At 61.4% G+C, this 115,343-nt stretch carries 95 protein-coding genes, 1 tRNA gene, 1 other RNA gene and 1 riboswitch (1 of these 98 running past the window's edge); of the genes, 50 read left to right on the plus strand and 47 right to left on the minus strand.

The window, feature by feature from the left end; translation table 11 throughout:
* A partial coding sequence (locus RY831_RS18210) for a branched-chain amino acid ABC transporter substrate-binding protein (protein WP_326507804.1) occupies positions 1–679 on the minus strand: 679 nt, incomplete at its 3' end.
* A 244-nt stretch (positions 680–923) separates the two neighbouring features.
* Between RY831_RS18210 and RY831_RS18215 the strand changes: the two genes are divergently transcribed.
* A complete protein-coding gene (locus tag RY831_RS18215) occupies positions 924–1,433 on the plus strand; it encodes an Lrp/AsnC family transcriptional regulator (RefSeq protein ID WP_326507805.1) in 510 nt (169 codons plus the stop codon).
* Positions 1,434–1,562: 129 nt separating this feature from the next.
* Here RY831_RS18215 and RY831_RS18220 read toward each other — a convergent pair whose 3' ends face one another.
* The 6 genes from RY831_RS18220 to folD all read right to left on the minus strand — a co-directional run bounded on the left by RY831_RS18220 (position 1,563) and on the right by folD (position 7,470).
* Complete coding sequence (locus tag RY831_RS18220; RefSeq protein ID WP_326507806.1) at positions 1,563–2,879, minus strand: D-amino acid dehydrogenase; 1,317 nt, start codon at positions 2,877–2,879, stop codon at positions 1,563–1,565.
* Positions 2,880–3,021: 142 nt separating this feature from the next.
* Complete coding sequence (locus RY831_RS18225) at positions 3,022–3,450, minus strand: DUF2486 family protein (protein ID WP_326507807.1); 429 nt, start codon at positions 3,448–3,450, stop codon at positions 3,022–3,024.
* Complete coding sequence (locus RY831_RS18230; protein WP_326507808.1) at positions 3,447–3,872, minus strand: DNA polymerase III subunit chi; 426 nt, start codon at positions 3,870–3,872, stop codon at positions 3,447–3,449. Before RY831_RS18230 ends, RY831_RS18225 begins: the two co-directional genes overlap by 4 nt.
* Positions 3,873–3,884: 12 nt before the next feature.
* The gene (locus RY831_RS18235; protein WP_326507809.1) at positions 3,885–4,526 is read right to left on the minus strand and encodes a DUF4124 domain-containing protein; all 642 of its coding nucleotides are present in this window, start codon (positions 4,524–4,526) and stop codon (positions 3,885–3,887) included.
* Between the two features lie 20 nt (positions 4,527–4,546).
* The gene (locus RY831_RS18240) at positions 4,547–6,613 is read right to left on the minus strand and encodes a M3 family metallopeptidase (protein ID WP_437126290.1); all 2,067 of its coding nucleotides are present in this window, start codon (positions 6,611–6,613) and stop codon (positions 4,547–4,549) included.
* Between the two features lie 11 nt (positions 6,614–6,624).
* Entirely contained in the window at positions 6,625–7,470 is an 846-nt protein-coding gene (gene folD / locus RY831_RS18245; protein WP_326507811.1) for a bifunctional methylenetetrahydrofolate dehydrogenase/methenyltetrahydrofolate cyclohydrolase FolD, read from the minus strand.
* Positions 7,471–7,765: 295 nt separating this feature from the next.
* On the opposite strand from folD, the gene aceE reads away from it, so the two are divergent.
* From aceE to lpdA, 4 genes are all read left to right on the plus strand, one after another.
* On the plus strand, positions 7,766–10,462 hold the full coding sequence (gene aceE, locus RY831_RS18250) for a pyruvate dehydrogenase (acetyl-transferring), homodimeric type (protein WP_326507812.1): 2,697 nt from the start codon (positions 7,766–7,768) through the stop codon (positions 10,460–10,462).
* Between the two features lie 136 nt (positions 10,463–10,598).
* Complete coding sequence (aceF, locus tag RY831_RS18255) at positions 10,599–12,257, plus strand: dihydrolipoyllysine-residue acetyltransferase (RefSeq protein WP_326507813.1); 1,659 nt, start codon at positions 10,599–10,601, stop codon at positions 12,255–12,257.
* A 102-nt stretch (positions 12,258–12,359) separates the two neighbouring features.
* Positions 12,360–12,929 carry an Ntn hydrolase family protein gene (locus RY831_RS18260; protein WP_326507814.1) on the plus strand — a complete coding sequence of 190 codons (570 nt, stop codon included), beginning with the start codon at positions 12,360–12,362 and terminating at the stop codon, positions 12,927–12,929.
* Between the two features lie 58 nt (positions 12,930–12,987).
* Positions 12,988–14,838 carry a dihydrolipoyl dehydrogenase gene (lpdA, locus tag RY831_RS18265; protein ID WP_326507815.1) on the plus strand — a complete coding sequence of 617 codons (1,851 nt, stop codon included), beginning with the start codon at positions 12,988–12,990 and terminating at the stop codon, positions 14,836–14,838.
* Between the two features lie 81 nt (positions 14,839–14,919).
* On the opposite strand, the gene RY831_RS18270 is transcribed toward lpdA, so the two are convergent.
* Together RY831_RS18270 and RY831_RS18275 are read right to left on the minus strand one after the other, a co-directional pair.
* The gene (locus RY831_RS18270) at positions 14,920–16,122 is read right to left on the minus strand and encodes an acetylornithine transaminase (protein WP_326507816.1); all 1,203 of its coding nucleotides are present in this window, start codon (positions 16,120–16,122) and stop codon (positions 14,920–14,922) included.
* 230 nt (positions 16,123–16,352) lie between these two features.
* Entirely contained in the window at positions 16,353–17,396 is a 1,044-nt protein-coding gene (locus tag RY831_RS18275) for a CDP-6-deoxy-delta-3,4-glucoseen reductase (protein WP_326507817.1), read from the minus strand.
* A 12-nt stretch (positions 17,397–17,408) separates the two neighbouring features.
* Between RY831_RS18275 and RY831_RS18280 the strand changes: the two genes are divergently transcribed.
* Complete coding sequence (locus tag RY831_RS18280) at positions 17,409–18,320, plus strand: SDR family oxidoreductase (protein ID WP_326507916.1); 912 nt, start codon at positions 17,409–17,411, stop codon at positions 18,318–18,320.
* Here RY831_RS18280 and RY831_RS18285 read toward each other — a convergent pair.
* The 10 genes from RY831_RS18285 to RY831_RS18330 all read right to left on the minus strand — a co-directional run bounded on the left by RY831_RS18285 (position 18,315) and on the right by RY831_RS18330 (position 25,088).
* Positions 18,315–18,521 (minus strand): heavy-metal-associated domain-containing protein, encoded by a 207-nt coding sequence (locus RY831_RS18285; RefSeq protein ID WP_326507818.1) that lies wholly within the window; start codon positions 18,519–18,521, stop codon positions 18,315–18,317. The genes RY831_RS18280 and RY831_RS18285 overlap by 6 nt on opposite strands.
* 266 nt (positions 18,522–18,787) lie before the next feature.
* Positions 18,788–18,863 (minus strand) — tRNA-Lys (locus RY831_RS18290).
* Positions 18,864–19,011: 148 nt separating this feature from the next.
* Complete coding sequence (ybgF, locus tag RY831_RS18295) at positions 19,012–19,761, minus strand: tol-pal system protein YbgF (protein WP_326507819.1); 750 nt, start codon at positions 19,759–19,761, stop codon at positions 19,012–19,014.
* Between the two features lie 3 nt (positions 19,762–19,764).
* Positions 19,765–20,292 carry a peptidoglycan-associated lipoprotein Pal gene (pal, locus tag RY831_RS18300; RefSeq protein WP_326507820.1) on the minus strand — a complete coding sequence of 176 codons (528 nt, stop codon included), beginning with the start codon at positions 20,290–20,292 and terminating at the stop codon, positions 19,765–19,767.
* 38 nt (positions 20,293–20,330) lie between these two features.
* Positions 20,331–21,596: a Tol-Pal system beta propeller repeat protein TolB gene (gene tolB / locus RY831_RS18305; protein WP_326507821.1), complete on the minus strand. Its 1,266-nt coding sequence runs from the start codon at positions 21,594–21,596 to the stop codon at positions 20,331–20,333.
* Between the two features lie 17 nt (positions 21,597–21,613).
* The gene (gene tolA, locus RY831_RS18310; protein WP_326507822.1) at positions 21,614–22,603 is read right to left on the minus strand and encodes a cell envelope integrity protein TolA; all 990 of its coding nucleotides are present in this window, start codon (positions 22,601–22,603) and stop codon (positions 21,614–21,616) included.
* Positions 22,604–22,608: 5 nt separating this feature from the next.
* Positions 22,609–23,049, minus strand: coding sequence for an ExbD/TolR family protein (locus RY831_RS18315; RefSeq protein ID WP_326507823.1), 441 nt, complete (start codon positions 23,047–23,049; stop codon positions 22,609–22,611).
* A complete protein-coding gene (gene tolQ / locus RY831_RS18320) occupies positions 23,049–23,750 on the minus strand; it encodes a protein TolQ (protein ID WP_326507824.1) in 702 nt (233 codons plus the stop codon). The genes RY831_RS18315 and tolQ overlap by 1 nt, the downstream gene beginning before the upstream one ends.
* A 100-nt stretch (positions 23,751–23,850) precedes the next feature.
* On the minus strand, positions 23,851–24,270 hold the full coding sequence (gene ybgC, locus RY831_RS18325; RefSeq protein ID WP_326507825.1) for a tol-pal system-associated acyl-CoA thioesterase: 420 nt from the start codon (positions 24,268–24,270) through the stop codon (positions 23,851–23,853).
* Positions 24,271–24,341: 71 nt separating this feature from the next.
* Positions 24,342–25,088: an SDR family NAD(P)-dependent oxidoreductase gene (locus RY831_RS18330; protein WP_326507826.1), complete on the minus strand. Its 747-nt coding sequence runs from the start codon at positions 25,086–25,088 to the stop codon at positions 24,342–24,344.
* 160 nt (positions 25,089–25,248) lie between these two features.
* Positions 25,249–25,368: riboswitch (ZMP/ZTP riboswitch) on the plus strand.
* A 94-nt stretch (positions 25,369–25,462) separates the two neighbouring features.
* On the opposite strand from RY831_RS18330, the gene glyA reads away from it, so the two are divergent.
* The 14 genes from glyA to RY831_RS18400 all read left to right on the plus strand — a co-directional run bounded on the left by glyA (position 25,463) and on the right by RY831_RS18400 (position 40,364).
* Positions 25,463–26,707, plus strand: coding sequence for a serine hydroxymethyltransferase (gene glyA / locus RY831_RS18335; RefSeq protein ID WP_326507827.1), 1,245 nt, complete (start codon positions 25,463–25,465; stop codon positions 26,705–26,707).
* Positions 26,708–26,940: 233 nt separating this feature from the next.
* On the plus strand, positions 26,941–27,405 hold the full coding sequence (nrdR, locus tag RY831_RS18340) for a transcriptional regulator NrdR (RefSeq protein ID WP_326507828.1): 465 nt from the start codon (positions 26,941–26,943) through the stop codon (positions 27,403–27,405).
* A 137-nt stretch (positions 27,406–27,542) separates the two neighbouring features.
* Complete coding sequence (pilV, locus tag RY831_RS18345; RefSeq protein WP_326507829.1) at positions 27,543–28,115, plus strand: type IV pilus modification protein PilV; 573 nt, start codon at positions 27,543–27,545, stop codon at positions 28,113–28,115.
* Complete coding sequence (locus tag RY831_RS18350) at positions 28,112–29,062, plus strand: PilW family protein (protein WP_326507830.1); 951 nt, start codon at positions 28,112–28,114, stop codon at positions 29,060–29,062. Before pilV ends, RY831_RS18350 begins: the two co-directional genes overlap by 4 nt.
* 59 nt (positions 29,063–29,121) lie before the next feature.
* Entirely contained in the window at positions 29,122–29,715 is a 594-nt protein-coding gene (locus tag RY831_RS18355; RefSeq protein WP_326507831.1) for a pilus assembly PilX family protein, read from the plus strand.
* 1 nt (position 29,716) lies between these two features.
* Positions 29,717–33,718, plus strand: coding sequence for a pilus assembly protein (locus RY831_RS18360; RefSeq protein WP_326507832.1), 4,002 nt, complete (start codon positions 29,717–29,719; stop codon positions 33,716–33,718).
* The gene (locus tag RY831_RS18365) at positions 33,699–34,136 is read left to right on the plus strand and encodes a type IV pilin protein (RefSeq protein ID WP_326507833.1); all 438 of its coding nucleotides are present in this window, start codon (positions 33,699–33,701) and stop codon (positions 34,134–34,136) included. The genes RY831_RS18360 and RY831_RS18365 overlap by 20 nt, the downstream gene beginning before the upstream one ends.
* A 1-nt stretch (position 34,137) precedes the next feature.
* Entirely contained in the window at positions 34,138–34,689 is a 552-nt protein-coding gene (locus RY831_RS18370) for a GspH/FimT family pseudopilin (protein ID WP_326507834.1), read from the plus strand.
* Positions 34,690–34,841: 152 nt separating this feature from the next.
* Complete coding sequence (ribD, locus tag RY831_RS18375; RefSeq protein ID WP_326507835.1) at positions 34,842–35,933, plus strand: bifunctional diaminohydroxyphosphoribosylaminopyrimidine deaminase/5-amino-6-(5-phosphoribosylamino)uracil reductase RibD; 1,092 nt, start codon at positions 34,842–34,844, stop codon at positions 35,931–35,933.
* A 21-nt stretch (positions 35,934–35,954) separates the two neighbouring features.
* Positions 35,955–36,569, plus strand: a complete 615-nt coding sequence (locus RY831_RS18380; RefSeq protein WP_326507836.1) for a riboflavin synthase — start codon at positions 35,955–35,957, stop codon at positions 36,567–36,569.
* A 148-nt stretch (positions 36,570–36,717) separates the two neighbouring features.
* Positions 36,718–37,824: a bifunctional 3,4-dihydroxy-2-butanone-4-phosphate synthase/GTP cyclohydrolase II gene (gene ribBA / locus RY831_RS18385; RefSeq protein WP_326507837.1), complete on the plus strand. Its 1,107-nt coding sequence runs from the start codon at positions 36,718–36,720 to the stop codon at positions 37,822–37,824.
* Between the two features lie 193 nt (positions 37,825–38,017).
* Positions 38,018–38,503, plus strand: coding sequence for a 6,7-dimethyl-8-ribityllumazine synthase (gene ribH / locus RY831_RS18390; RefSeq protein WP_326507838.1), 486 nt, complete (start codon positions 38,018–38,020; stop codon positions 38,501–38,503).
* A gap of 3 nt (positions 38,504–38,506) precedes the next feature.
* Entirely contained in the window at positions 38,507–38,977 is a 471-nt protein-coding gene (gene nusB / locus RY831_RS18395; protein ID WP_326507839.1) for a transcription antitermination factor NusB, read from the plus strand.
* Between the two features lie 208 nt (positions 38,978–39,185).
* Positions 39,186–40,364, plus strand: a complete 1,179-nt coding sequence (locus RY831_RS18400; RefSeq protein ID WP_326507840.1) for a pyridoxal phosphate-dependent aminotransferase — start codon at positions 39,186–39,188, stop codon at positions 40,362–40,364.
* 100 nt (positions 40,365–40,464) lie between these two features.
* Here the strand turns inward: RY831_RS18400 and RY831_RS18405 are convergent, their stop codons facing one another.
* Positions 40,465–41,481, minus strand: a complete 1,017-nt coding sequence (locus tag RY831_RS18405) for a transglycosylase SLT domain-containing protein (protein WP_326507841.1) — start codon at positions 41,479–41,481, stop codon at positions 40,465–40,467.
* A 462-nt stretch (positions 41,482–41,943) separates the two neighbouring features.
* On the opposite strand from RY831_RS18405, the gene ubiD reads away from it, so the two are divergent.
* The gene (gene ubiD, locus RY831_RS18410) at positions 41,944–43,428 is read left to right on the plus strand and encodes a 4-hydroxy-3-polyprenylbenzoate decarboxylase (RefSeq protein ID WP_326507842.1); all 1,485 of its coding nucleotides are present in this window, start codon (positions 41,944–41,946) and stop codon (positions 43,426–43,428) included.
* Positions 43,429–43,556: 128 nt separating this feature from the next.
* Positions 43,557–43,655: signal recognition particle sRNA small type (gene ffs, locus RY831_RS18415), an RNA gene on the plus strand.
* Positions 43,656–43,698: 43 nt separating this feature from the next.
* Here ffs and RY831_RS18420 read toward each other — a convergent pair.
* Positions 43,699–45,342 (minus strand): isovaleryl-CoA dehydrogenase, encoded by a 1,644-nt coding sequence (locus tag RY831_RS18420; protein WP_326507843.1) that lies wholly within the window; start codon positions 45,340–45,342, stop codon positions 43,699–43,701.
* Between the two features lie 92 nt (positions 45,343–45,434).
* Between RY831_RS18420 and RY831_RS18425 the strand changes: the two genes are divergently transcribed.
* From RY831_RS18425 to RY831_RS18465, 9 genes are all read left to right on the plus strand, one after another.
* A complete protein-coding gene (locus RY831_RS18425) occupies positions 45,435–47,492 on the plus strand; it encodes a DNA polymerase III subunit gamma/tau (protein WP_326507844.1) in 2,058 nt (685 codons plus the stop codon).
* A 21-nt stretch (positions 47,493–47,513) separates the two neighbouring features.
* Entirely contained in the window at positions 47,514–47,840 is a 327-nt protein-coding gene (locus tag RY831_RS18430) for a YbaB/EbfC family nucleoid-associated protein (protein ID WP_326507845.1), read from the plus strand.
* Positions 47,841–47,929: 89 nt separating this feature from the next.
* On the plus strand, positions 47,930–48,526 hold the full coding sequence (recR, locus tag RY831_RS18435; protein WP_326507846.1) for a recombination mediator RecR: 597 nt from the start codon (positions 47,930–47,932) through the stop codon (positions 48,524–48,526).
* A 14-nt stretch (positions 48,527–48,540) separates the two neighbouring features.
* Complete coding sequence (locus tag RY831_RS18440) at positions 48,541–49,239, plus strand: HD domain-containing protein (RefSeq protein WP_326507847.1); 699 nt, start codon at positions 48,541–48,543, stop codon at positions 49,237–49,239.
* A gap of 3 nt (positions 49,240–49,242) precedes the next feature.
* Positions 49,243–50,487 carry a CaiB/BaiF CoA transferase family protein gene (locus RY831_RS18445; RefSeq protein ID WP_326507848.1) on the plus strand — a complete coding sequence of 415 codons (1,245 nt, stop codon included), beginning with the start codon at positions 49,243–49,245 and terminating at the stop codon, positions 50,485–50,487.
* 71 nt (positions 50,488–50,558) lie between these two features.
* The gene (locus RY831_RS18450; RefSeq protein WP_326507849.1) at positions 50,559–51,599 is read left to right on the plus strand and encodes an ABC transporter substrate-binding protein; all 1,041 of its coding nucleotides are present in this window, start codon (positions 50,559–50,561) and stop codon (positions 51,597–51,599) included.
* Positions 51,600–51,738: 139 nt separating this feature from the next.
* Complete coding sequence (locus tag RY831_RS18455; RefSeq protein WP_326507850.1) at positions 51,739–52,548, plus strand: ABC transporter ATP-binding protein; 810 nt, start codon at positions 51,739–51,741, stop codon at positions 52,546–52,548.
* A gap of 9 nt (positions 52,549–52,557) precedes the next feature.
* Positions 52,558–53,409: an ABC transporter permease gene (locus RY831_RS18460; protein WP_326507851.1), complete on the plus strand. Its 852-nt coding sequence runs from the start codon at positions 52,558–52,560 to the stop codon at positions 53,407–53,409.
* A gap of 175 nt (positions 53,410–53,584) precedes the next feature.
* Positions 53,585–54,193: a HupE/UreJ family protein gene (locus RY831_RS18465; RefSeq protein WP_326507852.1), complete on the plus strand. Its 609-nt coding sequence runs from the start codon at positions 53,585–53,587 to the stop codon at positions 54,191–54,193.
* Here RY831_RS18465 and pdxR read toward each other — a convergent pair.
* Positions 54,186–55,754: a MocR-like pyridoxine biosynthesis transcription factor PdxR gene (pdxR, locus tag RY831_RS18470; RefSeq protein ID WP_326507853.1), complete on the minus strand. Its 1,569-nt coding sequence runs from the start codon at positions 55,752–55,754 to the stop codon at positions 54,186–54,188. The two genes, RY831_RS18465 and pdxR, sit on opposite strands and share 8 nt — an antisense overlap.
* A gap of 104 nt (positions 55,755–55,858) precedes the next feature.
* Between pdxR and RY831_RS18475 the strand changes: the two genes are divergently transcribed.
* The gene (locus RY831_RS18475; RefSeq protein WP_326507854.1) at positions 55,859–56,335 is read left to right on the plus strand and encodes an OsmC family protein; all 477 of its coding nucleotides are present in this window, start codon (positions 55,859–55,861) and stop codon (positions 56,333–56,335) included.
* Positions 56,336–56,348: 13 nt separating this feature from the next.
* Complete coding sequence (locus RY831_RS18480) at positions 56,349–56,981, plus strand: FMN-binding negative transcriptional regulator (protein WP_326507855.1); 633 nt, start codon at positions 56,349–56,351, stop codon at positions 56,979–56,981.
* 95 nt (positions 56,982–57,076) lie between these two features.
* Here RY831_RS18480 and tal read toward each other — a convergent pair whose 3' ends face one another.
* The 4 genes from tal to pgi form a co-directional block, all read right to left on the minus strand.
* The gene (gene tal, locus RY831_RS18485) at positions 57,077–58,018 is read right to left on the minus strand and encodes a transaldolase (RefSeq protein ID WP_326507856.1); all 942 of its coding nucleotides are present in this window, start codon (positions 58,016–58,018) and stop codon (positions 57,077–57,079) included.
* Between the two features lie 101 nt (positions 58,019–58,119).
* Positions 58,120–58,989, minus strand: coding sequence for an SIS domain-containing protein (locus tag RY831_RS18490; RefSeq protein ID WP_326507857.1), 870 nt, complete (start codon positions 58,987–58,989; stop codon positions 58,120–58,122).
* A gap of 25 nt (positions 58,990–59,014) precedes the next feature.
* Entirely contained in the window at positions 59,015–60,493 is a 1,479-nt protein-coding gene (gene zwf, locus RY831_RS18495) for a glucose-6-phosphate dehydrogenase (RefSeq protein ID WP_326507858.1), read from the minus strand.
* 101 nt (positions 60,494–60,594) lie between these two features.
* Positions 60,595–62,262 carry a glucose-6-phosphate isomerase gene (pgi, locus tag RY831_RS18500; protein ID WP_326507859.1) on the minus strand — a complete coding sequence of 556 codons (1,668 nt, stop codon included), beginning with the start codon at positions 62,260–62,262 and terminating at the stop codon, positions 60,595–60,597.
* A 258-nt stretch (positions 62,263–62,520) separates the two neighbouring features.
* Between pgi and edd the strand changes: the two genes are divergently transcribed.
* Together edd and RY831_RS18510 are read left to right on the plus strand one after the other, a co-directional pair.
* On the plus strand, positions 62,521–64,443 hold the full coding sequence (edd, locus tag RY831_RS18505) for a phosphogluconate dehydratase (protein WP_326507860.1): 1,923 nt from the start codon (positions 62,521–62,523) through the stop codon (positions 64,441–64,443).
* A gap of 5 nt (positions 64,444–64,448) precedes the next feature.
* Positions 64,449–65,072, plus strand: coding sequence for a bifunctional 4-hydroxy-2-oxoglutarate aldolase/2-dehydro-3-deoxy-phosphogluconate aldolase (locus tag RY831_RS18510; protein WP_326507861.1), 624 nt, complete (start codon positions 64,449–64,451; stop codon positions 65,070–65,072).
* 58 nt (positions 65,073–65,130) lie between these two features.
* Here RY831_RS18510 and RY831_RS18515 read toward each other — a convergent pair whose 3' ends face one another.
* Genes RY831_RS18515 through RY831_RS18525 form a run of 3 tightly spaced genes read right to left on the minus strand, consistent with a single transcriptional unit; the run spans position 65,131 to position 67,076 of the window.
* On the minus strand, positions 65,131–66,084 hold the full coding sequence (locus tag RY831_RS18515; RefSeq protein WP_326507862.1) for a diguanylate cyclase domain-containing protein: 954 nt from the start codon (positions 66,082–66,084) through the stop codon (positions 65,131–65,133).
* A gap of 15 nt (positions 66,085–66,099) precedes the next feature.
* Positions 66,100–66,714 carry a chemotaxis protein CheX gene (locus RY831_RS18520; protein ID WP_326507863.1) on the minus strand — a complete coding sequence of 205 codons (615 nt, stop codon included), beginning with the start codon at positions 66,712–66,714 and terminating at the stop codon, positions 66,100–66,102.
* 2 nt (positions 66,715–66,716) lie between these two features.
* Positions 66,717–67,076, minus strand: coding sequence for a response regulator transcription factor (locus tag RY831_RS18525; protein WP_326507864.1), 360 nt, complete (start codon positions 67,074–67,076; stop codon positions 66,717–66,719).
* 155 nt (positions 67,077–67,231) lie between these two features.
* Between RY831_RS18525 and rpiA the strand changes: the two genes are divergently transcribed.
* Positions 67,232–67,903 (plus strand): ribose-5-phosphate isomerase RpiA, encoded by a 672-nt coding sequence (gene rpiA / locus RY831_RS18530; protein ID WP_326507865.1) that lies wholly within the window; start codon positions 67,232–67,234, stop codon positions 67,901–67,903.
* A gap of 104 nt (positions 67,904–68,007) precedes the next feature.
* Here the strand turns inward: rpiA and RY831_RS18535 are convergent, their stop codons facing one another.
* Together RY831_RS18535 and argA are read right to left on the minus strand one after the other, a co-directional pair.
* Positions 68,008–68,280 (minus strand): oxidative damage protection protein, encoded by a 273-nt coding sequence (locus RY831_RS18535; protein WP_326507866.1) that lies wholly within the window; start codon positions 68,278–68,280, stop codon positions 68,008–68,010.
* A 62-nt stretch (positions 68,281–68,342) separates the two neighbouring features.
* Positions 68,343–69,653, minus strand: a complete 1,311-nt coding sequence (gene argA / locus RY831_RS18540; protein ID WP_326507867.1) for an amino-acid N-acetyltransferase — start codon at positions 69,651–69,653, stop codon at positions 68,343–68,345.
* A 95-nt stretch (positions 69,654–69,748) separates the two neighbouring features.
* Here argA and hrpA point away from each other — a divergent pair, with 95 nt between their 5' ends.
* The 3 genes from hrpA (at position 69,749) to dcd (ending at position 76,244) form a co-directional block, all read left to right on the plus strand.
* Complete coding sequence (gene hrpA, locus RY831_RS18545; protein WP_326507868.1) at positions 69,749–73,801, plus strand: ATP-dependent RNA helicase HrpA; 4,053 nt, start codon at positions 69,749–69,751, stop codon at positions 73,799–73,801.
* 363 nt (positions 73,802–74,164) lie between these two features.
* Positions 74,165–75,490, plus strand: a complete 1,326-nt coding sequence (locus RY831_RS18550; RefSeq protein WP_326507869.1) for an NAD(P)/FAD-dependent oxidoreductase — start codon at positions 74,165–74,167, stop codon at positions 75,488–75,490.
* A gap of 187 nt (positions 75,491–75,677) precedes the next feature.
* Positions 75,678–76,244: a dCTP deaminase gene (gene dcd / locus RY831_RS18555; RefSeq protein ID WP_326507870.1), complete on the plus strand. Its 567-nt coding sequence runs from the start codon at positions 75,678–75,680 to the stop codon at positions 76,242–76,244.
* A 485-nt stretch (positions 76,245–76,729) separates the two neighbouring features.
* On the opposite strand, the gene RY831_RS18560 is transcribed toward dcd, so the two are convergent.
* Both RY831_RS18560 and RY831_RS18565 read right to left on the minus strand, forming a co-directional pair.
* Positions 76,730–78,175, minus strand: a complete 1,446-nt coding sequence (locus RY831_RS18560; RefSeq protein WP_326507871.1) for a DUF1501 domain-containing protein — start codon at positions 78,173–78,175, stop codon at positions 76,730–76,732.
* An 8-nt stretch (positions 78,176–78,183) separates the two neighbouring features.
* Positions 78,184–79,914, minus strand: coding sequence for a DUF1800 domain-containing protein (locus tag RY831_RS18565; RefSeq protein ID WP_326507872.1), 1,731 nt, complete (start codon positions 79,912–79,914; stop codon positions 78,184–78,186).
* A gap of 1,638 nt (positions 79,915–81,552) precedes the next feature.
* Here RY831_RS18565 and RY831_RS18570 point away from each other — a divergent pair.
* Positions 81,553–82,173: a hypothetical protein gene (locus RY831_RS18570; RefSeq protein ID WP_326507873.1), complete on the plus strand. Its 621-nt coding sequence runs from the start codon at positions 81,553–81,555 to the stop codon at positions 82,171–82,173.
* 60 nt (positions 82,174–82,233) lie between these two features.
* Here RY831_RS18570 and RY831_RS18575 read toward each other — a convergent pair whose 3' ends face one another.
* Together RY831_RS18575 and RY831_RS18580 are read right to left on the minus strand one after the other, a co-directional pair.
* Positions 82,234–82,857 carry a carbonic anhydrase gene (locus tag RY831_RS18575; RefSeq protein ID WP_326507874.1) on the minus strand — a complete coding sequence of 208 codons (624 nt, stop codon included), beginning with the start codon at positions 82,855–82,857 and terminating at the stop codon, positions 82,234–82,236.
* Between the two features lie 236 nt (positions 82,858–83,093).
* Entirely contained in the window at positions 83,094–85,361 is a 2,268-nt protein-coding gene (locus RY831_RS18580) for an Orn/Lys/Arg family decarboxylase (protein ID WP_326507875.1), read from the minus strand.
* 183 nt (positions 85,362–85,544) lie between these two features.
* On the opposite strand from RY831_RS18580, the gene RY831_RS18585 reads away from it, so the two are divergent.
* Positions 85,545–89,078 (plus strand): NEL-type E3 ubiquitin ligase domain-containing protein, encoded by a 3,534-nt coding sequence (locus RY831_RS18585; RefSeq protein ID WP_326507876.1) that lies wholly within the window; start codon positions 85,545–85,547, stop codon positions 89,076–89,078.
* Between the two features lie 5 nt (positions 89,079–89,083).
* On the opposite strand, the gene RY831_RS18590 is transcribed toward RY831_RS18585, so the two are convergent.
* The 6 genes from RY831_RS18590 to RY831_RS18615 form a co-directional block, all read right to left on the minus strand.
* Complete coding sequence (locus RY831_RS18590; RefSeq protein WP_326507877.1) at positions 89,084–89,578, minus strand: dihydrofolate reductase; 495 nt, start codon at positions 89,576–89,578, stop codon at positions 89,084–89,086.
* A 17-nt stretch (positions 89,579–89,595) separates the two neighbouring features.
* On the minus strand, positions 89,596–90,390 hold the full coding sequence (locus RY831_RS18595) for a thymidylate synthase (RefSeq protein ID WP_326507878.1): 795 nt from the start codon (positions 90,388–90,390) through the stop codon (positions 89,596–89,598).
* Positions 90,391–90,566: 176 nt separating this feature from the next.
* The gene (locus RY831_RS18600; protein ID WP_326507879.1) at positions 90,567–92,357 is read right to left on the minus strand and encodes an ABC transporter transmembrane domain-containing protein; all 1,791 of its coding nucleotides are present in this window, start codon (positions 92,355–92,357) and stop codon (positions 90,567–90,569) included.
* A complete protein-coding gene (locus RY831_RS18605; RefSeq protein WP_326507880.1) occupies positions 92,354–93,496 on the minus strand; it encodes a lipocalin-like domain-containing protein in 1,143 nt (380 codons plus the stop codon). Before RY831_RS18605 ends, RY831_RS18600 begins: the two co-directional genes overlap by 4 nt.
* Positions 93,496–96,033, minus strand: coding sequence for an FtsX-like permease family protein (locus RY831_RS18610; protein ID WP_326507881.1), 2,538 nt, complete (start codon positions 96,031–96,033; stop codon positions 93,496–93,498). The genes RY831_RS18605 and RY831_RS18610 overlap by 1 nt, the downstream gene beginning before the upstream one ends.
* Positions 96,030–96,722 (minus strand): ABC transporter ATP-binding protein, encoded by a 693-nt coding sequence (locus tag RY831_RS18615; protein WP_326507882.1) that lies wholly within the window; start codon positions 96,720–96,722, stop codon positions 96,030–96,032. The genes RY831_RS18610 and RY831_RS18615 overlap by 4 nt, the downstream gene beginning before the upstream one ends.
* A gap of 319 nt (positions 96,723–97,041) precedes the next feature.
* Between RY831_RS18615 and egtD the strand changes: the two genes are divergently transcribed.
* A complete protein-coding gene (egtD, locus tag RY831_RS18620; RefSeq protein ID WP_326507917.1) occupies positions 97,042–97,950 on the plus strand; it encodes an L-histidine N(alpha)-methyltransferase in 909 nt (302 codons plus the stop codon).
* 10 nt (positions 97,951–97,960) lie between these two features.
* Positions 97,961–99,229, plus strand: a complete 1,269-nt coding sequence (egtB, locus tag RY831_RS18625; protein ID WP_326507883.1) for an ergothioneine biosynthesis protein EgtB — start codon at positions 97,961–97,963, stop codon at positions 99,227–99,229.
* 90 nt (positions 99,230–99,319) lie between these two features.
* On the opposite strand, the gene leuA is transcribed toward egtB, so the two are convergent.
* Together leuA and RY831_RS18635 are read right to left on the minus strand one after the other, a co-directional pair.
* Positions 99,320–101,005, minus strand: coding sequence for a 2-isopropylmalate synthase (gene leuA, locus RY831_RS18630; protein WP_326507884.1), 1,686 nt, complete (start codon positions 101,003–101,005; stop codon positions 99,320–99,322).
* Between the two features lie 426 nt (positions 101,006–101,431).
* Positions 101,432–101,881 carry a GNAT family N-acetyltransferase gene (locus tag RY831_RS18635; RefSeq protein ID WP_326507885.1) on the minus strand — a complete coding sequence of 150 codons (450 nt, stop codon included), beginning with the start codon at positions 101,879–101,881 and terminating at the stop codon, positions 101,432–101,434.
* Positions 101,882–102,044: 163 nt separating this feature from the next.
* Between RY831_RS18635 and senA the strand changes: the two genes are divergently transcribed.
* On the plus strand, positions 102,045–103,232 hold the full coding sequence (gene senA / locus RY831_RS18640; RefSeq protein WP_326507886.1) for a selenoneine synthase SenA: 1,188 nt from the start codon (positions 102,045–102,047) through the stop codon (positions 103,230–103,232).
* 129 nt (positions 103,233–103,361) lie between these two features.
* On the opposite strand, the gene RY831_RS18645 is transcribed toward senA, so the two are convergent.
* Entirely contained in the window at positions 103,362–104,771 is a 1,410-nt protein-coding gene (locus RY831_RS18645) for a DEAD/DEAH box helicase (RefSeq protein ID WP_326507887.1), read from the minus strand.
* A gap of 420 nt (positions 104,772–105,191) precedes the next feature.
* Complete coding sequence (gene fabI, locus RY831_RS18650; RefSeq protein ID WP_326507888.1) at positions 105,192–105,986, minus strand: enoyl-ACP reductase FabI; 795 nt, start codon at positions 105,984–105,986, stop codon at positions 105,192–105,194.
* 331 nt (positions 105,987–106,317) lie between these two features.
* On the opposite strand from fabI, the gene RY831_RS18655 reads away from it, so the two are divergent.
* From RY831_RS18655 to RY831_RS18670, 4 genes are read left to right on the plus strand one after another with little or no spacing between them, the layout of a single operon-like run.
* Positions 106,318–108,117: an extracellular solute-binding protein gene (locus RY831_RS18655; protein WP_326507889.1), complete on the plus strand. Its 1,800-nt coding sequence runs from the start codon at positions 106,318–106,320 to the stop codon at positions 108,115–108,117.
* A gap of 3 nt (positions 108,118–108,120) precedes the next feature.
* Positions 108,121–109,182: a microcin C ABC transporter permease YejB gene (locus RY831_RS18660; RefSeq protein ID WP_326507890.1), complete on the plus strand. Its 1,062-nt coding sequence runs from the start codon at positions 108,121–108,123 to the stop codon at positions 109,180–109,182.
* A complete protein-coding gene (locus tag RY831_RS18665; protein WP_326507891.1) occupies positions 109,179–110,222 on the plus strand; it encodes an ABC transporter permease in 1,044 nt (347 codons plus the stop codon). Before RY831_RS18660 ends, RY831_RS18665 begins: the two co-directional genes overlap by 4 nt.
* Positions 110,219–111,829, plus strand: coding sequence for an ABC transporter ATP-binding protein (locus RY831_RS18670; RefSeq protein ID WP_326507892.1), 1,611 nt, complete (start codon positions 110,219–110,221; stop codon positions 111,827–111,829). The genes RY831_RS18665 and RY831_RS18670 overlap by 4 nt, the downstream gene beginning before the upstream one ends.
* An 86-nt stretch (positions 111,830–111,915) precedes the next feature.
* On the opposite strand, the gene RY831_RS18675 is transcribed toward RY831_RS18670, so the two are convergent.
* Together RY831_RS18675 and gloB are read right to left on the minus strand one after the other, a co-directional pair.
* On the minus strand, positions 111,916–113,469 hold the full coding sequence (locus RY831_RS18675) for a transglycosylase SLT domain-containing protein (RefSeq protein WP_326507893.1): 1,554 nt from the start codon (positions 113,467–113,469) through the stop codon (positions 111,916–111,918).
* A 133-nt stretch (positions 113,470–113,602) separates the two neighbouring features.
* Positions 113,603–114,388 carry a hydroxyacylglutathione hydrolase gene (gene gloB, locus RY831_RS18680; protein WP_326507894.1) on the minus strand — a complete coding sequence of 262 codons (786 nt, stop codon included), beginning with the start codon at positions 114,386–114,388 and terminating at the stop codon, positions 113,603–113,605.
* Here gloB and RY831_RS18685 point away from each other — a divergent pair.
* Positions 114,380–115,156, plus strand: a complete 777-nt coding sequence (locus RY831_RS18685) for a class I SAM-dependent methyltransferase (protein ID WP_326507895.1) — start codon at positions 114,380–114,382, stop codon at positions 115,154–115,156. The genes gloB and RY831_RS18685 overlap by 9 nt on opposite strands.
* Before the next feature lie 9 nt (positions 115,157–115,165).
* Positions 115,166–115,343: the beginning of a ribonuclease HI gene (gene rnhA, locus RY831_RS18690; protein WP_326507896.1), read on the plus strand. 269 nt of this gene lie beyond the right edge of the window; 178 of the gene's 447 nt are visible here — the first part of the coding sequence; it begins with the start codon at positions 115,166–115,168; its stop codon lies off the right edge, out of view.

Genomic DNA, 115,343 nt, shown 5'->3' on the forward strand with positions numbered 1-115,343 from the left:
AGACGACGTCAGGATTCTTGGCCTTGATCGCTGTCAGGATGGCGTTGAAGTCGGTCGCCTTGTCGTTGGTGTACTGCTGCGCAACGACTTGCACGCCCTTGCCCTTGGCACCCTTGATGAATTCCTCGGCAACGCCCTGGCCGTAGGCGGTGCGGTCGTCCACGACCGCAACCTTCTTGGCGTTGAGCTTCTCTGCCGCATAACGGCCGAGCGTGCCGCCCAGCTGGCCGTCGTTGGCGACGACGCGGAAGGCCGACTTGAAGCCCTGCTGGGTGTACTTCGGATTGGTCGCCGACGGCGAGATCTGCGGGATGCCCGCATCGTGATAGATCTTCGACGCCGGGATGGTGGTGCCGGAGTTCAGGTGGCCGATGACGCCGTTGACCTTGGCGTCGACCAGCTTCTGCGCTGCCGCGGTGCCCTGCTTCGGATCGGCGCCGTCATCTTCGGCCAGCAGTTCGAACTTGACCTTCTTGCCGCCGATGGTCACGCCCTTGGCGTTGAGTTCGTCAACCGCCATGCGGGCGCCGTATTCATTGTCTTTCCCCAGGTGTGCGATGGCGCCGGAGATCGGGCCGACGTGGCCGATCCTCACGACCTGTTCCTGTGCCGAAGCTGCGCCCGCGAAAGCAAAGGCGATTGCACCGGCCAACGGAATCATTTTTGTAGTGAACTGCATAAAATATCCTCCTAAGGATTGATAAAACACAGGGTAACTGCAACACTCACCTCTGGCTTGCCGCATGGCGACCGTGTGATGCAAGGCCTCCGGCGTGTCTCCAGTGCCGGTTGCTAGCCATGTTCCCCGTCGTCTGACAGCAGCCTATTTCCATTCAGAAAACTGAACAGGCAGACGGTACAACAGAAAAAAGGGTTCGCAAAGAGTTTTTCTGCGGTTTTTTGCAAAATTCAACGATTTTTATATGCCTAAACTTCATGCACTTGACAGGGTGGACCGCAAGCTTTTGAACCTTCTGCAAAAGGATAATCAGACGCCGACACGGACCCTGGCGGAGAAGGTGCACATCTCCCAGCCGACTTGCCTGCGCCGCATCCGCGAATTGAGGGAGGCAGGCGTGATCAGCGCCGATGTCGCGCTGGTCGATCCATTTGCGCTCGGCTACGGCATGCTGGCCTTCCTGGAAGTGTCGCTTAACAACCAGTCGGACGAGCACATGCAGGAATTCGAAGCCCGCATGGGAAAGGAGGCCGAGGTGATGCAGTGCTACTTCGTCTCGGGCGACTATGACTACTTCCTGGTGGTCCACGTGATCGATATGGACGCGTACTACCAGTTCGTGCGGCGTGTGATTTCCGGCTCGGGGAACGTCAGGCATTTCCAGTCGCGCTTTCCCATGAAACGGGCCAAGTTCGCGACGCGGATCGCGTTCGATGAAAAGCAGGCAGAGGTGCAGGTGAGGGTGCCGAAATAAGCGCCTGCCGCAGAAGTGGCAATAGCGGAATCGGGCGATTCAACTATGTGATGCAGCGAAAGAATGATGAAGCGGCTGGAGCCGCTTCATCGCAGGCATTCGTCAGGCTCGGCTCTTGAGGCCCTGGCCTCAGGCGCGCGCAGGATGCGCGGAGGGGAGGCGGCTCGCGGGAGATGGCGGCATGCCGGTGAACGCGAAATCGACATCGGGCTGGCGGCCGGAAACGATGTCCGCGATCGCGCGACCCGATCCGCATCCCATGGTCCATCCCAGCGTGCCGTGGCCGGTGTTGAGAAAGAGGTTGCCGATCTTCGATTTGCCGATGTAGGGAATATTGGACGGCGTCAGCGGACGCAGGCCGGTCCAGTACACCGGATTCTCATAGTCGCATGCGCCCGGGAACAGTTCGCGCGTGCGGCGGGTGATCGCTTCGCAGCGGGCGGTATTGAGTTCTCTCGTATAGCCGTTCAGTTCGCAGGTTCCCGCAACGCGCAGGCGGTCGCCGAACCTGGATACGACCAGCTTGTAGCCGTCGTCGGTCAGGGAGACGGTCGGCGCCGCATCGGGGTCGGTCACTTGGTAGGTTGCGGAATAGCCCTTGCCCGGATAGATCATCAGGTCGACGCCGAGCGGCTTGAGCAGGGGCACCGAGAAGCTGCCCATTGCCATCACGAAGGCATCGGCGCGCAAGACCTGGTGGCGGCCGTCAGGGGTGATCACCTCGACTCCGGTAACCTTGGCCGATGCGCCCGTTCCTTCGGTCAGCAGGCGGGTGATCGTGGTGCTGTAGCGGAAGTTGACGCCGGCCTGCTCGGCGCGTTGGGCAAGCCCAGTCGTGAACTTGTACACGTCGCCCGATTCATCGGTGGCAGTGAAATCGCCCCCGACGATCTTGTCGCGGATGCTGGCCAGTGCCGGCTCGATGCGGACGACTTCGTCGGCGCCGATGGAATCGCGGGGGCAGCCGAGATCCCGCATCAGCTTGGCGGCAGGCAGCGAATCCTCGAATTCCTTCCTGTCCGTATAGAAGTGCAGAATGCCCTTGGTCAGGTGGTCATAGTCCAGGCCGGTGTCGGCACGCACAGCCTGCAGAGTCTGGCGGCTGTATTCGGATATGGCGACGATCTGGCGGATGTTGCGCGCAGTGCGGGCGGGCGTGCATTCACGCAGAAAGTGCAGCCCCCAGTTCCATTGCAGCCACTCCGGCCTGAATCGGTAGAGAAGCGGCGCATCTTCCTTGCCGAGCCACTTCAATATCTTGAGCGGCGCCGACGGATTGGCCCAGGGTTCGGCATGCGATACCGAAATCTGGCCACCGTTCGCGAAACTGGTTTCCTGGGCGGCGCCCGGCTGGCGTTCGATGACAGTCACTTCATGGCCGGCCTTGTTGAGAAACCAGGCGGAAGCAGTGCCGATGATGCCGGAACCAAGTACGATAACTTTCATGACGCGGATTCTCCGTTTGACAATGACCACATTGTAAAAAGTTATCGTCTTCTTGAGTAATCAAGAGGGCTAGATAAATTTTTGGTTTTGGACGGAAAACCGGGCTTGACGTTCGAAAATCGAAGAAAGAAGGCTTCTGCCTTTATTTTTTCGAAACCTGCAGACTGGCAATTTCCTGTGTGACGGCGCGCGTCACCGCATCCTTGATCGAATGCTGTAAGCCTTCCCTGATTTCGTTGGCGAGCCGCGCGACCGCGACCTGCAATACGTCTGCAAGACTGTCGCGTACACGCTGTTCGAGGACGGCATCGATCCGGTCAAGAACCTGCCCGAGCACGCGTTCCCGCACTTGGAGTTCCAGCTTTTCCCATTCGGCCTCGTCCCAGGTTTCCGGCGCGCGGCGCGCGGGGACGGGTAGATCCGCGTCCAGGAGAGCCGGCGGGACGGCAGGCTCGCCTGAAGCTTCGGTATCAATCTCGGTAGCGGCCTCGGCCCCGGCGTTCGTATCGGCCGGTGCCGGGATGATTTCCGTCAGGACCGGTATGCCGGCATCGAGTGTATTGTTGCTCATGCCTGCTCCGCAACGAAGTGGGTAAGGGGATAGCCGCGCTGCTGGTAGAAGCGGTAGCGCTCGCGCCCGGCGGTTTTGTCAGCGTCGTCGCCCGAGACGATTTCGAACATGCGTTCGAAACGGGCGAAATGCGCGGGCGTGCCGGACGAGAGGTTGATCAGGACATGATGGTGCGGCAGTTCCGCATCGTCGCTGTCGGTGAGGATGATCGGCGTGGTGGCGGCCAGCGGATCGCCAGCCGTTACATGCGGAAGGAAATCGAGTTCGGAGAAGGTCCACAAGGCCTGGTCGAGCAGGGCCAAGGTGTCGCCGTCATCCACCCGCAGCACGATGCGGCACTGCGCGGCGCGCGCCTTCCGGGCGAGCCGGCATGCATAAAGCAGCTTGTCCGGCACGTTGCTGTGAAAATCAATGCGCGTCATGGCGTTGACAAGTCAGAAACGGAAGCCAGGCGGCGCATTGCCGATCGCCGGCGGCAGTTCGGTCGCCGACGACTGGGTTGCCGACGATTGGGCCGCCGGCTGTTCTGCGGCACGGGTTTTTGCGGCGCTCACGGCCTGCGGCACCGGAGCGGCGGCCACGGGCGAGGGATTGCGGTAGCTCCGGGGCAGCCTGCTGGTTTCCGGGTAGCCCGCCGCGCTCAGCGCGCCATTCCATGCGCCGGCTTCGAAGCCTGTTTCCTTGTTGCGTCCGACGGTCAGCATGGGGAGATTGCCATCGCCTCCGGCCTGCTTGAAATGGGCGATGTCTTCATTGCTGCTGACGGTTTTTTCCTGGAACGGGATGCCCCGTTCCGACAGCAGCTTGCGTCCATCGTCGCAGGCCGGGCAGTTGGCCGTGGTGTACAGCGTCACCGGATGGCTGCGCGCCGCTGCGGCCAGTTCGAACGGCAGATCTCCGAAAGCCGGTCCGCCGCCCGGAATCGCCCTGGTTTCCACCTTGGCGGCCGTCTTCGGGGGCGGAACGTCGCTGTAGCTGACCTTGCCGTCGGGACCCACCCATTTGTACAGTTGTGCATGTGCCGTCGCAGCGCACAGCAGCATGAGCACTGAACCGGATTGCAGCAAGCGTTTCATTTCACTCCCTTGATTCTTTTTTATGCCGTCATGCCGTTGTGTCTTAACAACGCATCGATGCTCGGCTCCCTACCGCGGAAGGCCTTGAAAGATTCCAGCGCAGGCCGCGAACCGCCCATCGCCAGGATTTCTTCCAGAAACTTGCGCCCGGTATCGGCGGAAAGCACGTTTCCGCCTATGGCGCCAGCTTCCTCGAACGCGCTGTAGGCATCCGCCGACAGGACTTCGGCCCACTTATAGCTATAGTAGCCTGCCGCGTAGCCGCCGGCAAAGATGTGGCTGAAGGAATTCTGGAAACGGTTGAACGATGGCGGAATCATGACGGCGAATTTGTTGCGTACATCATTCAGCACTTCCTGCGCGGTCCGGCTGCCGTAGGGATCGTGATCGAAGTGCAGATGCATGTCGAACAGCGCGAATTCCACCTGGCGAAGGGTCTGCAATCCCGACTGGAAGTTCTTGGCGGCGATCATCTTGTCGTACAGCGCGCGGGGCAGATGCTCGCCGGTTTCCACATGTTCGGTCATGTGCTGCAGCACATCCCACTCCCAGCAAAAGTTTTCCATGAACTGCGAGGGCAGTTCGACCGCATCCCATTCGACTCCGGAGATGCCTGATACGCCTAGCTCGTCGACCTCGGTCAGCATGTGGTGCAGTCCATGGCCGAACTCGTGGAACAGCGTAATGACTTCGTCATGCGTAAAGAGCGCCGGCCGCGGCTGGCCGTCGACGATGCCCGGCTCGGTGAAGTTGCAGACCAGGTAGGCAACCGGCGTCTGCACCGTGGAGCTCACCAGGCGGCGGCCCCGCGCATCGTTCATCCATGCCCCGCCGCGCTTGCCCGAGCGCGCGTACAGGTCGATGTAGAACTGGCCGAGCAACTGGCCATTCCGCTCGATGCGGAAGAATTTCACATCCTTGTGCCAGGCAGCTGCGGTATCGGGTTTGACTTCCACCGAGAACAGGTTCTGTATGACGCGGAACAGGCCTTCGATCACCTTGGGTTCCTGAAAGTACTGCTTGACCTCCTGCTCGGAGAACGCATAGCGCTGCTCGCGCAGTTTTTCGGATGCATACGTAACATCCCAGGCCTGCAGTTCATCGATGCCCAATTCCTTCTTCGCGAAGGCGCGAAGTTCGGCCAGGTCGTTTTCCGCGAACGGGCGGGCGCGGCCGGCGAGGTCTTCCAGGAAGCCGATGACCTGCTGCGGCGTTTCGGCCATCTTGGGCACCAGCGAGACTTCGGCGAAATTGCTGAAACCCAGCAGTTTGGCTTCCTCGTCGCGCAATTTGAGGATTTCAGCGATGTTGTTCGTATTGTCCCATTCCGGCTTCGAGCCCAGCTCGGATGCCTTGGTCACGTTGGCGCGGTAGATCGTCTCGCGCAGCTCGCGCTTGTCGGCATATTGCAGGATGGGGAAATAGGACGGAAAGTGCAGCGTGAACTTGTAGCCCGGCTTGCCGTCCCGCTCCGCGGCAGCCCGCGCAGCTTGCCTGGCGTCGTCAGGCAGACCGGCGAGATCGGCTTCGTTGTTAACGAAAAGCGCATAGTCGTTGGTCGCGTCGAGCACGTTCTCGGAAAACTTTGTCGTCAGCGCGGCGCGTTTTTCCTGGATTTCCGCGTAGCGCGCCTTTTTGTCTTCCGGTAACTCGGCACCGCCGAGGCGGAAATCGCGCAGGGCATTCTCGATGATTTGCTTGCGCGCGGCCGAGAGGCCGGCGTAGTCGCTGCTTTCCTTGATCGCCTTGTACTTCTGGAACAAGGCGAGATTCTGTCCGAGCCCGGTCCAGAACTCGGTGATCTTCGGCAGGTTTTCGTTATAGGCAGCGCGCAATTCCGGCGTGTCCATCACCGAGTTGAGATGGCCGACGACGCCCCAGGCCCGTCCCAGCTGTTCCGTCACATTTTCCAGCGGCTCGACGAAGCCTTCCCAGGTCACCCTGTCCATGGGCGCTTCAAGCCGCGCCACCACGGCGCGACCTTCATCGAGCAACGCGGATATCGCAGGCGTGACGTGTTCGGGCTTGACGGCGTCGAAACGCGGCAGATCGGAAAAGTCGAGGAGGGGATTGGTTGCGCTATTCATAGTCATGGGGGTCAGGTTCTTTCAGCGGCCTCAATGGTGTTAACGAGCAGCATCGTAATCGTCATCGGGCCGACACCTCCCGGCACCGGCGTGATATAGCCAGCGACTTCCTTGGCGTTGGCGAAATCGACGTCGCCGCACAGCTTTCCTTCATCGTCGCGGTTCATGCCGACGTCGATGACGACTGCGCCAGGCTTGATCATGTCGGCCGTGACGATATTACGCTTGCCTGTGGCGACCACGAGTATGTCGGCTCCACGCGTGTGGTGGCCGAGATCACGGGTCTTGGAATTGCAGATGGTGACGGTCGCGCCGGCTTGCAAGAGCAGCATGGCTTGCGGCTTGCCAACGATATTGGATGCGCCAACCACGACGGCATTTGCGCCCCGCACCGGGTAATCAATCGATTCCAGCATTTTCATCACGCCGTACGGAGTGCAGGGGCGAAACAGCGGCTGCCCGGTCATCAGCAGGCCAGCATTGCTGATGTGGAAGCCGTCGACATCCTTCTCCGGCGCGATCGCCTCGATCACCTTATGGGCATTGATGTGCTGCGGCAAGGGAAGTTGCACCAGGATGCCGTTAATTTTCGGGTCCTTGTTCAACGCGTCGATGCGTGCCAGCAGCGCCTCTTCGCTCATGTCGGCATCGTATTTTTCCATCACGGAATGAAGGCCGTTGTCCTCGCAGGCCTTGACCTTGTTGCGCACATAAACCTGCGACGCGGGATTGTCCCCGACCAGCACGACCGCGAGCCCGGGCTGCTTGCCCTTTGCGGTCAGGGCGGCGGCGCGCCTGGCGACGTCGGCGCGGAGTTGTTGGGAGAGCAGGGTGCCATTGATGAGCTGTGCGGTCATGGTAAAAGTGGAAAGGTGGGAAGAAAGCGATTAAAACGGAATTATAAGGCGGCAGCCTGGAGCCAGAGTTTCCAGGCGAGGCTGACGGAGGATGAAGCACCGACAGAGTGGCGGCAATCGGTTGAAATTGCTGCGTTGCCGCATATGATTTCGTATCATGAAAAGACATATCGCAATTTGAAAACTTGAAAAAGTACTGTTAGAATCTTTTCACTTCGCACCATCCCGGCAATTTCTTGTCAAAAAAACCCGGCCGCACACTGGTCGGATGGCCCCACAACCAGGAGACAACCACATGTCCGCCCAGCTCGATCAAGTACTGGCGCAAGCCGCCAACGACCCCGATGTAATGGAAACGCAGGAGTGGCTCGACGCCCTCGAAGCCGTCATCGAAACCGAAGGCCCGGAGCGCGCGCATTACCTGATGGAGCGCATGGTCGACCTGGCGCGTCGTCGCGGCGCCCACATCCCGTTCTCCAGCAATACCGCCTACGTCAACACCATCCCCGCCCACCTCGGCGAACACTGTCCCGGCAATCTCGAGTATGAAGAGCGCCTGCGCTCCTGGATGCGCTGGAATGCGATGGCGATGGTGGTCAAGACCAATCGCGCCGACGGCGATCTCGGCGGCCATATCTCCAGCTTCGCCTCGCTGGCCAACATGCTGGGCATCGGCTTCAACCATTTCTGGCATGCGCCGACCGAAGACCACGGCGGCGACCTGCTGTACATCCAGGGCCATTCCTCGCCCGGCATCTATGCGCGTTCCTTTCTTGAAGGCCGCCTGACCGAGGACCAGCTGCTCAACTTCCGCCGCGAAGTCGACGGCAAGGGCCTGTCGTCCTATCCGCATCCTAAGCTGATGCCCGACTACTGGCAGTTCCCGACCGTGTCCATGGGCCTCGGCCCGCTGATGGCGATCTACCAGGCGCGCTTCCTCAAGTACCTGCATGCGCGCGACATCGCCAAGACCGACAACCGCAAGGTCTGGGCATTCTGCGGCGACGGCGAGATGGACGAGCCGGAATCGATGGGTGCGATCGGCGTGGCCGGGCGCGAACACCTCGACAACCTGGTCATCGTCGTCAATTGCAACCTGCAGCGTCTCGACGGCCCAGTGCGCGGCAACGGCAAGATCATCCAGGAGCTGGAAGCCGATTTCCGCGGCGCCGGCTGGAATGTCATCAAGGTCATCTGGGGCGGCTACTGGGACGAACTGCTGTCGCGCGACAAGGACGGCATCCTGCAGCGCGTGATGATGGAAACCGTCGACGGCGAATACCAGAACTACAAGGCCAAGGACGGCGCCTACGTGCGAAAGCATTTCTTTGGCAAGCATCCGAAGCTGCTGGAAATGGTCAGCAAGATGTCCGACGACGACATCTGGCGCCTCAACCGCGGCGGCCACGACCCGCACAAGATCTACGCCGCATTCAAGCAGGCGCAGGAGCACAAGGGCCAGCCGACCGTGCTGCTGGTCAAGACCATCAAGGGTTTTGGCATGGGCAAGTCGGGCGAGGCGCGCAACACCGCCCACCAGACCAAGAAGCTCGACGACCAGGCGGTGCGCGAGATGCGCGACCGCTTCAACATCCCGATCCCCGATGACAAGCTGGCCGAAGTGCCGTTCTTCAAGCCGTCCGACGATGCGCCGGAAATGAAGTATCTGCATGAGCGCCGCAAGGCACTCGGCGGCTATCTGCCGCAGCGCCGCAGGCAGGCCGACGAAACACTGCCGGTGCCGGACCTGTCCGCATTCCAGGCAGTGCTGGAGCCGACCGCCGAAGGCCGAGAGATCTCGACCACACAGGCTTACGTGCGCATCATCACCACGCTGCTGCGCGATGCCAACCTCGGCAAGCGTGTCGTGCCCATCCTGGTCGACGAAGCCCGTACTTTCGGCATGGAAGGCCTTTTCCGCCAGATCGGCATCTTCAACCAGCAGGGGCAGCTGTACGAGCCGGTCGACAAGGACCAGGTAATGTACTACCGCGAGGACAAGGCCGGCCAGATCCTGCAGGAAGGCATCAACGAAGCCGGGGCGATGAGTTCCTGGATCGCCGCGGCGACCTCGTATTCGACCAACAACCGGGTGATGATTCCGTTCTACATCTTCTACTCGATGTTCGGCCTGCAGCGCGTCGGCGATCTGGCCTGGGCGGCCGGCGACATGCGCGCCCGCGGCTTCCTGCTCGGCGGCACCGCGGGACGCACCACGCTCAACGGCGAAGGCTTGCAGCACGAGGATGGCCACAGCCATATCCTGGCATCGACCATCCCCAACTGCATCCCTTACGATCCGACCTTCGCCCATGAAGTCGGCGTGATCATCCACGACGGCCTGAAGCGCATGGTCGAGAACCAGGAAGACGTGTTCTATTACATCACCCTGATGAACGAGAACTACAGCCATCCCGGCCTCAAGCCCGGCACCGAACAGGACCTGCTCAAGGGCATGTATCTCCTGAAGCAGGGCGCTACCGGCGGCAAGCAGCGCGTGCAGTTGATGGGCTCCGGCACCATCCTGCGCGAAGTCATCGCGGCGGCCGACCTGCTGAAGAACGACTGGGGCATCGACTCCGATATCTGGTCCGCGCCGTCGTTTACGCTGCTGGCGCGCGACGGCCAGGATGTCGAACGCTGGAACCTGCTGCATCCGACCGAAGAGCCGCGCCTGTCGCATGTGGCGAAGCTGCTGCAGGGCACGGCCGGTCCCATCGTCGCCTCGACCGACTACATGCGCGCATTCGCCGAGCAGATCCGTCCGCACATGCCGAAGGGCCGCAACTACAAGGTCCTGGGCACCGACGGGTTCGGCCGCTCCGACAGCCGGACCAAGCTGCGCGAGTTCTTTGAAGTCAACCGTTACTACGTCACCGTGGCCGCATTGAAGGCGCTGGCGGAAGACGGCGCGATCAAGCCGGCCGTGGTGGCGGAAGCGATCACAAAGTACGGCATCGATCCGAACAAGCCGAATCCTGTCACGCTGTAACTCTCAATCAACAAGACTAACAACTCCCTCCCTTGCCAGGGAGGGTTGGGGCGGGACGAGAGGCAGCAATGGATGCTGAACCTCGTCCGCCTCGGCCCTGCCTGCTTAAGCAGAGGGTGAGAACGGAGCTAACACAATGAGTACAACGGTCAAAGTCCCGGATATCGGCGATTTCAAGGAAGTGGAAGTCATTGAACTGCTGGTCAAGGTCGGCGACACCGTCAAGGTGGACCAGTCGCTGATCACGGTCGAATCCGACAAGGCCAGCATGGAGATTCCTTCCAGCCACGCCGGCGTCATCAAGGAAATCAGCGTCAAGGTGGGCGACAAGGTCTCCGAGGGCAGCGTGCTGCTGGTAGTGGAGGAGGGCGCTGCTTCTGCTTCGGCTCCCGCCGCAGCCGCACCTGCGCCCGCTCCCGCAGCTTCTGCTGCTCCTGCCCCTGCTGCGGCTCCCCCGTCACCTGCCGCCGCTCCTTCGACGGTCGAGGTTGAAGTGCCCGACATCGGCGATTTCAAGGACGTCGAAGTCATTGAACTGATGGTCAAGCCGGGCGACAGCGTCAAGGTCGACCAGTCGCTGCTGACGGTCGAATCGGACAAGGCCAGCATGGAGATTCCTTCCAGCCACGCGGGCGTGGTCAAGGATATCAAGGTCAAGGTAGGCGACAAGGTTTCCAAGGGTTCGCTGATCCTGACGCTGGCTGCCGAAGGCGGCGGCGCTGCGTCCGCAGCACCGGCGGCAGCGCCGGCCGCACAGCCGGCGCAGGCAAGTGCTCCTGCTCCATCGGCCGCCCCCGCAGCGGCTGCCCCTGCAGCGGAAGCCCGGACCTTGCCGACCGCAAAACTCGACCCCGCGCCGGCAAACGGCGCGAAGGCGCATGCATCGCCGTCGGTGCGCAAGTTCGCCCGCGAACTTGGCGTCGACCTCGGCCGCGTGAAGGGCAGCGGGCCCAAGGGGCGAATCCTGCATGAAGACATCCAGGCCTTCGTCAAGTCGGTCATGTCCGGTGCCGCCGCGCCCGCCGCATCCGCCGCCAAGGCCGGCAGCGGTGTCGGACTGGACCTGTTGCCATGGCCGTCGCTGGACTTCTCCAAGTTCGGCCAGACCGAGTTGCTGCCGCTGTCGCGAATCAAGAAGATCAGCGGCCCCAACCTGCACCGCAACTGGGTAATGATTCCGCATGTCACCCAGTTCGATGAAGCTGACGTCACCGACCTGGAGGAATTCCGCAAGGACTCCAACGCGGCAATGGCCAAGTCGGGCGTTAAGCTCACGATGCTGGCGTTCGTGATCAAGGCCAGCGTATCGGCGCTGAAGAAATTCCCCGCCTTCAATTCCTCGCTGGATGAGAAGGGCGAGAACCTGATCCTGAAGAAGTTCTACAACATCGGCTTCGCCGCCGATACGCCGAACGGCCTGGTGGTCCCGGTGATCAAGAATGCCGATACCAAGAGCATCTCGCAGATCGCGCAGGAAATGGGCGACCTGTCCGCGCAGGCGCGCGACGGCAAGCTCAAGCCGGCAGACATGCAGGGCGCTACCTTCACCATTTCTTCGCTTGGCGGCATCGGCGGCACGGCATTCACGCCGATCATCAATGCACCCGAAGTGGCGATCCTCGGCTTGTCGAAGTCGGCGATCAAGCCGGTATGGGACGGCAAGCAGTTCGCCCCGCGCCTGATGCTGCCGCTGTCGTTGTCCTACGATCACCGCGTGATCGACGGCGCGATGGGCGCGCGCTTCGCGGCCTATCTGGCTGAAGTTCTCGGGGACATGCGCAAGACCTTGCTGTAATCCAATAGTCATGGGGTGAGCGCCTACTGCAGCGGAAAGTGAGAAAATCGCTCTCTTTGCCTGAAGACCTGGCGCTTCATTCCCTGCTTACGGAGATTCACAATGACCACTTGCGTCGTCGTCAAGAAAAACAACCAGATTGCCATCGCATCGGATTCGCTCGTCACCTTCGGCGACACGCGGCTGTCGCATGCATATGAAGTCAACGAGAAGATATTCCCGGTCGGCGATTCGTATGTGACGCTGGCCGGCACCGCCGCCCATTTTCCGGTCATGCGCAAGCTGCTGACCGGCATGGGCGAGGAGTGCAGGCTTGGCAGCCGCGATGAAGTGTTCGAGACGTTTTCCCGCGTCCATGAAATATTGAAGGAGAAGTACTTCCTGAATACCAAGGAGGATGAAGACGATCCTTACGAGTCGTCGCAGATCACCGCCCTGATCGCGAACTCGCATGGCATCTTCGGCGTGTACTCCTACCGGGAAGTGTTCAGCTTCGATCGTTTCTGGGGCATAGGCAGTGGCCGCAATTTCGCGCTCGGCGCAATGTATGCGGTGTATGACAAGGCAACCAGCGCGCGGGAAATCGCCGAGATCGGCGTGCACGCGGGAGCAGAGTTCGACAAGAGCACATCGGGACCGTTCCGGATCTACACCGTTCCGATGAGAGACTAAAAAATGATGCCCTTCCGGGTGCGGTGCGGCCGGGAAGCGTGACAACGGAGCTAAAGCTATGAGCATGATCGAAGTAAAGGTCCCCGATATCGGTGACTTCAAGGAAGTGGAAGTCATTGAACTGCTGGTCAAGGCCGGCGACGCCATCAAGGTCGACCAGTCGCTGATCACGGTCGAGTCCGACAAGGCCAGCATGGAGATTCCCTCAAGCCACGCCGGCGTGGTCAAGGAACTCAGGGTCAAGGTGGGCGACAAGGTGTCGGAAGGAACGCTGCTCCTCATGCTGGAAGCCGAGGCCAACGCATCGGCACCGTCGGCTTCGGCGGCATCGGCCACTCCTGCGGCACCGGCTTCGGGTCAGGCGGCCGCGCATGCATCGGCCGGTTACGGCACATCCACACCTGCGGCATCGGCGGCTGGTGCCCCGGCCGCAGGTACGGGCGCTCCCGCGGCGGCCCCGACGGCAGCAAGCTTCAGCGGCTCCGCCGACATCCAGTGCGACATGCTGGTGCTCGGTGCCGGTCCAGGCGGCTATTCCGCCGCATTCCGTGCGGCAGACCTCGGCATGAACACCGTGCTGGTCGAGCGCTACGCCACGCTCGGCGGCGTCTGCCTCAACGTAGGCTGCATTCCGTCGAAGGCGCTGCTGCATGTGGCCGCAGTGATCGACGAGACGGCGGCGATGGCCGCGCACGGCGTCACCTTCGCCAAGCCGCAGATCGATATCGACAAGCTGCGCGAGTACAAGGACAAGGTCATCAAGAAAATGACCGGCGGCCTGGCCGGCATGGCCAAGGCACGCAAGGTCAATGTGGTGCAGGGCGTGGGCCAGTTCGTCGGCGCCAATCATCTCGAAGTCACGGCCGCAGACGGCAGCAAGAAGACGGTGCAGTTCAAGCAGGCCATCATCGCCGCCGGCTCTTCCGTCGTGAACCTGCCTTTCGTGCCGCAGGACCCGCGCATTGTCGATTCCACCGGCGCGCTGGAACTGCGCCAGGTGCCGAAGCGGATGCTGGTCATCGGTGGTGGCATCATCGGCCTGGAAATGGCGACCGTCTATTCGACGCTCGGCGCGCGCATCGACGTAGTGGAAATGATGGACGGCCTGATGCAGGGCGCGGACCGCGACATGGTCAAGGTCTGGCAGAAGTTCAACGAGAAGCGCTTCGACCGGGTCATGACCAAGACCAAGACGGTCGGCGTGGAAGCGCTCGCCGAAGGCATCAAGGTCACCTTCGAAAGCGCGGACCCTGCGGTTGCTGCGCCTGAGCCGCAGTTGTACGACATGGTTCTGATGGCGGTCGGCCGCAGCCCGAACGGCAAGAAGATCGCCGCCGACAAGGCCGGCGTGGCGGTCACCGATCGCGGCTTCATCAATGTCGATTCGCAGATGCGCACCAACGTCCCTCACATCTTCGCCATCGGCGACATCGTCGGCCAGCCTATGCTGGCGCACAAGGCCGTGCATGAAGCTCACGTGGCGGCCGAAGCCGCGGCGGGGCAGAAATCGCATTTCGATGCGCGCGTGATTCCGTCGGTCGCCTACACCGATCCGGAAGTGGCTTGGGTCGGTGTCACCGAGGACGAAGCCAAGGCCAAGGGCATCAAGCTGGAGAAGGGCCTGTTCCCGTGGGCGGCAAGCGGCCGTGCGGTGGCCAATGGGCGCGAAGAGGGATTCACCAAGCTGCTGTTCGATGCTGAGACGCATCGCATCGTCGGCGGCGGCATCGTCGGCACGCATGCGGGCGACATGATCGGCGAGATCGCGCTGGCCATCGAGATGGGCGCCGATGCGGTCGATATCGGCAAGACCATTCATCCGCATCCAACTCTCGGCGAGTCGATCGGCATGGCGGCGGAAGTTTTCGAAGGCGTGTGTACCGACCTGCCGCCGATGCGCAAAAAGTAAATCCGGCCATGGCCGAATCGGACTGAAACAACAAGGCGGTTGCCACGGCAACCGCCTTTTTTTGCCTTGCTGCTCTAAGGCTCAATGACCGATTTTGGTCAGGATATCGGATAGCATGGAAATCATCTGATCGATTTCTTCCTTGCTGACGTTCAGCGATGGCATGAAGCGCAGCAGGTCGGGACGCGGCGAGTTCAGCAACAGACCGACCGGTTCCATGTCGCGCGCCGTCTCCACGATCTTCGGGCCGATGTCCTTGCCCAGTTTTAGCGCGCGCAGCAATCCTTCGCCGCGCTCGCCTTCCAGGCCATGCTTTTCGCACAGTTTGAGCAGTTCCGCGCGCATGTAGGCGCCCTTGTCCTTGACCGACTGCAGGAAGCCCGGCTTGAGCAATTCATTGAGCACGGCGATGCCGACCGCTGTCATCACCGGGTTGCCGTTGTAGGTGCCGCCTTGCTCGCCAGGTTCGAACACGGAAACCTCTTCGCGCGCCAGCAATGCAGCCAGCGGCACGCCGCCACCAATACCCTTGCCCAGGGTCATGATATCGGGTTCGATGCTCGACAGCTGATAGGCAAATAGTTCGCCGGTGCGGCCCATGCCGGCCTGTACTTCATCGACGATCAGCAGCAGGTTGCGCTGCTTGGTCAACGCGCGCAGCGCCTGCATGAATTCGCGCGTTGCGGGGATTACACCGCTTTCGCCCTGCACCGGCTCCAGCATCACGGCCACCGTCTTGTCGGTAACGAGCTGCTCGACGCTGGCGATGTCGTTGAGCTCGGCCTTCAGGAAGCCCGGCACCTGCGGCGCGAACATGGTATCCCAACCGGCCTTGCCGCTGGCCGACATGGTGGCCAGGGTGCGGCCATGGAAACCGTGGTTGAAGGTAATGATCTCGTAGCGGTTTTCGCCGGCGGCATTCTTGTTGACCTTGCCCCATTTGCGCGCCAGCTTGATCGCGCCTTCATTGGCTTCGGCGCCGCTGTTGGCGAAGAAGACCCGGTCGAACGCCGAATGCTTGGTCAGCAGGGAGGCCAGCACGATCGAGGGCTCGTTGTAGAACGCCGGCGAGGGATTGAGCAGCTTGCCGGCCTGCGCATTAATCGCATCGACGATGCACTGCGGCGAGTGGCCGAGGCAGTTGACTGCCCATCCCTGCAGGTAGTCGAGATAGCGCTTGCCTTTATTGTCCGTCAACCACATGCCGCGGCCTTCCGTGAACACAATGGAGGGCCGATTGGTGATTTGCATGAGTGCATTGACGTCGTACTGGCTGAATTCCATCGTGTTGGCTCCTGGGAAAAATGGCGGTAATGAAATAAAAGGGAAAAGATAAAAAGCTTTAGGCTGACTGGCTCAAAAAAAAAGCCACAGGGTGGACCTGTGGCTTAGCGAGCAGCAAACACCTAGGCGCACGGTTTCCCTGGCTGGGGCAGCAGGGGACGGCGTCGCAGGAAATTGGCTGTCATATTCATGAATTCAATGTTAAGGCGTTTTGCCGGGTGCGTCAAAAACTATTTGACCGTCAGGACCGCATCTGCGCCATCGGCTTCGGAAGTGAATGCGTCGGCATAGAATTCTTCTTCCGGCAGGCGGCATTGGGCCACGAAGTCACGCTTGGCCGAATCCACCATGACCGGCGTGCCGCAGGCATAAACTTGGTAGCCGGACATGTCGGGCAGGTCCTGCATCACCGCCTGGTGAACGAAGCCTGCACGACCGGTCCAGCAGTCTTCCGGCTCCGCATTCGAAATGACCGGAACAAATTTGAAGTTGGGCAAGGTGCGGACCCATTCCTCGCACAGCGTCTGCATGTACAGGTCCTTCGGGCGGCGGCCGCCCCAGTAGAGGACCATCGGCCGCTTGGTCCGGTTATGGATTGCCTGTTCGACGATGGCCTTGATCGGCGCGAAGCCGGTGCCCGATGCCAGCAGCACCATCGGCTTTTCGGAATCCTCGCGCAGGAAGAAGGTGCCGAGCGGACCTTCGAAGCGCAGGATGTCGCGCTCCTTCATCGTGTTGAACACATGGTCGGTGAATATGCCGCCACGCATGTGGCGGATATGCAGGGTCAGGTGTTCGTCGAGATGGGGGGCGTTCGCCATGCTATAGCTGCGGCGTTTGCCATCCTTCAACAGGAATTCGATGTACTGGCCGGCCTTGTACTGCAGGCGCTCATTGGCCGGCAGCTGAAGCGAGAGAATGGCGACATCATCGGTCACCTTGTCGATCTTGGCCACGCGCGTGGGCAGCTTCTTGATAGGTATTTCACCGATGCCGGCCACTTCGCGCGCTTCGATCACGATATCGGATTGCGGCGTCGCGCAGCAGAAGAGCGTCAGGCCCTTTTCTTCCTCGGCAACCGACAGCGCCTTTTCCTGATGGGCGCGATGCGTGACCATGCCGTCGAGCAGCTTGCCCTTGCAGCTGCCGCATGCGCCGTTCTTGCAGCCGTACGGCAGGCCGATACCGGCGCGAATCGCCGCGGTGAGGACGGTTTCGCCTTCCTCGCATGTGAATTGCCGACCGCTCGGCTGTACTGTTACATCGAAAGTCATACAATCCTGATGATGAAAAACAATGAAATAAAATTTGCCCGCAAGCTGCGTCGCCCGCGCCTGCTGATTCTCGGCTGCGGCGATGTCGGAATGCGCCTGCTTCCGCTGGTGCGCCGCCAGTTCCGCGTCTTCGCGGTGACCAGCCAGGCCTCGCGCTGCGAAGAGTTGCGCGCCGCTGGCGCCGTGCCATTGATAGCGAACCTGGATGAGCCTGCCGCCATCGCACGCCTTGCCGGGTTGGCGTCTTACGTAGTACATCTGGCGCCTCCGCCTTCGGAAGGGCAGGAGGACCGCCGTACCCGCAATTTGACCGCCATTTTACCGCACGGCGGCATGCTCGTTTACATCAGCACGACCGGTGTCTATGGCGACTGCGGCGGTGCCTGGATCGACGAGACGCGCGCCGTGGATCCGCGGAACGCACGGGCCAAACGGCGAGTCGATGCGGAACGGGTATTGCGGGGCTGGGCGCGACGGTCGGGGTCGAAGCTCGCCATTCTTCGCGTGCCGGGAATCTATGCGCAAGACCGGCTGCCGCTCGAACGCCTGAACAAGGGCACGCCGGCCTTGCGCGATGAAGACGACGTGTATACCAATCACATTCATGCCGATGACTTGGCGCGCATTGCGGCACTGTCCCTGTTTCGCGCGAAGGCGTGCCGCGTCTATCACGCGGTCGATGATTCCGATCTCAAGATGGGAGAGTATTTCGATGCGGTGGCCGATGCCTTCCGCCTGCCGCGCGCTCCGCGCCTGCCGCGTGAGGAATTGTCCCGGGCTGTTTCACCGGTGCTGCTGTCATTCATGTCGGAGTCGCGGCGGCTGAAGAATGAGCGTATCAAGGCGGAGTTGGGCGTACGGCTGCGGTACAGCCATGTCAGCGAGGCATTGGCCCGGATGACACGGCCGGCTGAGGCATCATGACGCGCTGGTCCTGAGCACGGGATAGCCGGCTTCCTCCACAGCGGACTTGATGCGCTGAAGATCGGCGCTCGAATCGATGGAAACTTTCTGTTCGGCGAGCACGATGTCGACCTCGGCGCTGGCATCTACTTCCCGTACCGCCTTGGTGACCGCATTGATGCAGTGATTGCAGCTCATGCCTTCAACTTGCAATTCATACATGGTGATTACTCCTTCGTTGATTGGACTCCTCACTATAGGACTTCCCATGGTGGTAAGGTCAAGCGCTTCGACGAAAGTTCAGGCGACTGATTGCCATGCCTGGGCAGCACGAGCGGCCTTAGATCAAGAGAATGCCGTCTGGAACCTTGCAGGCGGCAAAATGCAAGACCGGAAAATGAAAAGTGGGAGGGAATAAAAAACGAGAAATGAAAACGAGAGGCAAAAACAGAAAAGGGTCTAAGTTTTCACTTAGACCCTTCTGATTCTGGTAGGCCGTGCGGGACTCGAACCTGCGACCAACGGATTAAAAGTCCGCTGCTCTACCAACTGAGCTAACGACCCGAAGACCAAGATTATAGAGAGTTATTATGCAAGCTGTCAATGCGTCGCATTCAGAATTCCTTGCTGCGCATGCTTGCAATCATCATTGGGCCGGCAAGGCGGCAATGCATTCGCTTTCCTGGCAGGATTGCGAACGCATTGACGTGATTCACTTGAGCGCAACCAGCCTTTCGCGTGCAGTTTGCGCCGATGGCGAATCGGGATACTGTGCCACCAGTGTTTCCAGACTCTTCTTGGCAGCAGCGCGATCCTTCAGTTCCATCTGGCAGCTTGCAATATTCAGCAAGGCATCCGCAGCCTTGGGACTGTCCGGGTAATTCTTGACCACAACCTGCTGGGCCGTGATGGCGTTGCGATAATCGCGCTGCGCATAATAGGTATTGCCCAGCCAGTACTGTGCAGACGGCGCCAGAGCACTTTGCGGATAGCGGCGGGTGAATTCAAGGAACGAAGCACCCGCATTCCGGTAGTCGCCCGATTTGAAGAAGGCGAGGGCAGCATCGTATGCACGCTGCTCTCCCTGATCAACCATGACTTCCTTGCCATCGACCGTTACTTGCTGCGGTTCCAGCTTGCGGATGCGGTTGTCGAGATCGACGTAAAAGTCCTTCTGCCGTTTCTGGGCATTGGCCAATTCATTGGTCAGTATCTCGATCTGGCCGCGCAAGCGCGAGATTTCCTGCTTGAGCTGCTCGTTCTGATTATTCAGATCGAGACTGTTCGTCTTATCAGCCTTGGCATTGATTTCACTCTGCATGTTGGCCAGGCGACTGCGGATGTCGAGAATGGCCCGGCGGGCTTCTTCGTCTTCGAACAGCGCGGCGGTCGCCTGCATCGGTGTCAGTGTGAAAGCGGCCACCGCGGCCGCAGCAAGTGTGGATCGAATGAAGTTGTTCATGGATTATTGGTAAACGAGATCGGCGCGGCGGTTCTCGGCCCATGCGGCTTCGTCGCTGCCTGTCGCCTTCGGTTTTTCCTTGCCGAGAGAAACGGCTTCCACCTGCGCGTCGGACACGCCCAGCAGGCCGAGTGCGCGGCGCACGGCCTCGGCACGCTTCTGGCCGAGGGCCAAGTTGTATTCACGGCCACCGCGTTCATCGGTATTGCCCTGGATGATAATCCTGCGGCCCTTGTTTGCTGCCAGATATTTTGCATGTGCCTCTACGACCGGCTTGAATTCGTCCTTGACAGTGTAGCTGTCATAGTCGAAGTAAATGCTGCGCTTGGCAAGGATTCCCTTCGGATCGTTCAGCGGATCGGTCGAGCCGGTGGTCACCGGCGAGATGGTGCGTGCATCGGCGGTCGTGGGAGCCGTCGTGCCGGTACGGTCTTCGACTTTGGCCTTGTCATCCAGTTTGACGTTGGAGCCGCAAGCCGTGAGAGCCAGCGCGCTCGTGAGGATAAGGGCTAAAGTGGTGGTGTTGCGCATTCGAATTTCTCCTGAGTGATTGTTGCCTTAAACCTATATTATTTCATGAACGGGCCCCAAGTAGGCTCCCTGATGTCGCCTGCCTGTGTAACCAGACGTTGCCGGACGCGGCCATCCACCGACACGACCGAGAGCGAACCCCGCCCGGTTGCATACATGATGTACTTGCCGTTCGGCGAGAAGCTGGGTGATTCGTCCCTGGTGCTGTCCGACAGCCGGAGTTCCTGGCCACTGGCGAGATCGAGCGCATACAGCTGGAATCGGCCTTCGCGGCGCGAGATGTAGGCGAGGGTCTTGCCGTCCGGCGCGATGCGCGGGCTGATGTTGTAGCTGCCGTTGAACGTGATGCGCTGCGCTTCGCCACCGTTGGCGCTCATCCGGTAGATCTGCGGACCGCCGCTGCGGTCGCTGGTGAAGTAGATGGCTTGCCCGTCGGCCGAGAATTGCGGCTCGGTCTCGATGCTTTGCGAGTTGGTCAGCTGGCGCAGATTGCTGCCGTCTGCATTGACGACGTAGATTTGGGTATAGCCGCTGCGGGAGAGGGCCAGCGCCAGCTTCGATCCGTCAGGCGACCATGAAGGCGCGGAGTTGCTGCCGCGGTGGTTTGCAACAACGGTACGCTGCCGCGTCGTCAGGTCCTGGACATACACCACGGGTTTCTTCGCTTCGAAGGAAACGTAGGCGACCTTGGTGCCGTCGGGCGACCACGAGGGCGAGATGATCGGCTCATTGGAGCGTAATGCCGTTTGCGTGCCTTCACCATCGGCATCGGCGACCTCGAGGCGGTATTCGTTGCCGACCTTGGTCACGTAGGCGATGCGGGTGGAGAATGCGCCGCGTACGCCGATCAGCTTTTCATAGATGTCGTCTGCAATCTTGTGGCCTGCCACTCGCAGGCGGTCGGGGCCGGCGACCTGGCCGAAGCCGGACAGGCTGGACGACTTGACGGTATCGAGCAGGCGATAGCGGATATCGTAACGGCCGTCGGCCAGGCGCTGCACGCTGCCAACAACGAGGGCATCGGCGCCCTTGGCCTTCCATTCGCCGTAGTTGACGGGAACGGTTTCCGACATTGTGTTTCCGGTATCGATGATCTTGAAGTAGCCGCTGCGCGCGAGGTCGGCCTTGATGATGGCGGTGATCTGCTGGGGCGCGATGGTCTCGTCGGCGAATCCTGCGATTGCCACGGGAATCTGCGTCGCGCCTACACCCGAGGTTTCGACGCGCAGTTGTGCCTGTGCCAGCGTCGCGGCGAAGCCGAAGGTGAGTATGACGAGAGTGCGCGAAAAGAGATGTTTTATCATGGTCGCTTACTGATCTTTCACTGGTCTTTCGGTTTGTGGATGCCAAGGAAGCTCGACGGTACGCCGCCCGAGCTGTCTTTCGGATACGGTTGCGAACGTTCGATCGCGCGTGCGACGGCTTCATCGAATCCGGGTACGCCGGACGAGCGCAGCTTGCGCAGTCCCGCAATCGAGCCGTCCGGCAACAGGCGCACTTCGTATTCTACCGGCGGGTTGCCCTGCAGGCTTTCCGGCACGATGAATGCAATGTTGGAACGGATCTTCGCCGCGATGCGTTGACTATACGCGCCATCCGCGCGTCCGCCCTGTGCCTTCGGCGCATCGCCGCTGCCGCCGGCGCCGGTGATGCGCCGCATGTCTTCATCGCGCATCTTTGCCGCCAGCCTGGCGTCGGCTTCTTCTTCCTGCTTGCGCTTCTTCTCGGCGGCTTCCTTCTTTGCCTTCTCCGCCTTTTCCCTTTCGAGCCTCTTCGCTTCTTCCTGCTGTTTCAACTTGGCAAGCTTCTCATCTTCAAGGCGCTTCTTCTCCCTGGCGAGCTTTTCTTCGGCTTCGCGGCGCTCCCTTTCCTTCGCCAGCTTTTCCTTTTCTTCCTCTTCGCGGCGCTTTTTCTCTTTTGCCAGCCTTTCCTTTTCTTCCTGCTCCTGGCGCTGCTTTTCCTCCTGGGCCTTGCGCTTCTTTTCCTGTTCGAGCGCGATGTCCGGCTTGGCGACCGGCGGTTCCTCGACCTTGGGTTTCGGCGGTTCCTTGACGACAGGTTGCGGCTCCGGCTTGGGTTCGGGCCGGGGTTCCGGCTTCGCTTCCGCGGTCTTTACCGGCTCCGGCTGGGGCGCGGCTTCGCGCGGCTGCGGACTCCATACCTCGGCTTCGATGGTGGTCGGCGTTTCGCTTTGCCAGCTGATCCCGATCCAGAAGAAGGCTAGCAGCGCAAGGTGCACCAGCGCCGCAAGGATCAGGGAACGCCAGCGGCCCGGTTCCTTGGGGACGTTATAGGGAGTCGAGTCATTCATGGCACTCATTGCTTTGTCGCCAACCCCACGCGGTTGATGCCGAGTTTCTTGGCTTCGGAAATGACCTGGATGACGTCGTCGTACCTGATTTCCTTGTCGGCCGAAATCATGACTGGCAGTTCCGGATCGGCTTCATGCAATGCACGCAGCTTTTGCAGCAATGCGCTGCGTCCGCCCACTTTTTCCGCGGCGCTGCTGCCATTCTTGCCGCCATTGACGCTGATGGTGGCGGTGGTGTCGGGCTTGAGCGAAATCTGGATGTACTCCGTCGGCGGCAGCGCGGATTTGGCTGCCGTTGGCAGATTGATCACGCCGGGATTCGTCATCGGCGCCGCCGCCATGAAAATGATCAGCAGGACCAGCATCACATCGATGTACGGAACGACGTTGATTTCTGACTTGAACTTGCGGCTGCGACCGCCGCGCATCGAACTGTTGCCTGCCATTAGCGGACCTGCCGTTGCAAGATGTTGGAGAACTCTTCGATGAAGCTTTCGAAGCGGATCGCGAGACGGTCGATGTCATGCGAATAACGATTGTACGCAACCACGGCGGGGATTGCGGCGAACAGGCCGATGGCGGTTGCGATCAGCGCTTCCGCGATGCCCGGCGCCACCGATGCCAGCGTCGCCTGCTGCACATTTGCCAATCCGCGGAAGGCATTCATGATGCCCCAGACTGTGCCGAACAGGCCGACATAGGGAGACACGGAACCGACCGAGGCAAGAAAGGCCAGATGCGATTCGAGTGCGTCCATCTCCCGCTGATAGGCTGCCCGCATGGCGCGGCGCGCGCCGTCGATGGTGGCGGTCGGATCGATCTGGCCCTTGTTCGCGAAGGTGGCCTTGGCCTTGATGAATTCGCCCATGCCGGATTCGAAGATGCGCTCGAGCGCGCCGGTATGGTTGCCGCTGCGGCGCCGGTTCGATGTGGCTTCCTCGTAGAGCGCATTCAGATTGCCCCCGGACCAGAATGCGCGTTCGAATTCTTCGGTCTGCGTCTGCGCGCTGCGGATCGCAAACATCTTGCGGAAAATATAAGACCAGCTCATGATGGAAACCAGCAGAAGCAAGGCCATGACGAGTTGCACAAGCAGCGAGGCATTGCTGATCAGCGAGATAAACGAAAGATCGTGTGTGACGCTCATGTTTTAATTAATGTAATTGCAGGTAATGGCCGCATTCCGTCGATGCGCCCGATTGCTCGGGCGGCACGACGCTCTGCAGGATATGTACGCTATTGCCGCTCTATTGCGACCTTCTGATGCGGTCTAACACTTCGTCCGGTATCGGACTCGGGCGGAAGGTTTCAGTATGGACGCAGCCGACACGGATTCTTCCGCTGGTCAGCAGGGTTTTTTCTGCTCCCTGTTCGCGCCAGGCTTCCTGAAAAAACTCCACCGAAGCGCGACCGAGTTTTTGGACCACGACGCTAAGTTTCAGTTCATCATCTAATTTCGCGGGAGAATGATAATCCACGGAAGTGCTTTTGACGACGAACATCGCGCGATGTGTCTCCGTTAACAGCTGCTGTCCTATGCCATGCGCACGAAGCCATTCGGTGCGTGCCCGCTCGAAGAACTTCAGGTAGTTGGCGTAGAAGACCACGCCGCCGGTATCGGTGTCTTCATAATAAACGCGCACATTCCAGAAAAATTCCTTATTCATGGCATGTGCGCGGCTAAAGCTGTCTTGATATCGAATGGCATTGAAGTGCCGTTCCCTTGCTTGGTGTTTTACTATGTATTGCGCTTGATGTTGAAAGGCGAAAAGCCCTGGCAGGTCGGCATCATCTCGATATAGTTGATGTTGACATGCGGCGGCAGGGTGGCGATCCAGTAAGCGGATTCGGCAATGTCGCGCGCCGTCAGCGGCACAGTTCCTTCGTAGACCTTGGCCGCAGCGGCATCGTCCTTCAGGCGTACATTGGAAAATTCCGTCCCGCCGCACAGACCCGGTGCGATGTTGGTTGCGCGGACGCCGGTGCCGACCAGGTCGGCGCGCAGGTTCAGCGTGAACTGGTCGACGAAGGCCTTGGTCGCGCCATAGACATTGCCGCCGGGGTAGGGGTAGGCGCCGGCGGTCGATCCAATGTTGATCACCGTGCCGCGTCCGCGTGCAACCATGCCGGGCAGGACGGCGTGGGTCATTGTCACCAGTCCCTTGCAGTTGGTGTCGATCATGGTCTCCCACTCCTCCAGCGAAGACTTTTGCGCAGGCTCGACACCCAATGCCAGGCCGGCATTGTTGATCAATACGTCAATTTCGCTCCAGCCGGAATGAAGGGCGGCGAGCGCGCCTGCGATGGACGCCTTGTCGCGGACATCCATTTCCACCGGAAGAAGGGATGTGCTCAGTTCGGCGGCAAGCTTGTCGAGCCTATCCTTGCGGCGGCCGGTAGCGATGACCTTGTGGCCGTTCTGCACGAACTTGCGCGCCATTTCTTCGCCAAAGCCGGAGCTGGCGCCGGTAATCAGGACGATCATTGCGATTTCCTTTCGACCAAAAATTAGAATTGGGCAAAATTGTAGCCGAAAGACGTCAGGTCGATCCAAAATGCGCTCATTTAAGAGCTGAACAGGGAAGAGAATGCTGCCGTGGGGCGCCTTGCTCAATTGCTTGTCCTATCTTACAATCTAGGTCCATTTCGTCCCACGTAACTGGCGAATGCCGGATTCCATTCCGGCGACAAGGTGGACATCCACCGGGGAACGTGGGATACGAGAGCTGTCAACCGCTCTCACGCCGTTCGCCTGGGCAGCCCAAATGGAATGCACGACTGAGGCTGCCTGTCCACTTCCTATGGCCCTCATTCGATTTCGGCAAACCCACTTTGCATCCCTAATCGATTGGAGTTTTCATGTTCACAAAAAACCATACCATCGCCAACGTCGACCCCGAGCTTTGGAGCGCCATCCAGCAGGAGAACACCCGCCAGCAGGATCACATCGAACTGATCGCGTCCGAAAACTACACATCCCCGGCCGTCATGGAGGCGCAAGGCTCCCAGCTCACCAACAAGTACGCGGAAGGCTATCCTGGGAAGCGCTACTACGGCGGATGCGAGTTCGTAGATGTCGCCGAAACGCTGGCCATCAACCGCCTGAAGGAACTGTTCGGCGCCGAAGCCGCCAACGTGCAGCCCAATTCCGGCTCGCAGGCCAACCAGGGCGTATTCTTCGCGATGCTCAAGCCGGGCGACACCATCATGGGCATGTCGCTGGCGGAAGGTGGTCACCTCACGCACGGCATGGCGTTGAACATGTCCGGCAAATGGTTCAACGTGATTTCCTACGGCCTCAATGACAAGGAGGAGATCGATTACGAAGCAATGGAGCGGCTGGCGCGTGAAAAGCGTCCGAAGATGATCATTGCCGGCGCATCAGCCTATGCGCTGCGCATCGACTTCGAGCGTTTCGCGAAGATCGCCAAGGAAGTCGGCGCCTATTTCATGGTCGACATGGCGCACTATGCCGGCCTGATCGCGGCAGGCGTCTATCCCAATCCCGTGCCGCATGCCGATTTCGTAACCTCCACCACGCACAAGTCCCTGCGCGGCCCGCGCGGCGGCGTGATCCTGATGAAGGCCGAACATGAAAAGGCCATCAATTCCGCGATCTTCCCGGGTATCCAGGGCGGACCGCTGATGCATGTCATCGCCGGCAAGGCCGTTGCATTCAAGGAGGCGCTGTCGCCGGAATTCAAGACGTATCAGCAGCAGGTCGTGAAGAACGCCGATGCGCTGGCCAAGGCCCTGATCGAACGCGGCCTGCGCATCGTGTCCGGACGCACCGAGTCGCATGTGATGCTTGTGGATCTTCGCGCCAAGAAGATCACCGGCAAGGAAGCCGAAGCCATTCTCGGCTCGGCCCACATGACCTGCAACAAGAACGCCATTCCGAACGATCCGGAGAAGCCGTTCGTCACGTCCGGCATCCGCCTCGGCAGCCCGGCGATGACGACACGCGGTTTCAAGGAAGCCGAAGCCACCAAAGTGGGTCACCTTATCGCCGACGTTCTGGACAACCCGCATGATGCTGCAACCATCGAGCGCGTCAAGGCGGAAGTCAAGAAACTGGCCGATGCATTCCCTGTTTACGGCTGATTGCTGCTGACTGCGTCGGATGTGCCGGATATGCCGGATGTAACGTGGCGGCATATCCGGTCCCGCCGCTGCAATGCGCATGTCCCGAAGCGGCCGGTCGGGAGCCATCCTGCCAGGTGCGTTGATAGCGCATGTTCGAAGTCGGCGGATTTTCGTTTTCGGAATGTTCTGTGCGATACTGGCATCCACCCCGGTGTTCGTCCGCCAATCCTTGATCAGTAGCCTTTAATGCTATGAAATGCCCTTTCTGCCACCACGAAGATACACAGGTTATCGACACGCGTGCGCTGGAAGAGGGTGACGCGATTCGCCGGCGGCGGCGCTGCACCCATTGCGACAAGCGCTTTACCACCTTTGAGCGTATCGAGTTGCTCATGCCGGTGATAGTCAAGAAAAACGGCAGCCGCACCGATTTTGATCCCGCAAAACTGCGGGCAAGCCTCATGCTTGCACTGCGCAAGCGCCCTGTCTCCGCGGAAGCGGTGGACGAAGCCATTCATCGCATCGAAGAAAAGTTATTGTCCAGCGGTGCCCGCGAAGTACTCAGCGGCCATATCGGCGAACTCGTGATGCGCGAACTCAAGCGCCTGGACAAAATCGCCTACATCCGCTTTGCTTCCGTGTACAAGAGCTTCGAGGATGTCGCGGAATTCCAGGACGCCATCGCCGAAGTTGGCCCCGAGCGCAAATCGACTTAGGCCCAAATCCAAAACCCGTTCCCGGATCTTTCCACTAGTGCGGTTTTCGCACAACAGCACCTTCCCAAAACATTGCATTTATTTCAATTGGCAAATATATAATGTTGCCTATCTGATAAATTCAATAAGAGGGGCCTGTGTCTTACGCCGCATCCAGAGGGTTTTCCCTGATCGAAGTGCTGGTCTCCATGCTTGTGCTTGCCATAGGCATTATCGGCACTGCGGGAATGCAACTCGCGGCAATGCGGACTGGAACGCAGTCCTCGTTCCAGTCCGCAGCAGTCCAGCTTGCTAGCGAACTCGCCGACAAGATGCGGGCGAATTCCGCGAGCATGAAAGCACCCAATGCGACCAATCCCTATCTCGGCATCGATTTTCAAGGTAGTCCGGAGCAGGGCGCCGGTCCGTCAAAATCCTGCTATACGAATGCATGCAACAGCCAGGAATTGGCGCAATTCGATATTCATGCCTGGCAAGGCAGGCTTGCTGCAGCCCTGCCAAATGCGAGAGCCGTGGTGTGCCGCGATGCTCAGCCATGGAATTCGTCTGTGCAGTCATTTACATGGGACTGCGCCGGGGGAGACGGCAATGCGTCGCTGGTCATCAAGATCGGCTGGCAGGGCAAGAATGCGGACGGCACCCTGATCGGCGATGGCGGAAAGCAGTTTCCGCCTAGCGTCGCATTCGTTGTGGAACCCTACGTGCCATGAGCGTCGGATCGATGTACGGAGGCCCGATCGGCGCTGGACAGCAGGGGTTGACTCTGGTCGAACTGATGATCTCCCTGGCGCTGAGTTTGCTGATCGTCCTTGCCGCCACGGCAACCTTCCTGTCATCGAAAAATGCTTACACGGCGAACGATGACGCCGCACGCATCGACGATACAGGTCGATTCGCGCTGGAAGTCATCGCCAGGGCCGTCAGGCAGGCGGCCTATGTGGATTGGGGAGGCAACGAAGCGCCGGCTGTCGTGCAGCCATCCATGTCTCCGAGCATGGAAGGAATGGATGCTCGCAGGCTGAATTCAAGTACGGTCGGCATGACGTCGCCCCAGACACAATCGGTCAATGGCAGCGATCTCCTGTCCATCCAGTTCTTCGGCGCAGGCGATGAAACGATGCTCAATTGCGCGGGTTTTCCGGTGCCGGGCGGACAGCGCGGCAGCAGCATTTTCTACGTGGCCAGAGACGAATCCGGTGAGCCGCAGCTTTACTGCAAGTATGCCGGCGACACCGGCTGGACTTCGGCAGCCATTGCACGCGGCATCGAGTCATTTCAGGTGCTGTACGGCCTGGATACCGATGACGACGGCATGCCCAACCGGGTGCTCAATGCGTCGGCAATCAATGCGCTGGACGATGCAATCGTCGACACCGGGGATTCCGCAGCCCGCAATGCGAAGACGCACTGGAAAAAGGTCGTCACCGTTAATGTGTCGCTGCTTGTCCGGGGGGAGGCCGATACGGATGCCCGCGGCAATGATGCTTCCGTCACGTATGACCTGTTCGGCAACGACTATTCGGACGGGCATGGAGTCGATGACCAGGGTGTTCGCTTGCGCAAGGAAGATTTCCCGGTTTCCGCAAGGAGCCGCTACCGGAAAGTCTATTCGACGACGATCCAGTTGCGGAATGCGACGGATGGGGCCAATCGATGAGCGACCTCCATGAATCCGCATCCATGCACGCCCGCTTCGCAATAAGAGCTGGAGTCAATTTGCATGCGCAAAGGGGCGTGTCGCTCATCGTGTCCCTGCTGATGCTCATCGTCATTCTGTTGCTGGGCACATCGGCCGCGCAGATTGCGTTGCAGGCTGAAAAAGGCTCAAGAAATGACCGTGATCGCCAGGTTGCGCTGCAGGCCGCGGAGGCTGCGTTGATGGATGCCGAAATGGATATCGAACATTCCCCGGATTCCGCTCGTTCGCGCAGTCATCTCTTCAGTTCGGAAGACATGCAGGGCTTTCCCGAGTCCGGGTGCAATGCGGGAATAGGCAATATCAGGCTTGGCCTGTGCGCGCCGCCCCTGCCGGACGCGGAGCCGGTCTGGGCCAGCGTGAACTTCCTCGATGAATCCGGCAACGCGAATTCGGTCCCCTACGGACAGTTCACCGGCGCGAGCTTTCAGTCCGGCGCGGGACCGCTACCCGCGAGGCGTCCGAGATACATCATCGAACCCCTGAAATTTACCTACAAGGGGCAGAGCGCCGAAATGCCGACCGTGTTCTATCGCATTACGGCTATCGGCTTCGGCATGCGTGACGAAACACAAGTGGTGCTGCAGACACACTACCGCAAGGGAGAAAAATAACATGGGCTGCAAGCGATACCTGGCGGTGGTTGCCGCAACCGGATGGCTCCTGCTCCTGGCCGGCCATGTGTCGGGCATTGCCGCGAATGCGCCGGTCGAGATTGCCGACGTGCCGCTGTTCGATGGACGCCTGAATGTGCATCCCAACCTGCTGCTCAGTCTTTCGGTGGAATTTCCGACGGTCGGGATTGCTTACCGCGGCGATGGCGGCACGTACAACCGGACCGTTGAATATACCGGCTACTTCAATCCAGCGAAATGCTACCGGTACAAGGGCAGCAACCGTAATCCGGGCAACGATCCGCAGACATTCTATGAAGGCCTTTACTTCGAGATCGACAAGAATGCCGATGCGCTGCACGAGTGCGACGGTACCGGCTTCAGCGGCAACTTCATGAACTGGGCGTCATCATCCGCGATCGACATGCTGCGCCTGTCGCTGACCGGCGGCGACCGCATCGTCGACAAGCCGGGTGAAACCGTGCTCCAGCGCGCCGTATTGTCCGATACGCCGGAAGCAAATTTCTATGCCCACGCCACTTACTTCCCGCGGCGGAAAGTCGAGCAGACAGGTAACGTCAGCGCACCCAATCGGGTCACGCCGTTCAACGTCAAGGAGCTGTATGTCGTTTCCTGTAGAAACAGGATATTGTTCAGCGACGTCAGCAGCGGCTTGAATGGCGATAGCGCCGGGCTTGAGTATTGCACGTCGCAATGGAGCGGCAAGGGCAAGATGCCGGCGAATGCAACCGACAAGAAGCTCGGCGATTACCTGGTGCGTGTCGCAGTCTGCGATGCCAGTGAAGGTCCGGTGCGCACTGACCTGTGCATGAAGTTTGGCAGCGGCTACAAGCCGGTCGGCCAGATCCAGCGCAATGCCGACAAACTCAGAATCGGTGCCATGGGATACCTGCTCGATGATGCCGCACAGCGTTACGGCGGTGTGCTGCGTTCGCCCATCAAGTATGTCGGCGCAAGGCAGCGCAAGCCGCCGTCATTTGCCGAGACCCTGAATGATCGACCGGAATGGGACGAGGCAAGCGGCGTCTTTCACGCAAATCCCGACGACCCTGCCACCCTGGACGGCGCAAGCAACAGCGGAGTCATCAATTACCTGAACAAGTTCGGAAGGACGGGACGGTACAAGCAGTACGATCCCGTCAGCGAGCTTTTTTATGAAGGCATTCGCTATTATCAAGGCAAACCGCCCACCGATTCCGCGATCAGCAATGTAACGAACGGCATGAAAGACGGATTCCCCGTTCTCGACAAGTGGGAAGACCCGGTCACCGCCTCTTGCCAGCGCAATTACATCGTCAATATCGCCGACGTCAACACGCACTGGGATCGCTACGTGCCCGGCAATGCACGCACCAAGTTCGGGCCGGCCGGCAGCCAGGCCGATGCGTATGACGCGGCTCGACCGGCGGATGCGGAGGTCGCGGGCAAGACACCTGCATTCGACGTTGCCTACTGGACGAAGCTGGTCGGCGACATGGAAACCGATGCTGCGGGAAGCTACGGCAATCCGGCGAAGAACAGCAACCTCAGCGCACTCGACACCAAAGATTCCGGCGCGTCCGGCCATGGCACCTACTACATGGCGGGCCTTGCATATTGGGCAAACACCAACGACATACGACTGGACAAGCCAGTCAGGGTGAAGACTTTCGCCATCGATGTCGACGAGGGCGGCAACGGCCTGATTGACGGCAGCACCCGTGCGTTGAAACCGCGGGACAGTCAACTCTATCTCGCCGCCAAATACGGTGGCTTCGATGCGAAGACGGCGCAGAACAATCCTTTCATCAGCCTGTCTGCGGCGGGCGTGCCGGTCAGCGGAAGCTATACCGAGTGGAGCGATGGCGAGGGCCCGTCTGCCGTCCCGCGCAACTATTTTCTTGCCGGCCAGCCGGCAGCGATGATGCAGTCCATCAGCAAAATATTCGCATCGATTGCCGACGGCAGCGGCACGATCTCCGGCGTCTCGGTTTCGACCACGAAAATCTCCAGCGACGGCGCCTTCGTGTATCAACCCGGCTTTGAATCCGGCAGCTGGAGCGGCAGCCTAAGGAAACTGAAAATTGGGCTCGGCGCGAATGAGGTCATCAATATCGCGGGCACGCCTGAATGGGATGCGGGACAGATACTGACCGGTACCGACAAGCAGGCCGCCAAGCCTGCGCACGCCGACCGCCGCATATACACCAGCCAGTACCATTCCGACGGCGGCATGTCGAGCGTTGAATTCAAATGGGACCAGCTGAATGCAGCGCAGCAAGCGCTGCTCGACCAATCGCCTGACGACGGCAAGCCTGACGGCAACGGATCGGCGCGCGTGGATTACCTGCGCGGAGATCGGGCATTGGAAGCGGGGCGGCCCAACGGGATCTTTCGCAGCCGCAAGAGGGTGCTGGGCGACATCCTGAACAGCAATCCCGTCCTTGTCGGCGCGCCGTCCTCATCCCACTACGGAAATGGCTACGAGACCTTTGCCAAGGAACGTCAGCAACGTGCCAAGGCAGTCTACATCGGCGCGAATGACGGCATGCTGCATGCATTCGCGGCAAGCGACGGGCTGGAACTGTTTGCCTTCGTGCCTGGCGCCGTGCTGGCGCACCTGAACAGCCTGACCGCGCCCGACTATAAACACAGACCTTATGTCGACGGCGGTATCGCGGTGGGTGAGGCGCGCGTGAGCGGCGCCTGGAAGACCGTGCTGGCGAGCGGAATGGGCGGAGGAGCGCAGGGCGTCTTCGCGCTGGACGTAACGGATCCTGCCAATTTTGCCGCCGGCGCCAAAGCCCTTTTTGAATTCACCGATGCGGATGATCCGGACATGGGAAACATCATGGGCGGCCCGGTGATTGCCAAGTTCAATGCGGGCACGCAGGCCGGCGTTCCGCAATTCAAGTATTTTGTCGTGGTGTCCAGCGGACTGAACAATTATCGGGACGACGGCGTCGACCGCTTCAATGCCGATGGTGCAAGCGCCTTGTTTCTGCTTTCGCTTGACAAGCCGTCCTCGGTCAAGTGGCAGTCAGGTGTCAATTATTTCAAATTCCGCGTGCCGGGCAAGGTGCCTGGCGCGCAGAACGGTCTTTCCGCGCCGGCGCTGGTGACCGGAGCGGATGGCGCCGTACGCTATGCCTACGCGGGCGACCTGCAGGGCAACGTGTGGCGCTTCAACTTCACCGGTTCCGCTCCATGGAGCGATGCACTATCCGGTTCGGCGCCAATGTTCAGCGCAACCGATCACCAGGGTGCGCCGCAGCCGATCACGGTGCAGCCGCGCGTGGTGTTCGCGCCCGGCGGCGGCTTCATCGTCCTTTTCGGCACGGGCAAATTCATCGAATCGAACGATGCGGTGAGCGCGACGTATTCGGTCCAGTCGTTCTACGGCGTTTTCGACCCAGGTTCGCAGGTGTCTGCCACATTCGGCCGCTCGAATCTCGCGCGGCGCACGCTCAACAAGACGGGTAATGGAAGCTTCGAGATCGTCGGGCCGGAGATCGATTACGGCAGCGGCGCCGATCAACCGAAGGGGTGGTATGTCGATTTCGCGGAATCCGACAAGAGCGGCGAACGCAGCGTGACCAACCCGCTTGTGATCAACGGTTTCGTTTTCTTCAACACCCTCATTCCCGGCAGCGATCCCTGCCAGCTCGGCGGCGGACGCAGCTACGTGCTCGACACGATCACTGGCATGGCCGCCGGTGGCGAGACTGGCCGGCTTTCGGCGATAGGCATGCTCAGCCCGCCCATCGCTTTCGAGACAGGCGTCGAAGTCGGGGATCGCAATGCAGTCGGTCGCCGGGCGGTCAGGAAAAGAGTCAGCGTCGTCAACTTCGGTACGGGCGGTGCCACTTCCTTCAATGGCGGATCAAAGGGCGGCGATGCAGCTGCCGGTGACCGCGTGGAAGCCATGCTGCCCGCCGGGCGGTTCAGCTGGCGGGAAATCATCAACTGGGAGGAAATCCGCAATGCCCTGCTCAAGAAATGAGGCGCGGCCGGTAGGCGAAGGCGGCTTTACCCTGATCGAGGTGCTCGTCGCGGTCGTCATCGTCGGTATCCTGGCCTCGATTGCCTATCCTTCCTATGTCGAATCGGTCCGGCGCGCCAAACGCGGTGAAGGAAAGGCCGCGATGATGCAGATCCTTCAAGCCCAGGAACGGTATTACTCCCAGCAGAATACCTATGTCGCCTATTCGGTATCGGCGCCCAAGGGCTTCAAGAATTATTCCAGCGACAATCCCGACAGCAGTGCCTATGAACTGTCGGCAAATGCATGCGCCGGCGAAACCATCCGCGATTGCGTGACGGTGACAGCCAAGCCGAGGTTCTATGATCCGGTGTGCGGCTCGCTTTCTCAATCGAGCAACGGCTTGCGCTCGCCGGCCGATCCTGTCTGCTGGAGATAGGATGAGGACTGTCAATAACAGGATGGGCTACCGGCAACGGGCGGGTTTTTCACTCATTGAACTGATGATCGTCGTGTTGATTGCCGCCGTGCTCGCCGGCATGGCGGCCCCGTCATTCGGCCGGCTCATTGAAAGCCAGCGATTGACGGGCACGGTCAACGACTTCCTTGCATCCATCCAGCTTGCGCGTTCGGAAGCGATCAAGCGGGGACGCCGGGTCGATCTCGTGCCCGCGGGAACGGCCTGGACCGACGGCTGGGTCGTCCTGATCGACGAAAATGACAACCAGTCGATCGACTCGGGCGAAACCATTGTCCACCGGCACGAACCTGCGGCGGCAGGGATGTCGATCACATCCAAGCTGAGCGACAATGCGAAGCTTTATATCGCCTATAACGGCACGGGACGGACCCGGACCAATGCCGCGGGCGGGCAGCAGTTTCAATCCGGTTCCATTTCATTCGAACTTGGCGAGCAGCGGCGGAAAATCGTATTGAACGCACTTGGACGGCCCCGTACCTGCAAGTTGACAGCAGGCGAGGCCAGCTGCTGAGCAAGCCGATCCGGCAGCATGACGTCGGATGACTCAAGATAAAATGGCGTCAGGGACGAAAGGCGCGGGATTGGGTTAAGGCAGCTGCTCCGCCTGTTCTATCGCCTGGAGAATGCGCGACCTCAGCAATCAATGCCTTTGGAAAAGTTCACGTGGAAATCATCAACGACTCGCAAGGAATGGCGCTGGCGCTCGAATGGGCGGCAAAGTCAATGTTCATCACGACGCCCAATCCGCGTGTCGGCTGTGTGATAGTGAAGAACGGGCAGGTTGTCGGTGCCGGCGCTACCCAGCCTCCGGGCCAGGCCCATGCGGAAGTGCAGGCGCTGCAGGACGCCGCGCGCCGCGGTGCGGACGTGCGTGGCGCGACGGTCTACGTGACACTGGAACCCTGCAGCCATTACGGCCGCACCCCGCCTTGCGCCGATGCGCTCATCCGCGCCGGGGTGGGCCGCGTCGTCGCGGCACTGGGGGACCCGAATCCGCTGGTCGGCGGAGAGGGTGTCGCCAAGCTTCGCGCGGCGGGCATCGAGGTGCTGACGGATGTCGGCGCCGACGCCGCGCGGGAAATGAATATCGGCTTTCTCTCCCGCATGCAACGAGGACGTCCCTGGGTAAGGATGAAGGCCGCGGCGAGCCTGGACGGCAAGACCGCACTGCATAATGGGCAAAGCCAGTGGATCACGTCTTCGGCGGCGCGTGACGATGGACACTGGTGGCGGGCTCGCGCATGCGCAATCCTCACAGGCATCGGTACGGTGCAGGAAGACGATCCGCAACTCAACGTGCGCGCTGTGGAAACGCCGCGGCAGCCGCGCCGGATCGTGATCGACAGCCGCCTCCAGATCGAGCCGTCGGCGCGGGTGCTGGCGGGCGGCGGCACCTGGATAGTCGCCGCGGTACCCGATCCCGATAAGGAAGCGCAACTGCGCGCGCTAGGCGCTGAAATCATCATGCTGCCCAACGCCCGTGGCAAGGTCGATCTGCCGGCGCTGATGCAGGAGCTCGGTCGGCGCCAGATCAATGAACTGCATGTCGAAGCCGGCTTCAAGCTCAATGGTTCGCTGATCCGTGAGAGATGCGTCGATGAACTCCTGCTGTATCTTGCGCCATCCGTCCTGGGCGACGCGCAAGGCCTGTTTGATCTGCAGGCGCCGGCAAGTCTCGATCAGAAAACCCCGCTTTCCTTCCATGAGATCAAGCAGATCGGACCTGATTTGCGTATCCTTGCTCGTTTCACTTGAATATCTGAACGGATTTCGACCATGTTTACCGGAATTGTGGCCACTGTCGGCAAGATTTCCTCGATAACTCCCCTGGGCGAGGAGCCCGGCGCCGGCGTGCGTCTCACCGTCGACGCGGGCGGCCTGCCGATGGATGACGTCGCGCTGGGCGACTCGATTGCGCTCAACGGTGCTTGCATGACGGTCGTCAGCAAGACCGGAAACGGATTTGCGGTCGATGTCTCCCGCGAAAGCCTCAACCGCACGGCGGGCCTGGATGCAATCGGCGAAGTCAACCTGGAAAAGGCGCTGACCCTGGCCGACCGCCTCGGCGGGCATCTCGTTTCAGGTCATGTCGATGGACTGGGAACGGTGCTGCGATTCGATCCGGTCGGCGAATCAATGGAGTTGGTCGTGGAAGCGCCGAGGGACATGGCCAAGTACCTGGCCTACAAGGGATCCGTCGTCGTCAATGGCGTGTCGCTGACGGTCAACCAGGTCAGGGATACAGAAAAGGGATGCGAATTTTCCATCAACCTGATTCCGCATACCGTTCAGGTCACCACGCTCAAGCACCTGAAGCCCGGCACGCGCGTTAATCTGGAAATCGATCTGATTGCGCGCTATGTCGAGCGCATGCTCAGCCTGAAGGAATAAGGGACGAACGGTAAAGGGCGGAAGCGGGGGACGGAAGGGGAAATCCTGGCGGGTGCAAGTCCGGCGGCGAGGCCACGGTTTGTTTCGAACTTGAAAGTTCAGACCCATCCAAATCCTTTAAAATAGCGGGCTAAATAGGATTTCAGTCATGGCTATTTCAACAACTCAAGAAATCGTTGCCGAGCTGCGCGCCGGCCGCATGGTCATCCTCGTCGATGAAGAGGATCGTGAAAATGAAGGCGACCTGGTGCTGGCGGCCGAATTCGTGACGCCGGAAGCAATCAACTTCATGGCCAAGTATGGACGCGGCCTGATTTGCCTGACGCTGACCGAAGAGCGCTGCAACCTGTTGAACCTGCCGATGATGACCACTCGCAACGGCACGTCCTACGGTACCAATTTCACCGTATCCATCGAAGCGGCGGAAGGCGTGACGACCGGCATCTCGGCGGCGGACCGTTCCCGAACCGTGCAGGTAGCTGTCGCAAAGAACGCCAAGGCTTCCGACATCGTGCAGCCCGGCCATATTTTTCCGTTGAAAGCCCAGAAGGGCGGCGTGCTGATGCGCGCCGGCCACACCGAAGCCGGCTGCGACTTCGCCGAACTGGCGGGACTGACACCGGCCGCGGTGATCTGCGAAATCATGAGGGATGACGGGACGATGGCGCGCCTGCCCGACCTGATCGAATTCGCAAGGGAACATAATCTGAAGATCGGCACCATTGCCGACCTGATTCATTACCGCAGCCAGAACGAAAGCATCGTCGAGCGCGTGGCCGAACGGGTCATGCATACCGCGCACGGCCCGTTCCGCACCATTGCTTACCGCGACAAGCCGAGCGGCGGCGCTCATCTTGCGCTGGTGCATGGCGATATTTCGCCGGAACTTGAAACCATGGTGCGGGTGCACCAGCCAGTATCCATTCTCGACCTGCTCGAAACCGAGGTGACCACGCATTCCTGGAATGCGGCCTCGGCGATGGCCGCGATCAAGGCAGGGGAACGCGGCGCGATGATTCTGCTCAATTGCGAGGAGTCGGCCGAACAGATGTTTGCCCAGTTCGAAGCGCTCAACAATCCCGGATCCGTTCCGCAGCCGCGCGGCTCCCGACTCGATCTGCGCACTTACGGCATCGGAGCGCAGATACTGAAGGATATCGGCGTAGGCAAGATGAAATTGCTTGCCAGCCCGCGCAAGATGCCATCAATGACGGGCTTTGACCTGGAAGTCGTCGGCTATCAGGCCAAGCCGTAAGGTCGGGCGCACCGAGAGCAAGCCGAGCAAGCTGAAGAATTCCATGAATTGAACGGCGGTTTGGAACCGCCGGGCGTCTGACAACCAATAACAACCGTACCCTGCCGCAGCATGCCGTCACAGTTTCATTGGCGAATACGCATGCGGCATGGTGCCAGTTTCATTAAGCGCAGCTGCGCATGAAGGAATTACCATGACTGTAGGAACATATGCGACGAATCTGAACGGCGAGGGAGTGCGCGTCGGCATTGTGCAGGCCCGCTTCAACGAAGACGTTTGTCATGGCCTGCTGTCCGCCTGCCTTGCAGAGCTCAAGCATCTTGGGGTTGCCGATGAGGATGTGCTGCATGTGACCGTACCGGGCGCGCTGGAAATTCCGCTGGCCCTGCAGAAAATGGCCGAGTCGCAGCAGTTCGACGCGCTGATCGCCATCGGTGCCGTAATTCGCGGTGAAACCTACCATTTCGAACTGGTATCCAACGAGTCGGGTGCTGGCATTACCCGAGTTGGACTGGATTTCGGCATTCCCATCGCCAATGCCGTGCTGACGACCGACACGGATGAACAGGCCGAGGCCCGGATGGCGGAAAAGGGAACTGATGCAGCTCGCGTCGCCGTCGAAATGGCCAATCTGTCGATTGCGCTGGAAGAACTCGCCGAAGCTACAGACGAAGAGTAAGCCATGAACCAGAAATCCGCTCACGCCAATCCGAACAAGAACCGGACGCCCCGCCACCGCGCTCGCGAGTTCGCGTTGCAAGGCCTCTATCAGTGGCTGCTGGCAAGCGAGGATGCGGGCGCTATCGATGCCCACATCCGCGAAGCGCATGGTTTTGATAAAGCCGATGCGGAGCATTTCAATACGCTGCTGCACGGCACCATCAAGCAGGCGGCCGCGCTGCGCGCAAATCTGGCGCCGCTGATCGACCGCCCCATCGAGCAGTTGTCCCCGGTGGAACATGCTGCGCTGTTGATCGGCGCCTACGAACTCGAAAACCATATCGAGATTCCATACAAGGTGATCATCAATGAAGCAGTCGAACTGACCAAATCCTTTGGCGGCATTGATGGCCACAAGTATGTGAACGGTGTGCTCGACAAATTTGCCGCCAAGGCGCGCAATGTCGAAGTCGACGACGCTAGGAAGCGCTGATCGCCAATACGTCCTTCCAGTGGGGTGGGTTAGAAATTTGTTGAATGCAAATGTCGTGAAATCTTGTCGAGACAAGGAAAGAATCACAACAGGGCCGAGGCCTTGCGCGCATTGTTGAAGCGGTATCGGCGCGATTCTCTTCGATCATTGGACAACAAATTCATAACTCGCGCCACTAGTTACATTTCCGGCCGAACATCCTGATTTCATGAATCCGACACTGGCTTCTCGCCTTGCCAATATCGCGCCTTTCCATGTGATGGAACTGGCGAAGTTGGCGACAGAACTCGAGCGCAGCGGGCGTTCCATCATTCATATGGGCATCGGCGAGCCCGATTTCACCGCGCCCGCTCCCGTCATTGAAGCCGCGTCCCGCGCCATGGCGGACGGCAGGCTGCAATATACGGCCGCAATCGGCATTCCGGCATTGCGCGAAGCGATCTCCGCGCATTACAAAGACGTTTACAAGCTCGACGTGGCGCCGTCCCGCATCATCGTAACGGCTGGCGCCTCGGCGGCGCTGCTGCTGGCGTGCGCAGCGCTCGTCGAAAAGAATGCCGAAGTGCTGATGCCCGACCCTTCGTATCCCTGCAACCGGCATTTCGTTGCCGCATTCGAAGGCCGCGCGAAGATGATTCCGAGTGGCCCCGAGCAGCGTTTCCAGCTCTCGGATGAAACTGTCAGGGAACATTGGGGCGTAGATACCCGCGGCGTGTTGCTGGCGTCGCCGTCCAATCCGACCGGCACGTCGATACCGCATGACGAACTGGCGAGCATCGTCTCAACCGTGCGCGGGAAGGGCGGCTTCACGATTGTCGATGAAATCTACCAGGGGTTGACCTATGACGAGGCGCCTTACTCCGCGCTGTCGCTGGGCGACGATGTCATCGTCATCAACAGTTTTTCAAAATATTTCAACATGACCGGCTGGCGTCTCGGCTGGCTCGTGGTGCCGCCTTCGATGGTCGCGCCAATTGAAAAACTCGCACAGAACCTGTTCATCTGCGCATCCGGCATTGCGCAGCATGCCGGCGTTGCCTGCTTTGCGCCTGAATCGATCGCCATCTATGAAGAGCGCAAAGCCGAGTTCAAGCGCCGCCGAGACTATATCGTGCCGGCGCTGCGCCAACTCGGCTTCAAGGTGCCGGTGACACCTGACGGCGCATTCTATGTCTATGCCGATTGCTCGGCGTTGTCGGAAGATGCCGATCGCCTGACGATAGACATGCTGCACCAGGCAGGGGTGGTGCTGGTGCCCGGACTGGACTTCGGACCGTCCACGGCGCGGCAGTATATCCGGCTGTCCTACGCCACTTCGATGGACAATCTGGAGGAGGCGGTGCTCCGGCTCGAACGGTTTTTTGCCGCATACGCCAAGCGCGTCTGAGCGCCCGACCTGCGATGCCAAATAAAAAAGGAGCCTGAACGGCTCCTTTTTTATTGTTTGCCACAGAAAGCATCAGAGGCAAGGCATCGGAGGCTTGGCATCAAAGCGCGGGCGCCAGCTGACTTTCCTCGTTTTGCACCAGCGGGCGGGTTTCGTTCATTGCCGTTGTGGCTTCCTCGGTCGGCGGCGGCGTTTTCACTTCAGCCGGCGCTGGTTTCACCTGAGCCGGGCTGGGTGAGGATGCCTTCGCGGTGGAAGTGATCACGGGTACCTTCTTGCCCATTGCCACTTCCTTGAGGCGCCGGTATTCGGCTAGCACCTTGGCGCCATAGCCGAAATCGGTTTCGAGCGCGCCGGCGCCGACATACATCTTGAGGCCGGCTTCCACCGAACCGCCGCGTTCGACGTAATCCTTGAGAATCAGGGAACCGACGCGAATATTGGCGACCGGATTCAACGCCGCCTTGACGCCGCCGAGTTCGCGGAACTTGTCATGATGCACCTTGGACATCACCTGCATCAGTCCCTGGGCACCGACCGGACTTTCGGCAAAAGGATTGAAGCCGGATTCGATCGCCATGACCGACAGGATGAGCAGCGGGTCAAGCTTGATTTCCTTGGCCGTCAGGTAGGCTGCGGAGACCAGCATATTGGTGGCATCGGCCGCGACGCGGTAGCGCTTCGACAGCCATTCGGTGACCCATTGCTGCTGCTTGGCATTGCCTGCATGGGCGGCGTCTCCGTTCGCCGCCGTCGGCGTATGCATCGCTGAAACCGCAATCAACGACGTCGCTGCGGCAGGCGGGATTGCGGTGGCTGTCGCAGGCTGCGTGCGCGGAAGCTCTGCCACCGTGCTGGCCGCAGCCAGGGGCGAGCTCGAAGGCACGGTGGTAGCGGCAACAAACGGCGAGAGCGTTTTCAGGCGGTCGGCAGCTTCCGGCTTGACGACCATGATGCCCAGCAGGGCCAATGCAGCGATACCAAGCAGCGTAAGGGTATGGCGTGCAGTAATCATGAAGCCGTTGAACGTGTCGCGGGCAAACACCGCCCACGCGGCCGACTGCGTGGCCTGTTGGCGGGTAAAGTCGTACGCCGCTTGTGTATATCGATTTATCATTGAACCTCCTGAATCCTCACGGCAAACGAAGGGCCACAACAAGATGCTGTAGGCACTTGATTTCAACGTGAATCAGTCACTGTCTGCAGCCGCGCGCAGCGCCTGGCGGCAGACATCGCGATTGTCCGTCCTGGAATGTCGGCGCACGGCCGGCTGGATGGACAACTTTTCCGGGGGAGAAGGCAGACGCCTTTTGAAAACACTCCTTAAAATGTCATATGGGACCCCGATCCCGTGGATACTGAGCGGATTGTCATGCCGATCCCTGGATATGGGGAAAGGGCCGCTCATCAAGCTGGCCGAATTTTAGGTGCGTGTTTATATCGAGTCAATACTAACAAATAGCTATGTTATTACTTTGAGATATAAAGATTCCCTGCAATGCAATAAAAGATAAATAAAATCAACTACTTGGGCTTGCATTCTACAAACACAGACAAGCCTCAAACTTTGTGAAAAATCATGAAATATTCGGATTTGCGGGATTTTATTGCTCAAATGCAAGAGATTGGCGAGCTGAAGCAGGTTTCAGTACCTGTTTCCACCCATCTTGAGATGACGGAAATCTGCGACCGCGTGCTGCGCAGCGGCGGTCCGGCGCTGCTGTTCCAGCGGCCTGAAGGGCATCGCATACCCGTGCTGGCCAATCTTTTCGGCACGCCGCGCCGGGTCGCGCTGGGAATGGGAGCGCAGGATGTAAGCGAGCTGCGCAAGATTGGACACCTGCTCTCCACGCTCAAGGAGCCGGAGCCGCCGAAAGGCCTGAAGGATGTGCTTGGCCTGGGAAGCATGGTGAAGGCGTTGTGGGACATGGCACCAAAGGAGCATCGCTCGGCACCCTGTCAGGAAATAGTCTGGGAAGGGCAGGATGTGGATCTGGCGAAACTGCCGATCCAGCATTGCTGGCCCGGCGACGTCGCGCCTTTGATCACTTGGGGACTGGTGATCACCAAGGGGCCCCACAAGAAACGGCAGAACCTCGGCATCTACCGCCAGCAGGTGATCGGCCATAACAAGGTCATCATGCGCTGGCTGGCGCATCGCGGTGGCGCGCTGGATTTCCGCGAGCACGGCATTGTGAATCGCGGCCAGCCGTATCCGGTCGCGGTGGCGCTGGGTGCGGATCCGGCGACGATACTCGGCGCCGTCACGCCGGTGCCGGACAGCCTGTCGGAATACCAGTTCGCCGGCCTGCTGCGCGGCAGCCGTACCGAACTGGTCAAGGCGATCGGCAGCGAACTGCGCGTACCGGCCTCGGCGGAAATCGTTCTGGAAGGGCATATCTACCCTGATGAATCCCATCCGAGCGGCTATGAGCATGCGTTGGAAGGACCGTATGGCGACCATACCGGCTATTACAACGAACAGGATAGGTTTCCGGTATTCACCATCGACAGGATCACGATGCGGCGCGATCCGATCTACCACTCGACCTATACAGGCAAACCGCCGGATGAGCCGGCAGTGCTGGGCGTGGCGCTCAACGAAGTATTCGTGCCGCTGCTGCAGAGGCAGTTTTCCGAAATCACGGATTTCTATCTCCCGCCGGAGGGCTGCAGCTACAGGATGGCGGTGGTGCAGATCAGAAAGGCTTACGCCGGACATGCCAAGCGGGTGATGTTCGGCGTCTGGAGTTTCCTGCGCCAGTTCATGTACACCAAGTTCATCGTGGTGGTGGACGAGGATGTGAACATCCGGGACTGGAAGGAAGTCATCTGGGCAATTACCACGCGCGTCGATCCTTCAAGGGACACCACGCTGGTCGACAACACGCCGATCGATTACCTCGACTTCGCTTCGCCGGTCAGCGGACTGGGAAGCAAGATGGGGATCGATGCCACCAACAAGTGGCCGGGGGAGACCAGTCGCGAATGGGGAACGACGATTTCAATGACGCCGGAAGTGAAGGCGAAAATCGACCGGATCTGGGGTGAGCTCGGTATCTGATGCCAATCCCAAGCCATTCCATGACATGAGAATGGTATGAGCCGAGACGGATGCCGATTGCCGCCTTCCTGGACCCGGTCCCGGAAATAGGGAGGCGCTCCTTCGGCTTTGCTGTTAAAATGCAGGTCGGCGGGCCCCTGCGCATTGTGGCATGGCCAACCTGGTCAGGTCGGGAACGAAGCAGCCACAGCCATTTCCCGCAAGTGCCGTAGACAAGGCTCGCCCCTTTCCTGCTGATTCCTTATATCTCCCGTAGCCATTTCCGTATTCTCATGCCGGCCATGCGCGTTTCAGGATGTCCTGCTGCAATGCGGCGGCTGACAGGGTGCCATAGACACGGCCCGACTCCGCATCGATACGGCTGGCAATGAAGGCCTCCGCGATCGGCGACGGCGAAGCCTGCAGCATCAGGCAAGCCTGGGCGGCAAGCACCAGTTTCTGCGCGAAGCGGCGCGCAAGCATTTCCCGTTGTTCGGGCGGCGTGGCGAGATCCCTGCGCAAGCCGTCAATCAGTCCCTGCAACCCGGCATGTCCGCTGGCTGTACCGGCCAGCTGGTCGAGCAGCAGAAGAAAACCTTCGGTTTCCCGCTCGACGGCACGCAATACGTCCAGGCACATCACGTTGCCGGAACCTTCCCAGATGGAATTCACCGGCGCTTCGCGGTACAGCCGCGCCATCGGCCCGGTCTCGACGTAGCCGTTGCCGCCCCAGACTTCCATGCATTCCCCGGTAAATTCCAGCGCGCGCTTGCTGATCCAGAACTTGGCGGCCGGCGTGATGATGCGCCGCCAGGCCCGCTCCAGCGGATCCTGCGGCGATTCGAACGCCTGCGCCAGGCGCAGCATCAGCAAGGTGGCCGCTTCGCTTTCCAGAGCCAGGTCCGACAGCACATTGCGCATCAGCGGCTGCTCGGCGAGATGTCGGCCGAACGCGCTGCGATGCCGGGCATGGTGCGCCGCCTGCACGAAAGCCTGGCGCATCAGTCCGGCGCTGCCGATCACGCAATCCAGGCGGGTATGGTTGGCCATCTCGATGATGGTCGGAATGCCGCGGCCTTCCTCGCCGACCATGATGCCCCAGGCGTCCTGGAATTCGACTTCGCTGCTGGAATTGGAGCGATTGCCCAGCTTGTCCTTCAGCCGCTGGACCAGTACCGCGTTCTTGCTGCCGTCCGGCCGCCAGCGCGGCACGAAAAAGCAGGATAGGCCGCCGTCGGTGCGGGCCAGCACCAGATGCGCATCGCACATCGGCGCCGAGAAGAACCATTTGTGTCCGGTCAGCGCGTAGGCCGCGCCGCGTCCCTCGCCGTTCAGCGCGCGCGCCGTCGTGGCATTGGTGCGCACGTCGGAGCCGCCCTGTTTCTCGGTCATGCCCATGCCGATCAGGATGGATGTCTTTTGTTCCAGCGGAAGGTCGCGCGGATCATGTACAGTCGATAACAGCTTCGGTCCGAGTTCGGCGAACAGCCCGGGCTCCTTCTGCAGAACCGGAATCGAGGCGAAGGTCATCGTGGTCGGGCAGAGCGATCCGGCCTCGACCTGGGAATGCAGGAAATAGCCGGCGGCTCGGGCGACATGGGCGCCGCCGCGCGCCTCCATCCAGGGCAGGGCATGCAGCGCTTCCCGGCGCAGCGACGCCAGCAGCGCATGCCATGCCGGATGGAATTCCACCGAGTCGATGCGTCGGCCGAAACGGTCATGCGTTTCGAGTGCCGGCGGATGCCGGTTGGCGAGGTCGCCAAGATGCAACACTTCCTTCGTGCCGAGGCGTGCGCCCAGCATTTGCAGTTTTTCCCCGTTCCAGTCGGCGCCGCGGCGGCGCACGCCGTCGCCGAGCGCGATGTCGGTGGAAAAAAGGTTGTAGTCTGTTAGCTCCGGTACCTGGTTGGTGACTTCATGTGTGGGCCATTGCATGCCGGTATCCTTTTTTCAACAACTGAATCCGCAGTCTATAACTTGCATCAGGTCAGGTAAAATGCTTGCTACAACCAACAGCCAGCGCAACCATGTCTTATCAAGTACTCGCCCGCAAGTATCGTCCAAAGAGCTTTGAAACGCTCGTCGGGCAGGAGCACGTCGTGCGGGCGCTCACGCATGCGCTGGACCAGCGGCGCCTGCACCATGCCTACCTGTTTACCGGAACGCGCGGTGTGGGCAAGACGACGCTGTCGCGCATTCTCGCCAAGTCGCTGAACTGCCAGGGGCCGGACGGCAGCGGCGGCATCACCGCCAGGCCCTGCGGCGTCTGCGAGGCATGCACCGCCATCGATGCCGGGCGTTTCGTCGACTACATCGAAATGGACGCCGCCTCCAATCGTGGCGTCGATGAAATGGCGCAATTGCTCGAGCAGGCGGTCTACGCGCCGTCGAATGCGCGCTTCAAGGTCTACATGATCGACGAAGTGCACATGCTGACCAATCATGCGTTCAATTCCATGCTCAAGACGCTGGAAGAGCCGCCCGAGCATGTGAAATTCATTCTCGCCACGACCGATCCGCAAAAGATCCCGGTGACGGTGCTGTCGCGCTGCCTGCAGTTCAATCTGAAGCAGATGCCGCCGGGGCATATCGTCGGCCATCTGGAGAATATCCTCGGACAGGAAGACATTTCCTTCGAGCCTCAGGCACTGCGTCTGCTGGCGCAGGGCGCGCATGGTTCGATGCGGGACGCCCTGTCCCTGACCGACCAGGCGATTGCCTATGCCGCCGGCAAGGTGACGCTGGAAGCGGTGCAGGGCATGCTCGGCGCCCTCGATCAATCCTATCTGATCCGCGTGCTGGATGCGCTGGCCGCCAAAGATGGCGCAGGAATGCTCGCGGTTGCCGACGAAATGGCAACGCGCAGCCTGTCCTACAACGCCGCCTTGCAGGACCTCGGCACCGTGCTGCACCGGATTGCGCTGGCACAGGCCGTGCCGGCCGCAGTGCCCGACGATGTTCCCGAAAGGGAAGATGTCCTGCGCCTGGCAGGCTTGTTCGATGCGGAAGAGATCCAGCTGTTCTACCAGATCGCCGTCCACGGGCGTAACGACCTGAGCCTGGCGCCGGACGAGTATGCAGGCTTCACGATGACGCTGCTGCGGATGCTGGCCTTCCGCCCCGGCATGGGCGGCGGAGATGGCGCCGGCAAGGCGCAGCCGCCGGCTGCTTCCATGGCGCAGGCGCCGCGCGCCGCTGCTCCTGCGGCGTCCGCGGCAAGGTCGGCAGTAGCGCCCGTGGCATCTGCAGCATCTGCTCCCGCAACTTCCGCAGCTCCTGCCACCACCTCGCGACCCGCTGGCATGAGCCCTGCGCGTGCCGCGCTGGAGGCGGCGCGCAATGGCGGCAAGGCGCCGATGGTCAACGCCGCGCAGTCCCGCCCGATGCCCTCGGCTGCTGCGCCTGCGGCCGCACCAGCATCGGCACCAGCATCCATGGCAGCCGCAGCACTGGCGCCCGCGCCATGGGAAGATGCGCCAGCGCACATGCATGAACCGATTCCTTTCGATTCCACGCCGCTGGCCGTTCAAAAAAAAACTGATACGCGTATCGCCGAGCTGATGCTCGCGGATACGGCGGTGCTGGAAGAAGCGCCGCCCGCCATGCGCACGCCTGCGTCCGTACCGGTGCCCGTGCCTGACATTGCCATCGTCAAGCCGGAGGCGCTGCCGCCGCTGGCCCCGACGCCGATACCCTCGCTCGGCTGGGATGGCAACTGGCCGGTACTGGCCGCGGCGCTTCCCCTGCGCGGCGTGGTCCAGCAGCTGGCGCAGCAGAGCGAACTGCTCCAGTGCGAAGACAACGGCGACGGCGTGCTGATGCACCTGCGCATCCCGCTGGAGACGCTGAGGTCGGCCGGCGCGGTGGATAAATTGATGGCGGCGCTGACCGAGCATTTCGGCAAGACGGTGCGCGTCACCACAGAAATCGGCGCCGTCCGCCAGACCGCCAATGCTGTGGCGGTGGCCGAGCGCGAAGCTCGCCAGCGCCAGGCGGAAGAAAGCATGCAACGCGATCCCTTCGTGCAGACGATGATGCGCGAGTTCGGCGCGACCATCGTGCCGGGATCGATCAAACCCCTCTAACCAACATTCGGGAGTAAGACCATGATGAAGGGCCAACTTGCAGGACTGATGAAGCAGGCGCAGCAGATGCAGGACAACATGAAGAAGATGCAGGAGCAGCTTGCGTCGATCGAGGTCGAGGGCCAGTCCGGCGCCGGCATGGTGAAGGTGGTCATGACTTGCAAGAACGACGTCAAGCGCGTCTCCATCGATCCTTCGCTGCTCGCCGACGACAAGGACATGCTCGAGGACCTGGTCGCCGCCGCCTTCAACGACGCGGTGCGCAAGGCCGAGGCCACTTCGCAGGAAAAGATGTCCGGCATGACCGCCGGCCTGCCGCTGCCGCCCGGCTTCAAGCTGCCGTTCTGATGGCGGATGTGGTGGATGCGGGGTCATGCGCCGTCCCGGCATGGCCCCTCGCGCGGGTCGTTCAAACAATCTGGCGATAGAGAACCGAATTGAAATCTCCCTCCAGCCTCGATTTTCTTACCGAAGCCTTGCGCAGGCTCCCGGGCATCGGTCCCAAGTCGGCGCAGCGCATGGCTTATCACCTGATGCAGCATGACCGCGACGGCGCCGGCCTGCTCGGCCGCGCGCTGCTGCAGGCGGTGAAGCGCGTCCATCACTGCGCCAGCTGCAATACCTTCACGGAAAACGAGCTCTGCGAGATGTGCACGGATTCCGAGCGCGACGCCACGCTGCTGTGCGTGGTGGAAACGCCGGCCGACCAGTTGATGATCGAGCAGACCCTGACCTACAAGGGGCTGTACTTTGTGCTGATGGGGCGGCTTTCGCCGCTCGACGGCATCGGTCCGAAGGATATTCATCTCGAAAAGCTGATCGCGCGCGCCACCGACGGCGTGGTGAAGGAGGTGGTGCTGGCCACCAATTTCACCAATGAAGGCGAAGCCACCGCGCATTACATCAGCGAGACGCTCAAGGCGCGCGGCATCAGGGTGAGCCGGCTGGCGCGCGGCGTGCCTGTCGGCGGCGAGCTGGAATACGTGGATGCGGGAACGATTGCCCGCGCGATGCTGGACCGCCGTAGCACCTGAGCACGCGATCGTCCATGCCGCGCGTTGCAGATTCAGGAGACGATTTGCCGGCGAGCGAGCCGGATGCTTCCTGGCTGGCGTCGCGCTGGCAGGCGCTCTGCACCGCGCTGGAATGCCCGCCGCAGGCGGCCGCGGACGTGTGGCAGCTCATCGAACAACACTACTGCGAACCTCGCCGGCATTATCACAACCTTGCGCATGTCGCCGCCTTGCTGCGCCATGCCGATGCGCATTGCGCGCATCTTTCGCATGCGCATGTCGTCGAACTGGCGATCTGGTTTCATGACGTCATTTACGACACCCAATCGGGCGGCAATGAAGTTGCCAGCGCCGCGGTGGCAAGCGCAGCCATGCAGGCAATGCGGGTGGATGCCGGCATTGCCTCGCAGGTCGAGCGCTGCATACTCGCCACCATCCATCATGCCGTGACCGATAAGGACGTGCCGGACCTTCCTCTGTTCCTGGACTTCGATCTCGCGATACTCGGCGCGCCCCGCGACGTGTACCAGCAGTACCGCGCCGCGATCCGCTGCGAATACGAATGGGTGCCGGAACAGGACTACCGGACCGGGCGGGCCAAGGTGCTGAGGCGCTTCCTAGACCGTCCGGCGCTGTACTTCACGCCATGGATGGCTTCGCGTTTCGAAGCCTCCGCCAGGGACAACCTCCGATCCGAACTGCTTCTTCTGGATCCGCAATTCACCTCAAGGTAGAACATGCAGGCACAACCATCCGCCGGCCCGCTCGCCGGCATCAAGGTACTCGAACTCGGCACATTGATCGCCGGCCCGTTCTGCTCGCGCATGCTGGCGGAATTCGGCGCGGACGTCGTCAAGATCGAAGCGCCGGACGGCGGCGATCCGATACGGCAGTGGCGCGTGCTCAAGGACGGCACCTCGCTCTGGTGGACGGTGCAGTCGCGCAACAAGAAAAGCGTCACCCTCAACATGAAGGATGCGCGCGGCCAGGAAATCGCGCGGCGCCTGGCGCTCGAGGCCGACATCATCATCGAGAATTACCGGCCCGGCGTGCTGGAGAAGTGGGGCATCGGCTACGAGGCGTTGAAAGCCGTCAACCCGGCCACCATCATGGTGAGGCTGTCCGGCTACGGCCAGACCGGCCCGATGAAGGACTTGCCCGGCTTCGGCGCCATCGGCGAATCGATGGGCGGACTGCGCTACGTCTCCGGCCATGCGGACCGGCCGCCGGTGCGCGTCGGCATTTCCATCGGCGATTCGGTAGCGGCACTGCATGGAGTCATCGGCGCGATGATGGCCTTGCGCCATCGCGACGTCACCGGCGGCCGCTGGAACGGCAGGCGGGGCGCCGAATGCATCGCGGGACAGGGGCAGATGGTGGATGTGGCCCTGTACGAGTCGGTGTTCAACATGATGGAGTCGCTGGTACCGGAATACGACCATGCCGGCGTGGTGCGCGAGCGCACCGGCGGCGCGCTGCCGGGCATCGTGCCGTCCAATACCTATACCACCGGCGACGGCGAGAACATCGTCATCGCCGGCAATGGCGACGCCATCTTCAAGCGCCTGATGCTGGCCATCGGCCGCGACGACATGGCCAACGATCCCGATCTTGCCCGCAACGACGGCAGGGTGCCTCGCACCGCCGAGATCGACGGCGCGATTCAGGCCTGGTGCGCCGCCAGGAGCATCGACGAGGCGCTTGCCGTATTGAAGTCTGCCGATGTGCCGGTGGGTAAGATCTATTCGGTGCGCGACATGATGAGCGACCCGCAATTCCTCGCGCGTCGCATGTTCGAGCAGCACAGCTTCGCCGACGGCACGCCGATCAAGCTGCCGGCGATCACGCCCAAGCTGTCCGAGACGCCGGGCGAGACGAAATGGATCGGGCCGGAACTCGGCGAACACAATGCTGAAGTCTTGCGCGCACTGGGTTATGATGATGAGCACATCACACAACTCAAGCGAGATGGAGTGATATAGTCAGATGAGTGATCAGGAGTGATCAGGAGTAATCAACACTCACGGCATGTAAAAACAAGATTGGAGACAGCATGAACAAGAGCTTCTGGAAGCAGTTCGCGATCGCCCTGGCGCTTTTCCTCGCCGGCTATTTCACCTTCAACAGCAACCTGTTCGCGCAGACACTGGAAAAGCCCAAGGTCTCGATCGCCGTCGGCGGCAAGAACCTGTTCTACTACCTTCCGCTGACGATCGCCGAGCAGCTCGGCTACTTCAAGGAAGAAGGCCTGCAGGTCGAGATCAGCGATTTCGCCGGCGGCGCCAAGGCCCTGCAGGCACTGGTCGGCGGCAGCGCCGACGTGGTCTCCGGCGCCTACGAGCACACCATCAACATGCAGTCCAAGGGACAGCCGATCACCGCCTTCGTGCTGCAGGGCAGGGCACCGCAGATCGTGCTCGCGGTATCCAACAAGACCATGCCCAACTACAAGTCGGTCGCCGACCTCAAGGGCAAGAAGATCGGCGTGACCGCGCCCGGCTCCTCGACCAACATGATGACCAACTTCGTGCTCGCCAAGGCCGGCCTCAAGCCGAGCGACGTTTCCTTCATCGGCGTCGGTACCTCGGCCGGCGCGATCTCCGCGCTGCGCTCCGGGCAGATCGATGCGATCGCCAACCTCGATCCGGTGATCACCATGCTGCAGCAGAAAAACGAAGTGAGGGTGATCGCCGATACCCGCACGCTGAAGGATACCAACGAGGTCTTCGGCGGCCCGATGCCGGCCGCCACGCTCTACACCACCGAAGCCTTCCTCAAGAAAAATCCGAACACCGCGCAGGCCATGACCAATGCCATGGTGCGCGCGTTGAAGTGGCTGCAGAAGGCCGGTCCCTCGGACATCATCAAGGTGGTGCCGGAAAATTACCTGCTGGGCGACAGGGCGCTCTACATCGAAGCCTTCATGCGGGTGCGTGAAGCGATTTCACCCGACGGCACGTTCCCCGAAGCCGGTCCCCGGACCGCGCTCAAGACCCTGCAGGCCTTCGAGCCGGAGCTGGCCAGCAAGAACATCGACCTGTCGAGGACCTTCACCAATGACATGGTGCAGAAGGCCAACGCGAAGTTCAAATAAGGAGGCGAGGCCGATGCGGCGGGACAAACATCCCGCCTGCCCCTGCATGCGTCCTTCCTGACGTTTGCTCCCGATGTTTTCTACCTGATTGCATGACACGCTCGCCGCAACGGGGGCGCGACAACCGACAACGGACCAGATGACACCTGCGCTCGCTCTCGACAACATCACCTGTACCTTCATTTCCAAGGACGACCGCTCGCAGCGCTATACCGCGGTCGCCGACTCCACGCTCCATATCGCTCCCGGTGAATTCGTTTCCGTGGTCGGCCCCACCGGCTGCGGCAAGTCGACGCTGCTCAATGTCGGCGCCGGCCTGCTGGAACCGTCTTCCGGCCAGGTCCGCGTCTTCGGCGAACCCCTGAGCGGCATCAACCGCCGCGCCGGCTACATGTTCCAGTCGGATGCGCTGATGCCCTGGCGCAGCGCCCTGCAGAACGTGATTGCCGGCCTGCAGTTCCGGGGAGTCGGCGAGGCAGCGGCGCGCAGCCAGGGCGAGGAATGGCTGGCCCGCGTCGGACTGCAGGGCTTCGGCGACCGCTATCCGCACCAGCTGTCCGGCGGCATGCGCAAGCGCGTCGCGCTGGCGCAGACCCTGATTCTCGATCCCGACATCATTTTGATGGATGAACCGTTTTCCGCGCTCGACATCCAGACCCGCCAGCTGATGGAGAACGAGGTGCTCGAGCTTTGGAACGCCAGCAAGAAGGCCGTGCTGTTCATCACCCATGACCTCGATGAAGCGATCGCCATGTCGGACCGGGTGGTGGTGCTGTCGGCGGGACCGGCGACGCGGCCGATCGGCGAGTTCAGGGTCGACCTGCCGCGTCCGCGCGACGTCGCCGAGATCCGCATGCATCCGCGCTTCGTCGAGCTGCATGCGCAGATCTGGAATGTCTTGCGCGAAGAAGTCCTGAAGGGTTATCAGCAGCAGAAAATAAAGGCTTGAATCCAGACCATGTGGAAATTCATCAAACCCCAAGCCCGCACGCTGCGTTTCTGGCAAATCCTGGTCCTGGTCGTGGTGTTCATGGCCTGGCACCTGGCCACGCGCGATCCGAAGATCGCGTTCTTCTTCGGCGAGCCGCTCAAGGTGATGGCCCGCATCTGGCAATGGTTTACCGTCGGCAGCGGCTCGCTTGAAGTCGGCATGTTCGACGCGACCTGGTTCACCCTCGATTTTCCCGCCGAAATCTATCCCCACCTGCTGGTGACGCTGACCGAAACGCTGCTGGCCTTCGCCATCGGTACGCTGCTCGGGCTGGTTCTCGGCCTGTGGCTGGCGCTGTCGCCGATGACCTCTGCCATATTCGACCCCTACATCAAGGCGGCCAATTCCATGCCCCGGGTGATCCTGGCGCCGATCTTCGCGATGTGGTTCGGGCTCGGCATCTGGTCCAAGGTGGCGCTGGCGGTCACGCTGGTGTTCTTCATTGTCTTCTTCAATGTCTACCAGGGCGTGCGCGAAGTCAGCCCGACGGTGCTGGCCAATGCCCGCATGCTGGGCGCCAACCGGCGCCAGCTGCTGCGCCATGTGTACTTGCCTTCGGCCACGTCCTGGGTGTTTTCCAGCCTGCATACCTCGGTCGGCCTCGCGTTCGTGGGCGCCATCGTCGGCGAATATCTCGGTTCGGCGCGCGGCGTCGGCTACCTGATCCTGCAGGCGGAGGGCACCTTCGACATCAATACGGTATTCGCGGGTATCCTCGTGCTGACGGCTTTTGCGCTGGTGCTCGACATGCTGGTCGGCGTGATCGAGCGCCGGCTGATGAAGTGGCAGCCGCGTTCGGGCGAAACGGAAAAGCTCTGATGCCGCCGGGCAGGCTCGGCTCTTGCTAAGAGGAATTCGAGTCCGGCAATTGCACCTGGACAGTGCCCGAGCCGCCATGCAATCCCATGCCGGGGCGTCTTCGCCCAAACTTGGGGCGCGTTTGCACCATGGCGGAGCCGGCAAATCAGATCAATGAACCCATGGAGGATTTTTCATGCAAGCATCCGCGCCGCGCAAGACTGCCGCAGCACTCACAATCGCATTGCTGGCCGGCCTGTGTGCCGCCCCGGCATTCGCCCATCCCGGCGAACATCATGCGGTCGCCAGCTTCTCGCTGGGTTTCCTGCATCCCATTCTCGGCTGGGATCACCTGCTGGCCATGCTGGCTGTCGGCCTGTGGGCGTCGCAGCAGCCGCGCCGCGTCGCCTGGGTCATGCCGCTGGCCTTTCCGGCCATGATGGCGCTGGGCGCGCTGGTAGGCTTACAAGGCGGAGCGCTGCCCTGGATGGAAACCGGCATTGCGGCATCGGTTGCCGTGCTGGGTCTGCTGATTGCCTTCGCGGTGCGCATGCCGCTGGCAGGCGGCGCGGCCATCATTGCACTGTTCGGCCTGGTACATGGAGTTGCCCATGGCATCGAAGCGCCCGCCGGTGGAACGCTGCTCGGCTACGGTGCCGGCTTCATTGCCGCAACCGTCATGCTGCACCTGGCAGGCCTGCTGGCCGGCATGTGGGCCACGCGGCCGGCTGCCAGTGGCCGCGTGCTGCGCGCGGCCGGTGCGGTCGTGGCCTCAGCCGGATTTTCCCTGCTAGCCTTCATTTAATGCCGGACAGGATAAGACGATGCGAACGGTCCTGCGGCTGGGCCGTTTTGCTGCCGATCGCCTTGCCTGGCTGAAATCCCTCCAGTAAAACCCTCAATGCATCCACGCCCCGTCTGATTTCCTCGGGCGGGATGGCGGCAAACCCCAGCAGCATTCCGCATGCCCTTGGCTGCGGAATGTCCGCTTCTCGGGCGTTATAGAAATGCGACAGCGCCCGTATCTCTAGTCCGTGATCCAGCGCCTTGCGAGCGACAGCTTCGTCGTCGCATGGCTGCCGAAACATGACCGGAAGATGCAGGCCGGTATCGGTGACGCCTATGTTCAACCTGTCGGCCAATTGCGACTGGAGGGCCTGCAGCAGCGCCGAGCGCCGTTCCGCATAGACTTCGCGGGTGCGCTTGATATGACGGCTGAAATGGCCTTCCAGGATGAAGTCCGTCAGCACCGCCTGCGGCACCAGCGGCGCATGCCGGTCAAGGATGGCCTTGCCCTGCGCAAATGCCTCGGCCAGCGCCGGCGGCGCGACGATATAGCCCAGGCGCAGGCTGGGAAACAGGACTTTCGACAGGGTGCCGACATAGATCACGCAGCCGGTCTTGTCGAGGCTTTGCAGCGACGCCAGCGGCGGGCCGGTGTAGCGGTATTCGCTGTCGTAATCGTCCTCGATCACCCAGGCCTTGCTGGCGGAGGCCCAGGCCAGCAGTTCCAGCCTCCGCTGCAGGCTCATGGTGACGCCGAGCGGCAGCTGATGGGTCGGCGTGACATAGACCAGCCTGGCATCCGGATAGGCATGCATGCCGTGCGACACGATCATGCCTTCGGCATCGACGCCGACCGGGCACACCTGCGCCTCGGCGGCATGCAGCGAGGCATTGATGCCGCGGTACCCCGGCTCTTCCACCCAGGCCTGTTCGCCCGGCGCCAGCAGCAGGGCGGCGATCAAATACACCGCCTGCTGCGAGCCCGAGGTGATGATGATCTGGTCGGCCGTGCACTGCACGCCGCGCGCCGCGCGCAGGTAAGCCGCCAGCCCCTCGCGCAGCGGACGGTAGCCGGCCGGATCGCCATAGCCGAGTTCGTGGGGCGGCTTGCGCCAGCGGCGCGCCTCCAATCGACCCCATACGTCAAAGGGAAAGACGTCGAGCCCCGGCATGCCGATGCGAAAGGCGCGCAGTTCGCCCTGGTGGAAGGGAAGCTGCGCCTGCCTGCCGGTGAAGCGCTGGCCGCGCGCCGAGAGCGGCCGCATCGGCTGCGTCGCCTGGCGTCCGGCGGAAGCCGCCTGCTGCGTGGACGGGATCGGCAGGCTGGCGCTGACGAAGGTGCCCCTGCCGACCGTGCCGGACAAGTAACCTTCGGCCATCAGTTGCGAATAGGCATTGAGAACGGTCTGGCGCGACACTCCGCACAGCAATGCCAGCTCGCGCGTGGGCGGCAGTTGCATGCCCGCCGCCAGCTTGCCGGCAAGGATGGATTGCTTGATCGTTTCGTACAGCTGGCGAAACAGCGGCGTGGCCGACTGCGCATCGAGTTGCAGGGCCGCGAGCGATTGGGCGATGTGCATGGCTTGATTCCGAAATTGGTATTTCGAAATTATCACTTATTGGATCTTTCAGATAGCCAAATTCCGCAATAAGCTATGCGTGCATTTCACAGAAGGAGCCAAACATGCATACCTATGTCGCTACCATCGCCTGGGAACGGGGCCAGGACAATTTCAAGGACAACAGCTACAGCCGCGGTCATCGCTGGAGTTTCGACGGCGGCGTCGAGGTGCCGGCGTCATCCTCACCTTCGGTGGTGCCGGAACCGATGTCGGTAGCGGCCGCGGTCGATCCGGAAGAAGCCTTTGTCGCCGCCATTTCGAGCTGTCACATGCTGACCTTCCTGTGGCTCGCGGGCAAGGCCGGGTTCGTGGTCGACCGCTATGTCGATGAAGCCGTCGGCGTGATGAAGAGGAATGAGCAAGGCCGCGTCGCGGTGACCCGCGTGGCGCTGCGTCCGCGCATCGCGTTCGGCGGCGAGCGTCAGCCGACCGCCGAGGAGCTCGACGACCTGCATCATCGCGCGCATGAAGACTGCTTCATCGCCAATTCCGTCAAAACCGAAATCGTAGTCGAGGCGCCGGTCGAAACCGGTGCCTGAACAGGAGTCCGTCATGTATATCCCCGCCCAGTTCGCCGAAAACCGCGCCGATGTCATGCACCGGTTGATGCATGAGCATTCGCTGGGCACCTTGGTGACGCTCGGCGAAGATGGTCTGCAGGCTAACCATATTCCATTCGAAATCGTCAGCGACGGTTCGCCGTTCGGACGCCTGCAGGCCCACGTTGCGCGCAGCAATCCGGTATGGCGGGAGGAGACGCAGATCGAATCGCTGATCGTGTTCCAGGGCGCGCAGGCTTATATCAGCCCCTCGCTTTACGAGACCAAGAAAGAGCATGGCAAGGTGGTGCCGACCTACAACTACATGGTCGTGCATGCATATGGGCGGCTGCGCGCGGTCGATGATCCGCAGTGGGTGCATGCGCTGCTGGCCCGCCTGAGCGCGCGGCACGAGGCAGGACGCGCAGCGCCGTGGTCGATCGACGATGCGCCGGCCGGCTTCATCGACTCGCTGTTGTCCCAGATCGTTGGCATCGAGATCGAGATCACGCGCTTGCAGGGAAAATGGAAAGTCAGCCAGAACCAGCCGGCGCGCAACCGGGCCAGCGTGGAAGCGGGCTTGAGGGAGCAGGGCGGTGAGCAGTCCGTGGCGATGGCGGAAGCGGTTGCTCTGCGCGCCGGGTGAGCGAAGAGGGCGCAACTCCGCATGAAAGAGAAAAGGCATCCTGCCATGACGGCGGGATGCCTTCGTCATTTCCAGAAACGCAGCTCCTGGTTGGCTTAGCCTTGGCGCAAAGCCTCGACCATCTTGTCCAGTTTCACCGCATCGGCGCAGAACTGCCGGATGCCTTCAGCCAGTTTTTCCGTACCCATCGCATCTTCATTGAGCAAGAAGCGGAAGGTCCTTTCATCCAGCGTCAGTTTCTGCAGGTCGGCGCCTGCGGCTTCCTCCGGGCTGAGCTTGCGCACTACCTGCGCGTCGCCGTCGGCCAGCTTCTGCAGCAGTTCCGGGCTGATGGTCAGCAGGTCGCAGCCGGCCAGTTCGATGATCTGCGACGTGTTGCGGAAGCTGGCGCCCATGACCTCGGTCTTGTAGCTGAACTTCCGGTAGTAGTTGTAGATGCGCTTGACCGACTGCACGCCCGGATCGTCGGCCCCGGTGTATTCCTGGCCGGTCGATTTCTTGTACCAGTCGTAGATGCGGCCGACGAACGGCGAGATCAGCTGCACCTGCGCGTCGGCGCAGGCGATCGCCTGGGGCAGCGCGAACAGCAGCGTCATGTTGCAGCGGATGCCTTCCTTTTCCAGCACTTCGGCGGCGCGGATGCCTTCCCATGTCGAGGCGATCTTGATCAGGATGCGCTCGCGCGAAATGCCAGCGGCTTCGTACAGCGCGATCAGCGCGCGACCCTTGTCGATGGTGCCTTGGGTGTCGAAGGAGAGGCGAGCGTCGGTTTCGGTGGAAACGCGGCCGGGAATGATTTTCAGGATTTCTGTCCCGAAGGCGACCAGCAGGTTGTCGACGATGTCGCCGGTGGATTTGGCGCCGTGATCGCGCGCCGCCTTTTCCAGCAGGTGCCGGTACTCTTCCTTTTGCACCGCTTTCAGGATGAGAGAGGGATTGGTGGTGGCGTCGCGCGGCGCGAAGGCCTGGATCGACTGGAAATCGCCGGTGTCGGCGACGATGGTGGTGTGCTGCTTCAGTTGTTCGAGCTGGTTCATGGCGATGCGGTAAAAGGCAGGCGGAAAAGCTGCATGATAACCGCATCGCGCCGCCGCGGTTAGACATGCGTCAGGACAATATTCAGCTCCAGGCGGCCGGATTAGATTTTCGGCGGATGGCGCAGAAAGGAGTCGAACTGCATGTCGAGCTTCTGCAGCGCCTTTTGTGCGTTTTGCATCTTTTTCCGGAATTCCGGGCCGCCCTTGAGCGCCAGTCCCACCGCCAGGATGTCGATGACCACCAGGTGAGCGAGGCGGGCGGAAATCGGCGTGTAGGGGTCGATATTGAAGCTCAGGTCGATCGGCACCAGCACGGTTGCGAGATCGGACAGCGGCGTGCCGCTGGGAGTAAGCGCCACCACGTCGGCCCCGACCCGGCGCGCCAGCTGCACGCTGTGCAGCAGCGCGGTGCTGTTGCCGCGCTGGGAAATGGCGACCACCGTGTCGCCTTTCATGAGCAGGGCGGCAGAAATCGCATGGATGTGCGGGTCGGCATAGGCGACCGTCGGCACGCCCGAGCGGAAGAACTTGTGCTGGGCATCGGCGGCGACGATGCCCGACGTGCCCTGGCCCCAGAACTCGATCTTGTTGGAGCGCGCCAGCACGTCCAGCGCCTTTTCGATCGCCGCCGGCTGCAGGTTGTTGCGCAGGTCGAGCAGGGTGTTGATCGAGCGGCTGCAGATCTTGTTGACCAGGTCCGCGGCGAGGTCGTCCTGCAGCAGCGATTCGTCGGCATTCGGCAGCGCCAGCGCTAGGGTCTGCGCCAGCTTCAGCTTGAATTCATGCCAGCCGTCATAGCCCAGCGCGCGGCAGAAGCGCACCACGGTCGGTTCCGACACCTGGGCATTCTTGGCCAGCGCCGTGATGTTGCCCGAGACCGCCAGGTCGGGATTCTTCAGGACCGCGACGGCGACCTTCTTTTCCGACTTGGACAGGGCGTCAAGCTGGGTTCTGATGGAGTCGAGCAGCATGGTGGGTCAGTCTGTCATTCGTATGTCATTCGGGTATCGATTCCTCGCGCCACTGCAGGCCGTCGCGCGCGACCAGCGCGCTCGCAGCCGCCGGTCCCCAGGTACCCGCAGTATAGGGCATGGGCTCGTCGCCTTCCTGTTCCCAATAGTTGAGGATGGGCTCCACCCACTCCCATGCGGCTTCCAGCTCGTCGCTGCGCATGAACAGCGTGAGCTGGCCGCGCAGCACATCGAGCAGCAGCCGTTCGTAGGCGTCCATGCGCGGCGTCTTGAAGGTTTCCTTGAAATCGAGTTCGAGTTCCACAGGGCGCAGCCGCATGCCGTCGCCGGGGGTTTTCGCCATCAGCTGCAACTGCAGCTCCTCTTCCGGCTGCAGGCGGATCAGCAGACTGTTCGGCTGGAAAGTGGTGTTGGGCCGCGCGAAGATCGATGCCGGAATCTTCTTGAAGCGCACCACGATTTCCGCCAGCTGGTCGGCCATGCGCTTGCCGGTGCGCAGGTAGAAGGGCACGCCGGCCCAGCGCCAGGTATCGATCTCCGCCTTGAGCGCGACGAAGGTTTCGGTGCGCGAATCCGGGTTGGCATTGGGCTCCTTGCGGTAGCCGGGCACGGCGACGCCGTTGACATGGCCGGAGCGGTACTGGCCGCGCACCACGTCCTGCGCCAGCGTGAAGGGGGTAAAGCGCTTGAGCGAGCGCAGCACCTTGAGCTTTTCGTCGCGCACCGCATCGGGAGAAGCCGATACCGGCGGTTCCATGGCCACGATGCACAGAAGCTGCAGCAGGTGGTTCTGCAGCATGTCGCGCAATGCGCCGGCGGTGTCGTAGTAGTCGAGCCGGTTGCCCACACCGAGTTCTTCGGCGATCGTGATCTGCACGTCCGAAATCCACTCGCGCCGCCACAGCGGCTCGAACAGCACATTGCCGAAGCGCAGGGCCAGCAGGTTCTGCACGGTTTCCTTGCCGAGGTAATGGTCGATGCGGAAGATCTGCGATTCGGAAAACACCTGCCCGACTTCGCGGTTGATCTGCTGGGCGCTGGCGAGATCGCGCCCCAGCGGTTTTTCCAGCACCACACGTGACGTGGCGCTGGCCAGGCCTGATTCCTTGAGGTTGCGGCAGATGGTCGCGAACAGGCTGGGCGGCATCGCGAGGTAGAACACGCGCACGATTGCACTGTCGTCGGGGCCGTCGCGCAATGCGCCCTTCAGCGCCGCATAGGTAGCGGCATCGGCGGCGTCGAGCGAAACATACTGGATACGGCCGCGGAAGCGCTCCCAGGTGGCCGGATCGGGATTGCCCGATGCGATATGCGGCCGGGCATTCTGTTCCATCGCCTCCATGAACTCCTCGCGGCTCCAGGCGTTGCGGCCGACGCAGATGATGCGGGCGGTCTCCGGCAGACCCTTGGCATGGTCGCGGTTGTAGAGTGCCGGCAGCAGCTTGCGCATGGAAAGGTCGCCGCTGCCGCCGAACAGGACCAGATCGAAATCGGAGAGTGCCATGGTGGGAGTCCGGATCGCCGGCGAAAGCCGGCGGGGCCGTTATGGAAAGAGTTGAAAATGAATAAGGGCGAGGTGCCTTGCCCGCGTGAATAGGTCCGCCATCAGGAAGACAGCGCCGCCCTGGCGCGCGCAATGAGGCCATTGGTCGAACTGTCATGCGCTTCCGGACGCGGAGCGCCGTTGATTTCGGGTTCGATGTTCTTGGCCAGCACCTTGCCGAGCTCCACGCCCCACTGGTCGAAACTGTTGACGTTCCAGACCGCGCCCTGCACGAACACCTTGTGCTCGTACAGTGCAATCAGCGCACCGAGCGCCGTCGGCGTCAGCGACTCCATCAGGATGGTATTGCTCGGGCGGTTGCCGGGGAAGACCTTGTGCGGCAGCAGCGCGGCAATCTGTTCGTCCGGCAGTTTCTGCGCCTTCAGTTCGGCGTGTACCTCGCCGGCATCCTTGCCGCGCATGAAGGCTTCCGACTGGGCGAAACAGTTGGCAAGCAGCACCGCATGATGGCCGGGCAGAGCATGAGTCGGCTTCAAGGCGGCAATGAAATCGACCGGAACGATATCGGTGCCCTGGTGCAGCAATTGGAAGTAGGCATGCTGGCCGTTGGTGCCGACATCTCCCCAGACCACGGGACCGGTTTCCGCCTGCAGCGCCTGCCCGGAACGCGAGACGCGCTTGCCGTTGCTCTCCATGTCGAGCTGCTGCAGGTAAGCGGCGAATTGTCCGAGGTCCTGGTGATAGGGTGCAATCGAAATGGAGCCGCTGTGGAAAAAGTTGCGGTACCAGATGCCGAGCATCGCCAGCAGCACCGGCATGTTGCGTTCCAGCGGCGCGCTACGGAAATGCAGGTCCATCCCATGGGCGCCGTCGAGGAATTGCCGGAAGTTCTCGAAGCCGATCGCCAACGCGACCGGCAGGCCAATGGCCGACCACACCGAATAACGGCCGCCGACCCAATCCCAGAATGGAAACATGTTCTCCGGGTCGATGCCGAAGCTGCGCACCGCATCGGTATTGGTCGATACCGCGACGAAATGCTTGGCAAGGTCCGCTTCGCTGCCGGTCCGCAGGAACCATGCGCGCGCCGACTGCGCATTCATCATGGTTTCGCGCGTGGTAAAGGTCTTGGAGGCGACGACGAACAGGGTCGTTTCCGGATTGACCTTCGACAACACGGCGTCGAGATCATGGCCGTCGACGTTGGCAACGAAATGGAAGGCCAGGCCCGGGTGCGCAAAAGAGCGCAGCGCGCGGCATACCATTTCCGGCCCGAGGTCGGAACCGCCGATGCCGATGTTGACCACATCGGTCACCGCCTTGCCGCTGCGCCCGCGCCATTGCCCGGAGCGCACACGCTCGACGAAGGCCGACATGCGGTCGAGCACCGCATGAACCTCCGCAACGGCATCTTGTCCATTGACGACCAGCCGGCTATTGCGCGGCGCCCGCAGCGCGGTATGCAGCACGGAACGGTCTTCCGTATTGTTGATTCTTTCCCCGCTGAACATCGCGTCGCGATGCGCTTCGACACCCCTTTCCCGGGCCAGGGTCATCAGCAGCGACAGCGTGGTGTCATCGATGCGGTTTTTCGAGTAATCGAGGAACAGGCCCGCCGCCTCGAGGGAATAGCGGGAAAAGCGGTCCGGCTGACCGGATCCGACTTGCCGCGGATCGAAGAGATCGCGCAGCTGCCATTGACTGGCTTCGGCATGATGGCGAAGCAATGCTTGATATGCGGGAGTTTCCGTAAGGGCGTTCTGATGCATGTGCGGTCCGAGGCAATCTATAAGCTGAATAAAAGCTGAATAAAGAACTGAAGGAATCGTGGCGTCCAACTATACTATACTTTTTGGTAAATTCACTACAGCGTGGTCGGACCCTTGGTCGGGCTTTGCGTTTTCTCAGTGACGCCCCGGGCGAGTGCATGATGGCGCATCACCAATGGGAAACCGTGCTGCCGTGCATCAGTGCTGTGCAAGCGGCAAAGATGTAGTAAAATTTCAAAAACACCGTGGAATTCGAAAATGTCACTTCACCCTGTACATCCTACGCTCGACGCGGTCACCCGCCGCATCATCACCCGCAGCAAGCCATATCGCGCATCCTACCTCGCCAGGATCGAAGCCGCCCGCCTGAACGGCGTGCATCGCGGCGCACTGGCCTGTACCAACCTGGCGCATGGATTCGCCGCGTTTCCCGAAAATGACAAGCTCAAGCTGAAGCAGGTCAAGGCGCCGTCGGTGGCAATCGTTTCCGCCTATAACGACATGCTCTCGGCCCACCAGCCGTTCGAGCATTTCCCCCGCATCATCAAGGAAGCAGTGCGCGGCGCCGGCGCCGTAGCGCAGTTCGCCGGCGGCACGCCCGCCATGTGCGACGGCGTCACGCAAGGCCAACCCGGCATGGAGCTGTCGCTGTTCTCGCGAGACGCGATCGCGATGGCTACCGCAATTGCACTGTCGCACAACATGTTCGACGCGGCCGTCTATCTCGGCGTCTGCGACAAGATCGTGCCCGGCCTGCTGATCGGCGCGCTGCATTTCGGCCACCTGCCGGCGGTGTTCATCCCGGCCGGTCCGATGACAACCGGCATTTCCAACGCCGAAAAAGCCAAGACCCGCCAGCTGTATGCGCAGGGCAGGGTGGGGCGCGAAGCGCTGCTCGAATCGGAATCCCAGTCCTACCACGGCGCCGGCACCTGCACCTTCTACGGCACCGCCAACAGCAACCAGATGCTGATGGAAGTGATGGGGCTCCATCTTCCAGGTACCGCCTTCATCACGCCCGGCACGCCGCTGCGCGATGCGCTGACCGCCGCCGCCGCGCGCCGCGCCGTGGAGATCAGCGAGCAGGGCGGCAGCTACATACCGGTCGGACGCGTGGTCGACGAAAAGTCCATCGTCAACGCCATCGTCGCGCTGCTGGCCACCGGCGGCTCCACCAACCATACGCTGCACCTCGTCGCGATGGCGCGCGCCGCGGGCATCGTGATCGACTGGAACGACTTCGACGAGCTGTCGGGCGTCGTGCCGCTGCTGGCGCGCATATATCCGAACGGCGATGCGGACGTCAACCATTTCCACGCCGCCGGCGGTGTCGGCTTCGTCATACGCGAGTTGCTGGATGCCGGGCTGCTGCACGACGACGTCACCACCATCCTCGGGCAGGGCCTGCGCGCCCACTGCACCGAACCCTTCCTCGACGGCGACGCCGTGGTCTGGCGGCCGGCGGCGCCGAAGAGCGGCGATGAAAAGGTGCTGCGCCCGGCGGCCGAACCCTTCTCCCCGGACGGCGGCCTGCGCCTGATGCAGGGCAACCTCGGACGCGCGGTCATCAAGGTATCCGCCGTCAAGCAGCAGCACCGCATCGTCGAGGCGCCGGCGATCGTGTTCAATTCGCAAGAAGAGCTGATGGATGCCTACAAGGCCGGCCAGCTGGACCGCGACTTCATCGCCGTCGTCCGCTACCAGGGACCGCGCGCCAACGGCATGCCGGAGCTGCATGCAATGACGCCTGCGCTGGCCAACCTGCAGGATGCCGGGCGCCGCGTTGCGCTGGTCACCGACGGCCGCATGTCCGGTGCGTCAGGCAAGGTGCCGGCGGCCATCCATGTATCGCCCGAAGTGCTGGCCGGCGGGCCGCTGGGCAAGGTTCGGACCGGCGACATCATCCGCCTCGATGCCGAAGCCGGCACGCTGCAGGCGCTGGTTGCGCAGGAAGAATGGGACCGCCGCGGCATCGAGCCCGGCGACCTGTCGGCGGCCCAGGTCGGCATGGGGCGCGAACTGTTCGCCTTGTTCCGCAACGGGGTGAGCGCCGCTGAAGAGGGCGCCGCCACCTTCGGCCTGCCGCCGGCGCTGCATCTCGAGGAAGAGCAGCACAACACGCTGGCAACGCCGCAGGCCGTCAATTATTCCGACGAAGATTCACTCATCACACGCCAATAATCATCATGACACTGCTCGACATCATGCGCACCTCGCCGGTCATTCCGGTCATTGCCATCGACAACCCGGATCATGCCGTACCACTGGCCAAGGCACTTGTTGCCGGCGGCATCCGCGTGCTGGAAGTCACCCTGCGCACCGAACACGGCTTGTCCGCCATCCGCGCGATGGCGGAGCAGGTGCCCGACGCCATTGTCGGCGTCGGAACGTTGACCCAGCCGGAAGAGTTTCGCGCCGCGCGCGAAGCGGGTGCGGTATTCGGCGTGTCGCCCGGATTGACGCCCAGCCTGATCGATGCGGCAAAGTCGAGCGGATTGCCCTTGCTGCCCGGCGTCATGTCGCCTTCGGAAGTCATGGCGGCGCGCGAAGCGGGATTCCGGCAGCTCAAGCTGTTTCCGGCGGTCCCGGCCGGCGGCGTCGGCATGCTCAATGCGATCGCCGGGCCGCTGCCCGACGTGACCTTCTGCCCGACTGGCGGCATTTCCCAGGAAACCGCCGCGAAATTCCTGGAGTGCAAGAATGTCGCCTGCGTCGGCGGCTCATGGCTGACGCCGAAGGAAGCGCTCAAGAACGGCGACTGGCAGATGATTACCGAACTCGCGGCGGCGGCAAGCCGGCTGCGCAAATAAGGACATGGGGACAGAGCCGGACCGGCGGGTTTGAAGGATAGATTGTCCGGGTCCCGGCTTAGCTAAGCTTGCTGTCGAGGTAGACGGCAACGCAGTTCCTGCCGGCCCGCTTCGCCTGATACAGTGCGCGGTCTGCGGCGTGGATCAGGCTGCCGGTCGTGGTCGACAATTCCGGCACCAGGGTGCTGACGCCAAGGCTGATGGTGACATGGCGGGCAACGCCGGAATAGGCATGCTCGACCGCGAGCGCCTCGACCTCGGCGCGCATGGCTTCGGCAACCTGCATCGCGCCGTCCTCGTCGGTATCCGGCAGCACCACGGTAAATTCCTCGCCGCCGTAGCGGGCCACCAGGTCGCGGGCGCGGTTGAGCACGCGGCTCAGCGCGCCGGCGATCTGCACCAGGCAATCGTCGCCGCGCTGGTGGCCGTAGTTGTCGTTGAAATCCTTGAAGTAATCGACGTCGATCATGATCAGCGACACCGGCGCGGCATTGCGCTTGGCGCGGCGGAATTCGTCTTCGAGGTGCAGATCGAAACGCCGCCGGTTGGCAATGCCGGTAAGGCCATCCACTAGAGTCTGCGATTCGAGTTCCACCGCCATCTCGCGCAGCTTGCGTTCGCGCGCGACGGCCATGCTGACGTCGGTGATCTGCACCATGCAGTGCCGACCGAGCGTCGGGACTTCCAGCGGCATCACATGAACGGCTTGCTGCATGCGCATGCCGCAAGCCGCATCGGCGGCATTGGCGAACAGCGGAAAGGGCGCCTTGTTGAGCGTCTGCGAAAGCAGCGACGCGAAGTTGTTCTGCAGCGCCGACCGGATGGCGACATGGGTGCGGCCGTCGATCATGTCGGGCAGCACTTCGCCGAAGGTCTTGCCCAGGATGAGCGTTTCCTTCAGGCGGGAATGCTGCGCCATCCAGTCATTCCAAACGACGATGCGTTCCCCCGCATCCAGCACGATGATGCCGGTCCGCACCGCCTTCAGCACGCCTTCAAGCAAGCTTAGCATGGGGTCTTTCGCAACCTAGCCGGCCACGCCGGCCAGGTAACTGTCGATGTACTGGGTGAGATCATGCAAGGCCGGAAGGTCGAGCAGGAAGGCGACATAGCCGTAGATGTGATGGCGCTCGATATTGAAATCGATCTTCAATGTCAACACCACGCCGTCCCACTGCTTGCCCGACTGGCTGAGGATATCGTTGCCGGTGCCCACGTGATACATCGGCAGCGATCCCTGCAACTCCTTGCCGGAGGCATTGGCCAGCGTCGCCATGCAGGAATTGAGAATGATGTTGCCGATTTCGCTCATCGCCTCCTGTTCCATTTCGCTCAATTCTTCGAGCGAGAGGCTCTGGCCGACCATCAGGCGCACGATCTCAAGGCTTTTCTCTTCCGGGAACATGAGAAAGGCTTCGGTATCGAATGCGCCGTTGAACTGCTGCGCGATCGCGCAGATGCGCCTGCCTTCTGTGCTGCCGAGCGTGTGCGCCACTTCGGCGCGGCTCTGGAAGGCGATATGCGGCACCGACATCGTGACTTCCTCGTTCACGATGCGGCTCATTGCCGCCGCGGCCTGGCCGACACCGATATTGAAGATCTCGACGAGGGCGTCGTGCTGAAGCTCGGTGAGCTGGAACATTGCTATTTCCCGAAATCCGCAAGGATCTGGTCAATGCGATCTTCGGTAATCGGCTTTGCGGCAAATCCGATTCCCAGGGATCTGGCCTTGTCCTGGATGGCGTCCTGCACGTTCGCGGTAAGCAAAGTAATGCGCGCGGAGGGGCATTTGGCCTGGATCTTGTCGACTGCGGCGAGGCCGCCCATGCCCGGCATGTTCAGATCCAGCAGCACCAGGTCGGGCGTCAGGCTGTCGAGCTGGGCGATTGCGTCCTCACCGCTTGCGGCTTCGGCAATGGTCCATGACGGCTGTTTCTGAATCAGGAACTGGCGCGATAGCATGCGGGAAATGCGGCTGTCGTCGACCACGAGTACGGTTGTCATGTTTGCATCACTTCAAGGCAGGGAACATCAGATTAGTGCTAGATGGCAAGTTTATCATTGGAAACACCTGCGGCGGCCGGGCCTGCGTAGAAAAAACCTAAACTCCCGCATTGAAGCGCTTAAAATACGACCTTTGATTTTTCATGCAATGCATCATGACTCAAGACGAACTCAAGCAAGCGGTGGCGCGCGCCGCGATCGAATACGTGCCGGCCGGTGAAATCATCGGCGTGGGCACCGGTTCCACCGCCAATTTCTTCATTGATGAATTGGGCAAGATCAAGGACCGCGTCAGGGGTGCGGTCGCTTCTTCGGAAGCTACGGCCGAGCGCCTGCGCTCCCACGGCATCCCGGTGCTCGACCTGAACGACGTCGAGTCGATGTCGGTTTACATCGACGGCGCCGACGAGATCACCGCGTCGGGCGCCATGATCAAGGGCGGCGGCGCGGCATTGACGCGCGAAAAGATCGTCGCTTCGGTGGCGAAGCAGTTCATCTGCATCGCGGACGGTTCAAAACTGGTGGACGTACTGGGCGCCTTTCCGCTGCCGATCGAGGTCATTCCGATGGCCCAGGCGGCCGTGGCGCGGCAGCTCAAGGCCCTCGGCGGCGAGCCGCGGCTGCGGGTCAAGGACGGCAAGCCGGTGATCACCGATAACGGCTGCATGATCATCGACCTGGTCGGACTGAAGATTGCCGACCCGCGCAAGCTGGAAGCCGACATCAACAACATCGTCGGCGTCGTCACCGTCGGACTGTTCGCCCGGCGCGGCGCCGATGTGGCACTGCTCGGCACGGCAGAAGGTGTGAAGAAGCTGAGCTTCTGACCGGACCCGACCTAACCGGTTGAGGCTGACCAATCCCGAAAAAAAAGCCGCTGAAGCGATTCAGCGGCTTTTTTCATGGCTGCGCCCGGGGCTGGGCGCGAGCTTCATTCGGAAGGCGGCACGTAACCGGCGGCGGCATCGGCACCGGAACCGAAGAAATGGTTTTCCATCTGGGTGGCCAGGTACTTCCGCGCGCGCGCATCGGCCAGGTTCAGGCGGTTTTCATTGACCAGCATGGTCTGGTGCTTGAGCCAGCCGGCCCAGGCTTCCTTGGAAACACTCTCGTAAATCTTCTTGCCGAGTTCGCCGGGATACGGCGGAAAATCCAATCCTTCGGCTTCCTTGTTCAGCTTGACGCAGTGGACCGTGCGGGCCATGTTCTACTCCTTGTCGATTCAAAACGTGTTAAACGTGCCTCCGGTTGGAGAACACGGGGTTTTTAAAGTTGCTTGATCAGTACCATTGACTTGCGTTGCCAGTTATACATGTGCTGCCTGTCTTTTGGCAGGTCGTCGACCGTAGCCGGGACGAAGCCGCGCTTCTTGAACCAGTGCGCGGTACGGGTGGTGAGCACGAACAGCCTGCTGAACCCGGCGGCGCGCGCGCGATTTTCCATGTGCTTGAGAATGCGCTCGCCGTCGCCCTGGCTCTGCACCTCGGGATTGACGGTGAGACAGGCCATTTCGGCCATCTTTTCCGCCGGGAACGGATAAAGCGCCGCGCAGCCAAAGATCACGCCATCGTGTTCGATCACCGAGAAATAGTCGATTTCCCGTTCGATCAGTTCACGGCCGCGCTTGACCAGGGTGCCGTCGGCTTCCAGCGGTTCGATCAGCTTGAGAATGCCGCCGACGTCTTCAATGGTCGCTTCGCGCAGGGTTTCCAGGTTCTCGGTGCTGACCATGGTGCCGACGCCGTCATGGGTGAAGATTTCCAGCATGGCCGAGCCGTCCAGCTCGAAGGGAACGATATGCGAACGCGGCACGCCGCTGCGCGAAGCCTTGACGCAGTGCTGCAGGTAGAAGGCCGTGTCTGGCGGCAAGATGCTGCCCTTGAGCAGCGTGTCGGCCTGGGCCGCGGTGAGTTCGCGGATGTCGCGGCCTTCGGCATCGGTCATCATCGGCGTCTCGGTGATGAAGATCAGCTTGTCTGCGCGCAGCGCGGTCGCGGCGGATACGGCCACGTCTTCCATGGTCAGGTTGAAGGCTTCTCCGGTCGGCGAGAAGCCGAGCGGCGACAGCAATACCAGGCCGCCGGCACTTAATATCGGGTGAATGGTCTCATAGGCAATCTTGCGCGCCACCCCGGTGAATTCCAGGTCGACGCCGTCGATGACGCCGATCGGCCGGGCAGTGACGAAGTTGCCGGAAATGATGCGGATCGCGGAATGCGCCATCGGCGTGTTCGGCAGGCCCTGGCTGAATGCCGCCTCGATGTCGAGGCGCAGTTCGCCAGCGGCTTCCTTCACGCATTCCATCGCCGGCGCATCGGTGATGCGCAGGCCGTTGTGGTACCGGGCAGCCAGGTTGCGCAGGGCAAGCTGTTCATCGACCTGCGGCCGGGAGCCGTGCACGATCACCACCTTGATGCCGAGCGCGTGCAGCAGCGACAGGTCCTGCGCCAGCACGGGCAGGGCTCCCGACATCACCAGTTCGCCTGGGAAGGCCACCACGAAGGTCTTGCCGCGGAACGCGTGAATATAGGGCGCCACCGAGCGCAGCCATTGCACAAACTGTATTGGATTTTCCATGATGCGCATTATATACAGAGCTTCCCCGCAGCCGGTCCGGCAGCGCCGGCATTCCCCGCGGCTCTGGTGCACCGGCTCTGTATAATTCCCCCGATATGTCAGCTCCAGAACAATTACACAAACCCAGGCAGGATGCGCGCGCCGCCCAGCAGGCGGAAAAGACGGAAAAAACGCAGGGTCCTCAAGGTACGCATAGGCCGCAAGGACCGCAGGGTCCAAGGAAGCAACAGCTTCCCCGCGACAACGGCAAGCCGCGGCACCAGCAGCCCAAAGCCGCATCCGCGCCCGAACCGGTCGTCCGGAATCCCTTGCCGCCGATCAGCTTTCCCGAAGAGCTGCCGGTCTCCGGCCGGCGCCGGGAAATCGCGGATGCCCTGCGCGCCAATCAAGTCATCATCGTGTCCGGCGAGACCGGCTCCGGCAAGACCACGCAGCTGCCCAAGATTTGCCTCGAACTCGGCCGCGGCCAGGCGGGCCTGATCGGTCACACCCAGCCGCGCCGCATCGCGGCTTCGTCCACCGCCAAGCGCATCGCCCAGGAACTGGGTTCGCCGCTGGGCGAGCATGTCGGCTTCAAGGTGCGTTTCACCGATACCCTGTCCCGGGGCGCGTCGGTCAAGCTGATGACCGACGGCATCCTGCTGGCGGAGACGCAGACCGATCCGCTGCTGCGGCAGTACGACACCATCATCATCGACGAGGCGCACGAGCGCAGCCTGAACATCGACTTCCTGCTCGGCTACCTGAAGCAGCTGCTGCCGCGCCGGCCCGACCTGAAGCTGATCATCACCTCGGCGACCATCGACGCGGAGCGCTTCGCCCGCCATTTCGCGCGCGGCGACAAGCTGGCGCCGGTGATCGAAGTTTCCGGCCGCCTGTATCCGGTGGAAATCCGCTACCGGCCGGTCGAACCCGCCGAAAAGCCCGACCGGCCCGACGGACGCACGTCAACGCAGAAGGAGCAGCGCGACCTGATGGATGCGGTGGTCGATGCGGTCGATGAGCTGGCGCGCATCGGTCCGGGCGACGTGCTGGTGTTTTTGCCCGGGGAGCGTGAAATCCGCGATGCCGCCGAAGCGCTTCGCAAGCATCATCCGCCGCATGTCGAAATCCTTCCCCTGTTCGCGCGCCTGTCGGTGCAGGAGCAGGAGCGGGTATTCAAGATCTCGAACGCGCGGCGCATCGTGCTGGCAACCAACGTCGCCGAAACTTCGCTGACGGTGCCCGGCATCCGGTATGTGGTCGATGCCGGCCTGGCGCGAGTCAAGCGCTACAGCTACCGCAACAAGGTCGAACAGCTGCAGATCGAACCGGTCGCGCAGTCCGCCGCCAATCAGCGCGCCGGCCGCTGCGGCCGCGTTGCCGCCGGCGTCTGCATCCGGCTTTATGAGGAAGCGGATTTCCTGCAGCGGCCGAAATTCACCGATCCGGAAATCCTGCGCTCCTCGCTGGCGGCGGTCATCCTGCGCATGAAATCGCTGCGCCTGGCCGATGTCGAAACCTTTCCGTTCATCGAGCCGCCGCTGGGCCGTGCCATCGCCGACGGCTACCAGCTGCTGCAGGAACTGGGAGCGGTCGACGACGACAACCAGCTCACGCCGCTGGGCCGTCAGCTGGCGAAGCTGCCGCTCGATCCGCGCGTCGGCCGCATGATTCTTGCCGCGCGCGACAATGCCGCGCTCAATGAAGTGCTGATCATTGCCGCGGCGCTGTCGGTGCAGGACCCTCGCGACCGGCCGATGGAGGCGCAGGAAGCGGCCGACAACGCGCACAAGAAATTCGCCGATGACAAGTCGGAATTCCTCAGCTATCTCAAGATCTGGAAGTGGTTCGAGGAAGCCATCGAGCACAAGAAATCCAACCGGCAGCTGATGGACAGCTGCCGCGCCAACTTCCTGTCGCAGCTGCGCCTGCGCGAGTGGCGCGACGTGCATTCGCAATTGCTGACGCTGGTGCGGGAGCAGGGCTGGCGCCTGAACGAATCGCCGGCAACCTACGAGCAGCTGCATACCGCGCTGCTGACCGGCCTGCTGGGCAATGTCGGCTACAAGGCCGAAGACGAGCCGCATTACCTGGGCGCACGCGGGATCAGGTTCCATATCTGGCCCGGCTCCAGTCTGGCCAGGAAAGCCGGGCGCTGGATCATGGGGGCCGAGCTGGTGGAAACCACGCGGCTGTATGCGCGCGGCATCGCGCAGATCCAGCCCGAGTGGCTGGAACGGGTGGGCGGCCATCTGCTCAAGAAATCCTATGGCGACCCGCGCTGGGAAAAGCGCACCGCGCAGGTGTCGGCCTTCGAGCGCGCCACGCTGTACGGCCTGGTGGTGTACAGCCAGCGACGCATCAACTATGGCCAGATCAATCCCGGGGAAGCGCGCGAGATATTCATCCGCAGCGCGCTGGTGGCCGGCGAGTATGAAACCCGCTTCCCGTTCCTGGCCCATAACCAGAAGCTGGTGCGGGAAATCGAGAACCTCGAGCACAAGTCGCGCCGTCTCGATGTGCTGGTCGACGAGGAATTGATCGCGGCCTTCTACGAGCAGCTGATTCCGCAGGAAATCCATACCGGCATCGCCTTCGAGAAGTGGCTCAAGGAAGCCACGGCGCAGAATCCCAAATTGCTGCACCTGAACCGCGACGACCTGATGCGCCACGAGGCGGCGGGCGTCACCACCGATCTGTTCCCCAAGACCATGCAGGTGGCCGGCGTGCCGATGACGCTCACCTATCACTTCGAGCCGGGCAGTCCGCGCGACGGCGTGACGCTGGCCGTGCCGCTGTATGCGTTGAACCAGGTATCGGCCGACCGCTGCGACTGGCTGGTGCCGGGCATGCTGAAGGAGAAGGTGCATCTGCTGCTGAAATCGCTGCCGCAGAAGCTGCGCCGGCATTGCGTGCCGCTGCCGGATTACGCGGCCGGTTTCTGCGAACGCGCCGATTTCGGCAGGGGCAACCTGATCGATACGGTGATCGCCGATGTGCGCGAGCAGACCGGCGTCACTGTCAAGACCACCGACTTCAAGCTCGAGACGCTGCCCGCACATCACTTCATGAACTTCAAGATCATCGACGAGCATGGCAGGCAGCTCGAGATGGGGCGCAGCCTGGCGAACCTGCAGGCGGAATTCGGCGGACAGGCGAGGGAGAGCTTCCAGCGCATCGCCGAAAGGAATGCGGTAGCGGCGATGGATCCGGGTGCCGCCGGCAAGCCGCAGCCGCAAGTCGCCGGCCCGGCAAAGACTTCGGTCGGCAACGCGGGCAATGCCGCTAGCCAAGTGGAGAAGACCGCCGCGGCGGAGCACCAGAATTTGACCGCATGGACTTTCGGCGTGCTGCCGGAGCTGCTGGAAATCCAGCAGGGCAAGCAAAGCCTGATCGGTTTCCCGGCGCTGGTGGACAAGGGATCGCATTGCGACCTCGAGGTCTTCGACGATCCGGCGGAAGCGGCGCGCGTTCATCATGCGGGCCTGCGCAAGCTGTTCGCGCTGCAACTGAAGGAGCAGATCAAGTTCCTTGAAAAGAACGTGCCCGGCCTGCAGCAGATGGGCATGCAATACATGTCGCTCGGCTCGCAGGAGGAACTGCGCGAACAGATCATCCAGGCCGCGCTCGACCGCGCCTGCATGCAGGACCCGCTGCCGAAGAATGCGGAAGAGTTCAACCGCCGCAAGGATGAGGGCAAATCCCGCATCGGCCTGCTGGTCAACGAGATTGCGCGGCTCGCGGCGCAGGTGCTGGCCGAGTACTACACCCTGCCCAAGAAGCTGCAGGGGGCGAAAGGCCATGCGCAAAGCGCAGCCGACATGCAGGCGCAGCTTCAGGCATTGGTTGGCAAGCGCTTCATCGCCGACAACGATTACGTGCAGCTTGCCCATTTTCCGCGCTACCTGAAGGCAATCAATATCCGCCTGGAAAAGCTGCGTGCCGACCCGGCGCGTGATGCGCGCCTGATGGCCGAATGGGCGCAGGTGGCCGCGCCATGGCAGCGCGCGCAGAAGGACAGGCAGAAGAATGCCGATCCCAGGATGCATGAATTCCGCTGGCTGCTGGAAGAATTGCGCGTATCCCTGTTTGCCCAAGAGTTGCGCACGCCGATGCCGGTATCGTCCAAGCGCCTGCAGAAAGTCTGGGAGTCCATGCAGCGTTAGAGCGTTTTCGCCCTGACCGGCCTAGTCGAGGCCGAGGCAGATTGCTGCTGGGTCAAGGCGTCACAACGCAGTGCCGGCGGCAATCTGTCCGGGGTCGGCAGGCAGGTCAGGGTGAAAACGCTCTAGTACCCGGACGCCGGGCTGCAAGATTTGCCTGCGGAATCTTCGCGCGGTGCCTGCTGGCAAGGCCCGCAACGCCTTTGCTTTATCTCATGCTACGCCGTTGAGCTTGTTCAACGGACCTGTCCGGCACGGCCAATATAGTGAGACCTGAAGAAGTCCTATCCAACAGGAGAAGGAAATGCGGTCCATCACCAAGTTGGCTACCAGCCTGCATTCATGCTGCGAAGGCGGGGCAGCCTCATGAGACATGTGATTCTCGGCAACGGCCCGGCGGGGGTCATTGCCGCCGAAACCCTGCGCAAGAATGCGCCGGCCGATGACATCATCCTCGTCGGCGACGAAGTGGAAATGCCGTATTCGCGTACGGCGCTGCCAAGCCTGATCGCGGGACAGATCAGCGAAGCCAGCATGCGCCTGCGGCGCGACAAGGATTATTTTTCCAGGCTGAGGGTGCAGCAGGTGTTCGGCCGCGCCGCGCACGTCAGCAGCCGCACGCGCACCGTCAAGATGGAAGACGGCAGCGCCATCGAATTCGACAAGCTGCTCATCTGCACAGGCTCCAAGCCGCGCGTTCCCACCATTCCCGGCATCGACTTTCCCGGCGTGCATGCCTGCTGGACGCTGCAGGATGCGCGCAAGATCGCCGCGCTCGCGAAGCCGGGATCGCGCGTGGTGCTGATCGGCGCCGGCTTCATCGGCTGCCTCGTCATGGAAGCGCTGGCCAGGCGCGGCGTCGACCTGACGGTCGTCGAAAAGCGCGACCGCATGATGGCTGGTGCGCTGTGCCGCGGCGCGGGCGACATGGTGATGCGCTGGTGCGAGAGGAAAGGCATCAAGGTCCATACATCGACGCGGGTGGTCGCCATCGGCACCAGCACCCTGCAGACGCTCGGCGCGCCGCACATTGCCCGCCTGTCCAGCGGCACCCAGCTGCAGGCCGATCTTATCGTCTACTGCGCCGGCAGCACGCCCAACATCGATTTCCTGCGCGGCAGCAGCATCAAGTTCCTGCAGGGCGTGGTGGTCGATGAAACGATGCAGACCAATGTGCCCGGCATCTATGCCGCCGGCGACTGCGCCGAAATCTTCGACGAAGCTGCGGGCCGCAGCGTCATCGCCGGCGTGCAGCCGAATGCCGGCGACCAGGCTTACTGCGCGGCGCTCAACATGGCCGACAAGCACGCGGTGCAGCGCTCGGTGCGCCAGATCGACGTATTCGACACGCTGGGGCTGATATCCGCATCCTTCGGTCACTGGCAGGGCATACGCGGCGGGCAGTGGGTGGAATTCGCCGATCCGGCCAATTTCAAGTACATGCGGCTTGAATTCAGCCGCGACATCCTGGTTGGCAGCAATACCGTCGGCCTGACCGAGTATTCCGGCGTGCTGCGCGGCCTGATCCAGCACCAGGTGCGCCTCGGCGAATGGAAGGATCGCCTGCTTCAGGATCCGATGGTGCTCAAGGATGCCTATGCGGAATGCGTGCAGCAGCATTACGTGCACCAGGCGTCGATTTTCCACAATCCGCCCGGCCTGCAGCCGGAACCGGCCCGGCAGGCGGTCTAGGGCCTCTCGCCCCCGGCCTTTCTCCGGCCCGGCAATTCAATCAGGCCGCGTCGCATCGCGAACGCTGGTCCAGCCCCTGTTTTCGCGTAAAATCGCGGAAATTCTCGCAACGCGGGAAGTGCGCCGGATCCCGACCGGAGCGCTCCGTGGTGCGCCTTCCCGTTCCCTCAAGACCCTCGCGAAAACAATGAGCATCAAATCCGACAAGTGGATCCGCCGCATGGCCGAAAGCCACGGCATGATCGAACCCTTCGAGTCCGGCCAAGTCCGCAATGTCGACGGCCACAAGATCGTCAGCTACGGCACGTCGTCCTACGGCTACGATATCCGCTGCGCCGACGAATTCAAGATCTTCACCAACATCAACAGCACCATCGTCGATCCGAAGAATTTCGACGAGAAATCCTTCGTCGACTTCAAGGGCGACGTCTGCATCATCCCCCCCAATTCCTTCGCGCTGGCCCGCACCGTCGAATATTTCCGCATTCCGCGCAGCGTACTGACCATATGCCTCGGCAAGTCGACCTATGCGCGCTGCGGCATCATCGTCAACGTCACGCCCTTCGAGCCGGAATGGGAAGGCTACGTGACGCTGGAATTTTCGAACACCACGCCGCTGCCGGCGAAGATCTATGCCGGCGAAGGCTGCGCCCAGGTCCTGTTCTTCGAGAGCGATGAAATCTGCGAGACTTCGTACAAGGACCGCGGAGGGAAGTACCAGGGACAGCGCGGCGTGACGTTGCCGAAGACTTGATTTTTCCAAGGTAGTGCAGAGAGGCTTTTTAGAGTCCCCTCTAACGACGCCAAAAGAGCGGATGCCAAAGCGGATAGAGAAGCGCAGATGTCTGAGCCGCAGGCGAGTTTCTGCGCTTCCCGCTTTGGCATCCGCTCTTTTGGGAACCCCGCAGGGGCGGCGGTAGCGGGGTCGCTTTTTTTGCCTACTTTTTTGGCGAAGCAAAAAAGTAGGTGGCCCGCCGGGGCCAGTCCCGGCAAAGCAAGCCTCCACGCATAGACCAGCGTTCAACCATCTCCGGACCAAAGTCCTCTGTGCAGGCACAAAGGCCTGCACTACCCAACAGTTGCCGCCCCAAAAAAAACCCTTCCCCCAAAACGGGGGAAGGGGTAGGTAAGGGCGAGGCTACATGCGATACCACGTACTCCACGCAGTCGCGCCCGCACCCGAAGCTTCCCCACCCGGGGAAGCAGCCCTTCAGGAGAAGGTCATTCCGCGCCCCGGGTTCATGCCATGAATCCCAGGTTGCGCATTGAAAAATTGCCGATGTTCGGAAACACGTCGGCGATCTGGCCATCGCTCAATCCGAACCACTTCGCCAGCGTCGCCGCATACTGGTCGACCGAAATCGCCGGCAGCAGGCTGCCCGAGCCGACATCTTCCGCATGATTGAGTCCGGTCACCGGGAAGGTGCCGTAGATATCCTTGCCCTTGACCGCGCCGCCCATCACGAAATGATGCGCGCCCCAGCCGTGGTCGGTGCCGTCGCCGTTGCTGGTGAAGGTGCGGCCGAAATCGGATGCGGTAAACAGAGTCACTTGTCCGCGCAGGTCGGCGCCGCCCAGTGATGCCAGGGTAGTGTCGAAATACGACATCGCATGAGCCAGCTTCGCCATCAGGTCGGCATGATTGGCCTTCTCGAAATCATGGGTATCGAAGCCGCCCATGCTGACGAAGAACACCTGCCGCTGGGCGCCAAGGCCGCCGCGCCCGGCAATCACCCGGGCCACCGTCTGCAGCTGGACGGCGAGCGGATTGTTGGCCAGCGCTCCGGTATTGGGATTGGTGTACTGCGTCGGATTCGGCACGCCGGCGGCGCCGGCCGGCGCCATCGAAGTGCTCAGCACGCCCTGAGCATCGATGGAGCGCTTGACGATGGCGGCATGGTCCTGCTCGAACACATTGCTGCGGCTGCCGGTCAGGATCGCGTGCAGGGAATTCGACCCGGCCGGCGCGCCGAACAGCGATCCGCTGACGCCGGCGATCGGCACCGCTCCGGACGCATTGACCTGGTACTGGTTGATCCTCTGGCCGGCCAGGAATACGGCGTTGCCCGCCGCCGATACCGAGGTAAATGTGGCATTGCCGTTCATCGATGCCAGCAGGTCTCCCATGCGGCCGCCCCAGCCGAACTTGGCGCCTTCCGGGCGCGAGGACTGCCACAGCGACTGCTGGTCATTGTGCGAGAACAGCTTCGGCGGCAGCGCGACGCTTTGCGCCTTGTACTGTACCCGGGTGGTCGGCATCACCAGCGGGCCGACATTGGCGATCACGGCGGCGCGGCCGTTGTCGAACAGGTCCTTCAAGGGACCGAGGCCGGGATGCAGCGCGAATTCTCGTCCCGGCTGCACGGTATTGGGCACGATGGGCAGCACCCCGCCCGGCATGCCGGCGGCGGGCAGGGCGATGGAACCGGCCTCGTTGGTGGTGCGCACCGAGGTGTAGGACGACCAGGAAGCCGGATCGGTCGCAAGCACCGTGTTCGCATGGTCGTTGCCGCCTGCGAGAAACAGGCAGACGATGGCTTTGTAACCGTCGCCGGCCGTCTGCGCGGCGGCAGCGCCCACGGTCAGCAGGTTCAGCGCGAAAGGCGCGCCGGAAGTGCCCACCGCGGACATCAGCGAAGCGGCCTGCAGGAAGCGCCGGCGCGAGGCATTGGGTTTGTGTGTCATGGCGAATCCTATTTCTGCACCAGGTATTCCGGCGATGCCATCGTGAGGAACACCGCCAGATAGACGCGGTTCCTGCGCGCGGTGGCAGCCGTGGCGGCATTGGTGGCCGAGACGGGCACCGAGCTCACCGCATTGACGATCCTGCCGCGCAGGCTGGCAGGCATCTGGTTCGCCATCAGCAGCAAATTCACATGGTCGACCAGTTTCTCCGGCGTGTCGGCCAGCGTCAGTTCGATGCCGTAATCCGGCTTGACGTCGCGCGTATTGCCGGTGCCGTTGGCAATGACGTCACGCATGAAATTCAGATAGCCGACCACCGAGGTTTCACCGGTGATCTGCATTTCCGGCGACACCAGGCCGGCGGCGGCGATCGCCGTATTCGGCGGCACATAGCCGGGGCGGTAAAAGTTGAAGACGGAAGGACTGCGCATCGGCGTCTGGCCGAGCGACGTCAGCGGATCGTCGAGGCTGCTCGACATCAGGAAGCGGCCGGAGGTCGACTTGGCGCCGAAGGCCCGCATCCAGTTGGCCAGCCGCAGCACCGGCTCGCGCAGCTTGCCGCCGCGCGGATCGGCGAGCACCGCATCGCTGCGCGCCTCGGGATCGAGCAGGATGGCGCGTATGACGGCTTTCATGTCGCCGCGCATGCCTTGCCCGTTGTTGGCGAAGGCGGACGCCACGCGGCCGATGTAGTGCGGGCTGGGGTTGCTGGTGACGAGGCGCTGGATCAGCTGGCGGCCGATGAAGGGCCCGACATTCGGATGGTTGAACAGGGTGTCGAGCGCAATCTTGAGACTGGCTTCCGGAGTGGCGCCGGCGGGCACGGTCACGCCGAGAAAGCGCTTCTCGGAGGTCGAGTGGAACTTGGGATAGGACTGCATCGGCAGCCAGTCCCGGTTGGGATCGGCATTGCCGCCGTAGAAGCGGCTGTCGCCCTTGTCGGCGCCGGCCCAGCTCCAGCCGGTAAACACCTTGGCCAGCCCGCTGATGTCGGCGCTGGTATAGGTTTCCACCGGCTGGTTGTCGATCATCTTCGGCGAGCCGTCGGCATTGAGTTCGTTGAGGCCGATGGTCAGCAGCTGCATCACTTCCCGCGCGAAATTTTCATCCGGCACTCTCGTGCCCGTCTCCTTCTGGTTGCGCATCGAGGTCAGGTAGATGCCCATCATTGGATGAAGGGCGACGGCTTCCAGCAGATCGCGAAAATTGCCGAAGGCATGGGTGGCCAGCGTGTCGTAATAGGAGGCGACGCCGCGCGGATAGCTGTTGACCGTGCTGTCGAGAACGGAGACAACGAAGATCTGCGACAGCGCGAACGCCATGCGCTGGCGCAGCTGGTCTTCGCCGGTGATCGCCTGCTGCCAGAATGACTCCTGGAAGTGGTTCTGGGTGGCTTTTGTGCCGAGCGAGGCGGTGATGCTGTCGATGTAATTGCGATGCAGTGCCTGCGGTTTTGCGAACTGGTCTTCGATCCAGGCGGTGTACCCGCCGGCAGTCAGGCGATCCATATCGGCTGTGGTGGCGCCGAAAGTGGCTTGCCCCAGCATTCGCGAAGCCTGTGGAATGGATGGCATGTCGGCCGGGGTGCCGGCGATGCCGTTGCCATAGCCACCGGGACCGGAGGAATTACCTGCGCCGCTGCCAACGCCGGGACCGGAGCCGCTTCCTCCGCCACCACACGACGCAAGAAGCGCCAGGGCGGCGGCTGAAACCAGCACGCGAAATTTTGGGGACTGCATGTTGTTCTCCATTCGACAAGCCAACCCGAATGTTGCTTGGAGGCATTCGATTGGATGATGAACGGAAAGGTTCGAAGTAGATGTGTCTTAATTGCGAGAAATGTTTCCAGATGTAATCTTCGATCCTGGCCGGTTCAGCAAATTCCTAAATAAGATGGGCCGGAAGAGGCTGCAGTTTAGCCAGCACGTAAGGCGCTATTAAGGAGGGACTTGCCGTAACAAAGTTGGAACTATTCCAACGTTGTTCGCCACTCAGGGAGCACCAAAATTTTGATGCCACCCCGTTGTGCCAACGAAGTCGTTGGCAGTAACTCAAATTGAAGGCTTGAAATGTTTTCCAGAATCGCTCCCTCCGGCCATCCGACTATTGCATCTGTTGCCCACGCATCAGTGCAGGAACTTCATCCGCCCTTGCAGAACGAACCTGCTTTCATGACGCTATTACCCGGCATCCAGCTTAGTGATGTACACACCATTTCAACAGGGCAGCCGAGGGTCGGATATGCCCACTGGATCGGCAGGGACACTATCGATATCGGTACGGTCAACGAAGATGTTCAAGGCACCACGCTTTCCGGCCGACACACGTTTCCATCTCATGTGCTTGATGAGGCGCTTCAGGCGCGGCAAGTGAAGCAGGGCATGAATCTCTATCTTGGCATTCCACCGGCAAATCCCCAGAAATACGTGCTCGTACAAAATGATGTACTGAGCAAAGATGCTCAAGCGTCGGGAATCGTGATCCCACTCAATGCAAGGCCTCGGCAGGACGATGTTCCAGGTCCTGAGATGAACAGAAGGTATAGGTCTGAAAACAGCGCCAGAAATTTTGTAATGCGATTCTTGAACAAGGCTACCTGCGGGTGCATTGGTGACGGTTCTCCCACTTCCGGCAATCCAGGCGCATCGGGAGGTCTGCATTCCGGCAGAACGCACGAGGAACGCGCCGCAGAACTCCGACATATCGGGGAAGCATTCCAACAAGGGCTGAAAGAGGTTCAAACTCGCCACGACGCACGGACCGCCAGGCAAGCGCAAGCGGGTGGAAGTAGACGAACTGAAGATGCATCGGCTTACGGAGGGCAGCCTTCCGGAAAACACGAGGGGCTGGTTGCCTCATCCTCCTACACAACCACGAGTTCGCCTGAATCTATCCAAGGTCCGCACAGAACAGTCGCTGCAGGCCGAACACCGATGCGCTTGCCGGCTGATTCGATAGCTCGGTCCAATTCTGGCCGTTCACCCGGATCGCTCTCCAGTGACACAGTCAAAGCCGGCCCTGGTCCCGGCAAAGGAAAGTCACGCACCCGAACTTCGTCGGAACATTCAGGTTTTGGAACAATATTCAGATCTTCAAGACCTTACGAGACCAGGTCGAGGAAAGACATGGAGTTGACGGAGATGCCACCACGAGCATCGTCTTCAGGTACGTCGAGGGGAGTACCATTCCTGCCCGACTTCGCGCCTACTCCGACAGACAATGCTCGATATGGAGCATTCGCGCAGCCTGTAGCATCGTCATCGCGCTCGAACCAGGAACATACCGAATCCGCCTACACAGGGCAAACTTCCGGGCCAACGTCACTGGGCAGTCCAATAAATTGGAGAGAAGTAACAGAAAGACTGGGTGATGCGAGCTTGGCAAACCTCAAAAAGCAAAGGCGCGTACGAACGAGAGCAACATTGCGGGAGCAGCTTGGGCTCGGTCCGCGTACTGGCAAACCAGCCTCGCCTGAAGCAACGCTGTCGTCGGCGCCTCAACCTCATCAGGATACCTTGCCAATCATCCTTTCGATTTCAGATAAAAATAAGCATGCCATCGCTACGCAAGCGATCCAGCGTGCGATAGGAACGCGTCCCGGACTTGCCAATGAGATACAGCAGCGGGGGTGGGTAGGCTTGCTTGATCACACCTTGAAGGCGTACGACGCTGTCGTGGAGGCACGTGAAAATGGGCAGCCGAATGACGTGGTGCACACGTTGGAACAAGACATGCGTTACTCCCTGCGCGAGCTGCTGTATTTGTCCAATGCGACAGATGTCTTCAACTTCGGACCGTATGCGCCTCCTCAACTAGATCAAGATCTGGATATCTTTGTCGGTCTGCCTCAATTCCGGACCTTGGTTGAGACAGTTAACGATGTCCATCAGCGTCTGGAAAGGGAGAGACTTGAGTTAGGCGGTCGTGTAGAGTTTGCAGCTTCGTCCGGTTATACCGATGCGGACGCAGGGAAAGCATCCGGTTCCCGATCTCCATAAGACTCGGTAAACCTCTATCCGGACAATGTCCGGATAGAGCGGTAAATGCGATGTATATGCCTACCCCGGCACCGAATCGAAGAACTCCACCTCGCCCGTCTCCAGCGAATACTCGGCGCCTACCACAAGCAATCCCTCGTTCTGGATCAGGTTCTCCAGGATATCCGAGCCATGGCGAAGCTGGTTGGCCGAGGCCAGGATATTGGCGCGCACCGCCTGCTGCATCAATGCGCAATGGTCATGACGCAGGTCGGTATTCAACAGGGTTTGCACCGAAGGGCGCACACGGTCGACGATGGAACGCAGGTTGCGCGACTGGTTCGCCGACGGGCGCTGCAGCTCGTCGAGCGTGGCCTTGATGGCGCCGCAGCCGGTATGGCCGAGCACCACCACCAGCCGGGTGCCGAACTGGCCGGCGGCGAATTCGACGCTGCCGATCTGCGAGGGCGCGACAATGTTGCCGGCGACGCGGATCACGAACAGGTCGCCGAGGCCCTGGTCGAAGACCAGTTCCGCCGGCACGCGCGAATCGGAGCAGCCGAGGATGATGGCGAAGGGTTCCTGGCCTGCAGCCAGCTCCAGCCGGCGCGACTGGCTCGGCATGGAATTGAGGTTCTTGATGTCGGAAACGAAACGGCGGTTGCCTTCGCGCAGGCGTTCAAGGGCTTCGTGGGCGGGAATCATGTTGGCCTCCTTTTATTGCAGTGGGCGAATTTTATAGTGCCAATGCAATTTATGCATCAAAGTTCGGCGATGCGGGCTTTCATGTTTTATACCTTCTTCGGATGAAGGGCTTTGTGCAGGCACGGATGCCTGCACACCCTTGCAGCGGTGCATCTTCGGCCACAGTCAAATAAACGAAAGGCACCGCGAAGGTGCCTTTTTCTATGGCATTTCAGACATTATCAAAGCAACACCGCTCAGCTGTCTTGCGTATCCTGCCTTACGCAATCCACGTAATAGCCGCGCCGGCCGGCGATTTCCTGCGTCACCAGGCCGTGCACGTCGGTCTCGAAGCCCGGGAACTTCTCGTTGAAGTCGCGCGCGAATTTCAGATAGTCGACGATGGTCTTGTTGAAGCGCTCCCCCGGGATCAGCAGCGGAATGCCCGGCGGGTAGGGTGTCAGCAGGATAGCGGTGACGCGGCCCTCGAGCTCGTCGATATTGACGCGCTCGATCTCGCGGTGGGCCATCTTCGCGAACGCATCCGAAGGCTTCATCGCGGGCTGCATGTCCGAAAGGTACATCTCGGTGGTCAGGCGCGCCACGTCGTAGGACTTGTACATGTCGTGGATCTGCTGGCACAGGTCGCGCAGGCCGATGCGCTCGTAGCGCGGATTGCTCGCCGAGAATTCCGGCAGGATGCGCCACATCGGCTGGTTTTTGTCGTAGTCGTCCTTGAACTGCTGCAGCGCGGTCAGCAGCGTGTTCCAGCGGCCCTTGGTGATGCCGATGGTGAACATGATGAAGAATGAATACAGGCCGGCCTTTTCCACGATGACGCCGTGCTCGGCGAGATAGCGTGTCACGATCGAGGCCGGGATGCCGCTCTCGCCGAACTTGCCGTCGATGGACAGGCCCGGCGTGACGATGGTCGCCTTGATCGGGTCCAGCATGTTGAAACCCTGGGCGATGTTGCCGAAGCCGTGCCAGTCGTCCTCGGCGCGGATCATCCAGTCTTCGCGCGAACCAATGCCGTTCTCGGCGAACTCGTCCGGGCCCCAGACCTGGAACCACCAGTCCTCGCCGAATTCCTGGTCGACCTTCTTCATCGCCCGGCGGAAGTCCAGCGCTTCAAAAATGCTTTCCTCGACCAGCGCGGTGCCGCCTGGCGGCTCCATCATCGCGGCGGCGACGTCGCAGGACGCGATGATCGCGTACTGCGGCGAGGTCGAGGTATGCATCAGATAGGCTTCGTTAAACATGTCCTGGTCGAGCTTGACCGTTTGCGAATCGCGCACCAGGATCTGCGACGCCTGCGACAGGCCGGCCAGCAGCTTGTGCGTGGACTGCGTTGAGAAGATCAGCGATTCCTTGGCGCGCGGACGGTCCTTGCCGATGGCGTGCATGTTCTTGTAGAAGTCATGGAAGGTGGCATGCGGCAGCCAGGCTTCGTCGAAATGCAGGGTGTCGATCTCGCCGTCGAGCATGTCCTTGATGGTCTCGACGTTGTACACCACGCCGTCGTAGGTCGACTGCGTGATGGTGAGGATGCGCGGCTTCTTGTTCTTCGCTTCGCGGGCAAAGGGATTGGCCTCGATCTTCTTCATGATGTTCTCGATCTTGAATTCCTCGAGAGGGATCGGGCCGATGATGCCGAGGTGGTTGCGTGTCGGCATCAGGAACACCGGGATTGCGCCGGTCATGATGATCGAATGCAGAATGGACTTGTGGCAGTTGCGGTCCACCACGACGATGTCGCCCGGCCCGACGGTCGAGTGCCAGACCATCTTGTTCGAAGTCGAGGTGCCGTTGGTGACAAAGTAGCAATGGTCTGCATTGAAGATGCGTGCCGCGTTGCGCTCCGAAGCCGCGACGGGGCCGGTATGGTCAAGCAGCTGGCCGAGTTCCTCGACCGCATTGCAGACGTCGGCGCGCAGCATGTTTTCGCCGAAGAACTGGTGGAACATCTGTCCCACCGGAGACTTCAGGAAGGCCACTCCGCCGGAATGACCGGGGCAGTGCCAGGAATAGGAGCCGTCCTGCGCGTAATGCACCAGTGCGCGGAAGAAGGGCGGCGCCAGGCTGTCGAGATAGGATTTCGCCTCGCGGATGATGTGACGGGCGACGAATTCCGGCGTGTCCTCGAACATGTGAATGAAGCCGTGCAGTTCGCGCAGGATATCGTTCGGGATATGGCGCGAGGTGCGGGTTTCGCCGTACAGGTAGATCGGAATATCGGCGTTCTTGTGGCGGATTTCCTCGACGAAGGCGCGCAGCGACTTGAGCGCGAAATCAGTCTCTTCGGATGAGCCGGCGCCGAACTCTTCGTCGTCGATCGACAGGATGAAGGCGGAGGCGCGCGACTGCTGCTGGGCGAACTGCGACAGGTCGCCGTAGCTGGTTACGCCCAGCACTTCCATGCCTTCCTTCTCCATGGCCTCGGCAAGGGCGCGAATGCCCAGGCCCGAGGTGTTTTCGGAACGAAAGTCTTCGTCGATGATGACGATGGGAAAGCGGAATTTCATTTGGTCTCCAGGTGGAAGATGACAAGGGAGACGCCTGGGCGGGAGAGCTTGCGCGCCGACATTTGCAAAAACGGGGATTTTCGCAGATATGAGTGAAATGTGTGTGAAAAGTGCTGAATCTGCCAGTTCACGCAATTTCCCTCCCGGGGTCGTATTGCGGTGAAAAAAGAACCTGGCGCGCCAATGGAACTCCAGATGCCCTTTTGCCACTTAAAAATCCTTGCGGACTTATCGCCGCGGGCCGCTGCAAAAAAGCGGCTGCAAGCGCCCGGGTCTGCGCGCTCCCTCGTCACTGATCAAAATTTTTGGAGGTTAAACATTATGCTTCGCTCCCTGGGCATGGCCCTTACGCGCTCATCTATGAGAGATATGTTGTCCGAGGCCGCGAGCAAACATGGCGATACGCCGCAAATGCAAGATTCGTCCGGTGCAATCTCCGGCAAGCGCATCGATGACGGGCACAGGCGGCATCATTTCTTTGGAAGGAAAGATCCTGCGCGGGGAATCGGAATGCACAGGCAGCATAAGCATGCAAGCGCTCAAAACCGGAAAACGATAATCGACATCGATCGTCGTCTGGTTGCGCATTTGCGCCAAAATTCGCCGAACGCGTCGATGATGCCGTTGCTGGATGAATTATTCAGCATGCCATTTTTTCGAAAGGAAATGCCTATGCCTGAATGGCATGGCGCGCTGAACAATTTCCACACATGCCCAATGGACGCCGACGAAACGGAGCGGAAAAATCATGCGGACGATCTAACGAATGCCTTCGATCGGTATGTGCTCAAGAATAGCGAGACTTCCGACAAAGGCCCCGAGCGGGAGCAGAAACTCAAGCTTGTCAACGACTGCGCCATTCAATTCATCCAAACATCCAACCGTATCGAAAAACTGCAATTCGCTGCACAACTCATGGCGGTGCATACTCCCCCTTTTGCGGAAGGCGAACGTTGCTCGCTGCAAAAGATGGCGCTGGAAACAATGAATGCGGCATTCGAAGCCATTACGTCTCCGACGGAGCGTCTAGCCATGGTAACGAGATTGACCGATATGCTGCCATCTTTGGAAATTCACGAACACTTTGATCGTTCCGCGCAATATCGTGGCTTGACTTTCCTGAAAGACTGGCTAAACAAAATGCCAGTCGGCGACGCGGCGGAGGCAACCGAGCATTTAATCAAGGTGATCTCCAATCTTAGTGGGCGCGCTTCAAACCTGTCCATCACCGGGAAGAAGCCATATTCGCCTTTGATGCTGATGGGCTTTGCACCAACTCTTGGCGCTGCATACATTATTGATCATAGTTGGGCAAGAAGCGGAAACAGACCAAAAGACAACGCTCTTCGTATCTTGAGGGAGCAATTAATCAGGCTAAGACATAACTGGTCTGCGGTGCCGGACTCAAACAAGGAAAAGCTGAAAGCAAGCTTCGCAATCTTGCGCACCCGCTTAAACGACTTGAGCGATGCAGATCAGCGGGCAGTTTCCAAGATTCTGAATGACAGCTATATAGACCCTAGCAACTTTCCCGCCAAAACAAGTACAACCAGCCGAATTCGTCATGCGCTGTCGAGAAATGCACCACTATCAAATATCGATGCCGGGCGAGATGTCAGGAGCGTGCAGGATAAATCTCATCCTGGCGGACAATTGGTGCGCTTCTTTATGGAATGTTCTCAGAAAGAGGCAAGACTGGGACATAACTATCGTGGTGCTGTGACCGAGGACCTCGAATGGCCAAGATTAAACGCGCGTTTCATCGATGAGACCGGTTCGAAGCAGGCAGAAATAATTTTTTCGTGCATGGGACGAATTGAAGAGGTTCAAGAATTCAGGAAAGCCGGTCCTTCGCAAGCACTCCTGTTGCGCAAGATTCTGTTGATGGCAAAGGAACTTCTCGACGGAAGCGAGGAGTTTGTCGGTAAGTTCGCGGCGGCAGCGGAAGGTGCCGATGCGAACTGCCACAATAATCCCCGGCAGATTTTCGAAACATTATGGGGTGCCGTGATTCTTGAGTTCGCGGAGCAGGGCAAGTTTGGCTTTGACTCCGAGAAAAAACTGCTTGCCTGGGCGCACGATCAGTTCCGTCGCGAGAAATTACATAAAGCCATCACTGCAGTGGCGACCGAAGATTTTTTTAGAAGGGCTAAAGAGCATGCGGCGGCAGACTTTGAAAGCGATGTGGTCGGCTCTGCGAGTTTCGATAAGTTTCTTTCCCTCGCATTGGAAACAGCTATTGCAAACTATCGGGCAGGGCCGGCAAGTTTACAAAAGTCGTCAATTCTTCGAACCACACTTACACAACTGAACAAGAAGTGCGCTGGAGATGTTGAGCTGGCGCCCATGCTTAGATTGTCGCTCAAGCCAGACGAGAGAAAACTGACTTTTTTGAGCAGACTCGTTAGCGAGGTCCTTGAAACATTTCAGTTGGGTGTGGAAGTGGAGCAGCACCTAGCTGCGGAAGTGGTGCTCGGCGATAGGTTGGGGTTGTGGGACCCCGCCGATGAAATGTCATATGCAGCCACCGCTGAAAAAACGGTGGAGCGGAAAAATATAACGGCTATCGAGAACAAGGTGAGGGAAACTGCTTCGTCGAAGGGCGACTTCGTCGATTTCCTCATGATGCTGGCGCCGATTAAAAACTTTGTCCGAAATAATCCTGCATACGATTTCAAAGCCAAAGTCGCCGAACTTTCGGAAAAATTACAGAGCGATTTCGATATTGCACAGGATGTCTATTTTGAAATTCAAGGCAAACCCACACCTGAACAGCAGGAGGCATTCGATGCGGCCGGGATTGTGTATCAAAGCGCGATGAGCGAAATCGAAAATACAGTCATCAGACAGATCATCGTGGAGCTTCTCGATCGCTATCCCGACGTCATGACAATCACGCCGGGACGGCAGAGTTTTCTGACGAGTGCGGCTGGAGGGATGAAGTCTGCTCTTCACGGTCAAGAAACGTCTACGGAAGCATTCCTGCCTCATCCAGGTATGTTCAATGCGTTCAACGAAAAGCTAAATCGCTTGTCTGCGCAGAGGGCAAAGAATTCCGAAACAGTGGCGATCTCGGGACAAACCTCCGCCCAAAGTGCTGAATTCAACCCTGCGGACGCCTTACCCGTTTCAGAAATGTACATCACTTCAGAACCCTCATCGACGTCTCGCCCTATCTACCCCAATGACCTTGGGTCCGTCGAGCTTGTAGAAAACGCGGGTGGGGGAGACTGCCTCTTCTATGCGATAGGTATCGAGAAGGGCCGAATCGGCGCACTCCGCGATCGCATCGCAGACCTCGTTTCCGGACGCGACGACACTCCGCAGCAGCGTGCCTACAATGCGCAGATGGTGGCAGCCGCCGTGGTGCAGACGGGATTGTCGGAAGACGTGCCGAACTTCCGCCAGCCTGAAATACCCAACGACGTCTATGCGGAGATGGTGCGCATTCCGGGCATCTATGCGGGTGAAGACGAACTGTGCGCCCTGACCCAGTTGCCGGAATACAAGGGCCGTACGGTGGCCATGATCGACACCGACGGCACGATCGCACGCTTTCGCGACGGGGTTCGGGAACCGGTGAAATATACCAGCGAGAACTTCAATGAGGTAATTGGCGACGTTCTGGCGGACGCTTATATTGCCTTGTACAAAACCGCCAATCACTGGCAACGAATCCAGCCGACTTCACAGGCCCGGAATGCGATGGGTGAATAAGAGAATCAGGAAATTCTTTCGTAGATCACGAATCCGTAGTCGAAGCCGTTTTCATCGGAATGATGCTGTTCGCGGCTCGCTTCCTTCCACTGCTTACTGGAGATCTCCGGGAAAAACGCATCGCAGTGGAAGGTCTTGCCGATTTCGGTGACGATCAGGCGGTCGGTGCGCGGCAGGACTTCGGCATAAATCTGCGCGCCGCCGATCACATAGGCTGGCACCTCGGTCACCAGGCTCAATGCCTCGTCGACCGAGGCAACGGCTTCCACGCCCTCATGCCGCCAGTCCGCGTTGCGCGTGATGACGATGTTGCGCCTGTTGGGCAGCGGCTTGCCGATGGAGTCGAAGGTCTTGCGCCCCATGATCACCGGATGGCCGGTGGTGGTGCGCTTGAAGTGCGCCATGTCTTCCTTCAAACGCCAGGGCAGGGTGTTGTCGATGCCGATGCCGCGCGCGGCATCCATCGCGACGACGATGGAAATCAGGCCTCTGTTGTCCATGGATGTGCTCGATTCGCTCACACCGCCACCGGCGCCTTGATATGCGGATGCGATTCATAGCCGGTGATTTCGAAATCCTCGAATTTGTAGTCGAAGATCGAATCCGGCTTGCGCTTGATCACCAGCTTCGGCGGGGCAAACGGCGTGCGCGACAGCTGCTCGCGCACCTGGTCCATGTGGTTGGAGTACAGGTGGCAGTCGCCGCCGGTCCAGATGAATTCGCCGACCTGCAGCCCGGTCTGTTCGGCCACCATGTGGGTGAGGAGCGCATAGGACGCGATGTTGAACGGCACGCCGAGGAAAATGTCGGCGCTGCGCTGGTAGAGCTGGCAGGACAGCTTGCCGTCGGCCACGTAGAACTGGAAGAAGGCATGGCAGGGCGGCAGCTTCATCTGCGGGATGTCGGCCACGTTCCAGGCCGACACGATCAGGCGGCGCGAATCCGGGTTGTTGCGGATCTGGTCCAGCAGCTGCGAGATCTGGTCGATATGCTTGCCGTCCGGCGTCGGCCATGAGCGCCACTGGTAACCGTAGATCGGGCCGAGATTGCCTTCGGAATCCGCCCATTCATCCCAGATCGAGACGCCGTTCTCCTTCAGGTACTTGGTATTGGTGGACCCGGCCAGGAACCAGATCAGCTCATGGATGATGGATTTCAGGTGCAGTTTCTTCGTGGTCAGCAGCGGGAAGCCCTGCTGCAGGTCGAAGCGCATCTGGTGGCCGAACACCGAGCGGGTGCCGGTGCCGGTGCGGTCGGTCTTTTCGGTGCCATGTTCGTAGACATGGCGCATGAAATCGAGGTATTGGCGCATGGTGGATGGTTTCCTGGAGACACCGTATTTTAATGTATTCGCCTGAGCCCGACTTCGCAATCAAACCGGATAAGGCTAGTGCAGGCCTCCGTGCCTGCACAAAGCCATTCTGCCCGAAGAAAGCAACAGGCATCCGGACAATTGCCAAGCCCGTTCAAAACCTGCAAAGCCTGCGTTCAGACTTGCGAAAACTGCAACGCCGCCAGGCTCGCATACAGCCCGCCGCGCGCCACCAGTTCCGCATGCGGGCCCGTCTCCACGATGCGGCCATGCTCCATCACGATGATGCGGTCGGCCCGCTGCACGGTCGCCAGCCGATGCGCGATGACCAGCGTGGTCCGGCCCACCATGGCCGCCTCCAGCGCGCGCTGCACCAGGCGTTCGGATTCGGCATCGAGCGCGCTGGTGGCTTCGTCGAGCAGCAGCAGGGGCGGATTCTTCAGCAGCGCGCGGGCGATGGCGATGCGCTGGCGCTGGCCGCCCGACAGCCTGACCCCGCGCTCGCCGAGAAAGGATAGATATCCCTGCGGCAGGCGTTCGATGAATTCATGCGCGGCGGCCAGCTTCGCCGCGGCGATCACTTCCGCGTCGCTGGCATCGGCGCGGCCATAGCGAATGTTTTCCATCGCGTTCTCGGAAAAGATCACCGTGTCTTGCGGCACGATGCCGATTGCGCCGCGCAATGCCGCCAGGTCGAGTCGCCGGATATCGGTGCCGTCGAGCAGGATGCGCCCCTGCTGCGGATCGTAGAAGCGCAGCAGCAGCTGGAACAGGGTGGTCTTGCCGGCGCCCGAGGGGCCGACGATCGCAACGGTTTCGCCGGGGCGGATCTCGAGATTGAGCTCGTGCAGCGCCGCCGATTGCGGCCGCGACGGATAATGGAAGCCGAGATGCTGCAGACTGAGCGCCGCGCCGTTGGCCGTACCGCTCCCGGTACGCCGGGGCAGGGGCAGCGGCTGCGCCGGGGACTGGATCGGCGAGCGCACCGCCATCAGTTCCAGCAGGCGCTCGGCGGCGCCGGCCGCGCGCTGCGCTTCGCCCAGCACTTCCGACAGCGCGCCGATGGCGCCGGCGACGATGGAGGCGTACAGGATGAACTGGCCGAGTTCGCCCGCCGTCATGCGGCCCTGTATCACCGCATGCGCTCCCAGCCACAGCACGAACACGATGGCGCCGAACACCAGCAGGATGGCCATCACGGTCAGCAGCGAGCGGGCGCGGATGCGCTGCATCGCGGTATGGAAAGCCCGTTCCACCGAGGCCTCGAAACGGCCGGCTTCCTGACGCTCATGCGTGAAGGCCTGCACCGTGGGCATCGCGTTGAGGATCTCGCCGGCCAGCGCGGAGGCATCGGCTACCCGGTCCTGGGAGTCGCGCGACAACTTTCTCACCTTGCGCCCGAAGAGAACGATGGGCAGCACCACCGCCGCCAGCATGACGAGGATGATGGACGAGAGCTTGACGCTGGTGACGAACAGCATCGCCAGCCCGCCGATGTACAGCAGCGTATTGCGCAGCGCCATCGAGATGCTGGTGCCGACCAGCGCCTGGATCAGGGTGGTGTCGGTGGTCAGGCGCGACAGCACCTCGCCGGTCTGCGCGGTTTCGAAGAACTCCGGGCTTTGCGTCACCACATGCCGGTACACCGCGCTGCGCAGGTCGGCGGTGACCCGCTCGCCCAGCCAGGACACCATGTAGAAGCGGGCGGCGGTGGCGATCGCCAGCACGCAGGCAACGCCGAACAGGCCGAGGAATACCATGTCCAGATGCGCCTGGTCCTGTACCCCTGACGGGCCGAATCCGGCATCGATCATGCGCTTGAACGCATAGGGAATGGCCAGCGTTGCGCCGGCGGCCACCAGCAGCGCGATGCCAGCGAGGATGAACTGCTTACGGTAGGGGGCAAGGAAGGGCAGCAGGCCCTTCAATGTCGCGAGACTGCTTTTCGGTCTGTCCTTGGCGCTCATAGCTTGATGGGTTTCACGTAACCGGTCATTTCCAGATAGCCGCGGCCGATGCGGCGGCCGTCGCGGGTCAGCGTGACCGCGCCTTCCCAGTAGACGGCCCCGGTCGATTGCCTGGAATCGAGCTCCTGGTCGTCCTGCAGCGGGTCCAGTTCGAAGGCCTGGCCGCCGGCGGTAATGCGCATGGCGACCGGATAGCTGGCGCCGGTGCGCGGCGAGCGCCAGGTGCGCTGCGGCGTGAAGCTTACCTGCTCCGGCGCAAAGCGCGTGACCCGGCCGTCGGGCGTACGCAGCGCGGCATGCGCCCACAGGCGCGAGCCGTCCTTGTTGCGGATCTGGAAGGCCATCAGCGCGCTGCCGTCGTCGAGATTGGCGCCGACCCAGTCCCAGCCGGTGGCATTCTGGTCGAGCACGCTGGTCGACCATTCATGGTCGAGCCAGGCGCTGCCGCTGACTTGTACCGGTTTGCCGTGCCGGACTATGGTGCCCGACACTTTCAGCTGTGGTTCGCTGTAGTAATAGCTGGCCTGCTCCGGCCGCGGCCCCTTGCGCGAATAGCCTTGCTCGCCCTGCAGCATCACCGGCTGGGTCGGCTCCAGCCGCAGGCGCAGCTCGAATTCGCCGGCGGGAACCACCGCTTCATAGCTGCCCTGCGCGCTGCGCACGAAGGTCCATGCGCCGAGGCGGACATCGGTATTGCCTTCCTTCGCATGCGCGATGCCGAAGCCTTCGCGCGCGCTTTTCTGATCGTGCAGCAGCTTGCCCTCCGCCGGGTCGGACAGCGCGGCATGCGCGATGATGAGCTGCTTTGGCGCGAAGCGGCTCGGATTGGCCGGATCATGGTCGGTGGTGGAGCGGAAGAAGGTGACCTGGAAGCCGAGCGGCTTGCCGTCGGGCGTCTCCACCCAGCCGGTGGCGTACCACCACTCGGTGCGGAAGCCGGGATGCGCGCCGAAGTCCTGAGGGAAGACCAGCTGCCGCCCCGGTTCGACCGCCGACAATCGAGGCGGCGCGGCGTATGCCGGGACGAGGCCAGTGAAAACGATGAAGCCGATGAGGGCTTTCACCGCGAGCGCCGAGGCGAGATCGAGCCGCAGCCGCCATGCCGCGATGGATGAAGATGCCAGTCTTGTGCGTCGCATTACCAGTCCTCCCGTACCGCGTTGACCGCCTGTGCCGATACCGCATGTCTTCCCGCGATCAGTGCGGTCGCCGCCGCCGACGCCAGCAGCACCAGGGCCACCGCACCCAGCACGCCCCATGGCATGTGCAGCTGCATGCTCCAGTGGAAGGATTGCGGATTGACGATGAAGATCAGGATCAGGCTGATGGCGCCGCCCAGCACGAAGCCGGTAAGGATGCCGAGCAGCGTCAGCAGGCCGCCTTCGACGGCCAGCATGGCGAGTATTTCCCGCCGCAGCACGCCGAGATGGCGCAGCATGCCGAACTCCTTGGCCCGCGCCAGCGTCTGCGCCGAAAAGGTGGCGGCGATGCCGAACAGGCCGATCAGGATGGCGACCCCTTCGAGCAGGTAGGTGACGGCGAAGCTGCGGTCGAAAATCTGCAGGCTGAGCGCCCGTATCTCTCCCGGCTCGGCCAGCTCCAGCGCCTCGCCGAAGGGCAGCTTTTTCAGCGCATCGGTAACCTGCGCAAGCGACGCGTTTTTCTCCAGCCAGAGCGCGACATCGTTGACTTCGCGGTCGCCGGTGATCTGACGGTAATCCGCCAGCGTCATCTGGATCGCGCCGGACTGGCGCGCATAGTCGCGCCACACGCCGGCCACCGTGAATTGCCGGGCCTGGCCGCCCAGCGGCAGCGTGACCTGCGTGCCGGGCCGATGGCCGTACAGGTCGACCATGGCCTCGGATACCCAGATCGGCGGACCGCCCGGGTTCGACACCGGAATCGATTCTCCGACCAGAGGCAGCGACCTGGCGGGATCGGACAGGTCGATAGGCTTGGCGATGACGGTCACCGACGGGCGCGCAGGATCGATCGACAATTGCGAGACCCGCTGGAAATCCGCGCGCCTGACGCCGGGCACGCCGGCAATGGCGCGCTGTTCTTCGGCAGACAGGCTGCCGCTGCTGCCGCCTCCCGCCGAGCGCACGTACAGATCCGCGGACAGCACCTGCGACAGCCAGTCGTCAACCGACACGCGGAAGCTGGAGACCATGATGGCCATCGCCACCATCAGGCTGAAGCTGGACAGCACGCCGCCCAGTGCGATGGAAGCCTGGTTCGGCGCGTTCGCCAGCCGCGCCAGCGACAGGACGGGCACCGAGCCTTGCAGCACCCGTCCTGCGAAGCGTGACAAAGCGGAAAACGTCAGCGCCGCCAGCCGCGGCATCAGGCCGATGCCGCCGATCAGCAGCAGGGCGATCGCCAGGTAGCCGAAGATGGGCAGTTCGGCCACCGGCGGCAGGCGCGTCATTCCGGCGCCGATGGCGATCAGCGCCAGGGCGATCCAGGGCGGCGACAGCCGCGACAGGGCGGTATCCTCGCTGCCCGACTTGATGGCATGCGCCGGCCTGGCGCGCGCCGCTTCCCAGGCCGGCGCGGCGCAGCCGAGCAGGGCGGCCGCGGTGCCCAGCAGGAAAAACACGCAGGCGGCCACCGGCGTGAACTGCACGCTCGGCTGCACGCCGGGAAAATAGCCGCCGCCCAGGTCGCCGCCGAACAGGCGCAGCGCGGCGGCGGCCATCGCGTAGCCGGCGGCCAGTCCGAGCAGCGAGCCGACGACGCCCAGCCAGGCGCCTTCGAGCAGGATCTGCGACAGCACCTGGCCGCGCGTCATGCCGAGCACGCGCAGCAGCGCCAGCTGGCCGCGGCGGCGTATCACCGACAGCGCCTGCGTCGAGAACACCAGGAAGGCGCCGGTGAACAGCGCCACCAGTGCAAGCACGTTCAGGTTGACCCGATAGGCGCGCGACATGTTGGCGGTACGGGCTTCCTGGTCTTCCGGTTCGGTGACCAGGATATCCGCGGGCAGCTCGCGCCCAAGCTGCGCGGCGAACGCGGCGCGGTCCACGCCGGAGGTCAGCTTCAGATCGATGCGCGACAGCCGGCCCAGCCGCTGCAGGCGCCACTGCGCGGCGCCGATGTCCATTACCGCCAGGCGTTGTCCGGCGCGGGCGCGCACCAGTCCGCCGGCCACGCGCAGCTCCAGCGGCTGCGTGCCGACCTGCAGCCGCAGGCTGTCCCCCTGGCGCACGCCCAGCCATTCCATTGCCGCCGGCGACAGGAACACGGCGTCGTCGGCGAGCGTGTCGAAGGGCCGGTCTTCCGCTGGCATGCCGATCAGGTCCGGCGCGATGGCCCCGGCCTGGAACACATCGATGCCAACCACCTTGAGCGGCTCGCGCCTGGCCGGCACCACGGCATCGACTTCCAGCACCGGGCTGGCCAGCGCGATTTCCGGGCGCTGGGCGAGCCTGGCGTACAAGGCTTCGTCGATGAAGGCCTGGGCGCCCCGGACCTGCAGCTCGGCCTGGCCGGAAAGACTTCTGACCGCTGCGGAAAATTCGTTATAGGCGGCGGCATTGATCAGGTGAATGGCGAAGCCGAGCGCAACGCCGATGGCAATCGCCGCCATGGCGACCAGGGTGCGCACCGGATGCGCGCGCCATTCTCCCGCCAGCAGCCAGCGGCGCAGCGAAGGGATGGCCCCCGGCTTCATCCCTTGCTTCCCAATGCCATAGGATGCAAGCCGTGCTTGGTCAATTCGAGTACCCGGTCGGCGCTGGCGGCAGCGGCATGGGAATGCGTGACGATGATGGCCGACGAGCCGTTCTGCTTGATTTCGTCGCGCAGCAGTTTCAGGATGTCATTCGCCGTGTCCGGATCGAGATTGCCGGTCGGTTCGTCGGCGAGGATCAGCTTGGGCCGGTGGATCAGCGCGCGGGCGATCGCCACGCGCTGCTGTTCGCCGCCGGACAGCTGGCGCGGAAAGTCCCGGCCGCGGCCGGCGAGGCCGACGGCGGCCAGCATGTCCTCGGCGCTGCGGGCGGCGTAGGTAGCGTGGGTGCTCCGGGGCGCATCGCGATTGAGCAGCAGGGGCAGGGCGACGTTCTGCGCAATGGTCAGGTGCGGAAGGATGTGAAAGGCCTGGAACACGAATCCGAATTTCTCCCGGCGCAGGCGTGTTGCCTCATCATCCTGCATCGTCGAAATATCCGTGCCGTCGATCTCGATGCGGCCGGAATCGGGCGCATCCAGTCCCGCGATGAGATTGAGCAGGGTCGACTTGCCGACGCCGGATTCTCCCATGATGGCCACGTACTCACCCGCCTCCAGGGTATAGCTCAGCCTGCTCAGCACTTGCCGGCCACTGGCATAGGATTTGGTGACATCGCGCAGGTTCAGCATCGATTCCTGTATGTTGGTATGTTATGGCTGGTTGTTCGAATATTGCGTTGTCGCGTTATTGCGTTGTTGATGAACGGGACGAACAATTGAAACGGGGCAAGGTTCTACCTGATGCACATATCGTTATGCGGAAATTCTTGTGTCGCCTCAAGGAGACCGGGAAGTCCTTCACTATGATAACTAGAATTCTTGCCGCCCATCTTCCACCGCCTAAGCTGCTATAAGGCAAAACTGCTTGCGACCATTCATGGCGACTTCCATCCTCCCGGATTCAAACCACAACGGTTTCCTGCAAATCTTCCGGAGGGACGACGCCGCGATGCGAGCGGAACTCGTTGCCGGACTGCTTGCCCCCCAGCCGAGCACTTCACCCAAGTTTCTCTACGACGCGCTCGGCTCGAAATTGTTCGAAGCCATCTGCGAATTGCCCGAGTACTATCCCACGCGGACCGAAGCCGCGATCTTTGATGCGCACCTGTACGACATGGCGCGCGCAATTGGCCGGGGCAGCACGCTAATCGATCTCGGCGCCGGCAACTGCGCGAAGGCGGCGCGCATGTTTCCCTCGCTGCAGCCGCTGCAATACGTGCCGGTCGATATTTCCGTCGAATTTCTCAGGAGCGCGGTCGACGGCTTGCGCCAGCAGTTCCCGCAGATCAGGATGACCGGCATCGGCATGGACTTTTCGACGGAGATGGCATTGCCGCCCGCGGTGCGGCGCGAAAAGCGGCTGTTCTTCTATCCCGGATCGTCGATCGGCAATTTCACACCGGACGAAGCCGCCGGCCTGCTCGGCAGAATACGCGGCGCCTGCGAGAGCGATGGCGGGCTGCTGATCGGCGTCGACCTGGTCAAGGACAAGCCCATCCTCGACGCCGCCTATGACGACGGGCTGGGCGTGACCGCCGCATTCAATCTCAACCTGTTGCGGCACCTGAACGGCTTGCTCGATGCCGACTTTGACGTGCGCGACTGGCGTCATGTGGCCTTCTACAATGAAGACGCCTCGCGCATCGAAATGCATCTTGAAGCCCGCCGCGATCTGACGGTGCGCTGGGCCGGCGGCGAACGCCGGTTCGGCCAGGGCGAGCGCATCCATACCGAGAACAGCTACAAGTACACGCGCCAGGGCTTCCTGCAGATGCTGGAGCGCGCGGGCTTCGGCGCGGTACGGACCTGGAGCGACGCGCAAGGCTGGTTCCTGGTGTGCCATGCGCGCGTGACGTGAGGACTTGACAATGGCCGAAGACATGTACCCGTCCGCGAACATGCATGCAAATCTATCCGAGCGCTTCCTCGCGGTGCGCCAGCGCAGCCGCGAGATCGCCGAACCGCTGTCCGGCGAGGATTGCTGCGTGCAATCGATGCCGGATGCCAGCCCCATCAAGTGGCATCTCGCACATACCACCTGGTTTTTCGAGACCTTCATCCTTGAACCGCATGAGCGGAATTTCAAACCGTTCCATCCCGCATTCCGCGTGCTGTTCAATTCCTACTACAACGGCGTCGGCGACAAGCATCCGCGGCCCCAGCGCGGCCTGCTGACGCGCCCGCCGCTGGCCGATGTGCTGGCTTACCGGCGCCATGTCGACGAGCGCATGAGCATGCTGCTGACCGATGGCGGGGCAAGGGAAAAAATTGCCGCGCTGCTCGAGGTGGGCCTGCATCATGAACAGCAGCACCAGGAACTGATGCTGACCGACGTGAAGCACATGCTGTCGATGAATCCCCTCGATCCCGCCTACCTGCCGGCGACATGGAAGCCGGGCCGGCCCGCGCCGGAAATGCGCTGGCAGCGCTTCGAAGCCGGCGTGGTCGAGATCGGCCATCAGGGCAACGGCTTCTGTTTCGACAATGAACTGCCGCGCCACCGGCAATTCGTGGAAGGTTTTGCCATCGCTTCGCGCCTGGTCACCAATGGCGAGTACCGCGCATTCATCGAGAGCGGTGGCTATGCGCAGCCTTCGCTGTGGCTGTCCGAAGGCTGGGACTGGGTACGGGCGAACGATTTGTGCCAGCCGATTTACTGGCGGCGCGACGGCGACGCCTGGCAGGAATTCACGCTGCAGGGATTGCAGCCGCTCGATCCGCATCGCCCGGTCACTCACATTTCCTTCTTCGAGGCGGATGCCTATGCGCGCTGGGCAGGGGCGCGGCTGCCGACCGAAGCCGAGTGGGAGCATGCGTCGCAAGGCTGCGCGGATTTCGGCGGCACGGCACTGCATCCCGACGCCTGCGATACGTGCAGCGAGGACGGGCAGGCATTGTCGCAGCTGTTCGGCTGCGGCTGGCAATGGACGCTCAGCAGCTATGCGCCTTATCCCGGATACCGGGCCGCCGACGGCGCCATCGGCGAATACAACGGCAAGTTCATGTCCAACCAGTACGTGCTGCGCGGCTCTTCATGCGCAACGCCGCAGGGACATGCGCGCCCCAGTTACCGCAATTTTTTCCCCGCTACCGCACGCTGGCAGTTCACCGGCATACGCCTGGCAAAATCGCTGTGACGAAGCCGGATCGAATCCCGGCCGCCTAATGAAAAACGCCTGCCGCATGATGAATGCGGCAGGCGTTGCAGTTTCATGCGGCCGGGTTCGTCAGGCAGCGAGCGCGTCCTGCGACTGCTCCGAATCGAGCTCTCGGTTGACCGCCGACAGCACCGCCTTGAAGGACGCCGTGACGATGTTGCTGTCGACGCCGACGCCGAACAGGGTAGGGCCGTTGTTGACCCGCAGCTCGACATAGCAGGCGGCGCGCGCATCGGCGCCGGCGCCGATCGCATGCTCGTGATAATCCATCACGTTGATGTCGATGCCGAGCGCCTGCACGAAGGCATCGATCGGACCGTTGCCGTGGCCGTGCAGGGTCGTGGTCTTGCCATCCTTTTCGATCTCGGCCTTTACTTCCACGCGCTGCGCTGCGCCGGCTTCCTGCAGCATCTGGTGGGCGTGATAGGCATACGGCGCCTTGCGGTCCAGGTATTCGCTGCGGAAGATATCGTAGATGTCGCCGGCGCCGACTTCCTTGCCGGTGGCATCGGTGATGCGCTGGATCGCGCGGCTAAGTTCGATCTGCAGGCGGCGCGGCAGCTTGAAGCCGTATTCCTGTTCCAGCAGGTACGACATGCCGCCCTTGCCGGACTGGCTATTGACGCGGATCACCGCGTCATAGCTGCGGCCGACATCGGCCGGATCGATCGGCAGGTAAGGCACTTCCCAGATGCCGTCGGGCTGCTGCTGCGCAAAGCCCTTCTTGATCGCATCCTGGTGAGAGCCGGAAAATGCCGTGAACACCAGGTCGCCGACATAGGGATGGCGCGGATGCACCGGCAGCTGGTTGCATTCCTCGACGCACTTGCGCACCGCATCGATATCGGAAAAATCCAGTCCCGGATTGACGCCCTGGGTGTAGAGGTTCAAAGCCAGCGTCACCAGGTCGACGTTGCCGGTGCGCTCGCCGTTGCCGAACAGGCAGCCCTCGACGCGGTCGGCGCCCGCCATCACCGCCAGTTCCGCCGCCGCCACGCCGGTCCCGCGGTCATTGTGCGGATGCACGCTGATGAGGATGGAGTCGCGGCGCGCGATATTGCGGTGCATCCATTCGATCTGGTCGGCATAGACGTTGGGCGATGCGCATTCCACGGTGGCCGGGAGATTGATGATCATCTTGCGCTCGGGTGTCGGCTGCCATTCTTCGGACACCGCGTCGCAGACTTCCTTGGCGACGTCGAGTTCGGCCATGCTGAAGGTTTCGGGCGAATACTGGAACACCCATTCGGTTTCCGGATGGGCCGAGGTCAGTTCCTTGATCAGGCGCGTGCCCGCCACCGCGATCTGCTTGACCTCTTCGCGCGACATGCCGAACACGATGCGCCGGAACGAAGGACTGACCGCGTTGTACAGGTGCACGATCGCGCGCTTGGCGCCAACCGCCGATTCCACGGTGCGGCGGATCAGGTCTTCGCGCGACTGCGTCAGCACCTCGATCGTCACGTCGTCGGGGATGCGCTTCTCATCGATCAGCTTGCGCACGAAATCGAAGTCGGTCTGCGAGGCGGAGGGAAACGCGACTTCGATTTCCTTGAGCCCGATCTTGACCAGCATCTCGAAGAAGCGCAGCTTGCGCTCCGGGTTCATCGGCTCGATCAGCGACTGGTTGCCGTCGCGCAGGTCGGTGCTCATCCAGATCGGCGGCTTCGAAATCACCTGGTCGGGCCAGGTGCGGTCGGTGAGGCGAATCGGAGGGAAGGGACGGTATTTCGCAGCGGGGTTTTGCAACATCATTTGGGTAACCTTTTAAGTCCGGACAATGGAATGGCGATGTGGCGGATCGGCTGCCTGACTGCCACTAGCGCATGGCCAGGCAACCGATCGGTAGAGGTAGCGGCGACAGCGCGCGCGCAAAGATCGCCGGCGCGATCAGGTCGCCGGAAATGAACGTTGCGGGAAGACGCTTGAAATGCATGTTTGCTGACCTGTGGAAATATCAACCTTCGTCTCCGAAACCCCGGAGTGCGGATGCTGCTTGCGGTGCTAGAACTTACAACAGAGGGGGACGGTATCAGCGCGCTAGGCGTAGTAGTGCGGCTGCCGCTAGCAGGGTGGCTGCGGGCAGTAGGTGAAGGGCGAGTTGTGCGTGAGCGGTCAACATCCGGTTAATGTAGGTGACCGGTAAATGCCCTGTCAAGCAAAAACTGGCATGCATGCCATTTATTCAAGTTCCAGGCTGTAATGATGGAAACCCGTATCCCGCTGATAGTTTTGCGCTTCATACAATTTTTGCGCGGGGTTATCGACGGCGGTCGACAGCACCAGGCGCTTGGCCCCGGTAGAAACGGCATGCATCCTGGCGGCGGCGAGCAGCGCCTTGCCGACGCCGCTGCCGCGTACCTGCGCCGCGACGAACAAGTCGTTGAGAATCCAGATCCGACGCGCGCTGACCGAGGAAAATGACGGATACAGCTGCGTGAAGCCGATCGCCGCACCAGTGGCGTCTTCGGCAAGGTAGATGATCGACTCCAGCAGAGCCATGCGTTCGGCAATGAAGGCGCGGGCAGCGCCGATATCCGGCGCCTGGCCGTAAAACTGCCGATATGCATCGAACAATGGCGCGATGCGCTCAAGATCGGCAAGACCGGCCTGTCTGGTGGAAATACTCATGTCGAATCGGGTTTGATTGTGTCAATGCCTGCGGCAGGGGCAGGGCAGAGGATGCAGCGAGAAGGTAACACAGATACTTTCGGCGCCGCTTGCGTCCCTGCTGGCAAATGCCCGGTGCCCGGCCAATAATAGAGGCTGGCTTATCTTTCCAACCTCGAACCCGATGAATGTTTCTTTCCGAACCGCTTCCGCTCCCGAGCTGATGACCGCCCTGCAGGATGCCCGCAGGGATACCCTGGCGCTGATCGAAGCCTTTCTTGCTGCCGGTTTCGGCACCGGGGTGCAGCTTGCGGCGCGGCCGGAATTCAATCCGCCGCTGTGGGAGCTCGGGCATGTTGCCTGGTTCGCGGAATGGTATGTGCTGCGCGACGCGCGGTCCAGCGATCCGACGGCTGCACACCGCACCTCGATGCTGACCAAGGGCGACGACTGGTTCGATCCGAATACGGTGGCGCACCGCATGCGATGGAAGCTGGAGCTGCCAAGCGCCGGCGCGCTGAAAACCTATTGCCATGAAGTGCTCGACCGCGTGCTCGACAAGCTTTCGCGCGCCGGCGGCGACGACAACTCGCTCTATCCCTATCGGCTGGTGCTCGCCTATGAAGACATGCGGCGGGAGCTGATGCTGGAGCAGTTGCAGGCGCTGGGCATTGCATTGCCTCCTGAGCTGCCTGCGCAGGCAATACCAAACTGGGCACAGGGAGAGATTGATTTTCCGGGCGGGACGATACAGCTGGGAAGTGCTCCGGACACCGGTTTCGTATTCGATAACGAGAAATGGGCGCATGCCTGCCGCGTGCCGGCGTTCACCATCGACTCCGCGCTGGTCACGAATGCGCAGTATGCGGAATTCGTCGCAGACGGCGGTTATCAGAACCCGCAGTTCTGGAGTGTCAACGGCCGTGCCTGGCTCATGTTGCAGGACCGTTCCGCGCCGCGCGACTGGATACGCGATGGAAGGCATTGGTTGTGCGATCGCTTCGGCCGGCACATCGTCCTGCCGGGGCATGAGCCGGTACGGCATGTAGGCCTGTACGAGGCGCAGGCTTATTGCGTATGGACGGGACGGCGCCTGCCTACGGAAGCGGAATGGGAATATGCGGCCATGTCCGGCCATCCGGCGCTGCGCTGGGGAGATCTGTGGGAGTGGACCTGCTCGCCGTTCGAGCCATATCCCGGCTTTGAGCCGGATGCTTACCGCGAATACTCCGAGCCGCATTTCATCTCGCACCAGTCGGTGCGAGGCGCTTCCGTCATGACCAGACAGCGCATGCGTTCCTTGAAGTTCCGCCGCTTCTGTCTGCCAGGACGGGACAACATGTTCATCGGCTTCCGGACCTGCGTACTGTAGAAATGCAGGGGCGAAAAAAAACCGCCTGGTCTGTGGGCGGTACCTAATTCGGAGAACGCCCTCTCCCGCAGGCGGGAGAGGGGTGTTAACCACCTTACTGTCAAGCCAAACCTATCAATTCCAGGCGGATTAACGGTCGCCGTAGGAACGGCGGCCGCCGTCGCCTGCGAAGCGCGAGGACGACGACTTGCCGAAGCCACCGCCGCCGCCTTCCTTGCGCGGTGCCGCGCCAGGCTTGCTGAAGCTGCGCTGACCCGGCTTGCCGTTACGGCCTTCGCCCGGCTTCCATCCGCTGGGCTTGCGGGCCGAGCGCGGTGCAGGTGCCGATTTCTTCGGCTCGTAGCCTTCGATCACATCAACCGGAATCAATTGCTTGGTGAAGCGTTCGATGCGCTTGATGTTCATGTTTTCCGCATGGTTCACCAGCGAAATCGCCAGACCGTTACGACCCGCGCGGCCGGTGCGGCCGATGCGGTGCACGTAGTCTTCCGGGAACTTCGGCAGGTCATAGTTCACCACGTGGGTGATGCCCGGCACGTCGATGCCGCGAGCCGCCACATCGGTTGCCACCAGTACGCGTACCTGGCCGCGGCGCAATGCGTCGAGCGTGCGGTTGCGCGCACCCTGGTGCATGTCGCCATGCAGCGCGGCTGCAGCGAAGCCGGCGATGTTCAGGCGGTCGGCGATGGTATCGGCATCGCGCTTGGTGGCGGTGAAGACGACAGCCTGGTCGAGGGTCGCATCGCGCAACAGATGGTCGAGCAGGCGGTTCTTGTGCGACATGTCGTCGACGAAGTGCACGCGCTGCTGGATGTTTTCATGCTTGTTGCCCACGCTGGCGATCTGGATGACCATCGGGTCGCGGGTGATGCGCTTGGCCATGTTGCCTACGACGCCGTCGAGCGTTGCCGAGAACAGCATGGTCTGGCGGGTTTCCGGGGTTGCCGCGACGATTTTCTCGATGTCTTCGATGAAGCCCATGTCCAGCATGCGGTCCGCTTCGTCCAGCACCAGGATTTCAAGCTGCGAGAAATTGATCTTGCCCGACTCCATGTGGTCGATCAGGCGGCCCGGTGTCGCCACCAGGATTTCCGGATTGCGCGACAGGAGCTGCATCTGCTTCGGATACGGCATGCCGCCGAGGATGGATACGGCACGTACGCGGCGCAGGTTGGCGCCGTATTTCGTTGTTGCTGTCGTGACTTGCAATGCGAGTTCGCGGGTCGGTGTCAGCACCAGCATCTTCGGCTGCGCAGGCTGGAAACGCGGGCGCTCGCCACGTGCGCGTGCAGCCTGGCGTTCCTGGTTGGACGTCTTCGCGCCCGTTTGAACTTCGTGTTCAGCTTCGGCGAACTTGTGCAGTGCCGGCAGCATGAAGGCAGCGGTCTTGCCGGAGCCGGTCTGGGAGGAGACCAGCAGATCACGGTTTTGCATCGCTGCGGGTACCGCCTGCTCCTGGACAGAAGTAGGTTTGGTATAGCCGGCTTCGGTCAGGGCTTTGAGAATGGACGAATGCAGGCCAAGTGCTTCAAAAGTCATTGTGTTTCTTTCTTAAAAATCAACGCCGCGACCAAACTCGTAATGAGTTCGCGAACGTATTTGAAAAGGCAACGCCAACCAACGAAACAGCTGAGAAATGGGTTCTGAGAAATTTCGGCACAAAAGCTTTGCGCCGGGACGGTGTCCAGAATGGTGACACCAGAGGCGGGAGGGCTTTATGATTTATTGCTAAAGGGTTGCGGTGCTACGGGTGCTACAAGGTGTCTGCCTGTTGCAAACACAGGGACGCATTATACAGAGGAATGCGTCCCTGTGCCGGAGAAATTTCGGCGCCGCAGCAAAGGCATCTTAATGCTTTAATGCAAGACCATCTCCAGCATGGATTGAAGATGGAGCTGGAAGCGCCGAATTAAAGGGCGGCGCCTCGCATTAATCGCAATGAATAATGCCCGTTGCCTTTTATGCCTCGCCTGGCTCGGCGATGCCGCCCACCACATGCGAAAAGCCGCCGTCGACATAAGTGATTTCACCGGTGATGCCGCCGGCCAGGTCGGAGAGCAGGAAGGCGGCGGTATTGCCGACATCCTCGATGGTGACGTTGCGTCGCAGCGGCGCATGCGTCTTCACGAAGTTGAGGATCTTGCCGAAGTCCTTGATGCCGCTGGCCGCGAGCGTCTTGATCGGGCCGGCCGAAATGCCGTTGACGCGCACGCCTTTCTGCCCGAGCGACTCGGCAAGATAGCGCACGCTGGCTTCGAGCGAGGCTTTCGCAAGGCCCATGGTGTTGTAGTTGGGGAGGGCGCGGATCGATCCGAGGTAGCTCAGGGTGAGCAATGCCGAATTGTTGCTCAGCAAAGGCAGGGCGGCTTTTGCCATCGCCGGGAAGCTGTAAGCCGAAATGTCATGGGCGATCCGGAAATTCTCGCGGGAGAGGCCGTCAAGGAAGTCGCCGGCGATTGCTTCGCGCGGCGCGAAGCCGATTGCATGCACCAAGCCGTCCAGCTGGCTCCAGGACTTGCCGAGATCGGCGAACAGCGCATTGATCTGCTCGTCGCTGCCGACGTCGCAGTCGAAGATCAATTCGCTGTCGAACTCCTTGGCGAAATCGGTGATGCGGTCCTTGAAGCGGTCGCCGACATAGGTGAAGGCGAGCTCGGCGCCTTCGCGCTTGCAGGCCTGTGCGATGCCGTAAGCGATGGACCGGTTGGATAAGAGACCGGTAATCAGAATTTTCTTGCCTTGCAGGAATGCCATGGGAGACTCCAGTTGAATTTGTCGTATTTTACGCCGCCCGGCTCGGCCACCCTGTGCAAAGCCCGTCGTCGGATGGGACCCCGTCCCGTTTTTGAATTCGCAAGATTGTAGGGAGACTTGGACCCGGGAGCAACTTTTGGCGAACTATCGCCGTCGCCAGGGAGTCTGGTGGAAATCAAGCTTGAGTGGAACGCGGCATGCTACAAGCTTAAAATTCAGTTAACGCAGGGCAAGTTGCTGCGATTGGCGGTGAAAACCGGCTTCAGGGAAATTCCTTTCGGTACAATACCCCGGTCTCGTGAACGCTGAACCGACCTATCCAACCAGGCGAATGCGCAAATTACTCCTCTCCATCCTGTTCGGCATATCCGTACCCTATAGCGGCAGCAGCCACGCCGCCCATGCTTTTTCCCTTTACGACACGCCGAAATACCCGGCCGGATTCAAGCATTTCGATTATGTGAATCCCGATGCGCCGCGAGGCGGCGAGCTGTATCTCGCCAATCCCGACCGGCGCACCAGCTTCGACAAGTTCAATCCGTATTCGATGAAGGGTGTCGCGGCGGCGGGCGTCTCCAACCTGATGTTCGAAACGCTGGCAACCAGTTCCGCCGATGAAATGGCCACCATGTACGGCTTGCTGGCGGAGGACATGGAGCTGGCCGATGACCGCATGTCGATGACCTTCCGGCTGAATCCGCAGGCCAGGTTCAACAACGGCGACCCCGTGACCGCCGCCGACGTCAAGCATTCCTACGACACCCTGCTTGCCAAGGGCGCGCCGCAATTCAAGTCGGTGTTCGCCGACGTCAAGGAATGCGTGGTGGTAGACGAGCGCACCGTGCGCTTCGACTTCAAGGCGCTCAACCGCGAGCTGCCGCTGATCGTGGGCGGCGTGCCGGTGTTTTCCCGCAAATGGGGCGCGAATACTTCTTTCGACAGGATACAGCTGGAGCCGCCGATCGCAACCGGACCTTACCTGATCGACCGCTACGACGTCGGGCGCTCGATCATCTACAAGCGCAATCCGAACTATTGGGGCAACGATGTGCCGTCGCGCAAGGGCATGTTCAACTTCGGGCGCATCGTCTACCGTTTCTACAAGGACGATGTGGCGCGGCTGGAAGCCTTCAAGGCGGGCGAATTCGACGTGGTGGTCGAATACAGCGCCAAGAATTGGGCGCGCAGCTACATCGGCCCGAAGTTCGAAAGCGGCGAAATCGTCAAGCGCGAGCTGCAGCATTCGAATGCCGCGGGCATGCAGGGCTTCGTGATGAACCTGCGGCGGGAACAGTTCTCCGATATCCGGGTGCGCCAGGCGCTCGGGCTGGCGCTCGACTACGAATGGATGAACCGTCAGCTGTTCTACAACCAGTACAAGCGCATCTATTCCTACTTCAACAACAGCGAACTGGCGGCCAGGGGCATGCCCTCCGAAGACGAGCTGAAACTGCTTGAGCCCCTGCGCGACATGCTGGACCCGAAGGTGTTCGGCCCGGCGCCGTTGCAGCCGCGCACGGATGCGCCGAATTCCCTGCGCGCCAACCTGCTGCAGGCGCGCGAACTGTTCAGGCAGGCCGGATGGGAGTATCGCGACGGCGCGCTGCGCAATGCCAAGGGCGAAGTGTTCACATTTGAAATCCTGGATGACCAGTCTGCGCTGTCGCGCATCATCAGCGTATATATCCGCAACCTGCAGAAGCTCGGCATCCAGGTCAACCAGCGCACCGCCGACTATGCTCTGGTGCAGAAGCGGATGGAGGAATTCGACTTCGACATGACCAGCATCCGCTTCCCGGATACCACCAGCCCTGGCAATGAAATGTTCGACACCTTCGGTTCCAAGGCGGCTGACGAAAAGGGCTCGAACAATGCATGGGGCCTGAAGGATCCGGCCGTGGACAAGCTCGTTGCCAACCTGGTGGCGGCCGGCTCCCGCGCGGAACTGGTGGCCGCGGCGCGCGCGCTCGACCGGGTGCTGCTGCACAAGTACATCGTCGTGCCGCACTGGTTCTCCTCCACGCACAGGGTCGCCTATCGCAGCCGCCTGGGCATGCCGGAGAAGATGCCCCTGTACTACGCGGCCGATCCCTATGTGATATCGAGCTGGTGGCAGCAGAAGCCGAGGTAAGAAATGAATATCTGGTCCTATATTGCGAAGCGCATCCTGCTGATGATCCCGACGCTGTTCGGCGTCATCGCCATCACCTTCGCGGTGATCCAGTTCGTGCCGGGCGGACCGGTCGAGCAGGCGCTGATGGAGCTGAAGAAAGGCCAGGTCGGCACCGGCGAAGTCGGCGGCGGAGGCGGCTCCGAGTACCGCGGCCGGCAGGGCGTGGATGCGGAGCGGATCAAGGAAATCCAGGCGCTGTACGGCTTCGACAAGCCGCCGGCGGAACGCTTCGCGCAGATGGTCAGGGGCTTCGTCACCTTCGACCTCGGGCAAAGCTTCTACCACCACATGGATGTCTGGAATCTGGTGAAATCCAAGCTCCCGGTATCGATCAGCCTGGGGCTATGGACCTTCTTCCTCACGTATTTCATCTCGCTGCCGCTGGGCGTGGCCAAGGCGGTGCGCGAGGGCAGTCGCTTCGATGTCGCCACCAGCATCGCGGTGCTGATCGGCTATTCGATTCCCGGTTTCGTACTCGGCGTGTTCCTGCTGGTGATGTTCGGCGGCGGCAGCTTCCTGCAATGGTTTCCGCTGCGCGGCCTGACCTCCGACAATTGGGAGCAGCTGTCGCTGACCGGCAAGGTGCTCGACTATCTGTGGCATATCACGCTGCCGATCGTGGCCTCGGTCGCCGGTTCCTTCGCCGTGATGACGCTGCTGACCAAGAACACCTTTCTCGAGGAAATCCGCAAGCAGTACGTGCTGACCGCCCGCGCCAAGGGTCTGAGCGAAAAGACCGTGCTGTACAAGCATGTGTTCCGCAATGCCCTGATCCCGCTCGTGACCGGCTTTCCGGCCGCCTTCATCGGTGCCTTCTTCACCGGCAGCCTGCTGATCGAAACCCTGTTCTCGCTCGACGGCCTCGGCCTGCTGTCGTATGAATCGGTGATCCGCCGAGATTATCCGGTCGTGATGGGAACGCTGTACCTGTTCACCCTGATCGGCCTGGTGGTCAAGCTGATCGGCGATCTTCTCTATGTGTGGGCCGATCCGCGCGTGCAATTCGAAAGCCTGAGCCGATGACTCCAAACCAGCCGATTTCATCCGTGTCTCCATCGAAGCGCGTCTGGCTGCGCTTCAAACAGAACCGCCGGGGTTACTACAGTCTCATCATCTTCAGCATCCTGTTCGTCATCAGCCTGCTGGCCGAAGCGATCTCGAACGACCGGCCGCTGATGGTGCGCTACAACGGCCAGACCATGTTCCCGATCGTCACCGACTATTCGGAAAAGGTGTTCGGCGGCGATTTCGACACGCCGGCCGATTTTCTCGATCCCTTCATCCGGGACCAATTCCAGAAGGACGGCAACTGGGCGATCTATCCCATCAACCGCTATCGCTTCGATACGCTGAATTACTTCGCCACCTCGCCCAATCCTGCGCCGCCTACCGCCGAGAACTGGCTCGGAACCGACGACCGCGGACGCGACGTGTTTGCCCGCCTGCTGTACGGATTCCGCGTCTCGGTCCTGTTCGGAATGGCTCTGACGATCACCGGCGTGATCCTCGGCCTGGTCACCGGCGCGATCCAGGGCTATTTCGCCGGCAAGACCGATCTGCTGTTCCAGCGTTTCATGGAAATCTGGGGCTCCATGCCGGAGCTTTACCTGCTGATCATCTTCGCCTCCATCTTCCAGCCAAGCCTGGGGCTGCTGCTGGTCCTGCTGTCGCTGTTCGGCTGGATGGGCCTGTCCGATTACGTGCGCGCGGACTTCCTGCGCAACCGCAATCTCGAATACGTGCAGGCAGCGCGCGCGCTCGGACTGTCGAACCGGCAGATCATCTGGCGTCATGTGCTGCCCAACAGCATGACGCCTGTGATCACCTTCCTGCCGTTCCGCATGAGCGCGGCGATCCTCGCGCTGACCAGCCTTGACTTCCTCGGGCTGGGAGTGCCCCCGTCCACGCCCAGCCTCGGCGAACTGCTGGCACAAGGCAAGAACAACCTGGACGCGTGGTGGATCGCGCTGTCGACTTTCCTGGTGCTGACGATGACCTTGCTGCTCCTGACCAATATCGGCGATGCGCTGCGCAATGCGATGGATGTGCGGAGGAAGGCATGAGCCTGCTAGAGGTACAGAACCTGCGCGTCGGTTTCGGCGCCGCGACCGTGGTCAACGACGTCAGCTTCAGCATCGCGCCCGGCGAAAAGTTTGCACTGGTCGGCGAATCGGGGTCCGGCAAGACCGTGACTTCGCTTTCCATCCTCCGGCTCAGTCATGATGCCGACTATGGCGGACGCATCGTGTTCGCAGGCGAAGACTTGCTGCAGAAGCCGGAGCGCGCGATGCGCGCGGTGCGGGGCAAGGACATCGCAATGATTTTCCAGGAGCCGATGACAGCGCTCAATCCGCTGTTCACCATCGGCAACCAGATCGCGGAAGTGCTGATGCTGCATGAAGGCATCAATGCCAAGGAAGCGGCGCGGCGCACCGTCGACCTGCTCGACAAGACCGGCATCCCGGAGCCGGCGCGCCGGGCCATGGCTTATCCGCACGAACTCTCCGGCGGCCAGCGGCAGCGCGCGATGATCGCCATGGCGCTGGCATGCAAGCCCAAGCTGCTGATCGCCGACGAACCGACCACGGCGCTGGACGTCACCATCCAGGTGCAGATTCTCGAATTGCTGAACCAGCTGCAGCGCGAAGAGAACATGGCCGTGCTCATGATCACCCACGATCTCAACCTGGTGCGCCACTTCGCGGACCGCGTCGGCGTGATGGAGAAGGGCAGGTTGATCGAAACGGCGGACACCGGGGAGCTGTTTTCCAATCCGCGTGAACCCTATACCCGCAAGCTGCTGGCCAGCCATCCGAAGCGCATGGTGGAGGCGGTGAGGGAAGACGCCATGCCGCTGCTGGCCACCGATCCGCTGCGCTGCACCTTCTCGATCAAGAAGGGCTTGTTCAAGAAGATCCCGTTCGTTGCGGTCGACGGGGTTGACGTCGAGCTCAAGCCGCATGAAACCCTGGGCATCGTCGGCGAATCCGGTTCCGGCAAGTCGACGCTCGGAATGGCGCTGGTCAGGCTGTCGGCGGCGGAGGTGAGCGGGCGCATTTCCTTCATCGGCCATCCGATCAGCGAAATGAAGAGCGCGGCCCTGCGCCCCTTGCGGGCAAAGATGCAGGTGGTGTTCCAGGATCCGTTCGCATCGCTGTCGCCGCGGCGCACCATCGAGCAGATTGTCGGCGAGGGACTGGAACTGCATCAGCCGGGCTTGGGCAGCCAGGGCTTGCGCGATGCCGTGGCCGCTGCCCTGCAGGAGGTGGGACTGGCGCCGGAAATGATGACGCGCTATCCGCACGAGTTTTCCGGCGGCCAGCGCCAGCGCATCGCCATTGCACGCGCGCTGGTGCTCAAGCCGGAACTGATCCTGCTCGACGAGCCGACATCATCGCTCGATGTGTCGGTGCAGCAGCAGGTGCTGCAACTGCTCGCCGAACTGCAGCGCAAGTACGGCATGGCCTATGTTTTCATCAGCCATGATCTCGCGGTGATCCGCGCGATGGCGCATCGCGTGATGGTGATGAAGGATGGAAAAATCGTGGAACGGGGACGCACCGAGGATGTGCTCAACCATCCGAAAGAGGAGTACACGAAGCGGCTGCTTGCGGCGTCGACCTATTCCACGCTGAGCACTGCCGGCACGTCGGTCGGCGCGGAGGTTTGATCATCAACGCCGGATAGCTGATGCGCGAGGACGAAAAAATGCAGGCGCGAAGCCTGCATTTTTTATAAGCCCGCATGTTCCAGTGGTCAGCCAGCCTTCTTTTTCGTATTGTCCGCCACGGTCTTGCGCGACGGAGCAGGCGGCGCCTTGCGGTAGGTCGGCGCCTGACGCGCAACCTGGCGCACGGGGGCTTTCTGCGCGGCCTGCCTCGAGGCGGGTGAAGCGCGCGCAGGACGCTTAGACGACGCAGCAACGGCCTGCCGGTTCGGCACTTCCAGCTTGAGCGAGGTACCGGCCGCCACCTTGTCCTGCTTGAGATCGTTCCAGTCCTTGATCTGCGCCACGCTCACCCGGTTGCGCCGCGCGATCGCGGTCAGCGTATCCTTCTTGCCGACCTTGACCCAGATGCGCCGCGTTTCCGGGACGTCGGGCGCGGTGATCATCATTGCCGAATCCACCAGCTCCGGGGCGATATCCTTTTCCGGCGCATGTTCCGGCTTCGGCACCAGCAAGGTCGAGCCGGCCTTGACTACCATCCTGGGCGGAATATTGTTGACTTCGCGAATTACTTCCGGCGTGGTGCCGAACTTGGACGCGATCGATTCGATACGCTCGCGGGCGTTCGTGACCCTGTGCGCGGTCCATGAGGACAGCGCACGGCCCCACTTGGCGAGGTTGGACTTGAACTTCTCGGCGTTGTTCTGGGGCAGAAGAATCTGCGTATCCGAGCTGCCGGCGATCACCGGCTTGTTGAACTGCGGGTTGAGCGCCTTGAATTCATCGATCGACAGCTCGGCAAGCTGGGCCGCAACCTTGATGTCGATATCGCGTGTCTTGCCAATGGTGACGAAGTAAGGCTGGTTGTCCACTTTCGGCAGGACGATGGCGTAATCGGCCGGCGCGGCAATGATGTTCTTGACGGCCTGCAGCTTCGGGACGTAGTTCTTGGTCTCGAGCGGCATGTACTGCGACAAGCTGTTGAAGTCGATGGGCTGGTTGGCGGCGCGCGCCTTGTTGATGGCGCGCTGCACCGAGCCTTCGCCCCAGTTGTACGCGGCCAGCGCCAGCTGCCAGTCGCCAAACATGCCGTAGAGCTTCTGCAGGTAGGTCAGCGCCGCTTCGGTCGAGGCCAGCACGTTGCGGCGTTCGTCCTTGAAGGTACTCTGCGTGAGATTGAAGTCGCGCCCAGTGGACGGAATGAACTGCCACATGCCCGCCGCATGCGCGCTTGAATACGCCTGCGGGTTGAACGAGGACTCGACGAAGGGCAGCAGCGCCAGCTCGGTAGGCATGTTGCGCTTCTCGAGCTCCTGCACCACGTGGAACAAGTAGCGCGACGCCCGGGTCGTGGTGCGCACGAAGTAATCCGGGCGCGAGCTGTAAAACTGCGTCTGGCTGGCCACCAGCGGATTGTCGAGGTCGGGAATGCCGAAACCCTTGCGGATGCGGGCCCAGACGTCGATTTCTTCCATCGACAGTATCTGGATCAGGGGATCGTCGGGATCGTAGGGCCGTTCCATCGACGATACCTGCGACCAGTTGTAGAGCGGTAGGGAAAGATCTGCTGCCAGGGTGGCGACCGGGGCGCCGAGGAGGAGAAGCGCTGTAAAACGAGATATTCTTTTTTTCAGCGGATGCATGAGTCCTCACTTGCTGTGGATGAAGGGCAGCGTGGGCGCCCGGTTGAATCGACGGAGTTTACGTAATGGTGTTTTCCTGCGTCAAGATTTATCGGAAATTCGATGCAACTCTGACAACCGTTCCGCGTTGTTTTTAGCGGAAGGAATTTTTCCACTGCCGTAGGGCAGCAAAAACAGCAATTGGTTCCTTTGAGGAAACATGCCCGGTTGTTATCAGCCTGTCAGCAATCGCAGCTTCCGCATAACGCAGAAAAGGATTTGTTTCCTTTTCAAGGGCGATGGTCGACGGTACAGTCGGTTCGCCGCGATCGCGTTTCGCCTGTTCCCTGGTGAAACGTTCCTGTAATGCCGCATTGGCGGGTTCGACTTCAAGGGCAAAGCGCAGGTTGGACAGCGTATATTCATGCGCGCAGTACACCTTGGTATCGCCGGGCAGAGCAGCGAGCTTTTCCAGGGATGCCGCCATCTGTTCCGGCGTGCCTTCGAAAAGCCGGCCGCAGCCGCCGGCAAACAGCGTGTCGCCGCAGAACAACCATGAGTGTTCCGGTGCATGATAGGCAATATGTCCACGGGTATGCCCCGGCACATCCAGCACCTTCAGTTCAAGCCCCAGTTCCGGGACGGTTACGGCGTCGCCCTCGCCCAAAGGATACGTAATTGCGGGAATCGGTTCTTGACGCGGGCCAAAAACCGGCACGTTATACCGCTCGAGCAATTGCGGGACGCCGCCGACATGGTCAGCATGGTGATGTGTCAGTAGAATAGCAGCGAGGGCGAGGCCGTGGCGGTTCAGGCAGTCGAGGATCGGCGCCGCATCCCCGGGGTCGACCACTGCAGCGCTTACGCCATCGTGAATCAGCCACAGGTAATTGTCCTGGAACGCCGGTACAGTCAATACACTTAACATACGATGGATCATCCCTTGCCCGAAAAGGCCATTATAGCCCTCGGCCCCTGGTTGGAAACCCCGGTGGGCAGCTATGTCCGCGCCTGGCAGCAGGAGCGGCTCGACATGCTGACCGCCGATATCTTCGGTTTCAATGCCCTGCAGATCGGCCTGCCGCAGATCAATGCGCTGCGCGCCAACCGCATGCCCAACAAGTGGATGACCGACACCCACCTGCCGACGGATTCCGACAGCGCGCCGTCCAGGCCGATCGTGGTCGTGCATGATTTCGCCGAATTGCCGTTCGCCTCGCAAAGTCTCGACCTGATCGTCCTGCCGCATGTGCTGGAGTTCGCGGAGGAACCGCACCAGGTCCTGAGGGAGGTCGAACGGGTACTGATTCCCGAGGGACAGGTCATCGTCTGCGGCTTCAATCCGGCCAGCCTTTGGGGCTTGCGCCAGGTGACCTCGCGCCTGACCGGTACTCCTTTTCTTCCCGAACACGGGGAATTCATCAGCCTGCCCCGGTTGAAGGACTGGCTCAAGCTGCTCAGCATGGAAGTCAACCGCGGCCACTTCGGCTGCTATGCGCCTCCTTGCCTGACGGAGAAATGGCTGTCGCGGTTCGCCTTCATGGACGAGGCGGGCGAGCGCTGGTGGCCTTACCTCGGGGCAGTCTATATGGTGCAGGCGGTCAAGCGGGTGCGCGGCATGCGCCTCATCGGACCGGCCTGGTCCAAGCATACGGCCAAGGCGCCGCGAGGCGTGCCGGTGACCAATCGTGTTCAAAAACACAAGTAACGAATCAAAATGGAAAAAGTCGAAATCTATACCGATGGCGCCTGCAAGGGCAATCCCGGACGCGGGGGCTGGGGCGCATTGCTGATCGCGGGCCCGCACCGCAAGGAAATGTTCGGCGGCGAGCTGAACACGACCAACAACAGGATGGAGCTCAAGGCCGTCATCGAAGCCCTGTCGGCCCTGAAGC

Source organism: Noviherbaspirillum album, assembly GCF_035916955.1.
Lineage (GTDB): Bacteria > Pseudomonadota > Gammaproteobacteria > Burkholderiales > Burkholderiaceae_D > Noviherbaspirillum > Noviherbaspirillum album.

Excerpts from the sequence above, each read along its gene's own strand:
- egtB (WP_326507883.1), top strand. The coding sequence starts at position 97,961 with ATGGCCGAAGACATGTACCCGTCCGCGAACATGCATGCAAATCTATCC.
- aceE (WP_326507812.1), top strand. The coding sequence starts at position 7,766 with ATGTCCGCCCAGCTCGATCAAGTACTGGCGCAAGCCGCCAACGACCCC.
- RY831_RS18455 (WP_326507850.1), top strand. The coding sequence starts at position 51,739 with ATGACACCTGCGCTCGCTCTCGACAACATCACCTGTACCTTCATTTCC.
- RY831_RS18365 (WP_326507833.1), top strand. The coding sequence starts at position 33,699 with ATGCCCTGCTCAAGAAATGAGGCGCGGCCGGTAGGCGAAGGCGGCTTT.
- RY831_RS18490 (WP_326507857.1), bottom strand. The coding sequence starts at position 58,989 with ATGCTGCTCGACTCCATCAGAACCCAGCTTGACGCCCTGTCCAAGTCG.
- RY831_RS18425 (WP_326507844.1), top strand. The coding sequence starts at position 45,435 with ATGTCTTATCAAGTACTCGCCCGCAAGTATCGTCCAAAGAGCTTTGAA.
- RY831_RS18440 (WP_326507847.1), top strand. The coding sequence starts at position 48,541 with ATGCCGCGCGTTGCAGATTCAGGAGACGATTTGCCGGCGAGCGAGCCG.
- hrpA (WP_326507868.1), top strand. The coding sequence starts at position 69,749 with ATGTCAGCTCCAGAACAATTACACAAACCCAGGCAGGATGCGCGCGCC.
- nusB (WP_326507839.1), top strand. The coding sequence starts at position 38,507 with ATGAACCAGAAATCCGCTCACGCCAATCCGAACAAGAACCGGACGCCC.
- RY831_RS18405 (WP_326507841.1), bottom strand. The coding sequence starts at position 41,481 with ATGATAAATCGATATACACAAGCGGCGTACGACTTTACCCGCCAACAG.
- lpdA (WP_326507815.1), top strand. The coding sequence starts at position 12,988 with ATGAGCATGATCGAAGTAAAGGTCCCCGATATCGGTGACTTCAAGGAA.
- RY831_RS18580 (WP_326507875.1), bottom strand. The coding sequence starts at position 85,361 with ATGAAATTCCGCTTTCCCATCGTCATCATCGACGAAGACTTTCGTTCC.
- RY831_RS18605 (WP_326507880.1), bottom strand. The coding sequence starts at position 93,496 with ATGCGACGCACAAGACTGGCATCTTCATCCATCGCGGCATGGCGGCTG.
- senA (WP_326507886.1), top strand. The coding sequence starts at position 102,045 with ATGAATGTTTCTTTCCGAACCGCTTCCGCTCCCGAGCTGATGACCGCC.
- RY831_RS18330 (WP_326507826.1), bottom strand. The coding sequence starts at position 25,088 with ATGATCGTCCTGATTACCGGCGCCAGCTCCGGCTTTGGCGAAGAAATG.
- RY831_RS18270 (WP_326507816.1), bottom strand. The coding sequence starts at position 16,122 with ATGGAATTCAGCCAGTACGACGTCAATGCACTCATGCAAATCACCAAT.
- RY831_RS18275 (WP_326507817.1), bottom strand. The coding sequence starts at position 17,396 with ATGACTTTCGATGTAACAGTACAGCCGAGCGGTCGGCAATTCACATGC.
- zwf (WP_326507858.1), bottom strand. The coding sequence starts at position 60,493 with ATGGCACTCTCCGATTTCGATCTGGTCCTGTTCGGCGGCAGCGGCGAC.
- ribBA (WP_326507837.1), top strand. The coding sequence starts at position 36,718 with ATGGCTATTTCAACAACTCAAGAAATCGTTGCCGAGCTGCGCGCCGGC.
- folD (WP_326507811.1), bottom strand. The coding sequence starts at position 7,470 with ATGACCGCACAGCTCATCAATGGCACCCTGCTCTCCCAACAACTCCGC.
- tal (WP_326507856.1), bottom strand. The coding sequence starts at position 58,018 with ATGAACCAGCTCGAACAACTGAAGCAGCACACCACCATCGTCGCCGAC.
- tolA (WP_326507822.1), bottom strand. The coding sequence starts at position 22,603 with ATGAATGACTCGACTCCCTATAACGTCCCCAAGGAACCGGGCCGCTGG.
- RY831_RS18220 (WP_326507806.1), bottom strand. The coding sequence starts at position 2,879 with ATGAAAGTTATCGTACTTGGTTCCGGCATCATCGGCACTGCTTCCGCC.
- RY831_RS18420 (WP_326507843.1), bottom strand. The coding sequence starts at position 45,342 with ATGCAATGGCCCACACATGAAGTCACCAACCAGGTACCGGAGCTAACA.
- RY831_RS18370 (WP_326507834.1), top strand. The coding sequence starts at position 34,138 with ATGAGGACTGTCAATAACAGGATGGGCTACCGGCAACGGGCGGGTTTT.
- RY831_RS18525 (WP_326507864.1), bottom strand. The coding sequence starts at position 67,076 with ATGACAACCGTACTCGTGGTCGACGACAGCCGCATTTCCCGCATGCTA.
- RY831_RS18260 (WP_326507814.1), top strand. The coding sequence starts at position 12,360 with ATGACCACTTGCGTCGTCGTCAAGAAAAACAACCAGATTGCCATCGCA.
- RY831_RS18445 (WP_326507848.1), top strand. The coding sequence starts at position 49,243 with ATGCAGGCACAACCATCCGCCGGCCCGCTCGCCGGCATCAAGGTACTC.
- RY831_RS18595 (WP_326507878.1), bottom strand. The coding sequence starts at position 90,390 with ATGCGCCAATACCTCGATTTCATGCGCCATGTCTACGAACATGGCACC.
- edd (WP_326507860.1), top strand. The coding sequence starts at position 62,521 with ATGTCACTTCACCCTGTACATCCTACGCTCGACGCGGTCACCCGCCGC.
- RY831_RS18480 (WP_326507855.1), top strand. The coding sequence starts at position 56,349 with ATGTATATCCCCGCCCAGTTCGCCGAAAACCGCGCCGATGTCATGCAC.
- RY831_RS18670 (WP_326507892.1), top strand. The coding sequence starts at position 110,219 with ATGAGCCTGCTAGAGGTACAGAACCTGCGCGTCGGTTTCGGCGCCGCG.
- RY831_RS18655 (WP_326507889.1), top strand. The coding sequence starts at position 106,318 with ATGCGCAAATTACTCCTCTCCATCCTGTTCGGCATATCCGTACCCTAT.
- pal (WP_326507820.1), bottom strand. The coding sequence starts at position 20,292 with ATGCGCAACACCACCACTTTAGCCCTTATCCTCACGAGCGCGCTGGCT.
- RY831_RS18685 (WP_326507895.1), top strand. The coding sequence starts at position 114,380 with ATGGATCATCCCTTGCCCGAAAAGGCCATTATAGCCCTCGGCCCCTGG.
- ubiD (WP_326507842.1), top strand. The coding sequence starts at position 41,944 with ATGAAATATTCGGATTTGCGGGATTTTATTGCTCAAATGCAAGAGATT.
- RY831_RS18430 (WP_326507845.1), top strand. The coding sequence starts at position 47,514 with ATGATGAAGGGCCAACTTGCAGGACTGATGAAGCAGGCGCAGCAGATG.
- RY831_RS18660 (WP_326507890.1), top strand. The coding sequence starts at position 108,121 with ATGAATATCTGGTCCTATATTGCGAAGCGCATCCTGCTGATGATCCCG.
- glyA (WP_326507827.1), top strand. The coding sequence starts at position 25,463 with ATGTTCACAAAAAACCATACCATCGCCAACGTCGACCCCGAGCTTTGG.
- RY831_RS18380 (WP_326507836.1), top strand. The coding sequence starts at position 35,955 with ATGTTTACCGGAATTGTGGCCACTGTCGGCAAGATTTCCTCGATAACT.
- RY831_RS18465 (WP_326507852.1), top strand. The coding sequence starts at position 53,585 with ATGCAAGCATCCGCGCCGCGCAAGACTGCCGCAGCACTCACAATCGCA.
- RY831_RS18600 (WP_326507879.1), bottom strand. The coding sequence starts at position 92,357 with ATGAGCGCCAAGGACAGACCGAAAAGCAGTCTCGCGACATTGAAGGGC.
- RY831_RS18645 (WP_326507887.1), bottom strand. The coding sequence starts at position 104,771 with ATGACTTTTGAAGCACTTGGCCTGCATTCGTCCATTCTCAAAGCCCTG.
- gloB (WP_326507894.1), bottom strand. The coding sequence starts at position 114,388 with ATGATCCATCGTATGTTAAGTGTATTGACTGTACCGGCGTTCCAGGAC.
- RY831_RS18285 (WP_326507818.1), bottom strand. The coding sequence starts at position 18,521 with ATGTATGAATTGCAAGTTGAAGGCATGAGCTGCAATCACTGCATCAAT.
- egtD (WP_326507917.1), top strand. The coding sequence starts at position 97,042 with ATGCGAGCGGAACTCGTTGCCGGACTGCTTGCCCCCCAGCCGAGCACT.
- tolQ (WP_326507824.1), bottom strand. The coding sequence starts at position 23,750 with ATGAGCGTCACACACGATCTTTCGTTTATCTCGCTGATCAGCAATGCC.
- RY831_RS18240 (WP_437126290.1), bottom strand. The coding sequence starts at position 6,613 with ATGAATAGCGCAACCAATCCCCTCCTCGACTTTTCCGATCTGCCGCGT.
- RY831_RS18635 (WP_326507885.1), bottom strand. The coding sequence starts at position 101,881 with ATGAGTATTTCCACCAGACAGGCCGGTCTTGCCGATCTTGAGCGCATC.
- RY831_RS18235 (WP_326507809.1), bottom strand. The coding sequence starts at position 4,526 with ATGAAACGCTTGCTGCAATCCGGTTCAGTGCTCATGCTGCTGTGCGCT.
- RY831_RS18535 (WP_326507866.1), bottom strand. The coding sequence starts at position 68,280 with ATGGCCCGCACGGTCCACTGCGTCAAGCTGAACAAGGAAGCCGAAGGA.
- argA (WP_326507867.1), bottom strand. The coding sequence starts at position 69,653 with ATGGAAAATCCAATACAGTTTGTGCAATGGCTGCGCTCGGTGGCGCCC.
- ybgF (WP_326507819.1), bottom strand. The coding sequence starts at position 19,761 with ATGAACAACTTCATTCGATCCACACTTGCTGCGGCCGCGGTGGCCGCT.
- RY831_RS18550 (WP_326507869.1), top strand. The coding sequence starts at position 74,165 with ATGAGACATGTGATTCTCGGCAACGGCCCGGCGGGGGTCATTGCCGCC.
- RY831_RS18510 (WP_326507861.1), top strand. The coding sequence starts at position 64,449 with ATGACACTGCTCGACATCATGCGCACCTCGCCGGTCATTCCGGTCATT.
- nrdR (WP_326507828.1), top strand. The coding sequence starts at position 26,941 with ATGAAATGCCCTTTCTGCCACCACGAAGATACACAGGTTATCGACACG.
- RY831_RS18230 (WP_326507808.1), bottom strand. The coding sequence starts at position 3,872 with ATGACGCGCATTGATTTTCACAGCAACGTGCCGGACAAGCTGCTTTAT.
- RY831_RS18665 (WP_326507891.1), top strand. The coding sequence starts at position 109,179 with ATGACTCCAAACCAGCCGATTTCATCCGTGTCTCCATCGAAGCGCGTC.
- pdxR (WP_326507853.1), bottom strand. The coding sequence starts at position 55,754 with ATGCACATCGCCCAATCGCTCGCGGCCCTGCAACTCGATGCGCAGTCG.
- RY831_RS18615 (WP_326507882.1), bottom strand. The coding sequence starts at position 96,722 with ATGCTGAACCTGCGCGATGTCACCAAATCCTATGCCAGTGGCCGGCAA.
- ribH (WP_326507838.1), top strand. The coding sequence starts at position 38,018 with ATGACTGTAGGAACATATGCGACGAATCTGAACGGCGAGGGAGTGCGC.
- aceF (WP_326507813.1), top strand. The coding sequence starts at position 10,599 with ATGAGTACAACGGTCAAAGTCCCGGATATCGGCGATTTCAAGGAAGTG.
- RY831_RS18460 (WP_326507851.1), top strand. The coding sequence starts at position 52,558 with ATGTGGAAATTCATCAAACCCCAAGCCCGCACGCTGCGTTTCTGGCAA.
- RY831_RS18450 (WP_326507849.1), top strand. The coding sequence starts at position 50,559 with ATGAACAAGAGCTTCTGGAAGCAGTTCGCGATCGCCCTGGCGCTTTTC.
- RY831_RS18350 (WP_326507830.1), top strand. The coding sequence starts at position 28,112 with ATGAGCGTCGGATCGATGTACGGAGGCCCGATCGGCGCTGGACAGCAG.
- RY831_RS18565 (WP_326507872.1), bottom strand. The coding sequence starts at position 79,914 with ATGCAGTCCCCAAAATTTCGCGTGCTGGTTTCAGCCGCCGCCCTGGCG.
- rpiA (WP_326507865.1), top strand. The coding sequence starts at position 67,232 with ATGACTCAAGACGAACTCAAGCAAGCGGTGGCGCGCGCCGCGATCGAA.
- RY831_RS18590 (WP_326507877.1), bottom strand. The coding sequence starts at position 89,578 with ATGGACAACAGAGGCCTGATTTCCATCGTCGTCGCGATGGATGCCGCG.
- ybgC (WP_326507825.1), bottom strand. The coding sequence starts at position 24,270 with ATGAATAAGGAATTTTTCTGGAATGTGCGCGTTTATTATGAAGACACC.
- RY831_RS18280 (WP_326507916.1), top strand. The coding sequence starts at position 17,409 with ATGAAAAACAATGAAATAAAATTTGCCCGCAAGCTGCGTCGCCCGCGC.
- RY831_RS18520 (WP_326507863.1), bottom strand. The coding sequence starts at position 66,714 with ATGTTCCAGCTCACCGAGCTTCAGCACGACGCCCTCGTCGAGATCTTC.
- RY831_RS18215 (WP_326507805.1), top strand. The coding sequence starts at position 924 with ATGCCTAAACTTCATGCACTTGACAGGGTGGACCGCAAGCTTTTGAAC.
- RY831_RS18585 (WP_326507876.1), top strand. The coding sequence starts at position 85,545 with ATGGAACTCCAGATGCCCTTTTGCCACTTAAAAATCCTTGCGGACTTA.
- RY831_RS18575 (WP_326507874.1), bottom strand. The coding sequence starts at position 82,857 with ATGATTCCCGCCCACGAAGCCCTTGAACGCCTGCGCGAAGGCAACCGC.
- RY831_RS18560 (WP_326507871.1), bottom strand. The coding sequence starts at position 78,175 with ATGACACACAAACCCAATGCCTCGCGCCGGCGCTTCCTGCAGGCCGCT.
- leuA (WP_326507884.1), bottom strand. The coding sequence starts at position 101,005 with ATGATGTTGCAAAACCCCGCTGCGAAATACCGTCCCTTCCCTCCGATT.
- RY831_RS18475 (WP_326507854.1), top strand. The coding sequence starts at position 55,859 with ATGCATACCTATGTCGCTACCATCGCCTGGGAACGGGGCCAGGACAAT.
- dcd (WP_326507870.1), top strand. The coding sequence starts at position 75,678 with ATGAGCATCAAATCCGACAAGTGGATCCGCCGCATGGCCGAAAGCCAC.
- RY831_RS18360 (WP_326507832.1), top strand. The coding sequence starts at position 29,717 with ATGGGCTGCAAGCGATACCTGGCGGTGGTTGCCGCAACCGGATGGCTC.
- RY831_RS18225 (WP_326507807.1), bottom strand. The coding sequence starts at position 3,450 with ATGAGCAACAATACACTCGATGCCGGCATACCGGTCCTGACGGAAATC.
- RY831_RS18610 (WP_326507881.1), bottom strand. The coding sequence starts at position 96,033 with ATGAAGCCGGGGGCCATCCCTTCGCTGCGCCGCTGGCTGCTGGCGGGA.
- RY831_RS18400 (WP_326507840.1), top strand. The coding sequence starts at position 39,186 with ATGAATCCGACACTGGCTTCTCGCCTTGCCAATATCGCGCCTTTCCAT.
- RY831_RS18515 (WP_326507862.1), bottom strand. The coding sequence starts at position 66,084 with ATGCTAAGCTTGCTTGAAGGCGTGCTGAAGGCGGTGCGGACCGGCATC.
- pgi (WP_326507859.1), bottom strand. The coding sequence starts at position 62,262 with ATGCATCAGAACGCCCTTACGGAAACTCCCGCATATCAAGCATTGCTT.
- RY831_RS18675 (WP_326507893.1), bottom strand. The coding sequence starts at position 113,469 with ATGCATCCGCTGAAAAAAAGAATATCTCGTTTTACAGCGCTTCTCCTC.
- tolB (WP_326507821.1), bottom strand. The coding sequence starts at position 21,596 with ATGATAAAACATCTCTTTTCGCGCACTCTCGTCATACTCACCTTCGGC.
- RY831_RS18315 (WP_326507823.1), bottom strand. The coding sequence starts at position 23,049 with ATGGCAGGCAACAGTTCGATGCGCGGCGGTCGCAGCCGCAAGTTCAAG.
- fabI (WP_326507888.1), bottom strand. The coding sequence starts at position 105,986 with ATGGCATTCCTGCAAGGCAAGAAAATTCTGATTACCGGTCTCTTATCC.